The sequence below is a fragment of the Sphingomonas sp. UYP23 genome (genome assembly GCF_054059235.1).
The window spans coordinates 2656217-2771559 of sequence record NZ_JBSSBX010000001.1; the positions used below are offsets into that span (position 1 = coordinate 2656217).

Annotated in this window: 100 protein-coding genes, 2 tRNA genes and 3 pseudogenes (2 of these 105 running past the window's edge); 47 read left to right on the forward strand and 58 right to left on the reverse strand. The window is 64.8% G+C overall.

Going from position 1 to position 115343, the window contains the following annotated elements:
- Together recN and ACVWYO_RS13170 are read right to left on the reverse strand one after the other, a co-directional pair.
- Window positions 1-41, reverse strand: partial view of a DNA repair protein RecN gene (gene recN / locus ACVWYO_RS13165; RefSeq protein ID WP_457351449.1) — the beginning only. 1624 nt of this gene lie to the left of the window's left edge; the window shows 41 of its 1665 coding nt (coding positions 1-41); the start codon lies at window positions 39-41; its stop codon lies off the left edge, out of view.
- Between the two features lie 76 nt (window positions 42-117).
- Window positions 118-1074, reverse strand: a complete 957-nt coding sequence (locus ACVWYO_RS13170; protein WP_457351451.1) for an outer membrane protein assembly factor BamD — start codon at window positions 1072-1074, stop codon at window positions 118-120.
- A gap of 114 nt (window positions 1075-1188) precedes the next feature.
- On the opposite strand from ACVWYO_RS13170, the gene ACVWYO_RS13175 reads away from it, so the two are divergent.
- Both ACVWYO_RS13175 and ACVWYO_RS13180 read left to right on the forward strand, forming a co-directional pair.
- Window positions 1189-2013: a class I mannose-6-phosphate isomerase gene (locus ACVWYO_RS13175; RefSeq protein ID WP_457351453.1), complete on the forward strand. Its 825-nt coding sequence runs from the start codon at window positions 1189-1191 to the stop codon at window positions 2011-2013.
- A 70-nt stretch (window positions 2014-2083) separates the two neighbouring features.
- Complete coding sequence (locus ACVWYO_RS13180) at window positions 2084-3256, forward strand: glycosyltransferase (RefSeq protein ID WP_457351455.1); 1173 nt, start codon at window positions 2084-2086, stop codon at window positions 3254-3256.
- Window positions 3257-3666: 410 nt separating this feature from the next.
- Here the strand turns inward: ACVWYO_RS13180 and ACVWYO_RS13185 are convergent.
- The 5 genes and pseudogenes from ACVWYO_RS13185 to yajC form a co-directional block, all read right to left on the reverse strand.
- Window positions 3667-4422 (reverse strand): annotated as a pseudogene (locus ACVWYO_RS13185) (DUF3089 domain-containing protein); the annotation flags it as partial.
- Between the two features lie 54 nt (window positions 4423-4476).
- Window positions 4477-4857 (reverse strand): Mth938-like domain-containing protein, encoded by a 381-nt coding sequence (locus tag ACVWYO_RS13190; RefSeq protein ID WP_457351457.1) that lies wholly within the window; start codon window positions 4855-4857, stop codon window positions 4477-4479.
- On the reverse strand, window positions 4857-5816 hold the full coding sequence (gene secF / locus ACVWYO_RS13195; protein ID WP_457351459.1) for a protein translocase subunit SecF: 960 nt from the start codon (window positions 5814-5816) through the stop codon (window positions 4857-4859). The genes ACVWYO_RS13190 and secF overlap by 1 nt, the downstream gene beginning before the upstream one ends.
- A gap of 12 nt (window positions 5817-5828) precedes the next feature.
- Window positions 5829-7416: pseudogene (gene secD, locus ACVWYO_RS13200) on the reverse strand (protein translocase subunit SecD).
- Between the two features lie 4 nt (window positions 7417-7420).
- Window positions 7421-7762, reverse strand: a complete 342-nt coding sequence (gene yajC, locus ACVWYO_RS13205; protein ID WP_140850256.1) for a preprotein translocase subunit YajC — start codon at window positions 7760-7762, stop codon at window positions 7421-7423.
- 262 nt (window positions 7763-8024) lie between these two features.
- Here yajC and ACVWYO_RS13210 point away from each other — a divergent pair, with 262 nt between their 5' ends.
- The 5 genes from ACVWYO_RS13210 to ACVWYO_RS13230 all read left to right on the forward strand — a co-directional run bounded on the left by ACVWYO_RS13210 (window position 8025) and on the right by ACVWYO_RS13230 (window position 11354).
- Window positions 8025-8687 (forward strand): hypothetical protein, encoded by a 663-nt coding sequence (locus tag ACVWYO_RS13210; RefSeq protein ID WP_457351461.1) that lies wholly within the window; start codon window positions 8025-8027, stop codon window positions 8685-8687.
- A gap of 66 nt (window positions 8688-8753) precedes the next feature.
- Window positions 8754-8830 (forward strand) — tRNA-Pro (locus tag ACVWYO_RS13215).
- 68 nt (window positions 8831-8898) lie between these two features.
- Window positions 8899-9480: a hemerythrin domain-containing protein gene (locus tag ACVWYO_RS13220; RefSeq protein WP_457351463.1), complete on the forward strand. Its 582-nt coding sequence runs from the start codon at window positions 8899-8901 to the stop codon at window positions 9478-9480.
- Window positions 9481-9527: 47 nt separating this feature from the next.
- Entirely contained in the window at window positions 9528-10997 is a 1470-nt protein-coding gene (locus ACVWYO_RS13225; protein ID WP_457351465.1) for a diguanylate cyclase domain-containing protein, read from the forward strand.
- Between the two features lie 99 nt (window positions 10998-11096).
- Window positions 11097-11354, forward strand: a complete 258-nt coding sequence (locus ACVWYO_RS13230; protein ID WP_457351467.1) for a hypothetical protein — start codon at window positions 11097-11099, stop codon at window positions 11352-11354.
- A gap of 12 nt (window positions 11355-11366) precedes the next feature.
- Here ACVWYO_RS13230 and ACVWYO_RS13235 read toward each other — a convergent pair whose 3' ends face one another.
- From ACVWYO_RS13235 to ACVWYO_RS13260, 6 genes are all read right to left on the reverse strand, one after another.
- Complete coding sequence (locus ACVWYO_RS13235; protein ID WP_457351470.1) at window positions 11367-11588, reverse strand: hypothetical protein; 222 nt, start codon at window positions 11586-11588, stop codon at window positions 11367-11369.
- Window positions 11585-12265, reverse strand: coding sequence for an HAD-IA family hydrolase (locus tag ACVWYO_RS13240; protein WP_457351472.1), 681 nt, complete (start codon window positions 12263-12265; stop codon window positions 11585-11587). The genes ACVWYO_RS13235 and ACVWYO_RS13240 overlap by 4 nt, the downstream gene beginning before the upstream one ends.
- A 4-nt stretch (window positions 12266-12269) precedes the next feature.
- Window positions 12270-12881: an FMN-binding negative transcriptional regulator gene (locus ACVWYO_RS13245; protein ID WP_457351474.1), complete on the reverse strand. Its 612-nt coding sequence runs from the start codon at window positions 12879-12881 to the stop codon at window positions 12270-12272.
- 16 nt (window positions 12882-12897) lie between these two features.
- On the reverse strand, window positions 12898-14007 hold the full coding sequence (locus tag ACVWYO_RS13250) for an RluA family pseudouridine synthase (protein ID WP_457351476.1): 1110 nt from the start codon (window positions 14005-14007) through the stop codon (window positions 12898-12900).
- Window positions 14004-14378, reverse strand: a complete 375-nt coding sequence (gene crcB / locus ACVWYO_RS13255) for a fluoride efflux transporter CrcB (protein ID WP_457351478.1) — start codon at window positions 14376-14378, stop codon at window positions 14004-14006. Before crcB ends, ACVWYO_RS13250 begins: the two co-directional genes overlap by 4 nt.
- A 114-nt stretch (window positions 14379-14492) precedes the next feature.
- A complete protein-coding gene (locus ACVWYO_RS13260; protein WP_457351480.1) occupies window positions 14493-15242 on the reverse strand; it encodes a hypothetical protein in 750 nt (249 codons plus the stop codon).
- Window positions 15243-15395: 153 nt separating this feature from the next.
- Here ACVWYO_RS13260 and ACVWYO_RS13265 point away from each other — a divergent pair, with 153 nt between their 5' ends.
- Entirely contained in the window at window positions 15396-15626 is a 231-nt protein-coding gene (locus ACVWYO_RS13265; protein WP_457351482.1) for a hypothetical protein, read from the forward strand.
- A gap of 55 nt (window positions 15627-15681) precedes the next feature.
- Here the strand turns inward: ACVWYO_RS13265 and ACVWYO_RS13270 are convergent, their stop codons facing one another.
- From ACVWYO_RS13270 to ACVWYO_RS13305, 8 genes are all read right to left on the reverse strand, one after another.
- On the reverse strand, window positions 15682-16236 hold the full coding sequence (locus tag ACVWYO_RS13270; RefSeq protein ID WP_457351484.1) for a glycine zipper 2TM domain-containing protein: 555 nt from the start codon (window positions 16234-16236) through the stop codon (window positions 15682-15684).
- Window positions 16237-16344: 108 nt separating this feature from the next.
- Window positions 16345-16773, reverse strand: coding sequence for an OsmC family protein (locus ACVWYO_RS13275; RefSeq protein WP_457351486.1), 429 nt, complete (start codon window positions 16771-16773; stop codon window positions 16345-16347).
- Window positions 16774-16845: 72 nt separating this feature from the next.
- Window positions 16846-17166: a glycine zipper 2TM domain-containing protein gene (locus ACVWYO_RS13280; RefSeq protein ID WP_140850245.1), complete on the reverse strand. Its 321-nt coding sequence runs from the start codon at window positions 17164-17166 to the stop codon at window positions 16846-16848.
- Window positions 17167-17945: 779 nt separating this feature from the next.
- A complete protein-coding gene (locus ACVWYO_RS13285; protein ID WP_457351488.1) occupies window positions 17946-18881 on the reverse strand; it encodes a bifunctional riboflavin kinase/FAD synthetase in 936 nt (311 codons plus the stop codon).
- A 33-nt stretch (window positions 18882-18914) separates the two neighbouring features.
- A complete protein-coding gene (locus ACVWYO_RS13290) occupies window positions 18915-20081 on the reverse strand; it encodes a dipeptidase (protein WP_457351490.1) in 1167 nt (388 codons plus the stop codon).
- A 100-nt stretch (window positions 20082-20181) separates the two neighbouring features.
- Complete coding sequence (locus tag ACVWYO_RS13295; protein WP_457351493.1) at window positions 20182-20652, reverse strand: dihydrofolate reductase; 471 nt, start codon at window positions 20650-20652, stop codon at window positions 20182-20184.
- 40 nt (window positions 20653-20692) lie between these two features.
- Window positions 20693-21211 (reverse strand): hemerythrin domain-containing protein, encoded by a 519-nt coding sequence (locus ACVWYO_RS13300; RefSeq protein WP_457351495.1) that lies wholly within the window; start codon window positions 21209-21211, stop codon window positions 20693-20695.
- A 58-nt stretch (window positions 21212-21269) separates the two neighbouring features.
- Complete coding sequence (locus tag ACVWYO_RS13305) at window positions 21270-22064, reverse strand: thymidylate synthase (protein WP_457351497.1); 795 nt, start codon at window positions 22062-22064, stop codon at window positions 21270-21272.
- 100 nt (window positions 22065-22164) lie between these two features.
- Here ACVWYO_RS13305 and ACVWYO_RS13310 point away from each other — a divergent pair, with 100 nt between their 5' ends.
- Window positions 22165-22581 (forward strand): JAB domain-containing protein, encoded by a 417-nt coding sequence (locus ACVWYO_RS13310; protein ID WP_457351499.1) that lies wholly within the window; start codon window positions 22165-22167, stop codon window positions 22579-22581.
- Here the strand turns inward: ACVWYO_RS13310 and ACVWYO_RS13315 are convergent.
- The 4 genes from ACVWYO_RS13315 to ACVWYO_RS13330 form a co-directional block, all read right to left on the reverse strand.
- The gene (locus ACVWYO_RS13315; RefSeq protein ID WP_457351501.1) at window positions 22576-23337 is read right to left on the reverse strand and encodes a class I SAM-dependent methyltransferase; all 762 of its coding nucleotides are present in this window, start codon (window positions 23335-23337) and stop codon (window positions 22576-22578) included. The two genes, ACVWYO_RS13310 and ACVWYO_RS13315, sit on opposite strands and share 6 nt — an antisense overlap.
- A complete protein-coding gene (gene prfB / locus ACVWYO_RS13320) occupies window positions 23337-24464 on the reverse strand; it encodes a peptide chain release factor 2 (protein ID WP_133186187.1) in 1128 nt (375 codons plus the stop codon). The genes ACVWYO_RS13315 and prfB overlap by 1 nt, the downstream gene beginning before the upstream one ends.
- A gap of 135 nt (window positions 24465-24599) precedes the next feature.
- Window positions 24600-27143 carry a penicillin-binding protein 1A gene (locus ACVWYO_RS13325; RefSeq protein ID WP_457351504.1) on the reverse strand — a complete coding sequence of 848 codons (2544 nt, stop codon included), beginning with the start codon at window positions 27141-27143 and terminating at the stop codon, window positions 24600-24602.
- A gap of 74 nt (window positions 27144-27217) precedes the next feature.
- On the reverse strand, window positions 27218-28432 hold the full coding sequence (locus ACVWYO_RS13330) for an N-acetylmuramoyl-L-alanine amidase (protein WP_457354993.1): 1215 nt from the start codon (window positions 28430-28432) through the stop codon (window positions 27218-27220).
- Window positions 28433-29010: 578 nt separating this feature from the next.
- Between ACVWYO_RS13330 and ACVWYO_RS13335 the strand changes: the two genes are divergently transcribed.
- Window positions 29011-31818 carry an Rne/Rng family ribonuclease gene (locus ACVWYO_RS13335; protein WP_457354995.1) on the forward strand — a complete coding sequence of 936 codons (2808 nt, stop codon included), beginning with the start codon at window positions 29011-29013 and terminating at the stop codon, window positions 31816-31818.
- Between the two features lie 161 nt (window positions 31819-31979).
- On the opposite strand, the gene acs is transcribed toward ACVWYO_RS13335, so the two are convergent.
- The gene (gene acs / locus ACVWYO_RS13340; RefSeq protein ID WP_457351506.1) at window positions 31980-33920 is read right to left on the reverse strand and encodes an acetate--CoA ligase; all 1941 of its coding nucleotides are present in this window, start codon (window positions 33918-33920) and stop codon (window positions 31980-31982) included.
- A 119-nt stretch (window positions 33921-34039) separates the two neighbouring features.
- Here acs and ACVWYO_RS13345 point away from each other — a divergent pair, with 119 nt between their 5' ends.
- From ACVWYO_RS13345 to ACVWYO_RS13380, 8 genes are all read left to right on the forward strand, one after another.
- Window positions 34040-35056: an NAD-dependent epimerase/dehydratase family protein gene (locus tag ACVWYO_RS13345; RefSeq protein WP_457351508.1), complete on the forward strand. Its 1017-nt coding sequence runs from the start codon at window positions 34040-34042 to the stop codon at window positions 35054-35056.
- Between the two features lie 147 nt (window positions 35057-35203).
- Window positions 35204-37033: a cobaltochelatase subunit CobT gene (cobT, locus tag ACVWYO_RS13350; protein WP_457351510.1), complete on the forward strand. Its 1830-nt coding sequence runs from the start codon at window positions 35204-35206 to the stop codon at window positions 37031-37033.
- A gap of 90 nt (window positions 37034-37123) precedes the next feature.
- The gene (locus ACVWYO_RS13355; RefSeq protein ID WP_457351512.1) at window positions 37124-37864 is read left to right on the forward strand and encodes a hypothetical protein; all 741 of its coding nucleotides are present in this window, start codon (window positions 37124-37126) and stop codon (window positions 37862-37864) included.
- 85 nt (window positions 37865-37949) lie between these two features.
- Window positions 37950-38213 carry a ribbon-helix-helix domain-containing protein gene (locus ACVWYO_RS13360; RefSeq protein WP_457351515.1) on the forward strand — a complete coding sequence of 88 codons (264 nt, stop codon included), beginning with the start codon at window positions 37950-37952 and terminating at the stop codon, window positions 38211-38213.
- A gap of 57 nt (window positions 38214-38270) precedes the next feature.
- A complete protein-coding gene (locus tag ACVWYO_RS13365; RefSeq protein WP_457351517.1) occupies window positions 38271-40736 on the forward strand; it encodes a TonB-dependent receptor in 2466 nt (821 codons plus the stop codon).
- Window positions 40733-41455, forward strand: coding sequence for a tetratricopeptide repeat protein (locus ACVWYO_RS13370; RefSeq protein WP_457351519.1), 723 nt, complete (start codon window positions 40733-40735; stop codon window positions 41453-41455). The genes ACVWYO_RS13365 and ACVWYO_RS13370 overlap by 4 nt, the downstream gene beginning before the upstream one ends.
- Entirely contained in the window at window positions 41449-42132 is a 684-nt protein-coding gene (locus tag ACVWYO_RS13375) for a Fe2+-dependent dioxygenase (RefSeq protein WP_457351521.1), read from the forward strand. The genes ACVWYO_RS13370 and ACVWYO_RS13375 overlap by 7 nt, the downstream gene beginning before the upstream one ends.
- Window positions 42133-43251 carry a PepSY-associated TM helix domain-containing protein gene (locus ACVWYO_RS13380; RefSeq protein WP_457351523.1) on the forward strand — a complete coding sequence of 373 codons (1119 nt, stop codon included), beginning with the start codon at window positions 42133-42135 and terminating at the stop codon, window positions 43249-43251.
- An 89-nt stretch (window positions 43252-43340) separates the two neighbouring features.
- Here ACVWYO_RS13380 and ACVWYO_RS13385 read toward each other — a convergent pair whose 3' ends face one another.
- Together ACVWYO_RS13385 and ACVWYO_RS13390 are read right to left on the reverse strand one after the other, a co-directional pair.
- A complete protein-coding gene (locus ACVWYO_RS13385) occupies window positions 43341-47945 on the reverse strand; it encodes an NAD-glutamate dehydrogenase (protein ID WP_457351525.1) in 4605 nt (1534 codons plus the stop codon).
- A gap of 90 nt (window positions 47946-48035) precedes the next feature.
- Window positions 48036-49355, reverse strand: coding sequence for a PAS domain-containing protein (locus ACVWYO_RS13390; RefSeq protein ID WP_457351527.1), 1320 nt, complete (start codon window positions 49353-49355; stop codon window positions 48036-48038).
- 198 nt (window positions 49356-49553) lie between these two features.
- On the opposite strand from ACVWYO_RS13390, the gene ACVWYO_RS13395 reads away from it, so the two are divergent.
- Window positions 49554-49629: transfer RNA gene (locus tag ACVWYO_RS13395), tRNA-Thr, on the forward strand.
- Here ACVWYO_RS13395 and ACVWYO_RS13400 read toward each other — a convergent pair.
- Genes ACVWYO_RS13400 through ACVWYO_RS13410 form a run of 3 tightly spaced genes read right to left on the reverse strand, consistent with a single transcriptional unit; the run spans window position 49600 to window position 52280 of the window.
- Window positions 49600-51273, reverse strand: a complete 1674-nt coding sequence (locus tag ACVWYO_RS13400; RefSeq protein WP_457351529.1) for a recombinase family protein — start codon at window positions 51271-51273, stop codon at window positions 49600-49602. The genes ACVWYO_RS13395 and ACVWYO_RS13400 overlap by 30 nt on opposite strands.
- Window positions 51274-51333: 60 nt before the next feature.
- The gene (locus ACVWYO_RS13405) at window positions 51334-51879 is read right to left on the reverse strand and encodes a hypothetical protein (protein WP_457351531.1); all 546 of its coding nucleotides are present in this window, start codon (window positions 51877-51879) and stop codon (window positions 51334-51336) included.
- Entirely contained in the window at window positions 51876-52280 is a 405-nt protein-coding gene (locus ACVWYO_RS13410) for a recombinase family protein (protein WP_457351533.1), read from the reverse strand. Before ACVWYO_RS13410 ends, ACVWYO_RS13405 begins: the two co-directional genes overlap by 4 nt.
- On the opposite strand from ACVWYO_RS13410, the gene ACVWYO_RS13415 reads away from it, so the two are divergent.
- Together ACVWYO_RS13415 and ACVWYO_RS13420 are read left to right on the forward strand one after the other, a co-directional pair.
- Window positions 52279-52452: a hypothetical protein gene (locus ACVWYO_RS13415; RefSeq protein ID WP_457351535.1), complete on the forward strand. Its 174-nt coding sequence runs from the start codon at window positions 52279-52281 to the stop codon at window positions 52450-52452. The genes ACVWYO_RS13410 and ACVWYO_RS13415 overlap by 2 nt on opposite strands.
- Window positions 52453-52564: 112 nt before the next feature.
- Window positions 52565-53461: a hypothetical protein gene (locus ACVWYO_RS13420; protein WP_457351537.1), complete on the forward strand. Its 897-nt coding sequence runs from the start codon at window positions 52565-52567 to the stop codon at window positions 53459-53461.
- On the opposite strand, the gene ACVWYO_RS13425 is transcribed toward ACVWYO_RS13420, so the two are convergent.
- From ACVWYO_RS13425 to ACVWYO_RS13440, 4 genes are read right to left on the reverse strand one after another with little or no spacing between them, the layout of a single operon-like run.
- Window positions 53442-54191, reverse strand: a complete 750-nt coding sequence (locus ACVWYO_RS13425; protein ID WP_457351539.1) for a ThiF family adenylyltransferase — start codon at window positions 54189-54191, stop codon at window positions 53442-53444. The genes ACVWYO_RS13420 and ACVWYO_RS13425 overlap by 20 nt on opposite strands.
- Before the next feature lie 13 nt (window positions 54192-54204).
- On the reverse strand, window positions 54205-54576 hold the full coding sequence (locus ACVWYO_RS13430; RefSeq protein ID WP_457351541.1) for a hypothetical protein: 372 nt from the start codon (window positions 54574-54576) through the stop codon (window positions 54205-54207).
- Window positions 54577-54591: 15 nt separating this feature from the next.
- The gene (locus ACVWYO_RS13435) at window positions 54592-55473 is read right to left on the reverse strand and encodes a hypothetical protein (RefSeq protein ID WP_457351543.1); all 882 of its coding nucleotides are present in this window, start codon (window positions 55471-55473) and stop codon (window positions 54592-54594) included.
- Window positions 55473-56114, reverse strand: coding sequence for a hypothetical protein (locus ACVWYO_RS13440; protein WP_457351545.1), 642 nt, complete (start codon window positions 56112-56114; stop codon window positions 55473-55475). Before ACVWYO_RS13440 ends, ACVWYO_RS13435 begins: the two co-directional genes overlap by 1 nt.
- Window positions 56115-56249: 135 nt before the next feature.
- Here ACVWYO_RS13440 and ACVWYO_RS13445 point away from each other — a divergent pair, with 135 nt between their 5' ends.
- The gene (locus tag ACVWYO_RS13445) at window positions 56250-56819 is read left to right on the forward strand and encodes a hypothetical protein (RefSeq protein ID WP_457351547.1); all 570 of its coding nucleotides are present in this window, start codon (window positions 56250-56252) and stop codon (window positions 56817-56819) included.
- A gap of 496 nt (window positions 56820-57315) precedes the next feature.
- On the opposite strand, the gene ACVWYO_RS13450 is transcribed toward ACVWYO_RS13445, so the two are convergent.
- A complete protein-coding gene (locus ACVWYO_RS13450) occupies window positions 57316-58758 on the reverse strand; it encodes a CapA family protein (RefSeq protein WP_457351549.1) in 1443 nt (480 codons plus the stop codon).
- An 11-nt stretch (window positions 58759-58769) separates the two neighbouring features.
- The gene (locus ACVWYO_RS13455) at window positions 58770-61742 is read right to left on the reverse strand and encodes a TonB-dependent receptor plug domain-containing protein (protein ID WP_457351551.1); all 2973 of its coding nucleotides are present in this window, start codon (window positions 61740-61742) and stop codon (window positions 58770-58772) included.
- A gap of 212 nt (window positions 61743-61954) precedes the next feature.
- On the opposite strand from ACVWYO_RS13455, the gene ACVWYO_RS13460 reads away from it, so the two are divergent.
- The 3 genes from ACVWYO_RS13460 to ACVWYO_RS13470 are packed head-to-tail and all read left to right on the forward strand — an operon-like array spanning window position 61955 to window position 65044.
- A complete protein-coding gene (locus tag ACVWYO_RS13460) occupies window positions 61955-62632 on the forward strand; it encodes a response regulator transcription factor (RefSeq protein ID WP_457351553.1) in 678 nt (225 codons plus the stop codon).
- A 31-nt stretch (window positions 62633-62663) separates the two neighbouring features.
- Complete coding sequence (locus ACVWYO_RS13465) at window positions 62664-63998, forward strand: sensor histidine kinase (RefSeq protein WP_457351555.1); 1335 nt, start codon at window positions 62664-62666, stop codon at window positions 63996-63998.
- Window positions 63995-65044, forward strand: coding sequence for an ABC transporter substrate-binding protein (locus tag ACVWYO_RS13470; RefSeq protein WP_457351557.1), 1050 nt, complete (start codon window positions 63995-63997; stop codon window positions 65042-65044). Before ACVWYO_RS13465 ends, ACVWYO_RS13470 begins: the two co-directional genes overlap by 4 nt.
- Window position 65045: 1 nt before the next feature.
- On the opposite strand, the gene ACVWYO_RS13475 is transcribed toward ACVWYO_RS13470, so the two are convergent.
- The 3 genes from ACVWYO_RS13475 to ACVWYO_RS13485 all read right to left on the reverse strand — a co-directional run bounded on the left by ACVWYO_RS13475 (window position 65046) and on the right by ACVWYO_RS13485 (window position 69812).
- Window positions 65046-66362 carry a 2-hydroxycarboxylate transporter family protein gene (locus ACVWYO_RS13475; RefSeq protein WP_457351558.1) on the reverse strand — a complete coding sequence of 439 codons (1317 nt, stop codon included), beginning with the start codon at window positions 66360-66362 and terminating at the stop codon, window positions 65046-65048.
- Window positions 66359-68230, reverse strand: coding sequence for a CocE/NonD family hydrolase (locus tag ACVWYO_RS13480; protein WP_457351559.1), 1872 nt, complete (start codon window positions 68228-68230; stop codon window positions 66359-66361). The genes ACVWYO_RS13475 and ACVWYO_RS13480 overlap by 4 nt, the downstream gene beginning before the upstream one ends.
- 1126 nt (window positions 68231-69356) lie before the next feature.
- Window positions 69357-69812 (reverse strand): hypothetical protein, encoded by a 456-nt coding sequence (locus ACVWYO_RS13485; RefSeq protein WP_457351561.1) that lies wholly within the window; start codon window positions 69810-69812, stop codon window positions 69357-69359.
- On the opposite strand from ACVWYO_RS13485, the gene ACVWYO_RS13490 reads away from it, so the two are divergent.
- Together ACVWYO_RS13490 and ACVWYO_RS13495 are read left to right on the forward strand one after the other, a co-directional pair.
- Entirely contained in the window at window positions 69792-71492 is a 1701-nt protein-coding gene (locus tag ACVWYO_RS13490) for a DEAD/DEAH box helicase (protein WP_457351563.1), read from the forward strand. The two genes, ACVWYO_RS13485 and ACVWYO_RS13490, sit on opposite strands and share 21 nt — an antisense overlap.
- A gap of 41 nt (window positions 71493-71533) precedes the next feature.
- Window positions 71534-72409, forward strand: coding sequence for a DEAD/DEAH box helicase (locus ACVWYO_RS13495; RefSeq protein ID WP_457351565.1), 876 nt, complete (start codon window positions 71534-71536; stop codon window positions 72407-72409).
- Between the two features lie 627 nt (window positions 72410-73036).
- Here ACVWYO_RS13495 and ACVWYO_RS13500 read toward each other — a convergent pair.
- From ACVWYO_RS13500 to ACVWYO_RS13525, 6 genes are all read right to left on the reverse strand, one after another.
- Window positions 73037-73747: a hypothetical protein gene (locus tag ACVWYO_RS13500; RefSeq protein WP_457351567.1), complete on the reverse strand. Its 711-nt coding sequence runs from the start codon at window positions 73745-73747 to the stop codon at window positions 73037-73039.
- 21 nt (window positions 73748-73768) lie between these two features.
- Window positions 73769-74077: a hypothetical protein gene (locus tag ACVWYO_RS13505; protein ID WP_457351569.1), complete on the reverse strand. Its 309-nt coding sequence runs from the start codon at window positions 74075-74077 to the stop codon at window positions 73769-73771.
- A gap of 28 nt (window positions 74078-74105) precedes the next feature.
- Window positions 74106-74966: a ParB/RepB/Spo0J family partition protein gene (locus ACVWYO_RS13510; protein WP_457351571.1), complete on the reverse strand. Its 861-nt coding sequence runs from the start codon at window positions 74964-74966 to the stop codon at window positions 74106-74108.
- A gap of 75 nt (window positions 74967-75041) precedes the next feature.
- A complete protein-coding gene (locus ACVWYO_RS13515; protein ID WP_457351573.1) occupies window positions 75042-77429 on the reverse strand; it encodes a hypothetical protein in 2388 nt (795 codons plus the stop codon).
- Entirely contained in the window at window positions 77426-77710 is a 285-nt protein-coding gene (locus ACVWYO_RS13520; protein WP_457351575.1) for a hypothetical protein, read from the reverse strand. Before ACVWYO_RS13520 ends, ACVWYO_RS13515 begins: the two co-directional genes overlap by 4 nt.
- Window positions 77711-77712: 2 nt before the next feature.
- Window positions 77713-78588 (reverse strand): hypothetical protein, encoded by an 876-nt coding sequence (locus ACVWYO_RS13525; protein WP_457351577.1) that lies wholly within the window; start codon window positions 78586-78588, stop codon window positions 77713-77715.
- Window positions 78589-79048: 460 nt separating this feature from the next.
- Between ACVWYO_RS13525 and ACVWYO_RS13530 the strand changes: the two genes are divergently transcribed.
- The 3 genes from ACVWYO_RS13530 (at window position 79049) to ACVWYO_RS13540 (ending at window position 84161) form a co-directional block, all read left to right on the forward strand.
- Window positions 79049-82315 carry a MobA/MobL family protein gene (locus tag ACVWYO_RS13530; RefSeq protein WP_457351579.1) on the forward strand — a complete coding sequence of 1089 codons (3267 nt, stop codon included), beginning with the start codon at window positions 79049-79051 and terminating at the stop codon, window positions 82313-82315.
- Window positions 82316-82527: 212 nt separating this feature from the next.
- Complete coding sequence (locus ACVWYO_RS13535) at window positions 82528-83190, forward strand: MobA/MobL family protein (RefSeq protein WP_457351581.1); 663 nt, start codon at window positions 82528-82530, stop codon at window positions 83188-83190.
- 137 nt (window positions 83191-83327) lie between these two features.
- A complete protein-coding gene (locus tag ACVWYO_RS13540) occupies window positions 83328-84161 on the forward strand; it encodes a 3'-5' exonuclease (RefSeq protein ID WP_457354997.1) in 834 nt (277 codons plus the stop codon).
- 64 nt (window positions 84162-84225) lie between these two features.
- Here ACVWYO_RS13540 and ACVWYO_RS13545 read toward each other — a convergent pair.
- The 3 genes and pseudogenes from ACVWYO_RS13545 to ACVWYO_RS13555 all read right to left on the reverse strand — a co-directional run.
- Window positions 84226-84357 (reverse strand): annotated as a pseudogene (locus ACVWYO_RS13545) (IS3 family transposase); the annotation flags it as partial.
- Window positions 84358-84810: 453 nt separating this feature from the next.
- Window positions 84811-85749, reverse strand: coding sequence for a cyclic nucleotide-binding domain-containing protein (locus ACVWYO_RS13550; RefSeq protein WP_457351583.1), 939 nt, complete (start codon window positions 85747-85749; stop codon window positions 84811-84813).
- The gene (locus ACVWYO_RS13555; RefSeq protein WP_457351585.1) at window positions 85715-86245 is read right to left on the reverse strand and encodes a hypothetical protein; all 531 of its coding nucleotides are present in this window, start codon (window positions 86243-86245) and stop codon (window positions 85715-85717) included. Before ACVWYO_RS13555 ends, ACVWYO_RS13550 begins: the two co-directional genes overlap by 35 nt.
- Before the next feature lie 286 nt (window positions 86246-86531).
- Between ACVWYO_RS13555 and ACVWYO_RS13560 the strand changes: the two genes are divergently transcribed.
- The 5 genes from ACVWYO_RS13560 to ACVWYO_RS13580 all read left to right on the forward strand — a co-directional run bounded on the left by ACVWYO_RS13560 (window position 86532) and on the right by ACVWYO_RS13580 (window position 90949).
- Window positions 86532-87950: a cytochrome ubiquinol oxidase subunit I gene (locus ACVWYO_RS13560; protein ID WP_457354999.1), complete on the forward strand. Its 1419-nt coding sequence runs from the start codon at window positions 86532-86534 to the stop codon at window positions 87948-87950.
- Window positions 87947-88954: a cytochrome d ubiquinol oxidase subunit II gene (cydB, locus tag ACVWYO_RS13565; RefSeq protein ID WP_457351587.1), complete on the forward strand. Its 1008-nt coding sequence runs from the start codon at window positions 87947-87949 to the stop codon at window positions 88952-88954. The genes ACVWYO_RS13560 and cydB overlap by 4 nt, the downstream gene beginning before the upstream one ends.
- A complete protein-coding gene (locus ACVWYO_RS13570) occupies window positions 88941-89072 on the forward strand; it encodes a DUF2474 domain-containing protein (RefSeq protein WP_457351589.1) in 132 nt (43 codons plus the stop codon). Before cydB ends, ACVWYO_RS13570 begins: the two co-directional genes overlap by 14 nt.
- 270 nt (window positions 89073-89342) lie before the next feature.
- Window positions 89343-90563 (forward strand): 5-aminolevulinate synthase, encoded by a 1221-nt coding sequence (gene hemA, locus ACVWYO_RS13575; protein ID WP_457351591.1) that lies wholly within the window; start codon window positions 89343-89345, stop codon window positions 90561-90563.
- A 155-nt stretch (window positions 90564-90718) separates the two neighbouring features.
- Window positions 90719-90949, forward strand: a complete 231-nt coding sequence (locus ACVWYO_RS13580) for a hypothetical protein (protein WP_457351593.1) — start codon at window positions 90719-90721, stop codon at window positions 90947-90949.
- A 69-nt stretch (window positions 90950-91018) separates the two neighbouring features.
- On the opposite strand, the gene ACVWYO_RS13585 is transcribed toward ACVWYO_RS13580, so the two are convergent.
- Entirely contained in the window at window positions 91019-91222 is a 204-nt protein-coding gene (locus tag ACVWYO_RS13585) for a hypothetical protein (protein WP_457351595.1), read from the reverse strand.
- Between the two features lie 307 nt (window positions 91223-91529).
- Window positions 91530-93107, reverse strand: a complete 1578-nt coding sequence (locus ACVWYO_RS13590) for an MFS transporter (RefSeq protein ID WP_457351597.1) — start codon at window positions 93105-93107, stop codon at window positions 91530-91532.
- 709 nt (window positions 93108-93816) lie between these two features.
- Here ACVWYO_RS13590 and ACVWYO_RS13595 point away from each other — a divergent pair.
- The 7 genes from ACVWYO_RS13595 to ACVWYO_RS13625 all read left to right on the forward strand — a co-directional run bounded on the left by ACVWYO_RS13595 (window position 93817) and on the right by ACVWYO_RS13625 (window position 101444).
- The gene (locus tag ACVWYO_RS13595) at window positions 93817-94647 is read left to right on the forward strand and encodes an alpha/beta fold hydrolase (protein ID WP_457355001.1); all 831 of its coding nucleotides are present in this window, start codon (window positions 93817-93819) and stop codon (window positions 94645-94647) included.
- Between the two features lie 640 nt (window positions 94648-95287).
- Complete coding sequence (locus ACVWYO_RS13600) at window positions 95288-96193, forward strand: tyrosine-type recombinase/integrase (RefSeq protein ID WP_457351599.1); 906 nt, start codon at window positions 95288-95290, stop codon at window positions 96191-96193.
- Between the two features lie 7 nt (window positions 96194-96200).
- Window positions 96201-97394 (forward strand): IS91 family transposase, encoded by a 1194-nt coding sequence (locus tag ACVWYO_RS13605; RefSeq protein ID WP_457351601.1) that lies wholly within the window; start codon window positions 96201-96203, stop codon window positions 97392-97394.
- A gap of 583 nt (window positions 97395-97977) precedes the next feature.
- On the forward strand, window positions 97978-99948 hold the full coding sequence (locus ACVWYO_RS13610; RefSeq protein WP_457351603.1) for a M1 family metallopeptidase: 1971 nt from the start codon (window positions 97978-97980) through the stop codon (window positions 99946-99948).
- 145 nt (window positions 99949-100093) lie between these two features.
- Window positions 100094-100300: a hypothetical protein gene (locus ACVWYO_RS13615; protein WP_457351605.1), complete on the forward strand. Its 207-nt coding sequence runs from the start codon at window positions 100094-100096 to the stop codon at window positions 100298-100300.
- A gap of 7 nt (window positions 100301-100307) precedes the next feature.
- Window positions 100308-100931, forward strand: coding sequence for a VC0807 family protein (locus tag ACVWYO_RS13620; RefSeq protein ID WP_457351607.1), 624 nt, complete (start codon window positions 100308-100310; stop codon window positions 100929-100931).
- 99 nt (window positions 100932-101030) lie between these two features.
- On the forward strand, window positions 101031-101444 hold the full coding sequence (locus tag ACVWYO_RS13625; protein ID WP_457351609.1) for a VOC family protein: 414 nt from the start codon (window positions 101031-101033) through the stop codon (window positions 101442-101444).
- A 569-nt stretch (window positions 101445-102013) separates the two neighbouring features.
- On the opposite strand, the gene ACVWYO_RS13630 is transcribed toward ACVWYO_RS13625, so the two are convergent.
- From ACVWYO_RS13630 to ACVWYO_RS13645, 4 genes are all read right to left on the reverse strand, one after another.
- A complete protein-coding gene (locus ACVWYO_RS13630) occupies window positions 102014-102601 on the reverse strand; it encodes an OmpW/AlkL family protein (RefSeq protein WP_457351611.1) in 588 nt (195 codons plus the stop codon).
- A 191-nt stretch (window positions 102602-102792) separates the two neighbouring features.
- Window positions 102793-103695 (reverse strand): YncE family protein, encoded by a 903-nt coding sequence (locus ACVWYO_RS13635; RefSeq protein ID WP_457351613.1) that lies wholly within the window; start codon window positions 103693-103695, stop codon window positions 102793-102795.
- A 28-nt stretch (window positions 103696-103723) separates the two neighbouring features.
- Window positions 103724-105220: a CoA transferase gene (locus tag ACVWYO_RS13640; RefSeq protein WP_457351615.1), complete on the reverse strand. Its 1497-nt coding sequence runs from the start codon at window positions 105218-105220 to the stop codon at window positions 103724-103726.
- Window positions 105221-105317: 97 nt separating this feature from the next.
- Window positions 105318-106280, reverse strand: a complete 963-nt coding sequence (locus ACVWYO_RS13645) for a 3-hydroxyacyl-CoA dehydrogenase NAD-binding domain-containing protein (protein ID WP_457351617.1) — start codon at window positions 106278-106280, stop codon at window positions 105318-105320.
- A gap of 346 nt (window positions 106281-106626) precedes the next feature.
- Between ACVWYO_RS13645 and ACVWYO_RS13650 the strand changes: the two genes are divergently transcribed.
- On the forward strand, window positions 106627-108654 hold the full coding sequence (locus tag ACVWYO_RS13650) for an ATP-binding protein (protein WP_457351620.1): 2028 nt from the start codon (window positions 106627-106629) through the stop codon (window positions 108652-108654).
- Window positions 108655-108667: 13 nt separating this feature from the next.
- On the opposite strand, the gene ACVWYO_RS13655 is transcribed toward ACVWYO_RS13650, so the two are convergent.
- Window positions 108668-109339: a response regulator transcription factor gene (locus tag ACVWYO_RS13655; RefSeq protein ID WP_457351623.1), complete on the reverse strand. Its 672-nt coding sequence runs from the start codon at window positions 109337-109339 to the stop codon at window positions 108668-108670.
- A 461-nt stretch (window positions 109340-109800) separates the two neighbouring features.
- Between ACVWYO_RS13655 and ACVWYO_RS13660 the strand changes: the two genes are divergently transcribed.
- Window positions 109801-110202 carry a hypothetical protein gene (locus tag ACVWYO_RS13660; RefSeq protein ID WP_457351625.1) on the forward strand — a complete coding sequence of 134 codons (402 nt, stop codon included), beginning with the start codon at window positions 109801-109803 and terminating at the stop codon, window positions 110200-110202.
- Between the two features lie 67 nt (window positions 110203-110269).
- Here the strand turns inward: ACVWYO_RS13660 and ACVWYO_RS13665 are convergent, their stop codons facing one another.
- Both ACVWYO_RS13665 and ACVWYO_RS13670 read right to left on the reverse strand, forming a co-directional pair.
- On the reverse strand, window positions 110270-110626 hold the full coding sequence (locus tag ACVWYO_RS13665; RefSeq protein ID WP_457351627.1) for a response regulator transcription factor: 357 nt from the start codon (window positions 110624-110626) through the stop codon (window positions 110270-110272).
- Between the two features lie 216 nt (window positions 110627-110842).
- On the reverse strand, window positions 110843-113641 hold the full coding sequence (locus ACVWYO_RS13670) for an ATP-binding protein (RefSeq protein ID WP_457351630.1): 2799 nt from the start codon (window positions 113639-113641) through the stop codon (window positions 110843-110845).
- Window positions 113642-113844: 203 nt separating this feature from the next.
- Here ACVWYO_RS13670 and ACVWYO_RS13675 point away from each other — a divergent pair, with 203 nt between their 5' ends.
- The 3 genes from ACVWYO_RS13675 to ACVWYO_RS13685 form a co-directional block, all read left to right on the forward strand.
- Window positions 113845-114375 (forward strand): hypothetical protein, encoded by a 531-nt coding sequence (locus ACVWYO_RS13675; RefSeq protein WP_457351632.1) that lies wholly within the window; start codon window positions 113845-113847, stop codon window positions 114373-114375.
- A gap of 297 nt (window positions 114376-114672) precedes the next feature.
- Window positions 114673-115281: an RNA polymerase sigma factor gene (locus tag ACVWYO_RS13680; protein WP_457351634.1), complete on the forward strand. Its 609-nt coding sequence runs from the start codon at window positions 114673-114675 to the stop codon at window positions 115279-115281.
- Window positions 115278-115343, forward strand: the beginning of a protein-coding gene (locus ACVWYO_RS13685) for a FecR family protein (RefSeq protein ID WP_457351636.1). It continues 1059 nt past the right edge of the window; the window shows 66 of its 1125 coding nt (coding positions 1-66); it begins with the start codon at window positions 115278-115280; its stop codon lies off the right edge, out of view. Before ACVWYO_RS13680 ends, ACVWYO_RS13685 begins: the two co-directional genes overlap by 4 nt.

Genomic DNA, 115343 nt, shown 5'->3' on the forward strand with positions numbered 1-115343 from the left:
TCGATCAGCACGACGTCGCGAATGGCCAGAGAGATCAGCATGGGGTCGCCTTGCCCTTTAGCCGAGTTGACCGCGTTCCGGTAACGTTCTTTTCAAGCGAACCGGTGCCGGTGCGGCTCAGTTGCCCGGGTTCGGGTTGCCCGGGTTGGTGCCCGACCCGCCGCCGATCGGGGCAGCCGCGCTGGTGTCGCGCTTGACGTCGTTGCTCTTGCCCGGGATCGAGTCGACCAGCTTGGTTCTGTCGGGAACGATCAACTGGCCCGGCGCCAGCGCTGCGACCGCAACCGGGGGATGCTCGTTGCTGAGCTTGTACGCGCGCTCATACCATTGCGTGCCGGGATAGTTGGCGCCCAGCACCGCGGCCGACTTGCGCGCCTCGTCGGGGACGCCGAGCGCGAGATAGGTCTCGGTCATCCGCATCAGCGCCTCGGGCACGTGCGTCGTCGTCTGATATTCCTCGACGACCTTGCGGAAGCGGCCATTGGCGGCGAGCCACTGCCCGCGCACTTCGTAGAAGCGCCCGATCTCCATTTCCTTGCCGGCGAGATGGTCGCGGACGAGATCGACCTTCAGCCGCGCATCGGCGGCGTAGCGCGAATTGGGATAGCGACGCATCAGCTCGCCGAGCGAATCGAGCGCCTGCTGCGTGATCTTCTGGTCGCGCGTGACGTCGCTGATCTGCTCATAATAGCCGAGCGAGACCAGATAATAGGCGTAGGGCGCGTCGCGGTTGCCGGGGTGGACCGTCAGGAAGCGCTGCGCCGACTGGATCGAGGCGGTGTAATCATGCGCGAGATAGTAACTGAACGCGCTCATCAGCTGCGCGCGGCGCGCCCACACCGAGTAAGGATGCTGCCGCTCGACCTCGTCGAACAGTGCCGCGGCGATCTTGTAGTTGCGCTGGTCGAGCTGCTTTCTTGCCGCGGTGTACAGCGTGCCGACGTCGCGCGCGACATAGGGAATGTCGCCCTTGGTCTTGTTGCGCGCACACCCCGTAGTGGTGAGCGCGGTCGCGGCGATCAGACCGATCGCGAGGCTGCGGAGAAAGGGCGAGCGGGGCAGGGGAGTGCGCATTGGCGTCAGCCTTAGCGCAACCCCCGATGCGCGAACAATCCTTTTAACGCGTACGGATCGCTTGGACGCGACGACGCGTTGGCGGTATCAGGCCTCGACAGGAGAATCGGAACCGTGACTGCTATCTTACTCGCCACCAAACGCGTCGAAAAGCCTTGGGGGCGTCACACCTTGTGGCCCGGTTTTGCCGATCCCGCGCCCGGCGGCGAGAAGGTCGGCGAAGTGTGGTTCCAGACGCCGCATGCCGGCGAACCCGAGCTGCTGATCAAATATCTGTTCACCAGCGAGAAGCTCTCGGTCCAGGTCCATCCCGACGATGCCGCCGCGCAGGCCGCCGGCTATCCGCGCGGCAAGGACGAGGCGTGGCTGATCCTCGCGGCCGAACCCGATTCGACGATTGCGATCGGTACGCTCGAGCCGATGACGCACGAGGAACTGCGCGCCGCCTCGCTCGATGGCTCGATCGAGCATCTGCTCGACTGGAAGCCGGTCAAGGCAGGCGACTTCTACTACAACAAGGCAGGCACGATTCATGCGATCGGCGCGGGAATCACCACGATCGAAGTCCAGCAGAATGTCGATCTGACGTATCGACTCTACGATTATGGCAGCGACCGCGAGCTGCACCTCGATGCGGGGACCAAGGTGTCCGATCCGGTGCCGTTCGTGCCATTGCCGACGCCTGCCCCCGACGGCAAGGACCATCAGATTCTGTCCGAAGGGCCCAAATTCGTGACCGAGCGCTTCGCTGGCGGCCACCGTGTCATCGCGTTGCCGGACGGCGTGCCGGGGTGGTTCGTGCCGGTGACGGGGGCCGGCGTCGTCGACGGCGTCGCGTTCAAGGCTGGCGAGTGCCTGCTGCTGAACGGGCGGTGTGAAATATCCGCTGATGACGAGAGTGATCTGCTGCTCGCCTATCCGGGCGACAAGCGGATTTGACCGATCGTTTCTCCCCTCGTCGGGTCGGGAGGGGAGAAGACCTTTACACTCTCGTGCTAGCGCAGCGGACATGCTCCGCGTCCTGACCCTGTCATCGTTATTCCCCGATGCCTCGCGCCCCAATTTCGGCGTGTTCGTCGAGCGGCAGACGTTGGGCTTGGCGGCGGATCCGGGGATCGCGCTGCAGCTGGTCGCGCCGATCGGGTTGCCGCCCTGGCCGCTGTCGCGCCATGCGCATTATGCCGCACTCGCGGCGCTGCCCGAGTGCGAGAGGTGGAAGGGGCTGACGACCTATCGCCCGCGGTTCACAACCCTACCGGGTACGGCGGGGCGGTTCCACGCGGCCGCCCTGACCCGGCGGCTGATCCCGCTGCTCACCGGGGTTCGCCGTGACTTCGCGTTCGACGTGATCGATGCCGAGTTCTTCTTTCCCGACGGCCCCGCCGCGGTCGCGCTCGGCCGGCATTTTGACGTGCCGGTGTCGATCAAGGCACGCGGCGCCGATATCCACCATTGGGGCACCGCGTCCGCGACCGGCGCGCAGGTCGTCGCTGCGGGGCAGGCCGCCGATGGCGCTCTGGCGGTCTCGCACGCGATGCGCGCCGACATGATCGCGCTCGGCATTCCGGCCGAGCGGATCCGCGTCCACCATACCGGCGTCGATCTCGACCGCTTCGCGCCGCGCGATCGCCGCGTCGGCAAGGCGCGCTACGGCGTGACCGGGCCGCTGATCGTCGCGGTCGGGGCGCTGATCGCGCGCAAGGGGCATGACGTGGTGATCGATGCGGCCGCTGCGCTCCCCGACGCGACGGTGCTGATTGCGGGCGAAGGGCCCGCGCGCGGCGCGCTCGAAACGCAGATCGCGGCGCTGGGCGTGGCGGATCGGGTGCGCTTGCTCGGCGCGGTCCCGCATGGCGATTTGCCCGGTCTGCTCGCCGCGGCCGACGTAATGGCTTTGGCGTCGGCGTCCGAAGGGCTCGCCAACGCCTGGGTCGAAGCACTGGCGTGCGGCACCCCGATCGTCATCACCGCGGCGGGTGGCGCGGGCGAGGTCGTGACCGATCCGGCCTATGGCCGGATCGTCGATCGGACCCCGCGGGCGTTTGCCGCAGGGATCGCAGCAATGCTCGCCAATCCGCTGCCGCCCGCGCTGGTGCGGCAGGGAGCAGCGCGTTTTACCTGGGCCGCGAACACCGCCGCCTTGGTCGAACACCTTGGCCGGCTGGTCTCACTGTCCCGCTGAAATCGGCTGCTGCCCGCCCACACCTTGGCCTGCGCATCACTCAATTCGACCAGATCGCCCATCGCGACAGGCATGTCGATGAGGTGCAGCCCCCATTCCGTGAGCGTCCGCCGGCCGACGACGACATCGCCGACGATCGTTTGCGTGCGTTTGTCGGTCGGTTTGGCATTCACCGACACCGCCAGATAGTTGAACTTGCCGCTGGTCGTACAGGCGGTGCTGATCAGGCCGGGCACCTTGACGAACGGCGTCGTCACGGCCGCGCCGTCGGTCGTCCACGGCCCCATCGACGCGCTCGCCAGCCCGGCACCGCGTGAACCGAGATAGGCGTCGCTCACCGCCGACCCACCACCGAGCGCCGCCGGATTGACGCAGGCCGCGACCATACCCGCCTCCGGCACGACGCCGAAGCGGCTGTTCGCCGGCGGCGGCGATTCGGCGCGGAAGCTGACATAGCTGACGACGCACCCGACATCCTTCGCGTTGTGGCACAGCGGCGTCGATTTGAAATCGCCCCCGACGTCCTTGCCTGCCGGCACTGCGACATTGGTGCCGGGGATCAGCACCGAGATGATCAGCTTCTGCGTCGGCGTGCCTTCGATCGCTTCCGCGACGAGCTGCTTGAGGACGCCCGAGCCCTGGCTATGTCCGATCAGCACGACGCCGCGGCCGTGATTATCGTAGGCGAAATACTCGTCCCACGCCGCCTTCACGTCGCGATACGCCATCGCGCGGTCGGCGACGACGGGTTTGCCTACCAGCAGCGCCTGGAGCGCGGTTAGCGTTACCTGACGGTAGAGCGGCGCGAACACCCGGCAGTGCTCGGCGAAGCGCCCAGCCTGGAACGCGGCGACGGCGTTTTCCTCCGGACCGGCGATCATGTCGCTATTGGGCGTGCGATCGAGCGAAACCGTCGGATACACGTAGAAGCAATCGAACTTGGGATTGCTGGTGGGCGAGAATTTCTCGGTGCTGCGCGATCCGTCGGCCTTGATGATCGTCGCGTCCTGGTTCCCGTCGCACGGATCGACCTTGCCTGGCCGGCACAGCCAGCTCTCGGGTTTCCCGTAATCTGGCGAAGTGGCCGGAGCGGCCGCGGGCGAGGTCTGCGCGGCGGTGGCGACCGGTGCGGCGAGCAGGCTCAAGCCCAGCACGATCGATTTCATGAAACATCTCCCCCAATATCTTTGGCGAAGAGAATAGCGCCGCGGCGCGCGCCTTCAAAGGGGATACAGCGCGCCCACGACCCAGCGCGTCTCACCGCGCAGCACCGCCCAGGCCCGCGCCGCGGCGCGGCTGTCCATCGCCTCGACCCCGATGCCGAGCGCTTCGCATGCCTGCACGAAACCGGGGGGCGGGCGCTGCATCGTCGCGCCGGTGCCGAGCAGCAGGAATTCCGGTCGGGGCTCGATGTCGAGCAGCGGCCCGAGCGCGGCGAGGTCAAGCGCCTCGATCGGCGGCGGTGCCCATTCCTCCGACCCGTCGGGCCAGATCCGCAGCGCGCGGTAGACACCGGTGAATTCGCCCGCCTCGACCTTGAAACCACCGCCCGAAAAGGCGGTGATTACCGGCCCGACACCGCGCTCGCGCTCGACCCGCATCAGCGCGCCTTGGACGTTCCAGCAGTGGCGGCGGGGACGTCCTCGACGCGCAGATCGGGGCGCAGGCCGAGCGTGATCAGCAGCGACGACGACACGTAGATCGACGAATAGGTGCCGACGAAAATGCCGAGGATCATCGCCGCGGTGAAGCCGCGCAGCACGTGGCCGCCGAAGATGAGCAGGGCGAACAGCGCCAGCAGGATGGTCAGCGAGGTCATCACGGTCCGCGGCAGCGTCTCGTTGACCGACAGATCGACAATGCTCGGCATGTCCATCTTGCGATAGCGGCGCATGTTCTCGCGGATGCGGTCGTCGATCACGATCTTGTCGTTGATCGAATAGCCGATGATCGTGAGGACGGCAGCGACGATGTTGAGGTCGAACTCGAACCGGGTCAGCGCGAAGAAGCCCAGGGTCATCAGCACGTCGTGGACGATCGCGACGACGGTCGAGACACCGAACTGCCATTCGAAGCGGAAGATCGCGAACAGGCCGATTCCCGCGACCGCGAGCACGACGGCGAGGATGCCCTTCCAGATCAGCTCACCGGAGACCTTGCCGCTGACCGCATCCTGTTTGGAAAATTTGGCGTCGGGGAAGTCCTTGACGACCGCAGCCTGGACCGCCGCGACGGTCCGGTCGGTCGCGCCCTTGTCCTGGCTCTTGGGCGGCGGCAGCTTGATCGAGATTGTCTTGCCGTCATCGCCGACCCGCTGCAGGCGGACTTCGCCGAGGTTGAGCCGGTCGATCGTCGTACGCAGCTTGTCGGTCGACGGCGGGGTGGAGAATTTCTCCTCGATCATGAGACCGCCGACAAAGTCGACGCCGAGGTTGAGGCCGCGTGCGAAGACGAGCCCGACCGCCGCGATCGACAGCAGGATGGTCAGCCCGAACGCCCATTTGCGGAGCGAAACGAACGGAAGGTTGGTGTTGTCGGGAACGAGTTTCAGCAGGCGCATGTCTCTGGCCGATCAAATATTGATTTCGGTCGGGCGATTCTTGCGAATCCACAGCACGACCAGCATCCGCGTGAAGGTAACCGAGGTGAACACCGAGGTAACGATCCCGATCAGCAACACGACCGCGAAGCCCTTCACGGGACCGGAGCCGAGCATCAGCATGATCAGCCCCGAAATGGCGTGCGTCGCGTTCGCCTCGAAGATCGTACGGCTCGCTTCCTTGTAGCCGAGTTCGACCGACTGGATCACGCTGCGCCCACGGCGCCGTTCCTCGCGGATACGCTCGTTGATCAGCACATTGGCATCGACCGCGGTGCCGATCGTCAGGACGAAGCCGGCGATACCCGGCAATGTCAGGGTGCCGTTGAGCAGAGCGAGCACACCCATGATGACGATGACGTTGATGACCACGGCGTAGTCGGCATAGAAACCGAAGCGGCCATAGGTCGCGATCATGAACAGGACGACGAGCGCGACCGCGATCGCCGAGGCGGTGATGCCGGCGCGAATCGAATCGATCCCGAGATCGGGACCGACGCTGCGCTCCTCGACCACCTTGAGCGTGATCGGGAGTTTGCCCGAGCTGAGCGCGATCGACAGGCTGTTTGCCGACTCGACGGTGAACGATCCCTCGATATAGCCCGACCCGCCAAGGATCGGCGTGTTGATGCGCGGTGCCGAAATCACCTTGTCGTCGACGATCACAGCGAAGCGCTTGCCGGTCTGTTCCTGCGTGACGCGCGCGAACTTCTTGCCGCCTTCGCTGTTGAAGCCGAAATTGACGATCGGTTCGTTGCTGTCCTGCTTGAAGCCCTGGCTTGCGGTGAGCAGCTGGTCGCCGGTCAGGATCGCCTGACGCTTGACCAGGATCTGCGCGCCGGGGCCGGCCTCGGCATAGGGCAGCACCTGGCTGCCCGCGGGCACGATGCCGCCGGGCACATATGGCGTGTCGTCGACCATCTTGAATTCGAGCTTGGCGGTCTTGCCGAGCAGATCCTTGAGCGCCTTGGGGTCCTTCAGACCCGGCACCTGGACGACGATGCGATCATTGCCCTGGCGGACGATCGTCGGTTCCTTGGTGCCGAGCTTGTCGATGCGCGTGCGCACGACATCGACCGCAGTGCCCATCGCGGTGTTGATCGCAGCCGAGATGCCAGCCTGCGTCGGCGTCATCACGACGCGCGACGAATCGACCACCCGCAGGTCCCAGTCGCGCTGGCCGGTATAGCCGACGCCGCCGGTCAGCTTGTTGAGCCGTTCGCGCGCCGCGTCGAGCTGCGTCACGTCCCGCAGCAGGAAGCTCAACGTGCCGCCGTCGGTCGCGATGTCGCCAATCGAGATCGGCGGCCCCTTGGCCATCTCGGTGACGATCTGCTCGCGCATCGCCTCAAGGCGATTCTTGACCAGCTCGTCGGTATCGGCCTCGAGCAGCAGATAGCTGCCGCCGGCGAGATCGAGTCCGAGATTGACCTGTGGGTCGCGGGAAGCTCCCCATCTTGCTCGTGACCGAATCGGGCAGGAAACTGGGGATCGCCAAGGCCATCAGGCAGGCGAGAAATCCCAGGATCGAGACGACTTTCCAGCGCGGGAAATCGAGCATCGGATCAGTCGTTCGCGGGCTTGGAGCCGAGCGGCGTCACGTCGGCGAGCGTCGACTTGACGACGCGGATCTTGATCGACGGGGCGATCTCGACCTCGACGAACGCGTCCTCGACCTTGGTGACCTTGCCGAGCACGCCGCCGGCCGTAACGACCGAATCGCCCTTCTTGACCGCCCCGATCGTCGCCGCCTGGTCGCGCGCGCGCTTCTGCTGCGGGCGCAGGATCAGGAAGTAGAAGACGACGAAGACGAGCAGCAACGGCGCGAACTGAATGATCATCGCGAGGAAACCATCGGGGCCGGCGGCGGCGCCTGCGGTCTGGGCAAAGGCTGGGGTGGCGAACATGGGCTACCTTGGTAAGACTGGACCCGCCTGCATCCTGACACGCGGGATCGCGCACCCTTTCGGGCACGCCACAAGCCCGCCGCGCTATCAGGTACGGTGCGCCCGTGCAACGCTCTCTCGTGCGGGCCGCTCCGCTGCGGCGGTACGCGGGGCCGTCGCCAGGATCCGTCGGCGGGGCAAAGCAACGGGTTGATTACGTGCCGAAACATCGTACCCTTTCGGTCCTTCCCGTTGAGTAGCGAAGCCCATGATGAAATTCTTCATGCCCTTGGCCCTCTGTCTGATGACCGCGCCGGGCATCGCGCATGCCGAGAGCGGGCGCGACATGTTGATCCAAACCGCCTTCGTCGTCCGCGATCGCAGCGTCGCGCTGACCCAGCTCGCCGGCGTCGAGGCGGCGGCGTCATCGACCTTGGCCAAGACGCCGGGCGACAGCGAAGCCCTGCTGTCGCGCGCGATGGCCACGAGCTACCACGCCAAGCTGACGCGCAGCCGTAGCGAAGCGCTCTCCGCCAAGGCGCAATTCGAGGCGCTGGTAGCGAAAAACCCGCGCGATGCCGAAGCGCTGGCCGCACTCGGCGCGTGGCATCTGAGCGCAGTCAAGGCGCTCGGCGCGCTGGTCGCGCGCGGCGGGCTTGGCGCGCGCAAGGCGGTCGGGCTCGACGCGATCGACCGCGCGCTCGCCGCGGGCGGGGACCGTGCGCTGTTCCCGGGGATCGCCGGCCTGTTGCGGCTCGCCATCGATCCGGGCGACGCACGCGGCGTCACCTTGATCGCTCAGGCGGCGCGCGCCGGAGCGGTGACTCCGGTCGACCGCCTGATCCAGCGCCGCGCGGCGCAGCTCGAACTGGTGCTCAAGGGCGGCGATGCCAAATTGATCCAGGCGCTCGCCAATCGCCTGCTGCCGCTCGGCCAGTTCGGCTGATGCTGCGCGGCAGCGTGAAGGCGCTTGCATCCGCGCGCGGGTCGTCCTAGACGCGCCTCCCTCGGTCGGGGCGTAGCGCAGCCTGGTAGCGCATCACACTGGGGGTGTGGGGGTCGCAGGTTCGAATCCTGTCGCCCCGACCAGAGATTTCCCCCTTAGCACGCGTGCCGGGCGGCTGGACGCGGACAGTGCGTCGCCCGAGAGCCCTTCAATGTCGCTTTCTCCACCTGCGCTGCTGCTGCCCGACCGCACTGGGTTACCCGATGCCATCGCCTATCTGCGCGCTGCTTATCCGGCACCGCAGTGGCCCGCACACCGCAATTATGGGGAGCTGACCGCCTTCTGGCTGCATGTCCATGCCAGCTTGCGCGACCAGGCGGAGCGGCTCGATCGAATCACGGCGGGCTTCCGCGAAGGCCGCAGTACGGCAGGCGCATTTCAAGGTGCGGTCGTGCCCGCGCTCAACCACTTCCTGCAGCATCTGAACGGGCATCACGGGATCGAGGACCAGGCCTATTTCCCCAAGTTCCGCGCGCTCGATCCGCGCATGGCGGCGGGGTTCGACGTGCTCGAAAGCGACCATCGGATCATCCATGAAAGCCTCGAAGCGACCGTCGAGACGGCCCGCGCGATGCTGCACGCGCTCGGCACGCCGGGCGACCCACGCGCGGCGGTCGATGGCTATGCCGACACCAGTCAGCGCCTGTTCGCGTTGCTCGACCGGCATCTTTCCGACGAAGAAGACATCGTCATCCCCGCCATGCTCGACCATGGCGAACGCCGGGTGAGCTGACGTGCCCCGATAGGGGTTCTTTAACTGGCCGCCCGTTATGTTTGGGCATGTCAATGATCAATCTCGGATTCGGCGCCATTGCTGAAGCAGATGAAGCCCGTCGACTCGAAGTGCTCGAAGGACTCGGCATTCTCGACACGCCGCCCGAAGCCGAGTTCGAGACGATCATCGCGTGCGCACAGCGGATGCTCGGCACCAAGATCGCCTTGCTGTCGCTGGTCGGCGAGGACCGCCAATGGTTCAAGGCGAAGCGCGGGCTCGATCCGTGCGAGACGCCACGCGCGCACTCGTTCTGCGCCCACGCGATCCGCGACGACGGGCTGCTCGTCATCCCCGATGCGACTCGCGACGCGCGCTTTGCCGACAATCCGCTGGTGTTGGGCGAGCCACACATCCGCTTCTACGCCGGCGCGCCGATTCGCGCGGCCGATCCCGCGCTACCCGAGCGCAGCTATGCGATGGGAACGCTGTGCGTCATCGACGATCATCCGCGCACGCTCAGCGCAGAAGAAGCGACAACGCTGTGCGAGCTTGCACACCTTGCCGAATCGCTCCTTTCCGCGCGTGGCATAGCCTCCCGCGCAAGCGTTCTTGCGCAGGAACGCGGCGCGGCGATGCAGCGGCTCGATATCACGCACCGACAGTTCCGCCAGGCCGAACGGATGGCCAATATCGGATCGTGGCGGCTGACGCTCGACGACAACCGCACCGAATGGTCCGATCAGGTCTATGCGATCCACGGCATGTCGCACGGGATGAAGCCCAATCTCGAAGAGGCGCTCGCTTTCTATCCGCCCTCGGCGCGGAGCCAGGTCGTCGATGCGCTGGGACGGACGATCGAGACCGGTGTGCCGTTCTCGGTTGAGACCGATTTCGTCACCGCGCAGGGTGGGGTGCGCCGAATCTGCTCGATGGGGGAACTCGAACTGCGCGACGGCAAGGCGGTCGCGGTGATCGGGGTGATGCAGGACATCACGCTGCGCTACCGGATGGAGCAGCAATTGCGCCATAGCGCGCGGCGCGACGACCTGACCGGGCTCGCCAACCGCGCCTATTTCAACGAAATCCTGGATGAGGCGCTCGCGACGGCGCGGCGGCAGGACACGCGGCTCGCGCTCGCGCTGATCGATCTCGATCATTTCAAGGCGATCAACGACACGCAGGGCCATCTCGCGGGCGATGCGGTGCTGCGCCAGGTCGCGACGTGCCTCGGCGCCGAATATCTTGCGGGCACCTTCGCGGCGCGGCTGGGCGGTGACGAGTTCGTCCTGCTGATCACGCGCGACACCGCGTTGCAGGATCTGACCGGGTTGCTCGACCGGCTCGCGCGTGATCTGAGCCGGCTTGGCGACAGGGCGGGCGATCGGCCGACCGTATCGGCGACGGTCGGCGCGGCGTGGCTCGACCGCGAGGTGCGCGATCGCAGCGACTTGCTCCACCGCGCCGATATCGCGCTGTACGAAGCCAAGAGCGCGTGTCGCGGTACCGTCCACGTCTATCGGCGCTGTACCGGGTGACGGTGTGCGCTAAGGGACGGCGGTCGCGCTAGCGCGGCCTGGAGAGATTCGATGACCGTCCATCGCGACACCGCGCGACCGGCTGCCCGGGGCTGAGCCGTGGCCAAGAAGCGCTATCTCACCGCGACGCTGCCAGATGGTTATGTCAAGACGATCGGGCCGACGAACACGGCGTTCACGCATTATTGGCGGATCGTCGCGTTGCTCGCCAATGGCAAGAGCGAGGTGTTCTGGGGGCACACCAAGTCGTTCGCCGAGGCGAAGCGCAAGAAATCGGCGCTCGCCGAGGCGGCGGCGCAACGCGGCTGGAAAAGCCATGTCTTCGAGATTGCCGAGCTGGTCGAAACGCAGCCCTGACGCTGGCCGTCGTCAACCCCCGGGCGGGGTCCGCCAGCGGCGCGCGAGCGCGCGCGGGACGATCGCGATCATCAGGAGCGCCGACAGTACGAGCGCGGTGCCGATAATCTTGGGCAAGGTCGCGTCGGCGCGGGCGATCAGAATGAGCCCGAGCATCGCGCCCGCAGCCCCTGCGAGGCGCGTGCCCGCCAAGAGGAAATACCGGTTCCGCGCGGTGGTTTCGGGGTCTGTCATGCGATCGGTTCCTGCATCAGGCGCGGTAGCGCCGGCACGACGTCGGCGACGGCGTGCGCGCCCGCCGCGGTGAGTTCGCCGACGGGATGATAGCCCCACGCCACGCCCAGCGCGCGCACGCCTGCGGCACGCGCCATCAGCATGTCGAAGCTGGTATCGCCGATCATCACCGTCGTTGCCGCCACTGCGCCGGCATCGGCCATCGCGGTCTCGATCATCGACGGGTGCGGCTTGGACGGGTGGCGATCGGCGGTCTGCAGCGTGACAAAGCGCGCGGCAATGCCGTGATGCGCGAGGATATGTGCGAGACCACGGTCGGACTTGCCGGTCGCGACGCCGAGCACCCAGCCGTCTGCGGCCAGCGTGTCGAGCACGTCGACGATCCCCTCGTACAGCGGCTCTTCCGCCATCGCGCCCGAAGTGCGCAGGCGGAAAAAAGCGTCCTTGTAATCCTGCGCCAGGCTGCGGTGCAGCGCGTCTTCACCGCCTGGCAGCAGCGTCTGCATCGCCTCGACCAGGCTCAGCCCTACGATCCGGCGGATCGCAGCGCGCGACGGCGCCGCGATCCGGGCGGCTCCGAAGGCCTCCTCGACCGAGCGGCAGATATTGTCCTGGCTGTCGACGAGCGTGCCGTCGCAATCGAACAGCGCGAGGCGGTTGGGGAGGGGGTTCGGCATCGATCTAACTCCGCATCCCGGGGTTGCGCATCCAATAGGCGATCCCGCGCCGTCCGGCCGCCTCGACGCCGTCCGCCGCGGACAGGCGCGCCGCGTCGGGCTTGTTCTGCCCGAGCTTGCGCGTGCCGCGCCAGCCTTGCACCTCGAGCGTGAAGCCGACGATGCCGCGCGTCATCTGCTCGAACACCGAAGGGGTCATCTTCGCGCGCGTCCAGGGCGGCTTGGGCTCGAGCCGCGCCTCCTGTTCAGCCGCGAGCTGGTCGAGCTGTGCCACCAGCCCCGCCTGATCGAGCCGCCGCATCCGACCCTCGAGTTCGACCGCGACGTAATTCCACGTCGGCACCTGGTCGTTGCCCAGATCGTACCAGTCGGGGCTGATATAGCCATCGGGCCCTTGCGCAACGAACAGCCCGGTCGCGCCATCGAGATGCCGGGTGATGCCATTGCCGCGCGAGACATGCAGAGAGAGCGTGGCGTCATCGATCCACACCACGGGCAGATGGACCACCCGCGGCCCGTCGGGCGTCGCGGCGAACAGCGTGCCGAAACCGATCTCGCGCACCAGATCGCGCATCGCCGCGCGATCTTCCCAGCGGAAGGTCGAATCGGGATGCATCAGCCGCGCGCGGCGCTCACGTCGCCGCGCCGCGCCGGCGGCGCTCGCCCTTGCGGTCCTTGCGCATCGTCTTGTTGTGCTGGCGCGCCTGCTGCTTCTTGACCGCACGGCTCGGGGGCGGGGGCTCCTCGAGCGGCATCGTATTGCCGAGCATCTCGTCGAAGCCGAGTTGCTTTAGGCTCTCGGCGAAATGCGTCGGCAGTTCGGCCTGGACGTCGATCTGCCCACCATCAGGGTGATCGATCCGGATCCGCCGCGAATGCAGATGCATCTTGCGCGAGATGTTGCCCGTCAGGAACGCGGCCTGCCCGCCATATTTGCCGTCGCCGACGATCGGATGGCCGATCGCCGCGAGATGGACGCGCAACTGGTGCGTGCGCCCGGTGTACGGGATCAGCTCGACCCAGGCGGTCGTCGTGCCCGCCATCTCGATCACGCGGTAGCGCGTGCGGGCAGGGCTGCCTTCCTTCTCGTCGACATGCATCTTCTCGCCGCCCGAGCCGGGCTGCTTGCCGATCGGCAGTTCGATTGTGCCGTCCTCGATCGAGGGGACGCCGACGACGAGCGCCCAATAGGTCTTCCGCGCGGTGCGCGACGAGAAGGACTTCGACAGGAAACCGGCCGCGCGCGCCGTGCGCGCGATGACGAGCGCACCCGACGTGTCCTTGTCGAGCCGGTGGACGAGCTTGGGGCGCCCCTCCAGATCGTCCTGCAGCGCGTCGAGCAGGCCGTCGACATGCTCGATCGTCTTGGTTCCGCCCTGCGTCGCGAGGCCCGGAGGCTTGTTGAGCACGATCACCTGTGCGTCGCGGTGGATCACCATTTCGCGTGCGAAGGCGGTCTCGTCGTCGCTGAGCGGTGGGCGTTCGCGCTTTACGGGCGCGTCGACCCGAACCGGCTCCGCCGGCGGCACGCGGATCGACTGGCCGGCGACGACATGATCGCCGGGCTTGGCGCGCGCGCCGTCGATGCGCAACTGCCCGGTGCGGGCCCATTTGGCGACCGTGGTGAAGCTGGTGTCGGGCAGATGCCGCTTGAACCAGCGATCGAGCCGGATGCCGTCATCGTCGACGCCGACGTTGAACTGGCGGACGTCCGAGGTCGCCTTGGTCGGGGTGCTGCTCATGCCGCTACCCGCGTCAGGGAAAGACCGAGGAACACAGCGACGATCGCGCCAACGACCGAGGCGAGCGTGTAGCCGAGCGCGGTGACGAGATCGCCGCGTTCGATGAGCGAGACGACGTCGAGCGAGAAGGATGAGAAGGTGGTGAAGCCGCCGAGCACACCGACGCCGAGCAGCAGCCGCCAGCTCTCGCTAGCGCTGTGGCGCGCGAGGATGCCGACGAGCACGCCCATCGCAAGTCCGCCGACGATATTCACGGTCAGCGTGCCATAGGGAAAATCGGGGCCGAAGCGCGCGAGGGTGGCGCGTCCGACGAGGAAACGCGCAGCGGAACCGAGCGCGCCGCCCGCCATGACGAGGATGAGATGATACATGCTGCGTCCGTTAGCGCGAATCGCGCGCAATGAGAACCTCGCGTGCGATTGCGCCGGCTAACCGACTGCTGTGCCCGTGCCACGCAGACAGCAGGCGGATGTCGCAGCCCACCGCTACCGCCCGTTATTCGCCACCATATCGACATCGGTCCCGCCGTCGCGGCGGCTGGTTAGGTAGAGTACATAGGCCCCGCCGTCGCGCTGTCGCGTCCCGCCGAGCGTATGTTCTGCGCCGTCCGATTGGTGCTCCGCGCTGAAGCCGGCATTGGTGACGCGGGTGTAATACCAGTCGATCACCGTCTTGAGCGACGCGTTGGTGGCAAAGCTGATCGCCCGCAGGTGGCAGGTGCCGGTCTCCGCGCCGGCTGCCTCGACGACGCGCGCGGCGGGGTATAGCGGGACGTCGGCGGGCACGCGGTCAGCCCAGCTTGCCGAATAGCGCATCGCGCCAGCGCAGCTGCTAGTGCGATTGTCGGCCTGGCCGGCGGCAAGCGCGCCGAGCGTCAGCGAATCGCGCGCCACCTGGCAGCCGGGGCAGGTCTTCGAGGCGGGCGGCGGGGCCTGCTTGGCGCGCTGGCTGACCGCGCTGCCATCGGTCCCGGCCGGGTTGCCCGCGGTCTGCGCGATCGTCACGGGGGGGACGCCGCCCGAATAGGGCTGGGCCGGGGGGCGGACGCTGTTGGCGTTCGAATGCTGCGCGAGCGACGGATCAACCATGATCTGATCGTGCAGCGCCGACGTCATCGCTGGATCGCTGCTGTTCGGGGCGGCGGTGCCGGCATCGACCAGTTCGTTGTCGAGCGTGTCGAGATCGCGCTCGCCATCGCGCTTGCCGCAGGCGAGCAAGGCCAGAGGCAGTATCACGACGCTCAGAAAGACCCGGCTACGACCCATCGACGTCCACGCTCCACATCCACACCGCGCTATGGCGCGCTCGCGGTTAATAATCGGTTCTGCATAGCATAGCCGCCGACGCGTGGCTTGCGCACGCATCTTGTCTTGGTCCATGGTCCGGATATGGGACTCATCGTCAATCTGATTTCGATCTTCGCCGGGCTCGTCGCCTTGCCGGTGGCTCTCGTCGGGCTGATACCCTTTTTCGGCCTCGCCAATTATCTCGCCATCCCGCTCGCGGTGGTCGGCGCGGCGATCGGAATGCTGTCGGGCTATCGCTCGGGCCGCAACTTCAACCTGTTCGTACTCGTCGTCGCAGTGATCCGCCTCATCCTCGGCGGCGGCCTGCTCTGACGGCAAAAGGCCCGACGCTTTCGCGCCGGGCCCTTCGTTCAGCCGCGTGTCGCGCTCAGCGGCACTGCACCTGCCCGCGATCGACCGACTGGCCGAGCAGCGCGCCCGCACCGCCGCCGATCAACGTGCCGAGCGTGCGCGATCCGCCGCTGGCGAGCGAATTACCCAACAGGCCGCCGGCGAGACCGCCGATGATCAGGCCGGTCGTGCCGTCGCTGCGGCGGCAATAATAGCGATTGTCGCCACCGCGGTAGATGCGGTCGTTGCGACCGAGCCGGCGCGGCTGATAGTAGCTGCCGTCGCGATAGTAGCGATCGGCAAGATAGGTGCGCTGGCCTGGCTCGTAACGGTTGTAGTCATAGCTGCGATACTGCTGCCAATTGCGCTGGCGCGCGTCCTGACGGCGGTCCTGGCGCCAGTCCTGGCGCGCGTCCTGGCGGTAATCGCGGCGGTCGTCGCGCCGGTCAGCGCGATCGTCGCGTTGGTCGCCGCGGTCACCACGATCGTCGCCGCGCTGGTCCTGGCGGTCGCCCCGATAGTCCTGCGCGGTTGCGGGAATCGCGGAAAGCGAGGTCGCGGCCATTACGGCGGCGAGAAGAAACTTGCGCATGTAGAATGCTCCTTGAGGCAATCCGTGCTGGATTACAGGTAGAACGGCGCGCGCAGGCAGAGGTTGCGTGAACGGAAAACTACGGTCCGTTCACGTCCCCGCAAGAGATTAGCCGTTGAGACTGTGCGTCAGCGTCACTTCAGCATTCAGCACTTTGGAGACCGGGCAATTTTCTTTCGCATCCAAGGCGATCGTCTCGAATTGCTCAGGCGAAATGCCTTCGATCGTTGCCTTGAGGTCGAGTGCGGATTTGGTGATGGTGAAGCCATCGCCGTCCTTGTCGATCGTCACCTTGGCGGTCGTCTCGAGCTTGCCGTCGCTGAACCCGGCGCCGGCGAGCGCGAAGCTCAGCGCCATGGTGAAGCAGCTCGCATGCGCGGCGGCGATCAATTCCTCGGGATTGGTGCCCGCGCCGTCTTCGAATCGGCTGTTGAAGCCGTATTGCGTGTCCGACAGCACGCCCGATTGCGTCGAGACATGGCCTTTGCCGTCCTTGCCAAGGCCATCATAGCTGGCCGATCCGCTGCGAGTGGTCATGGGGTGTTCTCCAATAGATAAGGCGCGGGCCGTTGCCGGTCCGCGCCTGTGCTATACGTCCTATGCGACGCCTTAGTTGCAGCGGCGATCCGCGGTGCTGGCGCGGTCGAGCGCGCGGCCACCGAATGCACCGGCGACACCGCCGAGCACGGTGCCAAGCGTCTTGTCGCCGCGACCTGCGATCGAATTGCCGAGCAATGCGCCGCCGACGCCACCGACCAGCAGACCGGTCGTGCCGTCCGAATGACGGCAATAGCGGCGCCCGTCGCGGCCCTCGTAGACGCGCGGCTGATAATGATGGCGCTCACGCGCTTCGGCGTGGGTGGCGGGGGCGACCATCGTCGCGGGGATGGTGACGGCGGCGGCGCTGAGCGCCAGGATCAAGGTACGCATTGGTGAGACTCCCTAAAGTACGGTCTGCTATGGCGGAATTGAACAGCAGGAACATTCGGGGTTCTACGCATGTTGCATGAACCTGAAACAACCTTGCGTTCAGGAACAGGATGGGTGTCGATCAGGCCCATCACGGAGATCTCTTTTATCCCCGCTATCCACACTCTTCACAGCCTTAGCCAAGTATTTGGCGCTAGGCGCGACTCGGCAGTCGTGACAGCATCACGACTGTAAACAATCGGTAGCGCGGCGGGAAACCACTGCAACATCAGGCGTTTATGTCGCGAAGTCGGCCATGGTGCCTCTAGGAAACCAGGTCGGTGCTGCGGCGGAGGGACGGCGTCGGCAAATCCACGATCCCGCGCGAAAGCTCGGTGCGTGGCGCGCTGGACACGGGCTTCCAAAGGTGTCGCGAACCGCCTGTTCTTCGGAATGACGGGATACGATGCCGGTATCGGACGACGCGGCAGCAACCTTTGCGGAGGGACGTGGCCTCGATCCAAGATGCCGAAAGCATGGCGGTCACGGCGACGCGACCGCCACGCTGGCCACCAGGGTCACGGATACCAAGGCGCGAAAGCGCCGATCCGCCCCTGGCGACCGAACGCAAGACTTGGCGTCGCGCGCGGCGCAGGGTGGCGCGAGCCGCCGAAACCGGATGGCGCGGATGGCGTTCCCAGGGGCGCGCCGCGCTGATCGAGGTCCGGCGACAGGGGTCGGCAGCAATGCCGGCCCCTTTTCTTTTAGGGTCTCGCTGAAGCAGGCGGCCGAGCGGAGCCTTAGCCGGGCTCACCCGCCAGAATAGCACGCGCGCGCGCGCAATCCGCATCCATCTGTGCGGTCAGCGCCTCGAGCGTGTCGAACTTCGCCTCCGGGCGGAGATAGTCGATCAGCTCGACTTCGATCCGCTGACCGTAGAGATCTTCCGCAAAATCGAAGAAATAGGGTTCGAGCAATTCCTTGGGCGGATCGAAGCTCGGCCGGATCCCGAGATTCGCCGCGCCGTCGAGCACACGTCCATCGGGAAGCCGCCCGCGTACCGCATAGATGCCGTAGGCGGGGCGCAGATATTTCCCCATGTCGAGATTGGCGGTGGGATAGCCGATCGTCCGGCCGAGCTTGTCGCCATGCTGCACCGTGCCCGCCACCGTGAAGGGCCGCGTCAGCAGCTTGGCCGCGCCGCGCGGATCGCCGGCCTTGAGCAGATCACGGATCCGGCTCGACGAGACCGGCACGCCGTCGAGCGACACTGCGCCGACCGTCTCGACAGCAAAGCCATTCGTCACCCCGAGCGTCGCGAGCACCGCCACATTGCCGCTCTTGGCCTTGCCGAAGGTGAAGTCCTCACCCGTCACCACGCCGCCGACGCCGATCTTGTCGATCAGCCGATCGTCGACGAACTCGGTCGCGGTCAACGCGGCGAGCCCGGCATCGAAGGCGAAGACGATCATCGCATCGGCACCCGCCGCGGCGAACAGGCGTTCGCGCTGGTCGAGCGTGGTCAGGCGGAAGGGCGCGCTGTCGGGCTGAAAATGCCGCACCGGATGCGGATCGAAGGTCGCGACCAGCGCCGGTCGCCCTTCGGCCCGCGCGCGCGCAACGGCCAGCCCGACCACGGCTTGATGCCCCAGGTGAAATCCATCGAAATTGCCGAGCGCGACGATGCCGGCGCGCATCGCCGCCGGAACCGCCGAGCTGCCGTCGAGCCGCTGCATGGCATCGGCTATACGGACGGCTTTGCGCGCGCGCTAGGGGCTGGGCGCGATCCCGCCGCGAAGGATCCGGAGCACATTGCCACCCATCACCTTGGCGATGTCGGCATCGCTGAAACCGTGGTCGATCAGCGCCTGCGTGACGGCGGCGAGCTGGCTCGCGTCGAAGCCCGTCGTCACCGCACCGTCGAAATCGGAGCCAAGCCCGACATGGTCGATCCCGACCAGGTCGCGGACATGCGCGATTGCGTTCGCGGCGGCGGCGGGCTTGGTGGAGCAGACCGCGGCGTCCCAATAGCCGATGCCGATCACCCCGCCGGTGCGCGCGATGCCGCGGATCTCTTCGTCGGTGAGGTTGCGGTTGACCTTGCACGTTGCCTGCACCCCGCCATGGCTCGCGACGATCGGCCGGTGCGCCATGGCGATCACCTCGGCGATCGTCGCATGGCTCGAATGTGCGACATCGACGATCATGCCGAGCGCTTCCATCCGCCGCACCACTTGGCGCCCGAGCGGGGTGAGCCCGCGTTTCGCCTCGCCGTGCATCGATCCCGACACGTCAGTATCGAAGAAATGCGCGAGCCCCGCCATGCGGAACCCCGCGGCGTGGAGCGTATCGAGATTGGCGAGCTTGCCTTCGAGATCCTGCAGCCCCTCGATCGACAGCATGCCGCCGACCACCTTCTGGCCGCGCGCGCGGTCGGCGAGCAGGCGGTCTAGCTCCGCGGGGGTCCGGATCACGCGCAGTTGGCCGTTCGAAGCGGCGGCATAGCGATCGAGCTTTTGCGCATGCCAGAGCGAGCGCTGGAGCAGCGAGCCCCAGGTGCGCGGCGGCTGCAGATCGGCGATCGCGAGCGCGGTGATATTGTCGCTGTCGGCGCCGTTCGAATCGTAATTCTGGTGCTTCGGCGTCTTGGTCACCGACGAGAAGATCTGCAGCGCATAATTGCCCGCGAGCAGCCGCGGCAGGTCGATCTGCCCGCGGTCGGCGCGGGCGAGCAGGCTGCGCTGCCACAGCAGGGTATCGGCATGCATGTCGGCGATCTGCAGCGTGGCGTGCAGCGCGCGGGCGCGCGGGCTGATGGTGAGCGCGACGGGTTCGACCGTGTTCATCGATCGTTCGACGATGCCGGGGGCAAGCGTAAAGAAGGCGATCAGGCCGAGCACGATCAGCACCGCTACCCCAGCCAGGACCTTGCGCACCTTGCTCTCCCCGTCGTGCCGGCTCTTTGCGGCAGGGGCTGCCGCGTCCGGTCGGCGCCGGGTATGCGGGATCGTCGGGGCCGCGACAAGTCGCTGGCGGTCAGCTTTTGGTGAGGGTTACGAAGGCGTAAGCGGGACGTGCGCCCTCGGCCGGGTGGGATTCTCTGGCGACTTCCTGCCAGCCCGCAAAGGTGGGGACGATGGCGTCGCCGACCGGGCTAACATGTACCTCGGTCAGCTCGATGGACTCAGCGCGTGGCAGCAGCAGCGCGAAAATCTCGGCGCCGCCGATCACTGCGACGTCGCCATCGCCTGCGAGCGCAAGCGCCGCCTCGATCGAATGGGCGACCTCGGCCCCCGGCGCACTCCAGCCGGCGTCGCGCGTCAGCACGATGTGTCGGCGTCCGGGCAACGGCGCAGGAAAGCTTTCGAAGGTCTTGCGCCCCATCACCATCGGTTTGCCCATCGTCAGCGCCTTGAAGCGCCTGAGATCGGCGGGGAGGTGCCACGGCAGTTTGCCAGCGACACCGATGACGCCATTGTCGGCGCGCGCGAGATAGAGCGTGATCATCCTGTCGTCATGCCCGCGCGCGCGCCTGATGGCGAGAGCTTCAGTCGGGAGCGTGATCCTTGACCCACTTCTTCGGGTCCTTGTCGACGGCCTTCACCCCGGTCAGATGCTCGGCCTCGAAGGTGGCGAATTTGACGCCGAGATCGTGGCGTTCCTGCAGCGTCGCATTGAGGCGGAAGTCGGTCAGCCCCTGGCGTTCTTCCTCCGCCATATGGTCGCTGTTCGCCTTGTTGCACTCGCCGAGTGCCTCGAACCACGCCTTGCTGCCGACCTTTTCCTTGTCGACCGCGGCGGCGGTGTCGCGGATGTCGTTATGGTCCTCGATCGCGTCCTCGGTTTCCTCGGCGGCCGAATCGGCATCGTTGCCGCCTTCGCCGACCTGCATCAGCCGAGGATAGAAGAACCTCTCCTCGGCTTCGGCATGCGAATCGAGCAGTGCGTGGAGGCGGTTCCACAGCGCCGACAGCGCGGTCGTGTCCTTGGGATCGATTTGTTCGATCTGCGCGAACAGCGCGCGCTGCTGGCCGTGTTCGTCGAGGATGAGTTGCGTGATGTCCATGATCGGCCCCTGCGTGAATTTCAGGAGCTAAGCGCGCGTCACGCCGACCGGTTCCGTGTCAGACCGCGACGGGCGCCTTGATGTGCGGTTGCGCGACATAATCGTGCAGCACGAAATCCTCATACGCATAGCCATCGATCGCGTCTGCCGTGCGCAGAATCTCGAGGCGCGGCGGTGCGCCGGGTGTGCGTGAAAGCTGTTCGCGCGCCTGGTCGAGATGGTTCGAATAGAGGTGGCAATCGCCACCGGTCCAAATGAACTCGCCGGGCTCGAGCCCGCATTGCTGCGCGAGCAGCATCGTCAGCAGGGCATAGCTCGCGATGTTGAAGGGCACCCCCAGGAAGATGTCGGCGCTCCGCTGGTAGAGCTGAAGCGAGAGCTTGCCGTTCGCGACATGCGTCTGGAACAGGCAATGGCACGGTGCGAGCGCCATCGCGTGGAGATCGCCCGGGTTCCACGCGCTGACGATCTGGCGGCGCGAGGCGGGGTTGGTCTTGATCTGGTCGATCAGCTCGGCGATCTGATCGATGTGGCGGCCGTCCGCCGTCTCCCAGTCGCGCCATTGCTTGCCGTAAACCGGGCCGAGATCGCCGTTCGCGTCGGCCCATTCGTCCCAGATGCTGACCTTGCGCTCGCGCAGCCAGTCGACGTTCGTGTCGCCGCGCAGGAACCACAGCAGTTCGATCACGATCGAGCGCAGATGGAGTTTCTTGGTGGTGAGCAGCGGGAAACCGTCGGCCAGATCGAAGCGCATCTGGTGGCCGAACACCGACAGCGTGCCGGTCCCGGTGCGATCCATCTGGGGGGTGCCGTGGTCGAGCACGCGGCGCATCAGGTCGAGATAGGCTTGCATGCCTGGCGGTCTAGCGCGCCAGGGGCGCCGCGCCAACCGTTGCGCCGTTTCGGAGTGACTTTGCCTGGCGCGGCGCACGGTGGTTGCGCAGACCGGGGCCATGGCGCCCATGCTTTCCGATCCGCTTGCCGATCCGGCCGATGTCGCGGCCGCGGACCTGCCCGAGGGCGTGCTCACCGTGTTTCGACCGATCGCTGCGGCGGCACGAGAGGTGGCGATGTTCGGCTATTTCGATCCGGAATGGGGGCTTCTCGGGATGCGGCGGCTGTACGCCGGATCGGTCGACGCGGTGGCGATCCCGCTTCGCGCGATCGTCGCCGATGCGCTTGCGGTCGACTGTGCGCTGGTGGTGATGGCGCACAATCATCCGAGCGGCGATCCGACGCCGAGCGAGTCGGATTACCGGCTGACTCGCCGGGTGGCGCAGGCGCTCCACTTCATCGATGTCGTGTTGTTCGATCATCTGGTGATCGCCGCGCACGGCTATACGAGCTTCCGCGCGCGCGGCCTGCTATGACGCGCCGTGCAGCCGGCACGCCTTGATCGCGCTCGGTTCGGGGCGTGGGCCCGTCGCGCGGAAGGCGGCGAGATAGCCGCCCGCCGAGGGCATGTCGTAGGTCGCGACCTCGCTATACCCGACCGCGGCGAACTCGCATTTGAGCAAGGCGGGCGGCGTGCCGTGATTCTGCGTCGGGCGATTGGCGTCAACGACGATGGCGAGCCCGTCGGGCTTGAGCGACGGGCGCATCCGCCACAGGAATTCGTAAGGCTGCTCGATCTCGTGATACATATGGACCATCAGGATCCGGTCGAAGCTGGCGGCCGGCAGCCGCGGGTCGTTCGGCGCGCCGAGGCGGACGCTGACCGTCTCGAGATGTTCGCGCGCGACGCGCAAAGCGAGCGCATCGCGGACATCGGCGACGATGTCCTCCGCCAGCACGCGGCCTTCCTTGCCGACGCGGTTGGCGAGGCGGATGGTGTAATAGCCCTCGCCCGCGCCGATATCGGCGACGGTCATGCCGGGCTTGATCCCGGCCTTGGCCATCACGTCACCCGCTTCATTGAGCCGGTCGCGATCCTCCTCGGTCGACCAGCGCGCCGACACGATCGCCGCGACCGGGCGATCGGCGGCGGGGAAGGGGCCGACCTTCGCGCTGCGATCGGGGACAGTCGCCGAACCGCCATCGCACGCGGCGAGGGCAAGAAGCGCCACCCCGGCAAGAGCGGCCCTTCCCCGCCTCGCCGGGGATGCAGAGACGGCGAAGGCCTGCATTACTCGACGTCCTCGACCTCGACCGTTTCGCCGGTCACGCGCTGCGACAGCGCCGCCGCCATGAACGCCTCGAGATCGCCATCGAGCACGTCCGACGGGCTCGACGAGGTCACACCGGTGCGCAGATCCTTCACCATCTGATACGGCTGGAGCACGTAGGAGCGGATCTGGTGACCCCAGCCGATGTCGGTCTTGCCGGCATTCTCGGCATTGGCCGCGGCCTCGCGGATCGCGAGTTCGCGCTCGTACAGGCGGGCGCGGAGCTGGTTGTACGCCTCGGCCTTGTTCTTGTGCTGGCTGCGCTGGTTCTGGCACTGGACGACGATGCCGGTCGGGATGTGCGTGATGCGCACCGCCGAATCGGTGGTGTTGATGTGCTGCCCGCCCGCGCCCGACGCGCGGTAGGTGTCGATGCGCAGGTCGCTCTCGTTATACTCGACCTCGATATTGTCATCGACGACCGGATAGACCCACACGCTCGCAAACGACGTGTGCCGCCGCGCCGCGCTGTCGTACGGCGAGATTCGCACCAGCCGATGCACGCCGCTCTCGGTCTTGGCATAGCCGTACGCATTCTCGCCCTTGAGCAGCAGCGTCGCCGACTTGATCCCCGCCTGTTCGCCCGAATGCTGGTCGATCAGCTCGACCTTCAAACCGTGGCGCTCGCCCCAGCGCGAATACATCCGGCTGAGCATACCCGCCCAATCCTGGCTCTCGGTTCCGCCCGCGCCGGCATTGACCTCGATATAGGTGTCGTTGCCATCGGCCTCGCCGGCAAGCAGCGCCTTGACCTTGTCCTTGTCGGCGCGCGCGGCGAGATCGGCGAGCGCGGATACGCCCTCGGCCTCCATCTCGGTGTCGCCTTCAGCCTCGGCCATCTCGATCAGCTCTGCGGTGTCGTTGAGCTCGCTCTCGATCGCGCGCGTTGCCGTGATCGCCTCCTCGAGCCGGCGACGCTCGCGCATCACCACCTGCGCCGCCTTGGGGTCGTTCCACAGCGCCTGGTCCTCGACGCGCGCGTTGAGCTCGTCGAGCCGACGCAGCGCGCGGTCCCAGTCGAGGAAGCGGCGGAGCAGCGCGAGCGCGTCCTTGATCGAATCGATATGAGCCTGCGCTTCAGCGCGCATGGGGTTACTCCAGACTTGAATTCGTCGCCCCGGCGAAGGCCGGGGCCGCTATATAGGGTGTGCAACGCCGGATGTCCCGCGACAACGCAGCGGCCCCGACCCCGCCTGAAATTGGCGCCGGGGCGACGCACATGGCTAGTAAATACCGCCCTGCTTTTGCAAGAAGTCGCTGTCCTTGCGGGCTTCGCTCTGTGCCTGCGTCGCCGCGCGCGCGCGCGCTGCCGCTGCGGCCGCGGCGGTCGCCGCCGCCGCCGGATCGGGCACGATCGTGCCGCGATGGATCACACGGCGCGGCTCGCTCTCGGGTTTGAATGCTTCCCAGATCACCGACGCCTTAGGGTCGTCGGTCGGCCAGGCGCCGAAGACCGGCTTGCCACTCTGCCGGTCGATGCGGACCATGCGGATTCCGGCGGGCGCGCGGAACGGGAGCTTGTCCATCCCCTCATAGGCTTTCACGGCGAACGCCTTGAAGATTGGCGCGGCCAGCGTGCCGCCCTGCGCGCCGCCGCCGAGCGAATGCGGCGTGTCGTAGCCGATATACAGCCCGCCGATCATCTGCGGCGTACCGCCGATGAACCACACGTCGGTCGGCCCGGTGTTGGTGCCGGTCTTGCCGAACATCGGCCGATCGAGATCGCGCAGCACCGTCGCGGTACCGCGCTGGATCACGCCCTCGGCGATGTGGATCATCTGATATGCGCTCATCGCATCGACGATCTGCTTGCCGCCGGCGACGGGGCGCGGCATCGGCCGCCCGTTCCAGTCGGGCGCGTTGCAGCGGTCGCAGGCGTGCCAATTCTCGGGCCAGACGACTTTGCCGTGGCGATCCTGGACGAAGTCGATCAGCGACGACGGGTGCGAGCGCCCCTGGTTGGCGAGGATCGCATAGGCGTTGACCATCCGCGACACCGTCGTCTCGCCAGCGCCGAGGGCGAAGGAGAGGTAGGGCGGATATTTGCCGACGCCGATCCGGTCCATCAGCGAGACGACATGCGGCATGCCGGTCGTCGCGGCGGCGCGCACCGTCATCAGGTTGCGCGACTGCTCAACGCCCCAGCGCATCGTATGCGCGCCCGAGCCGCCGACACCGCCAAAGTTGCGGAAACATTTCTGCCCGAGCCGTGCGCCCTGATAGACGCAGAACGGGCCGTCGACGATGATCGACGCCGGCGTCATCCCGCCCTCGAGCGCGGCGGCATAGACGATCGGCTTGATCGTCGATCCGGGCTGGCGCATCGCCTGCGTCGCGCGGTTGAACGCCTGGACACGGAAGTCGAACCCGCCCTGCATCGCCAGCACGCGCCCGGTCTGCGGCTGCTCGACGACGAACGCGCCAGAAATCTTGGGCACCGAGCGCAAGGCGAATTCGCTGCCGCTCGGCGCGACCGCGATGATGTCGCCCGCCTTCATCGCGGCGAACGCGGTGCCGCCGCCGCCGCGTACCGGCATCTGCGCGGCGAAGCGGGGAAGGGTGCCGGTGCTGCCGTCCGAGAAGCCCAGCTGCGCCGCGCTTTCGTCGCGCGCGATCACGATCGCGGCGCGCCAATCGTCGTAATCGAGCCCGATATTGGTGTTGAGCAACGCGCCCTGCCACCGATCGTCGGTGATCTCGGCATGGCCGATCGGCCCCGACCAGCCGCGGCCCTGGTCGAAGCGCAGCAGCCCCTGGCGCAACGCGGTCTGCGCATAGTCCTGCATCTTCTCGTCGAGCGAGGTGCGCACCCATAGCCCGCCCGAATAGACGCTGTACGGCCCGGCGCGCTCGTCCTCGCCGAACTTGTCGATCAGCTGGCGGCGCACCTCCTCGACGAAGTATCCCGAGCCGGCGGTCTCGGTCTTGGGCGTCTGGCGCGGCACGGTGCCGAGCGGCTCGGCGCTCGCCTGGTCATGCTGCGCCTGGGTGATGAAGCCGTTCTTGAGCATCTCGCGCAGCACATAGGCGCGGCGGCCAAGCGCGCGGTCGGGATGGCGGATCGGATCGTAGTTCGATGGGCCCTTGGGCAGGATCGCCAGATACGCCATCTGCGCGAGATCGAGCTGGGTCAGGTCCTTGCCGAAATAGGCGTAGCTCGCCGCCTCGACGCCGAACGCGTTGCGGCCGAGCGCGATCTGGTTGAGGTAGAGCTCGAGGATCTGCGGCTTGGTCAGCGTATCCTCGATCCGATAGGCGAGGATCGCCTCCTTGATTTTCCGCGCATAGCTCGTTTCGTTGCCGATCAGGAGGTTCTTGGCGACCTGCTGCGTGATCGTCGAGGCGCCCGCCGGACGTTTGTGGCTCGTCAGATTGTTGACCGCGGCGCTCGCGATGCCGAGATAATCGACGCCGTGATGCTCGAAGAAGTTCTTGTCTTCGGCGGCAAGGAAGGCGCGCACGAGCAGCGGCGGATATTCTGCATAGCTCAGTTCGACGCGGCGCTCGCGCGCGTAGGAATGGATCGGCATCCCATCGACGTCGCGGACGTTGGTCGGCAGCGGTGGCTCGTAGGTGCGCAGCTTGTCGACCGAGGGGAGCCCGGCGGCAAAGGCGAAATAGAACACCGTCGCACCAACCGCGCCGAGCAGGCCGAGGCCGGCGAGCGTCTTGACCCACCAGCGGCCCCAGACCCGCTGGACGACGCCGGCGAACCCGTCGATCTCGCGACGGATACGGAAATTCACGCTGTTTTCGGGTTCGGCCATATCGGGGTGAGGCTCTAGCAAGATTCTCCGGGCTTGCCAGCCGCCTTAGTCCCTCTCCTGCAGCGTGAGGGGTTTCAGTCCCGCGACGCCATCCGCCGGGCGAAATGGACTTCGACCGCGCGTTCGATGCTCTGCGCGATCTTGTAGCGGCCGTCGGCGCTGTCGATGAAGTCGGCGTCGTGCGGGTTCGAGATATAGCCCGTCTCGAACAGGATCGACGGCATGTCGGGCGCTTTCAGCACCATCAACGATGCCATGCGGTGGAAGTTGGGCTTGAGCGGCATCAGCGGCTGCGCCTCGCGGCCGAGCAGTCGCGCGAAGCTCGCCGAGGCGTTCATCGTCTCGCGCTGCGTCAGGTCGATCAGGATCGACGAGATGTCGGCCGAGGTCGATGCGAGGTTCACGCCCGCTATGATGTCGGCCTTGTTCTCGCGTGCCGCCAGCCGCGCCGATTCCTTGTCCGAGGCGACCTCGGACAGCGTGTAGACCGATGCGCCGCTCGCGGTCCCAGAACCGACGCTGTCGCAATGGATCGAGATGAACAGGTCGCCGCGCAGCCGCCGCGCGATCCCGAAGCGTTCCTGCAAGACCAAGAAACGGTCGTCGTCGCGCGTCAGCGCAACGCGGACGCGGCCCGATTTGATCAGCGCGTCGCGGATCGCCTTGGCGATCTTGAGCGTCACGTCCTTCTCGCGCCGCCCGTCGATCGGCGAGATCGCGCCGGGATCGACCCCGCCATGCCCGGCGTCGATCACCACCAGCGGACGGCTGTCATCGTCGCCATAGATTCGCGGCAGGCCCGGGCTGCGCCGCGCGGGCGGAATCGGCACGCTGACCTGATAGGCGCTGGTATCGGCCGCCTGGGCGAGCCCCATGCCGAACGGCGGCAGGAAATGCATGCGGCGCTCTGTCGCTGCCCGCGCGAAGGTCGCATCGTCGACCGTGCGCAGTTCGAGCGTCAACTGGCGCCCGTCACGGCCGAATTTGCCTTCGGTGATCAGTGTCGGCCGGGCGAGATCGAACACGATGCGCACGCCGTCGGTGCCGCGGGGCGCGAGCCGCATCGCCGAGATCGCCCCGCCGCTGGTCAGCGCGCCGCCCGGCCGTGCGCCCTTGAGGTCGAGCGCGATCCGTTGCGGCTGGCCAAGAATGAAGCTCGACGCATCGCCGATCGGTTGGTCGAAGCGCAAGACGATCCGGTCGTGCTTCACCTCGACGCGCTCGATCGACGCGGCCCAGCCGGGGGCGCCGGCAAACCAGCAGGCCAGCAATGCAAGGAGGAACGACACCGCCTTGTAATGCAGCCGGATCGCGGGGGCGGTAAAGCGAAAAGGCGTGCGCTGCCCGGTCTGGGCGCGGCGACGGATAAGGGCGGGAGCGGCGATCATGCCGCTTGGCTAGGCGATTAGGTCGCAAGACCTCCTTGCCGGGCGCGGTTAACGCCAGGGTAGGCATGAATTTGCCGCCCGCCGGCAAAATCCTGCCAGTTGCTGCGCGCGACAGGGGATGCTACGCAATAGACAGTACCCCGATCTCTGCCTGGTTCAGGCAGCGTTCAGGGCCACTCGGCCGCCCCACAATCCTTTGGCGCGGCCCATCCAGGTTGACGTTCGCATGCTGCATTTATCCCGTCCCTCGCTCCGCCCGGCTTTCGCCGGCGGAATCGCGAGCGCGCGGGGTGCTCCAGGCCGGAAGGCGGAGCGTGCAACGCGAGCAGAGGCAGTTTTCGTAACAACCCAGGGCTGCGAACCAGGCGACCTTTTCGCCGGGACGAGCCCTTTCATTGATCGCGCGCGACCAGCGCCACGGCGCTCAGCGCCCTCGGACCCTGCGTCGCGCGACCGGAGAATATTACATGACCACGCGTATGCTGATCGACGCACGGCACCGGGAGGAAACCCGCGTTGCTGTCGTCAAGGGAAACCGAATCGAAGAGTTTGATTTCGAGAGTGCCGAGCGCAAGCAGCTCAAGGGAAATATCTATCTCGCCAAAGTGACGCGCGTCGAGCCGTCGCTGCAAGCCGCGTTCATCGATTACGGCGGCAACCGCCATGGCTTCCTCGCCTTCAGCGAGATCCACCCCGATTATTACCAGATTCCCAAGGAGGATCGCGACGCGCTCCTGCGCGAAGAGGCCGAGCATGCCGCTGAAGAAGCTGCACTGCGCGCCCAGCAGGACGCCGAAGACGATCTCCATGACGACGAGCATGAAGATGACGGGTTCGAGCGCGATTCGGACATCGACGAGACGTCGGTCGAGCGTTTCGACGATGATGGCGGGCACGAGCCCGACACCGAAGTCGTCGCCGAGGGCGAAGCGCGTGGTGGCGAAGGCCGTGGCCGTCGCCGCAAGCGTTCGGCATCGGACGATGCCGCCGACGATCTGCAGCAGCGCCGCACCTCGCTGCGCCATCGCTACAAGATCCAGGACGTCATCCGGCGCCGGCAGGTGCTGCTCGTCCAGGTCGTCAAGGAGGAGCGCGGCAACAAGGGCGCCGCGCTGACCACCTATCTGTCGCTTGCCGGCCGTTACTGCGTGTTGATGCCCAACACGTCGCATGGCGGCGGCATCAGCCGCAAGATTTCGAACGCGGGCGATCGCAAGCGACTGAAGTCGATCATGGCCGACATGAAGCTGCCGCCGTCGATGGGCTGCATCGTGCGTACTGCGGGCCTCCAGCGCACGCGCCAGGAGATCAAGCGCGACTTCGATTATCTCGCCCGGCTGTGGGACGGGATCCGCGAGACCACGCTCACGTCTTCGGCCCCGGCGCTCGTCTATGGCGACAGCGACCTGATGAAGCGCGCGATCCGCGACATCTACAACAAGGAGATCGACGAGGTCATCGTCGAGGGCACCGACGGCTATCAGCACGCAAGGGAGTTCATGAAGCTCCTGATGCCGAGCCATGCGCGCAAGGTGAAGCATTACAGCGACCCCGTGCCGCTGTTCCAGCGCGCCGGCGTCGAGGAACAGCTTTCGGCGATGTACCACCCGGTGGTGCAGCTCAAGTCGGGCGGGTACCTCGTCATCAACCCGACCGAAGCGCTGGTGTCGATCGACATCAACTCGGGCCGTTCGACGCGCGAGCATTCGATCGAACAGACCGCGACCGCGACCAACCTCGAGGCTGCCGCCGAGATCGCCCGCCAGCTGCGCCTGCGCGACATGGCCGGGCTCGTCGTCATCGACTTCATCGACATGGACAACGGGTCCAATGTCCGGAAGGTCGAGAAGGCGATGAAGGAAGCGCTCAAGAACGATCGCGCGCGCATCCAGATCGGCCGCATCTCGTCGTTCGGGCTGATGGAAATGAGCCGCCAGCGCTTGCGCACCGGCGTGCTCGAAGCGTCGACCCGGCCGTGCCCGCATTGCGAAGGGACGGGCTTCGTCCGCACCGCGTCGTCGTCGGGGATCGCCGCATTGCGGATGCTCGAGGATGAAGCCGCGCAGGGTCGCGGGTCGCAGCTGTTGCTGCGCGCCAGCCAGGAAGCGGCGTTCTACCTGCTCAACCGCAAGCGCGGCGAGCTGGCCGAGATCGAGGAGCGCTACGGCGTGATGATCGAGATCGCGCCCGACGGCGAGCAGGAAGGCGCGCGCGTTTCGGTCGAGGTCTCGGGGCCGCCGCCGGCCTACACGCCGCGCTTCGATGCGCCGATCGAGGAGATCGAGGAAGATTTCGTCGAGGAAGAGATCGAAGACGAGATCGAGGAAGAAGAAGAGGAGCAGCCCAAGGCCGCCCGCGAGCCGCGTGCGCCGCGCGAGCGCACCGAAGCGGCGGCCGGCGAGGACGAGGCCGGTTCGCGCCGTCGTCGTCGTCGTCGCGGGCGTCGCGGTCGCGCACGTCCCGAGGGTGAGGGTGCCGCCGAGGGCGAGGCGCTTGGCGACGGCGAGATGTCCGACGCCGAGGATTCGGTCGAGGCGGAAGCCGAGCTCGAGCCTGCCGAGCAGGACGAGAGTGCCGAAGCGGCATTCGCGGCCGACGGTGAAGCCGCTGGCGACGGCGCCAATGGCGAAGGCGGCCGTCGTCGTCGCGGTCGTCGCGGTCGTCGCGGCGGACGTCGCAATGAGGGCGAGCAGGTCGCGAGCGACACGGGCGCGCCCGACGCCGAGGACGCGGTAGCGAACGAAGCCGTCGAAGCCGAGGCACCCGTTGCCGAAGCACCGGTGGTCGAGCCCGAGGTCGAAGCCGAGGCCGAGGCGCCCAAAAAGGGTCGCCGCCGTCCGAAGGCGCGCGATACCGAGGTGAAGGCCAAGCCCGCCAAGGCCAAGCCTGCGGCGACACCCGTGGTCGAGGCTCCGGCCGAGGTTGAAGCGCCTGTCGACGCCGACGCCAAGCCGAAGCGCACGCGTCGCAAGAAGGCGGTCGAGCCCGTGGCTGCCGAAGCGGCGCCCGCGGACGAAACCAGCGCGACGATGGACGTGCCGGTCTCGGAAGAGCCGGCCCCGAAACCCAAGCGCACGCGCAAGCCCAAGGCAGCGGCTGTCGAAGCCGTGACGCCCGAAGCGGCAGCGCCTGAAGCCGAAGCCCCGGCCGTCGTGCTGGCCGATGGCCTCGACGGGGCGGCACCGGCGGACGACGCTGCGGCGGGTCCCGATGGCGGGATCGATCCCGATCCGGGTGAAGCCGGCAGCCCGCGTCGCGGCTGGTGGCAGCGCACCTTCGGCGCATGATGAACGGGTCGCAGTCCCTTCGAGGTGAAGGGGCTGCGACCAGGTCATTCTCGGTTTTCTGATCTATCGTCACCTCGGGCTCATCCCGGGGTGACGTTTGAGCGGCGGGGCCTAGACCCGCTCGAACGGAACGGACGCCCTGGAGGCGATCCGCCCCCGGCTCAAACCACCCGGTTCGCCACCAGATCTTCGACCACCGCGGGATCGGCGAGCGTGCTGGTATCGCCCAGGCTCGACACGTCGCCCTCGGCGATCTTGCGCAGGATGCGCCGCATGATCTTGCCCGAGCGCGTCTTGGGCAGCCCCGGCGCGAAATGCACCTTGTCGGGCGCGGCGATCGGGCCGATCTCCTTGCGCACCCAGCCAACCAGTTCCTTGCGCAGGTCGTCGGACGGATCCTGCCCGGAATTGAGCGTCACATAGGCATAGATGCCCTGGCCCTTGATCTCGTGCGGCATGCCGACGACCGCGGCCTCGGCAACGTGCGGATGCAACACAAGCGCGCTTTCGACTTCGGCCGTCCCCATGCGGTGCCCCGACACGTTGATCACGTCATCGACGCGGCCAGTGATCCAGTAATAGCCGTCTGCGTCGCGGCGCGCCCCGTCGCCGGTGGTGTATTTGCCGGGATAGGTGGTGAAATAGGTCTGGAAGAAACGGTCGCTGTCGCCCCACACGCCGCGCATCTGGCCGGGCCAGCTCCGCGCGATAACGAGATTGCCCGACGCCGCGCCATTCTGCACCACGCCTTCCGGGTCGAGCAGCTGCGGATCGATGCCCGGCAGGGGCATGGTCGCAGAGCCGGGTTTGAGCGCGGTGGCGCCCGGTAGCGGCGCGATCATCGCGCCGCCCGTCTCGGTCTGCCACCAGGTGTCGATGATCGGGCAGCGGCCTTCGCCGACCACGTCGTGATACCAGCGCCACGCCTCTGGATTGATCGGTTCGCCGACGGTGCCGAGCAGTTTCAGCGAACTGCGATCGGTCGCGGTGACGAAGCTGTCGCCTTCCTTCATCAAGGCGCGCAGCGCGGTCGGCGCGGTGTAGAGCGTGGTGACCTTGTGCCGGTCGACGATCTGCCAGATGCGGCTCGCGTCGGGCCAGGTCGGCAGTCCCTCGAACATCAGCGTTGTCGCGCCGTTGGCGAGCGGGCCGTAGAGAATGTAGGTGTGGCCCGTCACCCAGCCGATATCGGCGGCGCACCACCACACATCGCCGGGGCGATAGTCGAAGGCGAGTTCGTGCGTCAGGCTCGCCCACAGCAGATAGCCGCCGCTGGTGTGGAGCACGCCCTTCGGCTGCCCCGTGCTACCCGAGGTGTAGAGAATGAAGAGCGGGTCCTCGGCGCCCATCGGCTCGGGTGGGCAGGTCGCGGCCGCTCCCTCGGCCGCCTCGTGATACCAGAGGTCGCGCTCGGCCTGCATCGTGACCGCGCCGCCGGTCGCCTTGACGACGATGACGGTGGCGAGGCTTGGCGCGTGCGCTGCGGCGGCATCGACATTGGCTTTCAACGGTACGCGCTTGCCACCGCGCCGGCCTTCGTCGGCGGTGATGACGATCGTCGATCCGCAATCCTCGATCCGTCCGGCAAGCGCCTCGGGCGAGAAGCCGCCGAACACCACCGAATGGATCGCGCCGATCCGTGCGCAGGCGAGCACGGCGAATGCCGCCTCGGGGATCATCGGCATGTAGATCGTGACGCGATTGCCCTTCACCACGCCCTGCGCCTTCAGCACATTGGCGAAGCGGCAGACTTCGGCGTGGAGTTCGGCATAGGTGAAGCGCCGCGGTTCCTCTTCGGGCGCGTCGGGCTCCCAGATCAACGCGGTCTCGCCGCCGCGCTTGGCGAGGTGCCGGTCGAGGCAATTCGCGGAGACGTTGAGCTTGCCATCGGCGAACCAGCGGATGTGGAAGTCGCTCTTGTCGAACGACCAGTCACCGGCGATTTCGGGGCGCTTGATCCAGTCGAGCCGCTTGGCCTGATCGAGCCAGAAGCTCCCGGGATCGGCGAGCGAGCGGCCATACATCTGCTCATAGCCCGCGCCATCGACCCGCGCGTGCGCGGCCCATTCGGGGGGGACGGGGTAGAGGTCCTGATCGGCCATTGCACGCTCTCCTGCGCGCGCCATGTGCGACGGGAGCGGGTGGCTTGGCAAGGTCAAGTCGCCTTGCACGCGACACCTTTCGTTCTACAACCGATTGCGAGAAAGTTTCGGAGCGCGCGATGACGAAGACGGTTCTGGTCACCGGCGGTAGCGGCTATATCGCAGGCTTCCTGATCCGCGATCTCGTCGCACGCGGGTGGCACGTCAACACGACGGTGCGATCGCTCAAGCGCGAGGCGGAGGTGCGCACGACGCTCGGTGTGGCGGACGATGCGCTGACCGTCTTTGCCGCCGACCTGCTCGACGATGCCGGCTGGGCCGAGGCGGTCGCCGGGTGCAGCCATGTCGCGCACGTCGCGTCGCCCTTTCCGGCGGGGGCGCCGAAGAGCGATGACGAACTGGTCGTCCCGGCGCGTGAAGGGGCGCTCCGCGCGCTGCGGTTCGCGCAGGCGGCGGGCGTCGCGCGGTTCGTGCTGACCTCGTCGGTCGCGGCGGTCGCCTATGGGCATGGCGCGGACCTGCGGGCGTATAGCGAAGCCGACTGGACCGATCCGACCGCCCCAGGCGTCGGCGCCTATATCAAGTCCAAGACGATCGCCGAGCGCGCCGCGCGCGACTGGATGGCGGCGCAGGGCGGCGTGATGGAGTTCTGCTCGGTCAATCCGTCGGCAGTGCTGGGACCGTTGCTCAGCAAGGATTTTTCGACCTCGATCCAGATCGTCGAGCGTCTGCTCGACGGGTCGATGCCGGGCACGCCACGGCTCGGCTTCGCGGTGGTCGATGTGCGGGATCTAGCGGCGCTGCATGTCCTCGCGCTCGAGACGCCAGGGCTCGACGGCGAACGCTTCATCGCGGCTGGCCCCTTCATGTGGATGAAGGACGTTGCGGCGATCCTGCGCGATGGACTCGGGCCGCAGGCGCGCAAAGTGCCCAGGCGCAGCATTCCCGATGTCGTCGTGCGCCTGCTTGCGCTGTTCGACCCGACGATCCGGCAGATCACCGGCGAACTTGGCCGCACGCGCGCGGTCGAGTCGGGCCATGCGTTCGCGCGGCTCGGCTGGAAGACGCGCGACACCCGCACCACGATCCTCGATACCGCACACAGTCTGATCGAACGCGACATCGTCAGGCTTTGAGCGCCGCAGCTGGCCTGAAATCGGCCCCGCGCGTCGCCTGTCGCAAGATTGCGGCTTTCCGGAACGCCCCCATCTGATAGCAGGGGGCGATGATGGATCGCTCTGCTCTTCCTGCCCCCGTACATACCGTATTGTCGGAGGTGACCCGTGGCCACTGATACCCCGCTCGATCGTTTCAAGGCGGTGCTCGGTGGCACCGCGCGCGCGGTCGCGCACGAGCCCGAGATCGAGCTCGCCTTCACCGCCGACGCGCCCGCCCAAAGCGGCAAGCATATCAAGGTGCCGATGCCCGCGCGCACGCTCCCGCCCGAGCAGGTCGCCGAGGCACGCGGGTTCGCCGATGGCTTCGCGCTGCGGCTGCGGCATCACGACACCGCGCTCCACGCCAAGACCGCGCCCGGCGAGGCGGTGGCGCGCGCGGTGTTCGACGCGGTCGAGACCGCGCGAGTCGAGGCGCTCGGCAGCCGCGGCTATGCCGGGATCACCGCCAATCTCGATGTCGCGCTCGCGACGCGGCTGCGCGCCGATCCGATCACGCGCGCCCGCAACCGCGACGAGGTGCCGCTGTCGACCGCGCTCGCGCTGATGGTGCGCGAGCGGCTGACCGGTGCGGCGCCGCCCGAGGGAACGGTCGCCGGGCTCGACCTAGTGCGCGACTGGATCGAGCAGAAGGCGGGACGCGATCTCGATGCGCTCGGCCTCGCGATCGACGACCAGCGCGCCTTTGCGGGACTCGCGACCAAGCTGCTCGAGGATCTCGAGCTGATCGAAGGCGACATGATCCCCGACGAGGCCGACGAAGGCGGTTCGGAGGAAGAGGGCGCCGAGGAACAGCAGGACGATCAGGGCGACGAAGGCGAGGACGAAGGCGAGCAGGGCCAGGGCGAGATCGAAGCGCGCGGCTCGGAGAGCGAAGCCGATAGCGAGGAAGGCGAAGGCACCGAGCAAGGCGACGATTCGTTCGACGACATGGACGGCGAGCCGGGCGACGAAGGCGAGGAGGGGATGCTCCCCGTCCGCCCCAACCGTCCGTTGTCGGATCCGTCGGCGCAGTTCGAATACAAAGCCTGGACCACCGCCTATGACGAGGTGATCTCCGCGACCGATCTGTGCGACGCCGACGAACTCCAGCGGCTGCGCTCGTATCTCGACCAGCAGCTCGTCCATCTCCAGGGCGCGGTGACCAAGCTCGCCAACCGGCTGCAGCGCCGGCTGATGGCGCAGCAGAACCGCAGCTGGGATTTCGACCAGGAGGAAGGCATCCTCGACGCCGCTCGGCTCGCGCGGATCATCGTCAACCCGACGCTGTCGCTGAGCTACAAGATCGAGCGCGAGACCGATTTCCGCGACACCGTCGTCACGCTGCTGATCGACAATTCGGGGTCGATGCGCGGCCGGCCGATCTCGATCGCGGCGATCAGCGCCGACATCCTCGCGCGCACGCTCGAGCGCTGCGGCGTCAAGACCGAGATCCTCGGCTTCACCACGCGCGCCTGGAAGGGCGGGCAGAGCCGCGAGACCTGGCTCGCCGCAGGGCGTCCGCCGCAGCCGGGGCGACTCAACGACGTGCGCCACATCGTCTACAAGAAGGCCGACGAACCGTGGCGCCGCGCGCGGCCGTCGCTTGGGCTGATGATGCGCGAGGGGCTGCTCAAGGAGAATATCGACGGCGAGGCACTGCTCTGGGCGCATTCGCGGCTGATCGCGCGGCCCGAGGAGCGCAAGATCCTGATGGTCATCTCGGACGGCGCGCCGGTCGACGATTCGACGCTGTCGGTCAATTCGGGGTCGTATCTCGAGCGCCATCTACGGCAGGTGATCGGCTGGATCGAGGCGAAATCGCCGGTGGAGCTGGCGGCGATCGGGATCGGGCATGACGTGACGCGCTATTATGCGCGCGCGGTGACGATCATGGATGCCGAGCAGTTGGGCGGTACGATCATCGAGCAGTTGGCGGCGCTGTTCGATACGCCTTGATCCCGCCCGATTTGGCACGGACACCCGGGCTTCCAGACGTCGATCGCGATCCCGCTTGGATCGCAGGCGTTCGACCATAAGGAGTTGCGGATGATCCGTGCCGGGCGGCGCTATCGCTACCGCAAGGTTGCCGGCGGCGCGAGCGTCATCGCACTCGGCGTCCTTTCCGTCGACGCTGCGGCATCGGACACCAGCCTTGACGCAGCCTTTACGGGACGATGGCGGATCGATACCGCGTCGATCACCGGGGATGCCAAGCCGAGCGTGTTCCGGGTCGGGGCGGGGGGCTTCACGCGCGACGACAACGCGCCTGTGAAAGCCGACGGCCAGTCGCATCCCATCCCCGGCGACGGATATGTGGATGAGCAGTCGATCACTATCGAGAGTGATCATGTCGTTAAGGAGATCGACAAGATCCGCGGCAAGCTTGCTTATACGGTCGCCTATGTCGTCTCGCCGGATGGGAACACGCTCACTTCGCATGTCGCGAGCTACACCAGCCCGAGCGGCCAGCCCGTCACGGCCGATACGCTGCAGCGCCGTGTCGGGGCACCGGTAAAGGACGCGCATCTGCTGTCTGGCACATGGGCGCGCGTCAGCGTGACGTCCGAATCGAAGAACGATACGATCCTCAAGCTCGACGGGAAGCGCTTCAGGTCGCGGACCGACACCGGAACCGGTTTCGACGCCGTCATCGGGGGCGCGCCAGTCAAGTTGACGGTGACAATTCGGGCGTCCGCGCGCAAATCACCAGACCGCGGCCCGATCTCGTCGTCGAAACTGATTTTTCGGTGCGGGGCACGGTCGACGACGTGTTTTCGATGCAGATGATGCCCGACAAGCGGACGATCCACGCGACCGGCGTGTATGGCCCTGAGAAACGCTCGACGAGCTTCTACATGCACAAGCAGGCCGAATGATCGTCACACCACCCGCCGACGGCTTCATCGGCCCCGTCAAACGCTCGGTGACGATCGCGGGCCATGCCACGTCGATCAGCCTCGAACCGATCTTCTGGCACGCGCTTGAAGCCGCGGCAGCCCGTCGCGCGCTGCCGCTCAATGCGCTGATCGCGCAGATCGACGCACTGCGCATCGTCGCCGAGGACCCGCCCAATCTCGCCAGCGCGCTGCGCAGCTGGATCCTCGCCTACGGCAAAACTGAGAATAACTCGCAATAGCGTTGACAATGAGAGTGACTCGCAATAGCCAATCCCCCACGAATAAGGGGAAACCATTTGTCTCGCTCCGCTGTGCGCAAGCCTGCCTATCTCGCCATGACCTGCGTGGGTGCCTTCGCCGCGCATCCAGCCTTTGCGAACGACACCGCACCAACGCCGCCTGCTGACATCGATTCCGACCAGAAGATCGATATCATCGTCAACGGCCACCGCGACGAGCGCCCGCACGACCCCAAACTGGTCGCGCGGCTGGTCGATACGCCCAAATCGGTCCTCGTGCTCGACAAGTCGGTGATCGAGCAGACCGGATCGACCACGCTGCAGGATGCGCTGCGGACGGTGCCGGGCATCACTTTCGGCGCGGCCGAGGGTGGTAATCCGATCGGCGACCGACCCTTCATTCGCGGCTTCGACAGCCAGGGATCGATCTATGTCGACGGCGTGCGCGATCTCGCCTCGCAAAGCCGCGAGATCTTCGCGATCGATTCGGTGCAGATCGTGCGCGGGTCGGACTCGACGCTCGGCGGGCGCGGCAGTGCTGGCGGAACGATCAACATCCTGAGCAAGCTGCCGCAGTTGCGTACCTTCGGCTCGGTCGCGGCCAGTTATGGCAATGCCGATTACAAGCGCGTCGTCGGCGACCTCAACGTCAAGCTGAGCGACACAGCGGCCTTCCGGATCGAGGGGATGTGGCACGACCAGGACGTCGCCGGCCGCGACGCGATCTACCAGCGCCGCTGGGGCATCGCGCCGAGCGTCACGATCGGGCTCGGCACCGATACGCGGCTGACCGCCAGCTATTATTACATGGAAAGCCACGAACTGCCCGACGCAGGGATTCCCTATCTCTACACGATCGGCAATGCGCCAGGGACGGGCGCGATCCGCACCGAACCCGCGGTCGGGCGGATCACCACCGCGACCGGCCAGACCGGCACCGTCGCGCGATCGACCTTCTACGGCCTGACCGATCGCGATTTCCGCGACAGCACGACCAACCAGGCGACGCTGCGGGTGGAGCATGATTTTGGCGGCGTGACGCTGCGCAATACCGCACGCTACAGCGCGTCCGATCAGGCCTATATCTTCACGCTGCCCGACGATTCGACGGGCAATATCTACGGTAGCGGGCAGGTGTGGCGGCGATCGAACACGCGCTACAGCTACTCCAAGAGTATCGTCGACCAGCTCGACCTGTCGGGCAGCTTCAAGACCGGCGCGATCACGCATGATTTCGCGATTGGCGCCGAAGTGTCGTGGGAGAAAGCGCGGCGCGGCACCTTCGTCACGCGCGGCTATCTCAACGCAAGCGGGGTCGAGATCCTGTCAAACGGGTCGACCATCTCGCCGCGCTGCAACGCAGCAACCGTGTCGCGGTATTATTGCGCGAGCATCTTCTCGCCGAACCCCAACGATCCGTGGGTCAATTACGCCAGCGACACGTCGACGACGCCCTCGCCGATCGTGCGTTCGCTGCCGATCGAGGAGACGCAGAACGACGCCGAGACGCAGGCGCTCTACGGGTTCGATTCGATCACCCTGTTGCCCTCGCTGATCCTCAATGTCGGCGCGCGCTACGATCGCTTCACCTCGCGCATCACGCCGGGGCAGGCCGCCAATGCAACGCAGGCGTTCCGCTTCTCGCGGACCGACGAACTGTTCAACTGGCAGGCTGGCCTGGTGTTCAAGCCGACCAAGGAAACCAGCCTCTACGCAAGCTATGCCACCGCCGCGACGCCGCCCAACAGTCTGCTGGGCGAGGGTCGCGAGGACAATGCGCTGCCGACCACCACCGCCACCGCGAGTTCGCTCGATGCGCTCAAGGTGCAGAAGACAAAATCGTATGAAGTCGGCGCCAAGGCGAGCCTGTTCCACGAAAAGCTCGCGCTCGCGCTGGCGGTATTCCAGACCGACATCGCCAATGCCCGCGTGACCGACGCCAACAATAACATCGCCTATCTCGGATCGACGCGAATCCGCGGCGTCGAGCTCACCGCGAGCGGGGCGATCCTGCCGGGGTGGACGGTGTTCGGCGGCTATACCTTCCTCGACGCCAAGATCGTCGACGGCGGTTTCACCGCGCTTACCGTGGCGGCGAACGGCGCGGCGGCGGCCAAGACGGTGCTGGTGCCTTCCGTCAACACCGGAAAAGCCGTGCCGCAGACCGCGCGCAACAGCTTCACGATGTCGACCAACGTCGAAGTGACCAAGCGCTTCTCCGTCGGCGGTGGCGCCTATTACATGGACAGACAGAATGGCGGCTATGCCGACAATCGCACCGCGACGCAGACCAGCGGGGGCGTGGTCACCGTCACTCCGGCGACCAAGATCCTGACGCGCGGCATTCCGAGCTACTGGCGCTTCGACGCGCAGGCGCGCTTCAAGCTCAACGACCGGCTCCAGCTGTCGGTCAACGCGCAGAATTTGACCGACAAGGTCTATTACACGCAGACCTATACCAGCCATTATGCCTCGATCGCCGCCGGGCGCACGGTGTTCGGCACGGTGCAGGTGGCGTTTTGAGCGCGCTGTCGGCGGATGAGATCGCCACGCGGCTCGCCGGATCGCCGGAGGAACGCGCCGCTTTCCTGCGGGAATGCGCCGATAACGGGGTGGCCGAGGCACAAGCGCTGTACGCACAGTTGCTGCTCGACGGCGCGGGCGTCGCGCGCGATCCCGCCGCCGCGCTCGGCTGGTTCGTGCGCGCTGCCGCGCAGCATCATCTGATGGCGGTCAACATGGTCGGGCGCTGCTACGATCTCGGCTGGGGCACCGTGCCCGACAAGGCGCGCGCGGCAGCGTGCTATCGGAGCGCTGCCGAGCGCGGGCTCGACTGGGGGATGTACAATTATGCGACTCTGCTCGCGCTCGGCGACGGGGTAGCCGAGGACCGGCCAGCAGCGCTGGCGTGGTTCCGCAAGGCCGCGGCGCTCGGCAATGCCAAGGCGATCAACTTCGTCGGCAGCTTCCACGAGGATGGCTGGGTGGTCGAGCGCGACATGGCAGCGGCGGCGCTCTGCTATGCGCGCGCGGCACAGGGCGGGGATTTTCGCGGGTGCTTCAACCATGCGCGGATGCTTGGTGCTGCGGGCCGGATCGAGGATGCGATCGGCTGGCTCAAGCGAGCGGGCGCGAGTGCCACGCCCGCGTTCGTCGAGAAAGCCGCGGCGTGGCTTGCCGCATCCGAGCTGCCGGCGTTTCGCGTGCGCGGTGTCCAGGCCATTCGGGCGGCGGCATGCTGACCGTCATCCCCGACCTGCTCGACGCGGCGCAGGTCGCTGCGCTCCGCGCGCTAATCGACGCCGCGGCGTGGATCGATGGCAATGCCACGTCGGGCCACCAGTCCGCGCTCGCCAAGCAGAATGCGCAATTGCCCGAGGATTCGGAGGCGGCACGGAGCGGCGGGGCGATGGTCCTCGACGCGCTCGCGGCGTCGCCCTTGTTCGTCGCGGCGGCGCTTCCGCTGAAAGTGTTCCCACCCTTGTTCAACCGCTACGCGACCGGCGACGGCTTCGGCGCGCATGTCGACAGCGCGATCCGGATACGGCGCGGCAGCGACTATCGCATCCGCAGCGACCTGTCGGCGACGCTCTTCCTCGCCGATCCCGACAGCTATGATGGCGGCGAGCTTGTGATCCAGACGCAGTTTGGCGACCAAAGCGTCAAGCTCCCCGCCGGGCACCTGGTGCTCTACCCAGCCTCGAGCCTGCACCATGTCGCGCCGGTGACGCGCGGGGTGCGCGTCGCGTCGTTCTTCTGGATCCAGTCGATGGTGCGCGATAGCGATGCGCGCGCGCTGCTGTTCGAGCTCGACACCGCGATCCAGTCGGTCGGCGCGCGGCTGGGGCAGGGCGACGCCGAGATCGTCCGGCTGACCGGCGTCTATCACAATCTGTTGCGCCGCTGGGCGGAGGTCTGAGTGCGTAAGATCGGCATGCGGAACGCCTGGTTCCAGGTGCATAAGTGGATCGGGCTGATCCTGGCCGTGGCGATTATCCCGCTATCGGTGACGGGCGCGGCGCTGGTCTGGGACGATGCGCTCGACCATGCGCTCAACCCGCAGCGCTACGCGACGAGCGGAAACGGGCTGCAGCCGATGCAGCATTATGTCGCGGCGGCGCGCGGCGTGCTCGCGCCCGGCGACCGGATCGCCTCGCTCGCGCTGCCGGCAGCGGCGGGGGAGCCCGTCATCGTGGTCGCGAGCGTGGCCGCCAAGCCCAGGCGCATGGCCGGGCCGCCACCGCGCAAGACCGTGTGGATCGATCCTGCGACCGCGCGCGTGCTCGACAGCGCGGGCAGCGGCAGCGGGCTGATCCGCACCTTCCACATGCTCCACGGATCGCTGATGATCCCGGGCGTCGGGCGGCAGGTGGTCGGCTGGATCGGCGTGGCGATGCTGATCTCTTCGCTCTCCGGGCTGTGGCTGTGGTGGCCGACGGTCGGGCGCTGGGTGCGCGGGCTTCGCTGGCGGCGGCACCGCAACACCGACACCAATCTGCATCACCTCCTTGGCTTCTGGATCGCGTTGCCGCTGTTCGTGCTGTCGCTCACCGGCGCGTGGATCGCGTTCCCGCAAGTGTTCGGCGGGGCGCAGGGAGGAGCGGGCGGTCGCCCCGGCGCGCGGGCCGGCGGGCAGCGCCCGCTGCCGCTTGCCGCGCCGAAGCTCGCGCTCGACGCCGTGATCGCGCGCGGTGCCACCGTGTCGCCGGGCGCGATCGCCAAGGTCGATTGGCCGACCGACCAGAAGCCGGTGTGGAAGCTCGCGCTTGCGCAGGGGGATCGCGCGATCACCGTCGCCGACGAGGACGGCGCCGCCAAGCTCGTGCCCCCGCCACGCGAACCGCTCGCGCGGACGATGCGGCGGATCCATGACGGCACCGGGATGGGGCTCGTCTGGCAGATCGTGATCTTCCTCGGCGGACTTTTGCCCGCGATCCTCGCGGTTACCGGGATCATCATGTGGTGGCGCGCGCGCGGCTGGCGCGCTCAGCTCAAGGCGCGACAGCGCGCGCGGCGTGAAGCTGTCGGGGTGCGCTGATCTCGCTGCGCTACCGCTAAAACGTCACCCCGGAACAGGTCCGGGGTGACGGTTGGGGGGTGACGGTTGGGGGCTGTTGGGGCGCGCCGTTACCGCGCCAGCAACACCCGCGCCTGGCCCGCGATCTGCGCGAGCATCGCGGCATTCGGAGCAGGCGCCAGACGCGCGCGATCGATCACCGCCTTGAACTGCGCGACGCGGCCGGCATTCTCCGCCAGCCAGCCTTCGACCAGCGCCTGCGGATCGCTCCCGTTCCCGTTGGCGCCGCGGCCCAGGAATTCCAGCCGCAACTGCTGGAAGTCGCGCGCCAGGCCCGCGATCAGCAGCCGCTCCCACGGGTCGCTCGACGCGATCCGCGCGGCATTGGCCTGCGCCCAGTCGAGACCGAGCGCCTGGCCCAACCGCGTGAAGGCGCGCGTCAGCACGGCCTCGTCGATCCCGAGCCGCTCGCCAAGATCCGCCAGCCCGACCGCGCCGTCGAGCTCGAACAGCCGCACGACCTTCTGCACGAGCTTGGCCGGAGCGCCCGCCGTCTCGAGCGTCGATGCAATCCGCGCGCTCTGCGCACTCGCTTCCTCGAGCAGCAGCGCCTTGGTCTGCTTGTCGAGCGCGCGAATGCCCTTCGACAGCCGCGCGAGCACCTCGCCCGGCCCGGTGCCGCTGCGCGTCACGCGCAGCAGGTCGGCGATCTGCGACCGCGTCGCGACCGCGACTTCATCGAACAAGGCGATTCGCGCCGCCTCGGGCATGTCGGCGGTTTCGATCTCGCGCCACAAGGCGGGCAGGTCGAACAGCCGCTCGGCGACGACGAAGTTCGCCGCGATGTCGCTCATCGCCGCGCCCTCTTCCTCGGCGAGCTCGAACGGATACAGCACGCCCATCCGGTTGACGATGCGATTGGCGAGCTTGGTCGCCACGATCTCGCCGCGGAGGCGATGCTGGTCGATCGCCGTGCCGAACTTCTTGCGCATTGCGGGCGGGAAGGCAGCGTGGAGATCGGGCAGCAGTTCGGGATCGGCCCCCAGATCCGACCGCTCGATCGCCGCCTGCAGCGCGAGCTTGGCGGTCGCGAGCAGCACGGCAAGCTCGGGCCGCGTCAGCCCGCGCCCTTCGGCCGAGCGGCGCAGCAGATCGTCATTGCCCGCCAACCCCTCGACGACGCGGTCGAGCGAACCGCTCGCTTCGAAGATCTCGATCAGCCGGACATAGCTCGGCACGTCGCGCGCGCCGTCGGCCTCGGCGATCGACAGCGCGAGCGTCTGCAGGCGATTGTCCTCGAGCACGATGTGCGCGACGTCGTCGGTCATGCTCGCGAGGAAGCTGTTGCGCTTCTCATAACCGAGCCGGCCTTCGATCATCTCGCGGTTGAGCGCGATCTTGATGTTGACCTCGTTGTCCGAGCAATCGACGCCTGCCGAATTGTCGATGAAGTCGGTATTGATCCGTCCACCATGCGCCGAAAAGGCGATGCGCGCGGCCTGCGTGACGCCGAGGTTCGCGCCCTCGCCGATCGCCGTCGCACGCAGGTCCTCGGCATCGACGCGCAAGCGGTCGTTCGCCGGATCGCCGACCGCGATGTTGTTCTCGGCGCGCGCCTTCACATAGGTGCCGATGCCGCCGAACCAGATCAGGTCGACCGGGGCCTTGAGGATCAGCGAAATCAGGGCGCCGGGCTCGATCTCGCTCGCCTCGATGCCGAGCGCTGCGCGGATCTGCTTCGACAGCTTGATCACCTTGTCGGTGCGCGCGAACACGCCGCCGCCCTTCGAGATGATCGACGCGTCGTAATCCGCCCAGGACGAGCGGGGCAGGGCGAACATGCGCGCGCGCTCGGCCCAGCTGGCCGCAGGGTCGGGGTCGGGATCGAGGAAGATATGGCGATGGTCGAACGCCGCGACGATCTTGAGCGTCTGGCTGAGCAGCATGCCGTTGCCGAACACGTCGCCCGACATGTCGCCGCAGCCGACGACGCGGATCGGTTGCGTCTGCACGTCGACACCGCGCTCGGCGAAGTGGCGCTGGACCGAAACCCACGCGCCCTTGGCGGTGATCCCCATCGCCTTGTGGTCATACCCGACCGAGCCGCCGCTGGCGAAGGCATCGCCGAGCCAGAAATTGTGCTCGAGCGCGATCGCGTTGGCGACGTCGGAGAAGGTCGCGGTGCCCTTGTCGGCGGCGACGACGAAATAGGGATCGTCGCCGTCATGGATCACGACGTCGGCCGGATGCACCACAGCACCCTCGACGATATTGTCGGTGATCGACAGCAGGGTGCGGATGAAAACGCGGTAGCTTTCTGTGCCCTCGGCGAGCCACGCATCGCGGTTGGACGCGAGCGGGAGCTGCTTGGGATAGAAGCCGCCCTTCGCGCCGGTCGGCACGATCACCGCGTTCTTGACGCGCTGCGCCTTCATCAGCCCGAGAATCTCGGTGCGGAAATCGTCGCGTCGGTCGGACCAGCGCAGGCCCCCGCGCGCGACCGGGCCGGCGCGCAGGTGGATGCCCTCGACGCGCGGCGAATAGACCCAGATCTCGCGCCACGGAACGGGGGCGGGGAGGCCGGGGATGAGATGGCTGTCGAGCTTGAACGCAAGCGCGGTCTGCCCGGCGGAGGCGAAGGCGTTGGTGCGCAGCGTCGCCGCGATCACGCTGCGCAAGCTGCGCAGGATCCGATCGTCGTCGATCGCCGAGACCGCGTCGAGCCCGGTGTCGATCGCCGCATCGGCAGCTTCGACGCCCGTACGCGTGTGTGCCGGATCGTGCGCGGCGGCAAACCGCGCGATCAGCGCAGCCGCCACCTCGGGCGCGCGGCGCAGCGCGTCGACCACGGTGACGAGGCCGTAGGTCAGCCCGGCCTGGCGCAGATAGCGGAACCAGGCGCGGAACAGCAGCACCGAGGCCGGCGCCATCGCGGCATCGACGATCAGCCGGTTGAACGCGTCATTCTCGGCCTTGCCCTCGAGCACCGCCTGGATCGCATCCTCGAGCACCGTCGTATCCGCCGAAAGCCGCACGCCCGCCGCCTCGACGAGGAATTCATGGACGAAGCCCTGCTCGTCATCGGCGAGCGCCGTCGGCAGTTCCTCGATCACGCGGAAGCCGAAATTCTCGAGCACCGGCACCGCGTCCGACAAAGCCAGCGCGCCACCCTGGCGATAGATCTTCAAGCGCGCCGCGCCTTTCGCGTCGCGGTACATCCGGACCGAGCGATCCTCGGGGGTTTCGAGCCGCGCGAGGCGGATGATGTCCTGCGCCGCTTCCTCGGCCGCGTTGGCGGCGCGATAGCCGGCCGGAAAGGTCGCCGCGTGGCGCAGCGCCAGCCGCGTCGCGCGGGCCGGCTCGACCAGCTCGGCAAGCGCTGCCTCGACGGCAGGGACCCAGCCGCGCACCATGCGTGCGATCCGCGCATCGAGCGTCGCCGTATCGGGCATCACGCCGCCGCCGCGCACGTCGATCGTGAAGCGGATCAGCGCAGTGACGTCGTCCATCGCGATCGCCCAGTTGAGCAGACCGCCATGCGCCGCCTCGACCAGCATGTCGCCGATCGCGATCCGCCGCGCGGTGGTGAGGTCGTCGCGCGGGAGCCAGACAAAGGCGAACAGATGCCGCCCGAGCACGCTGCGCACCAGCACGAGCTTCGGTCGCGGCCGATCAGCGAGCGACATCGCGGTCAGCGCGACCTCTTCGAGCGATTCGGGCGTGAAGGCGGTGATCAGATCATGCGGCAGGGCAGCGAGGGCGTGCGTCAGCGCCTTGCCGGTATGCCCCTTGGGATCGAAGCCGAACTTCTTTTCGAGCGCGGCGAGATGCTTGCGCAGCACGGGCACGTCCTGCGGCGCGGCACTCAGCGCGCTGCTGGTCCACAGCCCGGCATGGATCGAAACGCCGACGATCTTCTTCTTGTCGCGCACCGGCACGACCGCGAGATCGAGCGGGAGATGGCGATGCACGCTCGAGATGAGGTTGGACTTGAGCAGCAGCGGCGCCTCGCCGCCTTTCTCGAACCATTCGATCGCGAGCGCGCGGGACGCTTCGGCGAGCATCGGCACCGGCTGCGGGTTGCGCGCCAGGCCAAGCGTCGTCTCGGTCGTGCCGCGCCACAATTCGTGGCCGAGCAAGGTGAAGTTGCGGTCGAGCAGCCAGGCGAGCATCGCCGCGCCTTCGCCCGGCGGGAGTGCCGCGATGTCGGCTGCCATCGCATCCTGCAACGGCTGCCAGTCCTGCACCGCCGCGCGGACATCGGCGAGATTGCGTTCGAGCGTGGCGACCAGATCACGCCGATCACGCGCATCGGCGCGCTCGAGCTCGATATAGATCATCGATTCGGCGGGTCCCGTGTCATCGACGCCAACCAGCTGTCCGTCCACGTCGCGCGTCACGCCGAGCACGGGGTGGATGATCCGGTCGATCGAGATGTCGTGCGCGCCGATCGTTGCGGCGATCGAATCGACGAGGAAGGGCATGTCGTCATTGACGATCGCCAGCCGCATCCGACGGCGCGGGTCGGTGCCGGGCAGCGGCTCGAGCGCAACCTTGGCGGTGCCGGGGTGGCGCTGCTCGGCGGTCGCGGCGACGAACGCGGCAGCGTCGAGCCGCTCGGTCTTGCCGAACCCCTGTATTTCGCCCGGAAGCGCGCCCTTGGTAAGCCGGGCAGCGAGCGTGTCCGACAGCGATTTCAGCGTGGTTTTAGCCATGGCCGCTCCTATGCGCCCGACATTGCGCGACCTCAAGACTTGTGGCGCTGCACAATTTCGGGCGGGGGACGCACCGCCCCCTCAGGCGTATTATAGCGCTTTGTTGATCACGCGTTCGGTCAACGCCGGATCGTCGCCAAGCGTTGCCACGATGTCGAGCCGGCCGCCGTCGGCGGCGCGCGCCAGCAGAACGACATAGCTGCCGTGCACCGCGGTCGTATCGATCGCGACGCTGGCGATCGTCGGGCGTTCGGAAAGCAGTCGCGCGCGGCTTTCGCGCGGTTTTGGGTGCGGGGTTCGTGCTGCACGCTCGGCCTTGACGACGCCCTTGATGCCGCCCTCGAAGCCTTCGAGAAACGCGCCGAGCTGCCCGGGCGCCACGCCGATCCGGCGCGCGTGCGACAGCACGGCGGCATATTCGGTCAGCCGCGTCTTGTCGTAATCGCTGCCGAAGACGAGCTTGACCACCGGCGTCATCGGCGCGCGGAGCTGGACGGCGATCCCAGCCGAATCGAGCAATGCGGCATATCCTTGCGGATCCGCGTCGGCCGCGGCGGCGAAATCGTGCGCGCGTGCCAGGGCGCGGTAGAGCGTCGCGCGCCCGCGCACATCGGCGGCGCGCACGGCGGCGGCGGTCTGCTGCGCGAGCATCAGGTGATCGGCCAGACCGGCAGGGACGATCGGGCTGGCAGCAGCGTCGCGCTCGGGCGCGTCGTCCGTTTCGGCGTCGTCGGTCTCGGCGCCGTCAAACCCGCCGCTCGGACCATCGGCCCAGATCGGTGCGGCGGGCCCGCTCGGCGCGACGCCGACCGCCGCGGCGATTTCGGCGTTGAGCTTGGCCTGGGTCTCGGCGTCGACCAGCTCCTTCCAGTTGATCACGCCATAGATAAAGTCGATCGATTCGTCGTCGGACGAAAACGGCATCAGAATGCCGCGATACAGCGTGTTGTGGCCGCGGGTGTTGACGAATTCGGCCTCGAACCCGATCGGCGAGCGATTCGCGATGATCTGCAGATAATGGTCGGTAAGGCGCGACAGCAGCGATCGGCTCGGCACGTCCGAAATGTGCGTGACGCTCGAATCGAGGCTGCACTCCTCGCGCAGCGCGCGGCCGAGATAGGCGATTGCGGGGTTCTCGATCCCCAGCGAGAAATCGAGCAGCACGCTGTGCGGCCCGAAATCGGCGATATTGGCGGGATCGAGGTCCTCGATCGAGGGATAGGCGCGCCCGCCGAGCAGCGAGACCCAATGGTTATAGGCGCGGACATGCATCCGCCGCTCGTCGGTGCCGACGTCGATCTGGGTGTCCGCGACACCGCCGCCCGCGCCGTTGGCGGCGCTATCCTCGGCGGCATCGATGTCGCCGTCCATCTCGAAGCGATCGTCCCCGAATCCGCGAACATTGTCCATTGCGCAACCGTCCCACTTGGCCCGCCCCTACCGATCGGGCGACTGTCTTGGCCGCTTGTGCGCCCTGCGTGGTAAACGCGGAGTAAAGCCTGTGGTTTTTGCTGGTGTCGGCGATGATTGGAACCGAGGCCGCTTGTCAGCATCGAATCCAGCTGGTAAGCGCCCGCCCTCGCCCCCGTTCACCCGAACGCGGACGACGCCGCTTTAGCTCAGTTGGTAGAGCATCGCATTCGTAATGCGGGGGTCACAGGTTCGAGTCCTGTAAGCGGCACCACTCCCGATCAAGAGAGGGCACCGCTGGTGCCCTCTTTGCGGGACCTTCGTTCGCGGCGATTTCCAGCGACTTGATTGGGCCCGTGATGGTGATGTCGGTTGGCGTGACCACCACCTTTTCGATGAAGCGTCGCGCATATCCCTGGCGAACACTGCTGTCTTCCGAACGCAGCTTGCCGAGTAGGACCTCTCCCAGCCGATCGACCGCTTCGGGGGTGATGCGTCGATCGGCGGCGGAGAGCTGACGCTCGACCAGGTCGATCTCTTGTTCGAGGTCCGCGCGGCGGGTGCGCTGGTTGGCGAGGCGGGAGGTAAAGTCAGCGTCACGCGGGCTGACGATACCCTGCTCGATAAAATCGAACATATTCTGGATTGCGCCTTCGACCCGCGTGCGTTCGGTGCGAAGCGCCTTGAGATGGATCTGCCGCTCGCGCACGGCGGCCGAGCTATCGTCCAGCAGATTAGCAAGAAGCGCGCGGAGTCGCTCGGGTCGGAACAGGCGATCGGCCATCGCGTCGATCACGATCGTCTCGAGCGCATGATCGCGCATGCTGATGCCGGGACACACCGTCTCTCCGCGGCGAAGACGGCGGGAGCATCGGTAATATCGATACCTGCCTCCTTTGCCCGTGGCGATCGTCAAGGCATGACCGCATTCGGGGTGACCGCATTTGGCGATGCCCGCAAGCATGGTTGGGCCGGATACGAAGCTCGGTGGCGTGACGTGTCGCGAGTTGCGGACAATGCCTGCCTGAATCTCAAGCCATTCGGCTTCGGGAATGATGATCGGGACGACGACCTTCTGCCATTCCTCCTCGGGGCGCTTGACGCCATTACGCGTATCGTTGACCCCGTAGAGATGGATGCCGCGGTATGTCGAGCGGGTCAGGATGTCGCGCACGTTGGACACATGCCATTTGCGTCCGCGCAAGGTCGTGCCGCTCGCATTGAGGTGGCAGATGATCTTCTTGTACCCCATCGGACCCTGACCGATCCCGAGCCGCTTCATGCGGAACATCTGCTGAACCAGCAGAGCCTCGGACGGTTCGACCACGAGGCGCTTTTTGGGTTTGGGGCCACGCATCTCGGCGATTTCGCTGGCGTAGCCGAACGGCGGAACGGCCCCATTCCAAAATCCTGCCTCGGCGTTGCGCATCATGGTGTCGAGCGTGAACTTGGCGGTCTGGCGTGATTGATACTCGTCGAAGTTGGATAACACGCCGCGGACCAAGTCGCCTTCAGCATCATGCCCGACCTCCTGCGTGATCGCGACGATACGCACGCCAGCGCGTTTCAGCCGACGCCGGTGATGCTCGAGCAGGTAATGGTCCCTGAACAACCGCGAGAAGCTGTAAACGCCAATCTCGGTAATGCCGCTGCCGGGTCGCATGGCGTGCTCGAATAGCGCGTGCAGGCCCGGACGATTGTCGGTCGTTCCGGACAGACCGCCGTCCCGGTAGGTGTCGACCAGTTCGACGCCCAGGCGGCGGTAGTGCTCGGCGAGCTTTTGCTCCTGATTATCAAGACTAATCCCGCCATCCGCCTGGCGCTGGGTCGAGACCCGGACATAACCAAGGACCCGCTCGATACGCTTGGCTGTCATTGCTACGACTCCCATGATTTCGTGAGCTGAATTGCGGTTCATGACAGCGCCTTTAGCAACGTCGCAGCGCCGCTGATTACACTGCCAGTACGGCGGCAGATCTCACCTCAGATGCGACAACATATGCGACAGTGGATACCATTTGACCGCGAGGATCAGGTCGAGCGCGTGGCTGCCGGGAAAATCGCTCATCTCGGCCGCGACGATGGTAGTGTACCGCGAAGCGAAAAAGGCGGGAGTTCTGTCATAGCCGATTACGCTGCGTAGCGTCCGTCCCGGCAACGCGGCGAGCAGCGTATCGGGGAGATGTTGGCCGTATACGCTGAGCTCGGTAACGATAGAATATCCGTCATCCCCAAAATGCACGGTGTCTTCGCTATAGTCGTATCGGTCGGTCCTGTAATTCAGGTAGATCCGGCCGCGAGCGGCGTCGCTGTTGAAGTTGCCAGCGCCGTCATGAACTTTGGCTTGACGAGCGACGCTTGAGCGCGGCTTCCCTTGCCACAGGGACAGCGCCTCGCCGGCGTGACGCTGACGGAACCCGGCGAGAAAGGTCGCCGTGTTCGTGCCAGCCATCAGCAGGAACCGCACCGCATGGGCCGAGATCAGAGGATCGCGTGCTGTGAGGACCTTTGCCGCACGGTTCATGATGTCGTTCCGACAGTGACCTTGGGCCTGCCTTCCGCCTTCTGTCCCGCGTCCTCGGGGATCGAGACAATGCGGACGCCCGCTCGCTCAAGCCGTTGGCAATACTGATCGAGCAAATCGCCATCGCGAGCCAGGCGCGAGAAGCTGCAGACCCCGACCTCGGTTATACCGCTATCGCCGTGAATGGCGTGGTCGAGTAGTGCCTGCAGGCCCGGACGATTGGCGGTGACGCCAGACGCTCCATTATCACGATAGATTTCGACCAGATCGCCGTGGAGACGACGGTAATAATCGCCGAGCGCGGTCGCCTGCGCATCGCGCCTGACACCGCCTTCCGCCGAACCCTGCGTCGACACCCGGACATTGCCAAGTGCTCGTTCGACCCGTGCCGTTTCAGGCATGACCCTTACCTTCGAAGATATAGCGCAGATCGTCGGCGCCGAAGAGAGTGAGCAGCCATTGCGATTCATCGGCCCCAACCTCGAACGCGTGAGGCATTTGATCGACAACCCGACGCACGTCTCGCGCAACTGGATTCGTGGGGGAAGTTTTTCCCGGCTGGTTGGGCGGTGATGCCATCGTTCAGCATCTGGCCGGGATCGATGTACGGCAGCCATGTCAGTCGCAGGGCGATAGCAGCGCAAAGGGCTCCCACGTCCGCGTAGAGCATATGCAACACGATAGTATGGCCTATATGCCTTACGTTGGCGGATGGCAGGATGTGGAGGATGGCACGGCAGTGATGCGGGACTTGGCTGATCTGATGCTGGCGATGACCGACCAGAATGCGTGGTCCGCCAAGGGCAATGCCGGCAGCTTTGTCGTGTCCATTGCTGGCACGCAGATAGACTTCGACCGCGCCGCCCCGGCGATCGGCCTTAAGTTTGAGCGACTGGCCGCGGCCGTCGAAGCGGCCATCGCCTACAGGCGGGCTCGCAACATGATCGAAGTTGCTGGGGTCAGCGCACAACCATTGCCGTTGTGGCTGGTGAGCGGATCCGACGTCCTCGCCCAGTATGTTCACTGGACCAACACGAGCGATGCGTTGCGGAAAGTCCTCATGATGACCGATAGCGTCGGCGTCGCGCCTGTCGTTGGCTATCTCGACCGGCGCGCCCGGCGCGACCTTGGGCAGGGCGGTGCCAGGATCAGGGTGCGAGGCGGTACCGCGATCGCCGAGCGGATCGAACTTTCTGATCATCCGCGATGCACCGCCTCGCTTGGGGAAAGTGCCTATATCCACATCGAGACGCACAAACTGCCGGATGTGCTGATCTCCGCACTGCAGCGTGACGCGCGCGACAATGCGCTGCGACCACTCGCCGAGGTCATCAGCCATCCCTTTTTCGCAAGCGCCAACCTCAAGATCACCGGCGTTGCGAACGATGGAACGGCGTTGGTATTCGAAGTGGAGAGCAGCTGGACTCCGCTTGAGCCGGTTCCTGCCGTCGCCTGGGGCGTGCTGCCCCCCGACGCCGATAGCGCCTTTCCCTGGCGTGCTACCGCCAGGGAGCGCCGAGCGCTGGATGGACTGGTTGACGAGGCACGCCATCGTGTCGCCGCTACGCGCGATCCGCGTTGATGATCGCGTTGCCATCGGTCGAATAGATGGCGTGATACTCCGCCTCGGTGTCGAGATAGAAGCCGCGCAACTGCTTGTACTGGATTACCGCCAGCGTTCCGGCCAACATGTTGAGATCGGCCACCTGAATGTTGCTGCGGTAGAGTTCGTCGTCGGCGTCGCCGGTCAGCGGGATGCGATTCTTGTCGTGGACGTGCGCGCGCATCGCGGGTGTGCTGGTGGTGACGCGGACCAGGCCCATCAACCGATCGTCGACGAGGCTCAGACCAAGGCCGCAATCGATATAGGGCAGGTCGCGTTGTTCGAGTGCAGGAATGATAAAGGCGCGTGCCGCGACGCTGTCGACGCAGACGAACACGAAGTCCGCCGCGTCGAGCAAGCCGATCGTATCGGCGGCAAGATGCACCGCGTGCGGTTCGATCCCGGTGTGCATGCGACCGTAGATGCGCGCGAAATACTCGACCTTGGACAGGTCGGCCGCGATGTCTTCGATCGCCATCGCGCCAGGCCAGCGGAACGCATTGTGCTGCTCGGCGCAGTCGCCATCGATCAGCAGAATGCGGTCGGCAGGCGTCTTGCTAATGAGATCGAGCACCACAGAGCCGGTGCCGCCGAGACCAATGATCACGATCGTGCCACCGTCAAGGCGGCGCGACACCGCCTCGATCCCGGCGCGGGTCGAGGCGGTGTCGGAATAGACGAACGGACCGGAGGCGCGAACGTCAGTCACGATGCTGTGCGGTTCAGCTGGCATAAGTGGCATTGACGTTGACCAGCAGGCCATCAGTCAGGGGAACGACATCCCCCGGCGTCAACAATCCGTTCAGCCCTGCGTCGAGCGTATGGCGGAATGACACCGTCGCTACCCCGGGATCCTGCCCCTCGCGGTCGGGATAGGCGATGCGCAGCAACTGCGCATAGGTTGCGCTGCGGCCACGCAAAGCGTTCCAGCGGCCGTTGACCGAGATCATCGTACGCCCAACCGTGGTCGTGGGGCGCGGCGTCGAACGCTCGGCCTCGCCGACGAGATAGAGCGCAGGGCGGCGCGGGGTGGTCGGGGGCGGCAGGATCCCCGGGACGGCGATCTGCGCGGCATGGGTAATGGTTGGCAACATGCTCGTTCTCCTTGGCTAGAAAGGTTCGTGGTCGTTTGAGGTTTCGCCCGGTCGCAGGCACTCGCGCAGTGCGTTGACGATATTGGCGTAGAGCACCTTGGCGGACATCTGACCGTAACGCGGCAACTGTTGGCTGATCCGTTCCCAAGAGACGGTGCCGGCGCGCGGATCGATGCCGAGATCGCCCATCGCCTCGCAACAGATAGACAAAGCGAGGACGTGATCGTGACCGCTTGGGACCGACCGCAGGGCGACCGCTTCGGCACCAGGGGCGACCCACGACGGGATGCCGCGCCTGACGTCACGCTGCAGCACCCAGCTCACCTCGCCCAGGTCGATATCGACTCCAAGCCGGTCCTCGCGCCAGCGACGTCCGCGTTCCGGATCGATCATAGCGGCGAGCCCGGCGAGCACGTCGTCACCAACACGGTCGGCACCGACCACGGTCACGATCAGGTTGGCGCAGCGCGCGGTTGCCATGGCAATAGTAACCGGCGACGCACCCAGTGCCTCGCCGATCTCGCCCGACGCGGCCACGTTGGCGGCAATAACGGGATTGGTCAGGTTGAGCACGGCGTGCGGCACGCCCGCCACCCGGGCCAGCCAGCGCGCGGCGTGAGTGCGCCCTGCACCCTCCACCCCACCGAGGATCAACGTGCCCCCACCGAACCACGGCCGCTCGGCGGCGAGCATCGCTGTACAGCGCTCGCGCACCCAGGCGAGGAAGTCGGGCTGGTGCTCGTGCATGACCAGAAATGGAATGCCGCCAGGGCCGAGCCGGTCACCGCCGAGCAGCGCGAACGGCTCGCCCAGTTCGAGCGGCAGCGGCTCACTGCCTGTGCCATGGCCGACGATCATCGCAGGGATGGCGGGCTGGAAGTGAGCACGGGTCGCCATCAGTTGCCTCTCCACATGCGCAGGGGCCGCATGCCGCCGGCACCGCGCCCCTCTTTTTTCACACGGCGCTCGACCATGAACATCTCATCGACCAGCATCTGTGAAAGCGCCTCACCGCCATGCTCGGCGGCGTGATCCAGGAAACCAACGAACCGATCCCTCTGCCAGCGCAGCCAGTCACACAGCCGGTCGCGCTCGATCGCCCGACCATAAGTAACTGACCATTCTGCGGTGTTGCTGCTCAGGCGCTGCAGCTCGAGGACATGCCGCCCGTACTTGCCCTCGCGTGAATAGAGGTTGACCACCAAGTGATCGCGCGCCCGTTGCGCTGCTTTCTCCTGCTCTTCCGCCAGTTTCAGACGAGCAGCAGCAACCATTCGGTCGGCCAGTTCGTCGAGCGCTGCGCTGCCGAACATCATGGTGAGCCGGCCAAGGAAAACCGTGTCGAGCTGGCCCTCGTTTACCGCACCGAGCAGCGTGTCGCGATCAGCGGCTGTCTCGAAGCGCCGGCTCCAGACCACGGACGGCGCCGCACGACTGCCGGGTGGCTGTGCGAGCAAATCGAGTACACGCTGATGGTCCGCGTTCTGGCGCAGGTGGAAGGCGTTGGTGGGATCACCAGGAAGTGCGATAAATTGCATGGCATAAGACAAATACGATCGTGTCTCAGATTGTTCAAGCGTTTTCTTTGCTGCGTTGGTTGGTCGTGCCATTAAGGGCGTGTGTCGCCGAATTCCCAAACCGGACTCGCTCTTCGATATGCGCAGGCGATCCCGGTGCTGATGTCGGCCTGTGATATTGATCCTTCGGCACGCACCGCGTTCGACGCACGTGTCCGCCAGTTGCAGCGCCACGGCCTACCATCACGCGACGGCGCGCGAGCAGCTGGTCCGCTCGATTACGGCATCGTTGAACTGGCGGCACTCGCCACCGCAATACGCCTTATGGCCGCGTTTATGGTGCCATCTCTAGCCGTCCGGTATGTTGTGGAGCGATGGGATACACTCGCGCCACTCCTTCTTTCCGGGGCTCGGCTAGCGCTACCGGCCAGTTACCTCGCACGCAGGCCAATCAGCGACGAGACGATCATCGTTATCGAGGCCACCGCGCTGGCGGACCTCGGCCGTCAGGGTCGGCACGACGAGCGATACGCCGGCACCCTCGGCAATCTTATTGCGGCGGCTCCTGTCACGCTTGACCACGCTGTACGGACGATAGGCGGCGCAGGACTTATTCTGGACACTCACGGCTATATGCCAGCCATCGTCGAAGGGTTCGCGCGGGGGACGTTGGCCACCGAGCAAGAACTGGCGCAGGAGCTCGACAGATTACGCTTCTCCGCCTGACACGTGAGATCCCGGTTACTGCTAACCGACAATCGTACGGTTGACCCAATCCCCGCCATTCCCGAAGAATATTCGCGTCCCCAACTTCCGACTTTCACTCAGCCATGCGCGATCGCCCTGCGGCGCAGCGGGAACGGCGAGAAGTGGGACATTGCGGCCATTCCAGCAGCAGGGGCCGGACTGCAGCTTCCGACGGAAGCCGACGTTCGCGATCTGGGCATCACCTCACCGTTAAACGAGTATCTTTGGCCGATTACGGTCCCGCAGAATCTTGGGAACTCGGCTCGAATAGCTGTCACTGGAGAGTGTGCGTTAAGCCGCGGCATGGTTTTAAAAGGTCACACCGGACAGTATGCGTCCTTAGCCGCGATCCACTCCGCTCGTTCGTCCATCGACCCTTTCACAAAGAATGGTCTTTCTTGTAGATCGCGATAGTTCAGCAGTTGTGACAAAGCGAAGATTTAGCTGCGGGCAGTTGCAATTGCGCAATGCGCCGTCAGCCCGCTGTTTGGGACTTCGGTGGCACCTTGATGACCCCCTCATTCCCAACCACCTGAATTTGGGTGCCATAACGAAACGATAAGACTTGTAGGCGGGCGAGGATGCGCGTGGCGACGGCGGGCGGCGCGAGGCGGGGGAGTCCCCGATCAGCGTCGCGTCCGCCGGTCCAGTGCAGTTCGACCGGATAGAGCCGGATCTCCGTGACATTCCCGCGAGCGTCAAAGCGGCTCTTGGCAACGACGCTCTCAAACCATTCGCTGCCCTTGAACACGCCGGTCACGCGCTGCCGCTCCAGATATTCACTCTCGGTAGCGGCATCAGGATCGCTATGGGACCCTTCATATTCGTCGCGGGTCAGCGGGTGCAGGTTGTTGTACATGAAAAAGAAGTTGCCGAGCGAGTAGAAGATCGGCTTTCCCTTGTAGATCTCGATCCCGCGCAGCTGATGTGGTCCGTGGCCGATGAACATATCGGCGCCTTCGTCGATCGCCTTGTGCGCCAAGACCGGCAGGAAATCGGGCGGCGTCTCGTCATAATTGCCCGGTTCATGCGCGTGGAGTGTCGCGATCGTAAAGTCGGAGGATTGCTTGGCATCCCGGATCGACCGCAAATCCGCCGCAAGATCGGCGGGGTTCATGATGAAGGCGTAAGCGACGCTGTTGCCTATCGTGGCGCTCGCTCGATACTTGCCGCCGAACAGCGTGACCGTTCCCGTCGCACGGTCGCCGGCGAAGACGCTGTCGCGCACAGACCCGGCCGGCTGCGCGTCGCGGATCGCAGCGAGCTGCGCGAGCCGCTCGGGAGAGACCAGCATGAAGCGCGTGGTGCGCAAGCCGTTGATGCCGGGTCGCCCAGGCACCTCGCCGAGCGGATCGGCAGCGATCGAGTCGGCTTCGAAGCGCGAGGCCATGCCGACCATCGCTACGCGACCGCCGGAGGTGGTCAGCCGCGCGGGCGCGCGAGCCTGCGACAATGTTTCTCCGCTGCCGGCATGGACGAGCCCCGCTTCGTCCAGCAGCCGATCGGTGCCGAGCAGGCCTTTCACGCCCCAGTCGGTCGCATGGTTGTTGGCACGGTTGACGAGCGTGAAGCCCATCGCCTTGAGATCGGCCGGAACCTTGGGTGAGAAGAGCAGCCACCCGCCGCCCGACTGCGCGGCGGGGTAGCCGCCGAAGCCGTGCAGATCGACCGCCGTCCCCTCGAAATTACCGAACGTGACGTCGCTCGATCGCAGCAGCCTCATGAGATCAGGCGCGGTGCGCTCCAGCAAAGCGCTGGTGGGTTGCGTCATGATCAGATCGCCGACCGCCGTGACGGTGAAACCGTCACGAACGTTGGCGTCAATCCAGTTGGGCGACAGCGCGCCTTCCCCGGGCCCCGCGACGGCGACTGAAGCAAGCGACAGCGTCACCGCGGCGACCAACGTTTTCCAGACCATGTCCGTGCGTCTCAGAACTTGAACCGCACGCCGCCCTTGAACAGCGTGCCGACGATATCATAGGTCGGCGACGCGTTCAGGCCATAGCCGAAGCCGAACCCGCGCGGCGGCTTCACGTTGAACACATTGTTGACGTTGACGAAGAACTGCGAGTCCGAGCCCATCAACTTGAGGCGATATTCGATATCGAGATCAGTGTAGAAGCGGCTGGCGACATGGTTGTCGTCGATCGCATTCGGCACCGAATACGCGTTATCGATGACGCCAGCGCCAATGTAACGATTGGTGACCGATGCCTGGAAGCCGCCATTGTCGTAGGTCGCGGTAGACTGAATCGTCCAGTGCGGCTGCGACGGCGTCGAACTGCCAGAGCCTGTGGACGTGGCCGAGGCAATCGAGCCGGCGATGTCGACCGCGGTGACCCCGTCTGAGGTCACGAACTTGTCGACATAGTTGGTCAGCACGCGGATGCCGACGTTGCCTGGCATCCGCGCCCCAAAGATGGCGCTCAGCGGCGTGCGGTAGCTCGCCTCGATATCGAGTCCCGACGTTTCAAGGTAATTGAGATTGATGTTGGTCGACTGGATGGCAGTGATGCTGCCGCCGACACGGATGATCTGTGCGCACAGCGCCTGGTTGCCTGCATAGCAGCGGTTTACGATGTCCTGGCTGCTGAGCGTCGAGATCACGTTATCGATTTTGATGTGGTAATAATCGACCGACAGCGAAAAGCCGGGAAAAAAGCGCGGCTGCAGGACAATGCCGCCCGAGAAAGTGTTGGCCGTCTCGGGCTTCAGTGCGGCATTGCCACCGGTATATTGCGAGGTGTTAACCGTCGTCGAGGTCGAGATGGTCGGGTCGATAACCGATACGCGAGCCTGCACCGCGCCGGTGTAGAGTTCCTGCAGGCTCGGCGCCCGAATGTCGCGCGAGCGCGTAACCCGGAACGTTACGTCGGGAATCGGCTTCCAGGTGGCGCCGCCCTTCCAAGTCACCACGCTGCCGCTAGTGCTGTAGTCTGTCACGCGGCCGGCGAGATTGAGTTCGAGCGACTTGGTGAAAGACGCGTCCTTGATCAGTGGGACGATGGCTTCCGCGAAGCCCTCCTTTACGTCGTATTTGCCGTTGTAGGGCTGCGGGTTGCCGATCACGAAGGCCGACGCCTGCGACAGCGAGTCGGAGGTCGCGTCGATCCGCTCGGCGCGGTACGATCCGCCCGCCGCGATCGATACTTCGCCCGCCCAGGTCGAGAAGGGGCTGCCTTGGAGCGATCCTTCGACCACGTGCTGCTGATAGGTCTGGCTGGTGAATTGCGAGCCAGTGATATAGTTTATCGCTGCTTGCGACGCCGCGCCCACGCCGAAGATGTTGAGTGGCTGGCAGCCGTTGGTTGGGTTGGTCAGCGTCGAGCGGCATACAATTGTGCCCGCAGCGATCCCCGCCGCATTTCCGGCGGGCGCTGCCACCGCATCGACCGCAAGGTTGGCATTGGCGACGATCAGGTTCTTTGCGATCGTCGCAAAATAGGTGTTTCGGCCGTACTGATAATACAGGTCCCACGACCAGCCCTTGCCGAACGTTCCCTTCAGCCCGCCGACCGCGCGATAGGTAGTGTTGACGTTTCGAACCGGCTCGTTGCCGTACCAGTCGTCGTTGATGCGACCGACGTTGAGGTAGCGCGGGCCCGCAGCTGTGCCGCCGCCCGGCCCGGAAAGCTGCGCCGCGACCGATGCGGGAAGAAAAGGATTGTCGGCGGTGACCGAGAACCACGTCGTCGCGCTGGTGCCGAACCGATAGGGCGGCACGGTATAGGACGTGCCGATCCGGCTGCGCGTGTAGAGGCCTTCGACATAAGCGGTGATGCCGCTGTTTATGTCGAACTCAGCGTGCGAGAAGCCGCTCAGGCGCTGCGACGGGTTTACCGCGCTGATGCCGTCGTAGAGCGACGTGTAGGCGTTGACGTAGTCGCTGCCGGCAGGAGCGATCATGTTGCCGGTTGCGTTGACGTAAGTGCCGTACTGGAACTGATAAGGCGCGCCGCCGACTCCGAACGCGGTGCCCTTCAGGGCACAATTGGCGATATTGGCGCCCGTTGCGCTACGGCAGCCGTCGACTAGGCCGCCATGCGTCATGTAAGAGGTGACGATCCCCTGCGACACAACGTAGCGCTGGATCTGCCCATTGGTCGCCGTGTAGGTCGGGTTGTTGATGATGCCGGGCTTGGCCGCCAGGAAATCGCGGGCGAGCAGCCGCACTGGACCGTTCTGGTAGAACTCCACCGAACCGATCACGCGCAAACGGTCGTCGAGGAAATGTTTGCCGAACGCGAGCGAAGCGTCGCCCTCGGGTGCGTCGCCGTGGCTGGAGATGCCGCCCGAAAGCTCGCCCTTTACTCCGGTGAATTTCGTGTCGAGCACGAAGTTGATGACGCCCGAGACCGCATCCGAACCATAAGCCGCCGACGCGCCGCCGGTGACGACGTCGATGCGCGAGACAAGCGCGCTTGGAAGGATGTTGACGTCGACGACGCCATTGCCGGTCGAGGGCACGACACGGCGCCGATCGAGCAGCACGAGGTTGCGATTAGCACCTAGCCCGCGCAGGTCGAGCTTGCCTTGCCCGCCATTCGAACTGCTGTTGCTGCCGCTCTGCGCGCCGCCCTGGTTGCGGAACTGCGGCAGCGTGCGGGCGAAATCGGCGAGGCGCGTGACGCCGGTCTGGTGGAGCTGTTCGGCGCCGAGCACGGTCACCGGGGTCGGCGCCTGGTAGCCGTTGCGCGTGATGCGCGAACCGGTGACGACGATATCGCTGGGCGCGGCGTCGGCAGCGGGCGTCTGGTCGGCCACCTGGGTCGAAGGGGTTGCGCTCTCCTGCGCTGCGCTGGCGGCGGGGGATGTGGGCTGCGGCCCGGTTGCGACCTGCGCCAACACCGCCGACGGCGCGAGCATGGCGATCAACGAACTACCGATAAGAAATCGTCGCATGAGAAGCCCCCTTGATTGGCGCGCCGGCCGGCTTCGTTCTCGCGAAATCCAGCAGTGCCAGTCTTGGATATGCAAACAAACTGTCATCAACCTATCGAGCACACGGCCTTTCTGAAACTTCAGCGTGGACCCGACGATAGGTTGATGACAGGATTCCGCTCACACGCTGCGGCAGGATGCTACGCGACGACATTCCTGACGGGGGCGAGGCGATGCGGATCCTGGTGGTGGAAGACGATCCCGAGCTCGGCGATGCCTTGCAGCGCCAGTTGCGGCGCGATGGACACGGCGTCGACTGGGAACGCGACGGCGATGCGGCGGACGATACGCTGCAACTTCAGGCGTATGAACTGATCGTGCTCGACATCAACCTGCCGGGTAGGAGTGGATTCGAGGTGTTGCGGGCGCTGCGACGGCGCGGCAACCGCACCCCGGTGCTGATGCTGACCGCACGCGCCGACATCGAGGACCGGGTCACTGCGCTCGACGTCGGCGCCGACGATTATCTCGCCAAGCCGTTCGACTTTCGCGAGCTTCAGGCCCGCTGCCGTGCTTTGCTGCGTCGGACGCAGGGCATCGCCGAGGGCGCGACGACGATCGGCACCCTCATCTTCGATCGTGGTGCGCGTTCGGTACGGATCGGCGACGTGCAATTGGCGCTGCCCAATCGCGAATTCCGTTTACTCGAAATCTTTGTCGGCAACCTCGGCAAGGCGCTCAGCAAGGCACAGATTGTCGGCCAAATCTTCGATTTCGACGATGTCGTCGCCGACAATGTCATCGAACTGTATGTCGGGCGCCTGCGCAAGAAGCTTGGTGATGCGCTGCACATCCGCACTGTGCGTGGATTTGGATATGTCGCGGAAACGACGCCGACGCATGACGCGTAGGCTTTCCCTCCGATCACGGCTCGCGATCGTGATGATCCCGGTCTTCCTGGTCGGCATGTCGCTCGTCTATCTCACCGCGCGTACCTATGGCGAGCTGACGGCGGACCGATCGTTCGACCGCGTGCTCGAGGGATCGGCGATTTCGATCTTCGAGACGCTGTCGGTCTCGGACAGCGGCATTCGCGTCGACCTGCCCTATGCAGCGCTGGAGATGTTGTCGGCTGCCCCCGACGACCAGGTCTTCTATAGCGTCGTTGGACCGGACGGGCGGACGTTGACCGGCTATGACGACCTGCCGGGCGCGGCCGCCGATGGAAGCACCGCCCCGCGCGACAAGCAGGACGTGCCGCGCTTTCTTGATGCCGAGTATCGCGGCAAGCGCGTGCGGATCGTGATTGTCGGGCGCGAGGTGGTGTATCACGGACACAAGGGTTGGGTCCGGGTCGAGGTCGCCCAGACGCGGCTCGCGCGCGACGGCGTGGCGCGCGAGTCGGTGTTGCACGCGTTGCTGCCGATCGTGATGTTCAGCGTGCTCGCCCTTGCCTTGGTGTGGTTTGGCATCTCGAGCGCGTTGCAACCGCTGCGCGCGGTTGGCGCGGAGTTGACGCAGCGCGACCCCGCCGATCTGCATGCGATCGATGCCGCGGTGCCGGCGGAAATCGTGCCGCTGACCTTGGCAATCAACGGCTTCATGGGGCGGCTCGACGTCAATCTCTTGGCGATGAAGGCGTTCATTGCCGACGCATCGCACCAGCTGCGCACCCCACTCGCTGCAATGCTGGCGCAGGCCTATGCCACGCCGCGCGACGATCCAGCGGCGCTCCGCCGTAGCCTAGCGGCAATCGAGCGCAGCGGTACCAAGCTGACCCATTTGCTCAACCAATTGCTGAGCGATGCGACGATTGCGCACCGCGCCGACCTACGCCACTTCAGTTCGCTCGACTTGCTACGGCTAATTAGCGACATGCTCGCCGACACCGTACGCAGTTTCGAAGAGAGCGACGTGCGCTTCACGACACCGCTCAAGACCGCGCTGCTAGTCGGCGACCGGTTGATGCTCGGCGAAGCGCTTAAGAACCTCGTCATCAACGCGATCCGGCATGGCGGCGGGGAAGTCGAGCTCGCGCTAACGAACGAACCAAACACGTACCGCGTGACGATCGCCGATCGCGGTCCGGGGATTGCGGCCAGTCAGCGCGAGCGCGTGTTCGAGCGTTTCGTCCGCGCCGATCGGTCGGAAGGCGCAGGGATCGGCCTCGCGATCGCCCGCCAGGCGATCGAATCGCATGGCGGCCACATCGCGCTCGACGATCGCGACGGTGGCGGTTTGCTCGTCACCATTCACTTGCCGCGGGACATCGTATGAAGCGCGCTTTGCTCCTCCCGCTGCTGCTCGCAAGCTGCGACCGCGCTCCCGACTGGTCGCAAGGCGAACCCTTCGGTCCGTTGACGATCTACGGCACGCTCGGCGAGAACGCCTTTCGTCCGCTGGCGCAGGATTTCGCGCGACGCCATCCCGGCGTGAAGCTGCACTACGTCAAGCTCAACGCGAGCCCCCTCTATGACCGCTACCGCGCCGAACATGCTGCCGGCCACCCCCACGCCGATCTGCTGATCGGGTCGGCAATGGATCTGCAGGTCAAGCTTGCTAATGACGGCTATGCCGCCACGCATCGGTCGGCAAACGTCGACGCGCTCCCAAACTGGGCGAAGTGGCGCGGACAAGTCTTCGCGGTTACGCTCGAGCCCGTCGTGATGGTGTTCAACCGGACCGCAATGGCCGGCCGCGCGCTGCCGCAATCGCGGCCGCAATTGCTCGACGCGCTCAACGCCGATCCCGCTTTCTGGCGTGGTCGCGTCATCACCTATGACATCCGCACCAGCAGCGTCGGCTATCTACTGGCGTCGCTCGACGCGCGGCAAGGGTTCGATTTCGGCTCGTTGATGCAGGCGTTCCGGAACGTGCGCTTACAGACCTCCAGCGACACGACCGCCATGTTCGACGCGATCGAGCATGGCCGGGCGGTGATGGGTTACAATCTGCTCGGCTCCTACGCCTGGCGGCGCCAACGCGCCGGCGCGCCGATCACGATCGTCTATCCGCATGACTATACGCTGGCGGTATCGCGCGTTGCGCTCGTCCCGGCCGATGCGCCGCACGCCAAGGCGGCGCACGTTTTCCTCGACTTCCTGCTCTCGAACGAGGGGCAGCGCGCCCTGGTCGATCGCAGCCAGCTCGCCGCGGTCAAGGCCGGCGTTCACAATCCGAACGAAGAGCTCGACATGACCGGCGCCAATTCCGGCCCGATCCGGCCGGTCGCGCTCGGTCCCGGGTTGCTAACCTATCTCGACCAGCAGAAGCGTGCCCGGCTGATCGAGATATGGAGCCGCTCGACCGACGCTTTGCCCTGACTCAACCGAGCTGCCGGTAGAGGATCAGGGTGATGGTGACGACGATCGCACCGGCGATCCGCGTCGCGATCTGCGCAAACGGCATAAGCTGCATCCGGTTGGCAGCAGTCAGGATCGCGACATCGCCTGTGCCGCCCTGCCCGCTGTGGCACGCCGTGACGATCGCGGCATCGATCGGATACAGGCCAACGCGCGTTGCCGTGACGAAGCCGGTTCCGACCATCGCAGTAACGGTCGCGAAGATTGTCACGATATTGGCAAGATGGAACGCTGCAACCAGTTCATCCCATGGTGTCAACGCGACACCGATCGCGAACAGCAGCGGATAGGTCACCGCGATGCGAAAGAAGGATGCCACCTGCGCCGTACCGCGCTCAAGCTCGGGCGAAACGATGCGCCAAAGCTTGCAAGCCACCGCAAGCGCCAACATCATGACGGGCGCCGGAAATCCGAATGCGACCTGACATAACGAGCCAGCGAGATAGAGCGTCGTGATCAGCAATGTCGCCGCGCCGACGGTTTCGACCGACGCTGGCATCGGGGGGAGCGAGGTGAAGAAGGGCGTGTCCTCTGCGTCGTCCACGCTCAACCGTCCCTCGCCGGTCCAGTTCGGCCTGCGCTTGCCAAGGGCGTTCAGTCCGCCCGCCAACAGGATCGCGGTGAGGCTGCCGAACATCACGGCGGGCAGGATGCGTGCGAGCAACACGCCCGACTCGCCCATTCCCATCGCTGCATAGCCAAGCGACAGCGGGATCGCGCCCTCACCCACGCCACCCGCCATGATCGGCGCGACGAGATAGAAGAACACATAGCGTGGGGCGAGGCCGAACGCCGCGCCGACCGCGAGGCCAGTCCCCGTCGCCGCGACCGACCCGGCGAAGAGCGGCACGAAAATGCGCAGAAACCCCGCGATCAACTTGCGTCGGTCCATTCCGAGGATGCTGCCGACGATCACGCACGCTATGAACAGATACAGGAAATTGCTGTCCTTGGTGAAGCTGGTCACCGACGTTACGATCGCCTTGGGCAGGACATGCGCGTAGACCAGCCACGACGGCAGGAACGTCGCCAGGATCGCCGCGGCGCCGACACTGCGCAGAACCGGCAGCCGCTTGCCAATCTCCGCACAGGCGAAACCGCCGATCGATAGCAGCGCGATATTGACAAGGATGTCGGCCTTGACCGTGCCCAATGTCACGAAACCGGCGAAGATCGCGATCAGCGCGACGAACAGCGGCACCGGCACGATGCCGACCCGCCGGTCGAGCAAAGCCCACCACCGCCGCCGCCCGTGCGCGACCTCATCGATCTGGCTCATGCGCGCCGTGGGATGATCGGCAGCATGACATGCGACGGTCGCTCGGGATCCACATGCACGCTATTGTGCGCGACCTGCCAATCGAGCGTTCCGCCCTCAGCGCCACCGGTGTTCGGGTTCACATCGAAGCGTGGAAAATTGCTCGACGAAACGTCCAGCCGGATGCGATGCCCGCGCTTGAAAAGGTTGGACGTCGGAAACGCGCGAACAGTGATCGGGTAGCTCTTGCCAGGCGTCATCAATTCGGGGTTCTCCCAACTGTCGCGATAACGACAGCGCAGGATGCCATCGGTCAGGTTCAACGCATACCCCTGCGGATAACCCACGCTCGGCGGATAGACGTCGATCAGCTTGATCGTGAAATCGGTGTCCGGCGCGTCGGAGCGGATCCACAGCTTGGCCTCAATCGCTCCGGTCACCTCTATATCGGCTTCAAGCGGCGCGGTCTGGAAGACGAGGACGTCAGGGCGCGCCTCGAGCGGTAAATAGGGCGCCGCGGTCCCGAACACGCCGGGCGCCTCGTGCTGGTCGAAGCCGCCGCCGAAAAAGAGCGGTTCGCCCGACGTGACCGCGCCGCCGATCGTCGGCACCGGATGCTGCGGATCGAAGCGATACGTCAACAGATCGCCCTCCGCGGTCGGCTGGGCCATGCCGAGCGCGCCGTCGGCATGCAAATAGAAGGCCGTCTCGCGACGATCGGGCAAAGGCCAATCTTTCTCTGACCGCCAGCGGCCACCGTGGATGAGGCGCCCGGCCGCGCTCTTCGCGCCGGTGCCACCGCCCATCACGAAGATTCGCACGGCAGGTTCGGTTGCGCCGGCATCAATCCGCTTCAGCGTGCGGTCGAACCAGCAGCGGCGGTACTCGAAGAAATCCATGCCGGTATCGGCATCAAGCGTCGCGCCTGGCCCGAACTCGACATCGCCGGCGAAGGTGGTCGACCGCGCACCATGCGTCCACGGCCCCATGATCAGCCGCACCGGCCTGTGCGAGCGCCGCGAGAGTGCCGCGTAATTGTCGGTCGCGGTCTTCGAATAGGGATCGTACCAGCCCGACATGTGCACCATCGCCGCATCGGGAAACCGATCGTAATACCCTTCCGCATAGATGCCGACCTGCTTCCAGAACGCGTCGAAGCGGCCGTGCTCCCACTGGTCGTAGACATAGTCCTCATATTCGGGAACCGCGCTCAACGGCGAGTGGCCGCGCTTCCACGGCATGCGCGCGAACCAGGCGCGCAGGTCGATCGCCTGCATCCGCGCCTTGAGCGTGGGGTCTGCCTCAACCTGCGGACTCTTGAGCCCGAAGTTGTGTGCCCAGGTCACCTGTTTCAGCTCGAACGCCCCACCTTGGCGGATGCCGTCCTGGTAGGCGTTCGAAAAACCGCCGCAATCGACGTACATCGCCTTCAGCCCGGGCGGGTTCAGGCATGCCATCGCGACCTGCGTATGCGCGGCGTAGGACAGGCCCATGCTGCCGATCTGCTTGTCCGACCAATCCTGCGCGACGATCCATGCGCACGTGTCGAAGCCATCCGCGGCGTCCGATAGATATTTGACGAAGGCGCCCTCGGAATCGTGGCGCCCGCGCACGTCCTGGAACACCACAGCATAGCCGTGCCGCACGAAGCCTGCGGCGACCTCGGCGCGGCTGCGTACCTCGCTGCTTCCGGCGGTAAAATCGCGATGAAGCGGCATGTTGCGGCCATAGGGCGTACGCTCGATCAGCGTCGGATAGCGACCGGGCACAACCTTGCCGCCCCGCGCCGGAAGATAGACATCGGTCGCAAGATGGATGCCGTCGCGCGCGCGAACTCGCACGTTGCTGCGCAGGGCCACGTCGAAGGGTTCAGGTTCGCTTCGCGCCAAAAGTGGCCCGCTTGCGCTCGATGCAGCGACGGCGCCTACAAAGGCCCGACGCGTGAGACGGAAGCTGCCGTAGTTCATCGATCTTGCCCCACACGTGATCGTGATGATCTAGGGATGCAATCTGTCAGCCACCTATCATTCGAGCCAGGCTTAGCATTCAACTGCCCAGCCGGCGACTTGATGAGTTCGCCGAAAATAGGAACGCGCCGCGTAGCTCAAAGCCGATATCGTGCTCCATCCGCGCAAGCATCAGAGTTATAACGAGAAATTTATCCGTTAAATCCTATTGCCGATTCGCATAAAACCATGCCGGAATGATATATTTAAATCGAAGGGATGCCTCGGAACGGAGTGCAGAACTGTCGGCTTCCGCTTCGACGAGCGAGCTTGGCAGCTTCCGTCAGAAACAGACATTCACCGGGGATGATGTGATCGACCGGATGTGGTCGGCAGGCGCCAAAGGGCCTCCGCTTCGCAGTCTGGCAAACGTTCTTCAGATGGCCAATCGGGCCGATGGAGAATGGCCATGGAGATGTCTGTAGCCGCTCTTGCTCGCTTGAACGGTATGGCTACCGATGATGTAGGGTTGGATCTGAGACTCAAGGTCGCGCTGTCGGTCGCTGCTAGCCCTGTGTTCTTGTGTTGAGCACGGCCGGGGCCTGGGTCCCTCAGCCTCGAAAAATGCGTGGCGATAGCGGCACGGTGATTGCCCAGAGGATGGCAGCGGGGCATCTTTTAATCTAGCAATTAAGCTATGATACCGGAGATCACCGATGCCGTCCTGAACCGCGCCGTTCAGACATTGCGCATGGTCAGCGCGGGGCGCGACTATTGGCAAAGGGGGATGGTCACTCGATTGGAGTTGGATCAAGGGGCCGGTATAATCCGGGCCACAGTGAACGGAACGTCGCGAACGCCGTATAAGGTCGAAATGCAGTTCGGATCAGGAACCGCGATCGCAACCAAATGCAGTTGCCCGGTCGGAATGGGCTGCAAACATGCGGCGGCCGCGATGTTCGCCGCAAGGCAGAGCCTCAAAGGCACGACAGCTGACACGCCGCCAGGTCGTGCAGCGACCCACCTCCCAACAATATTAGAGCGAACGTCCCCGACCGTCATGCCGCTTTCACCGGCATTGACGCAATGGGCGGCAGCGATGCGGCCGTTGGCCGAGCGATCCGGAGGTCGGCAAGTAATCCCCTTGGCGGAAATCCTCTATGTCATCCGGGCTCAAGCGGCCGTTGGAGGAATGCGGCTCTCGAAGAAGCGGACCCTCGCGGCTCTGGCGCCACCCGGAGGCCCGGTGCGCTTGATCGCCGAAGCCGTCGAGGTCGCCGTGGACGCAGGCGGCAAACCCGCCGGGACCGGGAAAAAGGTACAGGCCGCAGGATGGTACGGAACGCCTCATAGGTCGGAGCACATGACCGACGAAGATCTGCTCCTCGTCCGGCGCTTGCGGATGCGCGTCGGAGACTGTGATTTTGAGGGTTGCCTGACAGGTGTCGGTGGCGCTGACCTGTTTGAGCGGCTCCTTGTAACCGGCCGCGCGCGATGGGCATCGGTGCATGGTCCAGCCCTCCATCGGCTGCTCCCGATAGAGGCTAAGCTTGGCTGGGCGGATGACGATCTCGGCGGGACCAGACTGGTGGTCGAAGGCATCTTGCCGCACTGCGCTGTGGTGCTGCTCAGTCCGCCGGTTTGCATCGACACCGTAACTGGTGCCGTCGCGCCGCTCGACCTCAGCGTCTTACCCGCGATGGCCGAGCAGTTGTTACGGCTGCCCCCGATTGACGCTGGCGCCGTGGCGGCGCTGGCGGCACGCTGGCACGAATTCGCTCCGCCCAGCGTACCCGCTCCCACAGTGCCGGAGGTCCGCGATCTCGGCATGCTCACGCCGACACCGATTTTGTCGCTACGCATGGAGCAGGTCGAGCTGGAGGATCACTATAACCGGCGCCATCGCTATGCGAGCAAGATGCGCGTCGCGTGCGCAGTCGCTCGGCTCGGTTTCGACTATGCCGGAACGATCATCGACGCCGCGACCGCCGAAGGCTCTCTGATGGTCGGAGACGAGCAGGGGCTTGTTCGCTTCACTCGCGATCCTGAGGCTGAGTTTGCGGGGCTGGCGCGCTTGCTTCACACGGGCCTGATCCCGCTGGTCGAGTTCGAGGATCTCGATCCCGCTCCTCGGCAGGATTGGGATTATGCGCCCGAAATGCCAGCGACAGCCCAAGACTTCACATCGTTCCTGCTCGACGACGCGGAGATGCTGCGAACCGAAGGCTGGCGTATCGAGGTTGCACCCGATTTCCCGCTTCGCATCGTTGCCGCCGAGCCGGACAGCCTTTCCGTCGATGTCGTCCCGTCGGGCATCGACTGGTTCGACATCGAACTCGGTGCGACAATCGACGGAGAACGGATCGATCTCGTGCCGACGTTCCGCCGGTTGCTCACAACGATCGATGTGAACGATCTTGACACGATCGAACAGGAAATGGCCGGTACGGATCGGCTGTTTCCTGTTGCTCTCGGTAATGGCAAAGTCGTGACCGTCGAGGCCGCTTGTGTGCTGCCATTGCTGCGTGCCTTACTCATGCTCGCGGCGAACGATGGATCGGGGGCTTCGAAGGGGCGGCCGGGCTTCTCCCCGTTGGACCTTGGTTTGCTCGGCGAGATCGAGGCCACGACCCCAAACTTGCGGTGGGTTGGGGGCGACCAGCTGCGTCGCCTCGCACGGGAACTAACACAGCTTCGGCTTGCTGAGACGCCGCTTCCGAACGGCTTCGAGGCGACGCTACGGCCCTATCAGCAAACCGGGTTCGACTGGCTCGAGGCGCTCGCGCGCGCCGGGCTTGGCGGTCTGCTCGCCGACGATATGGGTCTCGGCAAGACCGTGCAGACGCTGGCGCACATCGCAGCGCAAAGAGCGGGCGGCTTGCTCAAGAAGCCGGTCCTGATCGTGGCGCCAACATCGGTGTTGCCCAACTGGCAGGCTGAGATCGAGCGCTTTGCGCCGGTGCTTTCGTCGCTTCTCTCCCACGGTCCCGATCGCCATAATCACCATGAGACCATCGCTGGGCACGATATCGTGTTGACCAGCTATCCTCTGCTGGTGCGCGACGCCGCGGTGTTCGCAAAAGAAAGCTTCGGCCTCGTTGTCTTCGACGAAGCGCATATGCTGAAGAACTCACAAACCGCGAGCCACGCAGCCGCCAGGGGGTTGATTGCCGACCGCAAGATCGCGCTCACGGGTACGCGGTAGAGAACCGGCTGACGGATGCGTGGGCGCTGTTCGAACTGGTCGTGCCGGGGTTGCTCGGCAGCAAGCGCGATTTCGTGCGCGACTATCGCAATCCGATCGAGAAGCATGGCGACACGGCTGCCAAGGTGCGGCTGGCACGTAAGCTCAGGCCGTTCATGCTGCGACGGACAAAGGACGAGGTTGCTTCCGATTTACCGGCAAAGTCGGTCGTCCCGCTTTCCATCACGCTTGGCGCAGCGCAGATGGCATTGCATGAGAGCCAGCGTATCCTGATGCAGGAGCGCATCCGCGAAGAGATCGCGCGCGTTGGGCTGATGCGGTCTCACATCGTGGTGCTTACCGCGTTGACCCGATTGCGGCAGGTCTGCTGCGATCCCCGGCTGCTCCCGGGCCAGGAAACGAAGTCGCCCGGCTCCGCAAAGCTCGAACGCCTGCTCGACCTTGTCGATGAGATGATCGCCGAAGGGCGCCGGATAATTCTGTTCAGCCAGTTCACATCGATGCTTGATCTGATCAAGCCGGAACTCGACCGGCGTCAACACGAGTGGGTCGAGCTCACGGGTAAGACCAAGGACCGCAAGACGCCCGTCGCTCGCTTCCAGTCGGGGGAGGTGCCATTGATACTGGTCAGTCTCAAAGCGGGCGGTACCGGGCTCAACCTCACGGCGGCGGACACTGTCATTCTCTACGATCCGTGGTGGAACCCGGCCGTCGAGGCGCAGGCGATCGATCGCGCGCATCGCATCGGTCAGCAAAAGCCCGTCTTCGTCTACCGTATGATCGCGACCGGAACGATCGAGGAGAAAATTCTGGCGCTTCAGCAGCGAAAGGCGGCATTGGCAGAAGCGCTCTGGAGCGAAGACGCTGCGACACCAGTGCATCTAACTGAGGATGATATCGCATTCCTATTGAGCTAGCCGCTGCAGTGTACATCCCTCGTACTCTGAGGAATGCCTCGTGTGATAAACGAAGTTCGGAATTTGCAAGGGCCCTCTGAGGTCAAACTCTCGCGTAACGCCCTGCTTCGCTCAGCGTGGCACGGGAGCTACATCCTCAGAGCAATTACCGATCATTGCCAGCCTGACGTCTGCTTCTGACAGGAGCAGACGTTCAAGACCCAAGTAAGGAATGACCGGGCTTGGTCGGGAGCGGTCCGCGCGCGGCGCGCCAACGAACGGCCGGTTGCCGCAGGTGCCCGCTCTAAAGCGGACACGCCGGTTTCCACCCAGAATAACCCTGAAACTAGCCGGTCCGCCCCTCACCGATGATCTGTCACCGGCGATCTCGGTGACCCAATCGCTGTGGGTTACGGGACGTTGGCGAGGGACAACCGTAATGTGGGCAGCGGAGCGGCGATCCTGTATTTTAATGGCTAAGCACCCTCAGCCGTAAATCGGCACGCCTGAAATAGATGGATACTGGGTTGCGACCGGCTCGCCAGGTGGATCGCCCTTATTTTTCAGAGAGATGTTTGCCGCATGCCTTGTAAAGGTATTACGAGCCGCAATACTCGGTAATTCAGGTCGTCATCGGCGCCTCACCGCCTAGGCGGACGCGAATGTGCGAATCGGCGCAAAGATCCTGCCGACCTGAACAGGCCCGCTACTATCAGCGACGAAGGCGATCACGAGCGGCTCGCTGCAGCAGTATTCGTTCGATCTGGCGTTGGTGTGACGCGCGTTTTTGTCGGACAGACGTGGCAACGACCTGCCGAGGCCGTGCTCATGTATTTGACCGATCCGGTCGGGGAGGGAGATGTTGACCGCGCCCCCGCCAAGAACGCAGAGCCGGCGCCGATGCTGGTCGACCACCTGCTTGGTCTGACGCAGCCCGTTTGCGATCTGGTCTAACCATAACGCGATCCTGCAGCAGATCGATTTTCGATCGGCCAGCGAGATGAGCGGTGACGGCTCCTGCGACATGTCAAACGACCATTTGCCCCCACGGACGATAGTCCAGCCCGAAACGCCACACATGTTGTCGCGTAGGTGCACCCCGATGTTCGGATGGCAGCCTGCATCAAATCTGGATCGGAGATATACGTTCTTGTCTGGGGTCAAATGCTCCCAGAGCGGCAGCTCACGCCATTCCTGAAGGGCAACGACGATGCGATGCAACGCAACGGGCATGGTTTCGGATACCCAGTGGTCAAGCAACACCTGCCACAACGGGTCCGTCCAATCCAACGCGTCAGGGTTTGGGTTCGTCATCTCGCCGGGTTCCAGTATCAGGCCAGTTGAGATCAACCGTTGCACACGCAGGCCCGTCCTGCAGCATCACGCATCTTTTACGTTCGTCAGGTTGGCACCCGCGCGGGCGGCGGTGTCCTGGATCAGCTGTTCACGAGTGTCGCATGCCATGACCGGAGCATCGTTCGACACCCAGGAGATATTTCCGCGCGCTGTGCAGTAGCAGCGCAGTTCCTTCATGGTGAGATACCAGTCGCTGGCCGGACAGGTCGCGCAAGCCGGTTCGGGATCGGGGTAGATTCCGACGGGCAGTTGGGCGAGCACTTTGCTTTCGTCTTCGCCGACCAGCCGGGTGACCGGCCCGAACCACATTGGAACCTGTTCGCTGGGTGTCATGATTTCACTCCTTGAGGGACGCGGTCGATCAGGCGTCGCGATCGAACCAGGTTTTCACCAGCTCGACGAACCGCTCGTTGACGAGGCGTGCGTATTCGAGACGGAAGCTGGGGTGCGCCTCGGTCATCGGCTTGACTTTGATGGTGAACCCACCGCGATGGTCAGGCAGGATCGTGGCGACGATGCGGTCGTGGCGGTTGCGAACCTCGACGGCCTTGATTTCGGTCTTGCCAGCGGCGGCGGCCTTAAGTTCGGCCGCGACACGTGGCGCCGTATAGCCCTTGCCGGCGATCAGCGCGGCACGCTCTGCGAGCTTTGCACGGCTGTCCGGATCCTCGACTAGCGGCGCCAGGTCGATCCACTGGCTGAGGCTGATCGCGCGGCGGTCGGCGAATGCATCGAGGATAACGTCGGGCACCTTGCGGAATGCGAGGCCGCGACTGAGAGTCGACTTGTCGATCCCGACCGCATTGGCAAGGTCGGCATCGGTCTTGAACGTAGTGCCTTCGCACAGCGCCGCCCAGCCACAGGCCAAGTCCCAGAAGCTGGGCGTCACCGCCTCGCGATCGTCGCGATAGGCGATGCCGATCGCCTCGGTGCGGGGCAGCTCGGCATGGACACGGATACGAAGCGGTATCCCGGCGACCGCGCAGGCGGCACAGCGGCGCGAGCCGGCGAGCAGCTCGACCACGCCATCGCCAGCGGTTTCGCCGTGCGCATCGTTGATCTGCCCGACCGCCTTGAGTTCGGCTGCGAGCCGGGCGATGCCGTCGGGATCGTGCGGCGTGCTGCCGCGCGGATTGAGTGGCGAGATGCGGACCGAGGCCGGATCGACCTGTATCACGCGGGTGGTGGCCTTGCGCGGCTGGAGCGGTAGTTGGTCGGTCATGTGAAGATCCTCGTGGTTCGATCTGCACGTCCTGCACGCCCGTGATGTACGTCAGCCATGTCAGTCATGTTCGTGTCACCGGACATGGGCGTGGTCCTCGGTAATGCCGGCGAGCCCGGTCCATAGCGGCACAAGGATGCGCTGGCGGAGTGCAGGCGCGATAGGCATGCCGAACAGCAGCGGCATTGCGGCCGTCACTGTCTGCACTTCGCGTGCAATCAGCCCGGCGTGGACGACGTTGCCGAGCGCCAGCGGCGCCCACATCGGTGCGCCGCTTGCGATCCAATTGTGAATCGACGTGTCGATACCGGGATAGAACCAAATCGCGGAAATACCGGTCTGCGCAACCGGCGTCAGCCTGGCCAGGCGATGGCGGCCTGACAATATGGCGGCGAGCGGCCGGTCGTGGCTGTACCCCTCTTTCCAGGTACGCGCGCGATCGACCCGATCGCGCAGCTGCTTGCCGGGATCGTTGTGCAAGGCCCGGAGGTCCGATGCACGGTCTCGAAGGCGTCGACCCTGGCTGAGCCGGTCGCCGTTATGTCCGATGTTGCGATCGTCGAACCGGCGCAACTCTACCGTTACCGGGCTCCGTGTCACGATCAAGGAGGGGCGCCAGTCGGTGCTGATGCCATCGGTCGGCAGGTCGATCGATTTCAGAACCGAGCGCAGCAGTTCGCGACTGGCGGCTGCCGCTTTGTCAGTACCGAACGTGGCGGGTGCCGCCTTGTCGGTTCCGAACGTGGGGGCAGCGCGATTTAGATCCCTGCGTCGCTGGTCGGCGAGGCGTGTGAATTTGGTGAAGGTGCGGTCGCGAAAGTCGCAGGGGAAGACGTCGTCGAGTGCCACCGTCAGCATGTCGGCAATCGTCAGTCCCATGTAGCGGGGCAGGTCGCGGTGGTAGTCGGTCGAGGCGTAGATCGGCTTGGCGCGCTCGGTGTCGGTGACCGTCGCCATCGTTGCCGGGTCCTGCATCGATCGTTCGAACGCAAAGTCGAGCCGCCCCGCCTGCAGCGTGGGCAACGGATGTGCCGGATCGAACGGCTTTTGCGCCAAAAACGCCTTTACCATGTGGTGAGAGAGGGCGCTTCCAGCCAGCCAGAAGCCGGCGCGGGTGGCGCTTGTCAGAGCATTAAGAACTTTCGACGCCGTGCTATACACAGCGTTGCCGAGCGTAGTGTCGAGCCGCGCGCCCGACAGCGGTTCGCGAGCGCGGTGCGCCTGCTCTATCGCAATCTCGCGGTAGCGCGCGACCTCGAACAGATCTGCCGCGGCACCGAGCGGACCGCCATAGGTCAGGCGAAACGCGCCTGAAGGCGCAGCCATCCATGGCAGCGCTTTAAACAGCCGATCGAGCCGCCGCGTGACGACGAGCTTGTAGACCAGGTCGGTCCGCACCAGCGCCAAGGCTGCAACGCGAGCCTGCATATCGGCACCGTTGAGACGGCTTAGATCACCGGTCGTATCCGGGCACCATGCTGCGGGGGCGGTCGGAGCTGGCCCAGAGGCGATCCCCACCTCCAGCCGCGCGGAAAGGTCATTCAGAGTCGCGGCGAACGTCGTGGCGATTGGCGGCGGTTTACGGCCTGTCGTAGGAAGCGCTTGGGTGATGCGGACCACCCGCTCGCCAATCTGCTCGCCGGCAGCGGTGAACAGGCCGATGCTTTCGACGAGGTCACGCGCATGATCGAGGGCGCGGTCGATCTTTTTGACGCGGTCGTAAGCGAGCATGCGGCTGGTCGCGGCATCCTCGATTGCAGTGATGCACGAACGCAGCCGCTGGAGGATTGCCGCGCGAGCAGCATCAATCTCTCGCCGCTTCGCGCGGACCGTGGAGTCCCGCAGCGCCTCTTCGATCACGCGTTCGAAAGCGGCAAGCATGTCGATGACCGCTCGCGCCGCGATCAACATGCCGGTGTCGATGAGCGGCGAGCCGGTCATTCCGCCACGTTGCGCAATCCAGGCCGCGCGAACCGCAGCAGCGGCTTGACGCTCGGCGACGATGAGCTCGCCCATGGCGCCGCCTGTAAACATACGATCGAGCCAGTTGGCTGCCCAGCCGATCTCCCAGCCGGCGACCCGCCAAAAGGCAGCCGGTGCATAGCGGATGCCGGTGATGTCGTAGAGCCATGCAAGAATGGCGTCGCGGCTCTGCGGCCGCGTGATGTGGCGGTGCCGGTAATCAGCGAGCACAGTCAATCCGAACCCGGGCAAGTACGGGCCGAGTTCGGGCTCGCGGGTGCCGACGATTGCGGCGCCTGGCCCGGTACCCGGGGCGCCAGGCCGCTCGCGGTATGGCAGGAACGCTTTGGCGAGATCGACGCCGGGCGGCACGATCGCGATCTGGTCGAGCGAGGCGGTGCCGTCGGGCAGGATCACCTCCGGCAAGATGATACGGCCGCGATGGACCAACCCTTCAATGTCTTCGCGGCTGTCACGGTGAAGTGCGCGATCCGGGGTCACTCCTCATCTCCCGTAAATGTTCTGACGAGTTCCCAGACGGCGAGAATATTGGTGCGCTGCTTCTCGGCCGCATCCCAGGTTTCGACGATCTCGCGCAGGCGCTCGGCATTATTGGCGAGGTCGACGATTTCAGCTTCACGAACGAGCAGGAGCTCGGGCCGGGCGGGGTCGAACCCGACGTAGATCAACTCGAGCTGGGCACGCACCGCGGTGAGCTGGGCGCGATAGCCGGTGATATCGCGGATTGTGACGCCGTCAACGATGATGGCGGTCTCCGCCATCGTCACGACTCCTTGCCCGTGAAGCGCAGATTTGCATCATGATCGCCGAGCCAGTTGGCGGCGTGGCCGCGCGTGAGGGCAGCCGGCAGATCTATGTCAAGCGTCTGCGCGGTCGTGACGGCGAGATGCCCCTGACGCGACAGCGGTGGCTTCCAGCGCCAGCGGCGATCGGGGTGGACGCGTTGGTGCGCGGCGAACCGCGCGCTGTCATCATGGTAGCGTGCCTCGGCGTCGCGGTGGAGGGCGGCCGCGCCGATGCGGGCGAGCCGCTTGCCACCCGCCTCGATGACGGGCACCAGCATTGCTCCGAACCGCTGGTCCTGCTGGTTCGGTGCCGCGTTCTCGAACCCGCGGTGCAAGACTTCGAGCGGCAGGGCGTAGAGGCCGCGATGCCCTTTGGCATGATGAGGCTTCAGCCCGAACGCGAGCGCCGTCTGGCCAAGCCCGAACTTCGGACGTTTCAGCCAGAATGGATCGATGCGACCGTGCTTGAGCAGATCGAGCTCGCCCGCCAGCACCTCGCCAGCGATCTCCAACATCGGGTCTGCTTCGCACACAGCGCGCAGCCGAAGCAGGAGATCGGCATCATCGTCGCCATCAGCGACGACCGCGTCGGTCAGGCGAGGGAGAACATCTCGCCAGCCGAGAGCGTTCACGCCGAGCACCGCGAGTATATGCTCGGCGCTAAAGCCGCGCTCGAGCAGCATGCCGCCCATGATGTAGCCGGCGTAGTGCGGGTGGTGTCCGAGGTCGGCCTGCTCGACGTCGAGCGCGACGTTCTTGTCGACCGCGCGTTGCCGGACGGCGCGGGCGTCGGCGATCAATCGGTTAAGGGTTTCGACGAGATCCTCATTGCAGGCTGGGGCGGGGTCGTTCATGGTCGCGTCTCCTTCGAGACGCATCGACCACGAACGCATGTATGCCAGCCATGTCAGTCGCGAGGGCGCACCTGCGGGGGCGAGCACATGCTGCGATGAAGGATGGGTCGAGTGGGCGTTGATCATCGGCAGGTCCAGCATATCTGCTGGGCACCGCGCCCAACTTCGAGCTTATGGGATGGAGAGGCAGCTGCAAGAAGCGGTTTTTTTCTTCGCCGCGTCGAAGCCTCGCGCGCGTGAGGCGTTGCCAGGACCTCGGCGCGTGGACTGACATGGCTGGCGCACACGGCAATCGGTGATGGTCGGACATGGTCCCGCCGCCCGTCCGCCAATTCGATCAATCGATCCAAGCCGCTGGGGTTAGTGTGTCAGGTCATCAACACAGTGCGATTAGTTCGATGGGTGTCAGAAGAGGGGCAGGGGAAGGAGCATTTAGAGTTAAGGGTGGGGGGCGCATTAAATGAATTCGCCTTCGTCGAATTCGGCTGCCTCCGGCCGCCCTGCGCTCCCCCCACCCCCCATAGAAGTCTTTGTCGTTCTGCCGGACGGCAGTTGTAGGGCTGCAACCCAGGCGAGCCTGAAGATCGTGCTCAAACAGGCGCGTTCCGACCAGCTCAAAGCACGCAAGGCGAGGCGCCAGGAGAAGGCAGATGAACTACAGCGCAACCTCGAGGACAGAGCCGCTGCCAGACGCCTGTTGATCGAGCTCGCCGAGATCGATCGCGATTATCGCCGGATGGCGGCGACGCTGCTCGTGCGCGTCAAGCCCGACCGACCGCCGCGCAAGACATCCGACGTGCGAAAGCGGGTAATTGTCACCTCTAGCCGCACCAGTGTCACGAGGATCCAGACGTCCTCGTGGGTGATCGACGAGCGCGGCATGCGCGGCGTACATTTTGCACAATCTTACCTCGGCCGGAAGTCTTCCAGTTTTTACCGCGGTGCCGCCCGCGATCGCTGGGAATATGAAGCGCGGGACGAAGCAGTGTTGCGCGACGCTGATAACGAGCCGATCATCCTTTCCAACCTCGGCGAGGACATCGACGAGATCGGCGCGGCCTGGCAGTGCATCGAAGATGCGACAACCCGCAAGAACGGCAAGATCCAGATACGTATCATCGTCGCGTTCGACATCGACGCGAGTCCGGACGAACAGCAGGCGGCGCTAAAGCATTTCTGCGACACGGTACTCGCGCCTCTCGGGCTGCCTTATTCCGCCGTTATGCATCAGTCGCCCAAAGGTGCAGATCAGCCGAACCCGCATGGGCACATCCTCACAAACCTTCGACCGACTCCCCGTGTTGCGCCATATTGCTGGACCTTCGCCGACGAGGTGCGCGGCGAGCTGGATGGCAATAACGGTGTTCAGATGCTGCGGCACCTATGGGCGCATTCGATGAGCGAAGCGTCCGAGCGATCGGGCCGGAATATGCGTTATACCGGTCTTGGCTATGGTGCACGTGGTCTAGACCTCGAGCCTGGCGAGCACCTCGGCGAACAGCGGTCGGCAATGGTCGCACGCGGCGAACATGTTTGGGCGCACGAGCGCAACCGCATCAAGAATGCGCGCAACGCGCATCGCCGTTTCTTGCGCGACCTGGACAACAAGATTTCCGCGCTGACAAAGATACGTGATGCGGCCGTGGCGCAGCAAGCGGTTCAGCCAGTGCGCTCGAATCGGGAGCGATTAGTGTCGGCATCCTCTGCCAATCATACTGCGGCACGGGACGAGTTGCATGTCTCGGTAGCGACCTTGCCAGCTTCGAAAGGTCCATTGATCGCGTCCCCGCCCAGCGTTCCTGCCCGTCGCCTTTCAGCCGGTGCAGACCAGTCTCGTCGCCCGGACCTTTCCCGGCTGGTATCCGCGTGGGCCGACACAGCGGAGACTGCGCGTCTTGCTCCGGCCAAGGCACTATCTGGGCCGAAGGATCCCAGGCTGAAACCTTCCGCTGCGCCGCGACCTCGCGATGTTCGCATTGTCCCGGCACCTGTTGGCGCGGCACAAGAAAATCTCGTCGGAGCAAAGGATCGACACTCTGTTTCCGCCCCATCTTACTTGCGAGCCAGTGAAGCGCTGGGGTTCCGTCAAGCGCTGAAGCCTTCGGTCCAAGTAGCACGACCGAGGCAATTTGCGGCACAGATGCCACCGACGACGGGAGCGGCAGCCGCTTTGAAGATCGTGGCAGCGTGGCCAAGTTCGCCGCAACCGAGGATTGTGGCGGCGGCATCTCGCGAACGGCCGGTCCATCCGTTCGTCGCCTCGATCGAGAACCTTTTGGTCAAGATTCGTGCGACCTCGCCCACGAAAAGTGTCAGGGCCGCCGAACCTGAACCGACTCCGGATCGGCAAGATCGCGCCGATCCGGATTCGATCGCGCCGTTCGAGCCGGATGGCAAACCATCGATGGCCTTGCGGGACGTGCTGCTGGCGATCGCTCGAAACACGGTCGACTACACTATCGGTGATAATGCTCGCATCGACGCCAGCAGGGGCCTTGGGCCTGTGGCCGCTTTGCTCGATATCTGGCGGAACGAGTCAGATGTTCACGCCCTAGCTGCCGATGTCCTCGCCCGGCGCGGTCAGGATGCCTCGGCTCGATGGCCTGTGCCGCTTGTAGACGTGATGGAGCGCCACGACCAGCATCGGCTTGGCGAAGCCGAACCGCCGGTCGGAGAAGCACCGAGGCCTCGTCCCGCAGACGCCATGATGATCACCGCAGCCAAATCCCGTCGTGCCCGCGCTTACAGATACACGCCAAACAATCGATTCGTTTACGCGGCGCCGCTGCTTGCCGAAATGCCATCACTTCAGTGGCTTGAATCCAACCCGTTTACGACGTTTTCGCCGGATCGAGCGGCAAGCTTCGCGAGCGACGACAAGGTGCTCGCACGGATCGCCGAGATCGATGCCTATGTTGCCGACTATGGCGGTGGGGCACTGGAACTCGAGTATTCGTCGATGAAGGCTGTCGGGGTGGACGACTCGTGGGTTGCCGCGCCGCGCACCCAAGCGCGTTTGACAAAGATTCGGGCCGACCAACAACAAGTGATCAACTCAGTATCCGATGAGGCCGGGCGTCGCCCGCTCGACTTCGCCAAGACCGGTGTGCGCCGCTGGCCGCGCGATATCGTCCCCGCCATGCTCGTTCGGCTGGATCGCTGGAGCCAGGATCCCGGGTTCCAGCACGATATGTTCTCGATCGAACAGCGTGTGGCTGCGGCGTACGAGGCGCAGGCGCGCAACAAGCGGGACGAACAGTTGGAGCAGGGAGCAGCGCGTGTTCGCAAGGCTCCAGATGCGGCAAAGCCCGTCGCTCCCAGCCCGGATGGGTTTGGCGGCTGGAGCAACATGGGCGCGCCGAAATATGAGTGGGCCGACGATAACGGCGTACGGATCGCTGCGTTCGATAGTCGCACTGGCGCTCCGACCAAGCAGCTGCTCGCGCTCGTTCAGTTCGCAGGTGAGAAGCCGCGGCAAATCGTGTTCGCTAGCGACGACCGGCTCATGGCGACGCGCGAGGCTCCAGCAATGATGGCTGCGCTTGTCCGAGCGTTGCGACACGATGAACGCGCCACCCGGCTTGTGGTCGAGACAGTGCGAAACAGCAGGGACGCCGGGAAGCCCGTCTGGCCAACCGAGCTTGTGCCCGCAATGCGTTCGCACATCGCCAGCAACAATCCGGGCCGCCGACCACCAGACGAAGGGATTGGCGGCCCAAGCCGCTGACGATCGAAGCGAACGGAGGTCGCGATCCGCACGTCGGCCGGCGCGACACAGAGCAGTGGAACACGTCCACGCATCCGCAAATAGATAAATTGGAAAGGGAAGGGTGGAGGTGAGCCGGAAGGTGAAGGGGAAAATGCAGAAGAAGCATTCCTTCGCCTGACGGCTCCGCGCGTCGCATGTGCGACGCGTGACTTCGTCATAAGGAATCCAACATGACTGACACGACCTTAGCGCCTCGCATCCGTGAGGCGGCAGGACGCGGCCTGCGCCCGCGCCCGCCCTTCAACGCTCGCCCGGTGTGCGCGGCCGGACGCGAAAGCCGCTCTACAGAGGGGCCGTACTCCACGCATTACACGGCAACCGCATCCTGGCTGTACATCAACCGCATCAGCGGCAGCGACCATTTCGGCAAGGTGCCGGACAGCTATATCGATCGCGGCGATCTGCTGGCCGCGGGGCGCTGTCACCCGCTGAAGCTGGCGCCGCACTTGAAGAACGGCGATGCGCTGTGGCGTGAAGCCGACGAGGCGGCCGCGCGGGAGGGCCCACAGGCCGTCGTTGCAACGCACATCGTCGCCGATCTTCCGTCCGCCGACGATCCAGCGCGCTGGACCTGGCTGGTCGAGAACTATGTCTACAGGCACCTGACCGACAAAGGCATGATCGTGGATTGGGCGATTCACCTCCGCCGTGACGCGGACGGCGCACCGGTTGGAATCCCGCACGTCCACCTTCTGGCGACCGCCCGGTTCTGGCGAGACAATGGTCGGCACGGAACCCGGCACTGGCAGTGGTTTGCCAATGCCGACCAGACACGCGCCGCCGAAGATGCGTGGCTCCAGCTGATCGGACTGCGCTCCGCCATCCACGCCTGACGCTCCATAAACCAATCATCCTCCCGCCCGCCGCCTGTCCAGGCGGCGGGCGTTTCCATTTTTAGGAACTGCGCATGTCTTTCTACCATCTCAACCCGAACCGCCGCGGTGAGCGGCTTGCCCGCCGCCTTTAGCAGATCGGCGACTATCGTGTATTACGCCGACTACCACAGCCCGACGAAATCTGGTGCCGCTCCATGCCCGTGCCGGAGAATGTGATAAAATGCGCTATCGTGGATTGTGAAACCACCGGGCTCGACCCCGAGCGCCACAAGATGATCGAGCTGGCGATCGGGACTTTGTCGATCGACCTCGACGGTGGCGATGTCGTGGAGGTGACGCCGCCGCAGTCGTGGTTGGAAGATCCGGCCGAGGATTTGTCGATAGAGATCGAGCGGCTTACCCACATCACGTCGGACATGCTGATCGGCAAATGGTTTCCCGAGGCCGAGATTACGAAGGCGCTGCGGGGAGTTGATGTGGCCGTGGCTCATAACGCGAAGTTCGATCGCGGCTTCGTTAGTCGCCGCTTTCCGGCGTTCGCTAACCTGCCATGGGCATGTTCGATGAGTGAGGTCGATTGGCCGGCGCTTGGCTTTAATGGTGGTCAAAGCATCGCGGGCCTGCTGACGCAGGGCGGGTTTTTCCTGCCCGACGCACATCGCGCTGGGGCGGATGTCTGGGCGACGACGTGCCTGCTTGCCTCACCCGCAGAGGACGGAAAATCTATCGCTGCCAAAATGATCGAAACGGCGCAGCGCGCGACACAGCGGCTTTATGCGGCTCATGCTCCGTTCGAGTTCAAGGACATGCTCAAGGCGGCCGGCTATCGGTGGTCGTCCGAACGCCGGGCCTGGTGGATTGAAGCTGATCCCGAGCGAATCGCTAACGAGGCTGCCTGGCTGAGGCAGCTGGCAGGAGCAATACAACCCACGGTTGATGCGATTACCTGGAGCAATAGGCATGCATGAGTCGGGGTAGTGTCCCGGGGCGTGTTGAACCGCGCCGGGTCTGCCGGGGGCGTTGGGTTGTGAGTCACGCTGCCATATCGATGTTGTTTGCGGCAGCATAATATTGATCTTCGGCTTCGGCAGGCGGGATGTTGCCGATGGGTTCGAGCAGTCGACGATGGTTGAACCAGTCGACCCATTCGAGAGTCGCGGATTCATCCGGCTATAACTATGCACATGTGCATATGTTCCAAAGGATTTGATGGTCACGTGATCCGTGGCGGCGGCACCCCGATCAAGATGGAGAGCCTCCCGTCGATTATGCATCATGGGCCGGCGGCAATCCGCGTAACGCCCGCCATCCGTCAGGGCATTTGAGGCGCCTCCTCGGCACCATCGCCGACCGCTCCATTCGCCCGGGGGGCATCGAACCCTACAGTGCGCTGTGAAGAACCGCCTTCGGCGTCAGCGGGACGATCCCGTGCGTGCTTGCTCAGCGCTCGGCAATATCACGCAAGGGTCATCCGGCCTTCCACCATGACCACAGATCACGCTTCTGCTACGGTGTTAAAACCGGGCCGCGCCGCGCGGGCCATTCCGTAGCCTTCTTCAACATTACAAAACCTGTCATGTTGCGGTGAGCGGTTGAACCCACCGGGACCTGCCGCGCCTACCGGCTGAGCCTCCCGCGCGAGAGATATTCGCGGATGCGAGCCAATATGGTTCCACCGCTGTCGACCGGGTCGCATGTCCGCGCGACGCCGCTCCCGTCCAATAGGGCCATGCCCTGCTGGATCGCCCGCTCCAGCGCGGTCCCAAGCGCCTCTTCTTTCTGCAGGAGCGCGTCGATCGACTTCCGGCCGATCTCGATCACGGTGGCGAAAGTGTCCGCCGTCACAGTGACGGGATGCGGATCGCCCGTCATCATGCTGATCGCACCCAGATATTCGCCCGGTCCGACCCGTCCGACCCGCTCGTATCCGGAGCCGTCGTGGCGGCGCTCCGCTCTTAGAACGCCGGACCGCACGATGTAGAGCGAGGCTCCTGCCTTCCCCTGCTCGAACAGTACGTCTCCAGGAGCAAGAGAACGTTCAATCAGGCACTGAGACAGCAGGTCGATCTGGTCGGCCGGCAGCGATTCAAACAAGGCGGTGCTGCTGAGGGCCTCGATCAGGGTCGGCGGGCGGCCGCAGTCTATGCCCGCATGCCGAAACAGGCGACGTATATGCCGGAAGAGCTCCGCCTTTGCGTGCCCCATCTCTCCGGTCGTGGCCGCAAAGTAGTGCACGCCGAGCGTCGTGGTGCTGAGGCCGACGCGCTTCAGGGAGACCGTCGGCGCGGGCTGATCGAGAACGCTCGGCGACAGGAGCGCAGCCTGCCGCACCAGCTCGAGCAAAACTTCGGACCGGGCCGAGGAGCGCGTGGGCACCTCAATCGATGCCGCCCGCCGCTCGGTCGGGAAGCTGTGGTTGATGATTTGCCCTCGGGCGACGACGCTATTGGGTATCGTGGCGATGTCTTCCCACTCGGTCTGGATCCGGATCGAACGCCAGGTCGCCTCGACGATGACGCCCTCAGCGTGATCCTTGATCGTCACCCGGTCGCCCACGCGGAACGGTCGATCTAGCCCCACCGCTATGCCCGAGAAACACGTCCGCGAGCGTGTTTTGCAACGCAAGACCGAGGACGATCGCTATGACGCCCGACGTTGCAAGCAGGCCCTTGATCGGCAGCTCAAGCACCGAATTTAGGATGACCAGCACGGTCGCCAAATAGATGGCGCCTGCAAGAAGGTCCGAAAGTAGGCGTGCCCGCCGCGATCGAGCGTCATGACCAAGCACGACAGCCGCAACCACGGCCAGCACCCTCGCGCCGATCAGCCACCAAATGACTGCTAGTGCCCGCAGCCATGCGGCATCCGCGTGTCGCGCAAGATTAGGGCCGCTCGGAAGTGGAGAAGTGCCGCGGGCGACCAGACAGGCCATTATGACGACGAGAAGAACCAGCTCGCACGACAGTCTGACCGCTATTGGGCGGGATCTAACGACCAGTATGCAGAACAGCGTCAGAGCAAGAATCGCGGCAGGCAGGAAGATGGCCGTCATAAGCGAGACTCCGGAATCCTAACTGCTGCGTTGGTCGCGAGATATCTTGCGATCGTTCGATTGGCCCCGGACCGTGTTGATAAACGGACCTGCAGCACCGGTCCTAGCCGAATGGCCGGGACGCATCGATCATACTCTAGTGTGGTCCGAAGACCCCGGGGGACGATGGAACCCGCGTTGCCGTCTCCGCTATCGTCAACGCAAGAAAGCCGAGCCCACAGGCGTGGATCGGACGGACGCGCCAACCCGGCCGTCCGCCGCCGACTTTCCCGGAGGCAACATGGGAATGCTCGAAAATCTGGACGCCGTGACGCTGGCACGAGCACAGTTCGCCTTTACCGTCTCGTTCCACTTCATCTTCCCGTCTTTCTCGATCGGGCTCGCGAGCTTTCTAATGGTTCTTGAGGCTCTGTGGCTGCGGACGGGCGACGCAATATACCGGATCCTATACCGCTACTGGCTCAAGATCTTTGCAGTCGCGTTCGGCATGGGCGTCGTCTCGGGCATAGTGATGTCCTATCAATTCGGCACAAACTGGTCGGTCTTCTCCGCGAAGGCTGGGCCGATTGTTGGCCCGTTGATGGCCTACGAAGTCCTCACCGCCTTCTTCCTCGAAGCCGGCTTCCTAGGCGTCATGCTGTTTGGAGAAGGCAAGGTCGGCGAGCGACTGCATTTCTTCGCGACCTGCATGGTAGCGTTGGGAACGCTGGTCTCGACGACCTGGATCATCAGCGTCAACAGCTGGATGCAGACGCCTGTCGGCTTCCTGATCAACGCGCACGGCCAGTTCGTGCCGGCCGGCTCGTGGCTGACGATTATCTTCAACCCGAGCTTTCCCTACCGCCTCGTCCACACCGTGCTCGCCGCCTACCTGACCACGGCCCTCGTCGTGGGCGGAGTCGGAGGTTTCCATCTCCTGCGCGCTCCCGGTGACGTCGGCGTCCGCCGCATGTTCTCGATGGCCATGTGGATGGTAGCGCTTGTGACGCCCCTGCAGATTCTCGCGGGGGACGCTCACGGATTAAACACGCTGGAGCACCAACCAGCGAAGGTACTCGCGATGGAGGGAGACTACGATCCAAGTCCGCACGGCGCTCCCCTCGTGCTGTTCGGCCTTCCAAGCAACGCCGAAGGGCGGGTGCGCTATAAGATCGAGATACCGCGCATGGGATCGCTGATCCTGCGTCACAACCTGAATGCCCCGATGCCCGGTCTGAAGGACTTCCCGCGAAGCCAATGGGCGCCTGTTCCGATCGTCTTCTGGTCGTTCCGCATCATGGTGGGCTTGGGCTTCGCCATGCTCGGCCTCGGACTTGCTAGCCTGTTCGCGCGCTGGCGCGGCTGGTTGTTCGACGCCCGACCGCTCCATTGGAGCGCTATGCTGATGGGGCCGGCAGGCTTCGTCGCGGTGATCGCCGGCTGGGTCACGACCGAAGTCGGGAGGCAGCCCTACACCGTGTTTGGCTATCTGCTCACCGCGCAGTCGCACTCTCCGCTCGCAGCGCCGGCGGTGGCGGCGTCGCTCGTGTCCTTCGTCATCGTCTACTTCACCGTATTCGGAGCTGGCATCTTCTATGTCCTGTGTCTGATGTCCGCACGGCCGAAGCCGGGCGAGCAGGGGCCGCCGCCGATCCCGCAGACCGCCGGCGGCGTGCCCGCCCCGAGGATGGACGCCGTCAACATCCAAATGGGAGCAGCTCGATGATCGCTTCGTTCGACCTCGCGATTGCATGGGCGGGCATTCTTGGCTTCGCCGTTTGCGCCTACGTCTGTCTGGATGGCTTCGACCTCGGCGTCGGAATACTGTTTCCACTCCTCGCAGTAGGTCCCGAACGCGATCGCGCGATGAACTCGATCGCCCCCGTTTGGGACGGAAACGAAACGTGGCTTGTGCTGGGCGGCGGAGGCCTCCTCGCCGCCTTCCCGATCGCTTACTCGATCATTCTGCCCGCGACCTATCCGCTGATAATTTCGATGCTCCTTGGCCTCGTCCTGCGCGGCGTTGCCTTCGAGTTCCGCTGGCGCGAGCCGCGGCATCGCGCGACGTGGGACGTCGCGTTCAGTGTCGGATCAGTAATAGCGGCCCTCTCGCAGGGCATGATCCTCGGAGCCGTGCTGCAGGGCATCACCGTTGTCGACGACGCATATGCGGGCCGCTGGCTGGATTGGCTAAGCCCATTCAGCCTGCTCACTGGTGTCGCGCTCGTGACCGGCTACTGTTTGCTCGGAGCGACGTGGCTGGTGTGGAAGACGGACGGGAAGGAGCAGGAGCACGCGCGGCGGCTCGCCGGGTGGCTCGGAGCGGCGACCCTGGTCGCGATGACGGCGGTCAGCGCTGCTACGCCCTATCTCCATTATGCCTACTGGCGCCGCTGGTTCGCGATGCCGGGCGTGCTCCTTACCGCCCAGGTTCCGCTGCTCGTCGCCGTTGCCGCGGTCATCTATTTCGTCAGCCTCAAGCGGGGAGCGGAACGCCTGCCGTTCCTGATCTCGCTCGGGCTCTTCCTGCTCGGCTTTGCAGGCCTGTGCATAAGCATCTTCCCATACGCCGTACCGCCGCATGTGACGATCTGGGAGGCGGCGTCGCCCGCGAGCAGTCAGTCATTCATGCTGGTCGGAGTGATCGCGATAATCCCGATCATCCTTGCCTACACGGTTTGGGCATACTGGGTATTTCGCGGGAAGGTCGGCACCCATGGCTTCCATTGAGACACCAGCGGACGCGCCGCTGTGGCGGCGGCTGGTCTGGATGCTCGCGATCTGGACGGTGAGTGTCCTGAGCCTCGGGGTTGCGGCCGAAGGCATCCGATTCTGGCTTCGGCCATGAATTCGCCGGCGATCCGCATGTCGGCTGCCCAGCCGCGAAGCGACGATCGGGCGTTTCGAAAGCGGACTCTGGCCTCAAGGCACGCTGGGGTCCATCGCCCGCAGCAGCGCGGGTCGGGAGAGACTGGTCGACGCATCGCCTATCTCGGCACTTTCACCACGATCTCGAGCGCCTTTTCCGATTTTGCCGTTGCGCAAAGCTCAACGGCATCGGACCACGGCAAAAATCAAACAATACAATCCACAACGGACGACAGGTGAGGGCTACGTCATGAATTATGAGGCATTCTTCACGGTCGAGCTGGATGCGCTGAGGGAAGACGGGCGCTACCGCATCTTCGCCGAACTCGAGCGCAAGGCCGGCAATTTCCCACGAGCGCGCCATCATACCGAAGCCGGCGTCGACGACGTCACAGTTTGGTGCTCGAACGATTATCTCGGCATGGGGCAGCATCCAAAAGTGCTCGACGCGATGCACGCCACGCTCGACGCGTGCGGTGCGGGCGCTGGCGGCACCCGCAACATTTCGGGCACGACGCACGCGCACGTCGTGCTCGAGGCCGAACTCGCTGATCTCCACGGCAAGGAAGCCGCGTTGCTCTTCACCTCGGGCTATGTCTCGAACTGGGCGGCGCTCGGCACACTCGCCGCCAAGCTGCCGAATTGCGTGGTGTTGTCAGACGAACTCAACCATGCCTCGATGATCGAGGGCATCCGCCACAGCCGCGCGGAGTACATCCGCTTCAAGCATAGCGACCCTGCGGATCTCGACCGCAAACTCGCGCGGATCGACCCGGCGCGCCCCAAGCTCGTCGCGTTCGAGAGCGTCTATTCGATGGACGGCGACATCGCCCCGATCGCCGAGATCCTCGACGTTTGCGAACGCCATGGTGCGATGTCGTATCTCGACGAGGTTCATGGCGTGGGCCTGTACGGTCCGCGCGGCGGCGGCATTGCCGAGGAGCGCGGGCTGATGGACCGGATTACTGTCATCGAGGGCACGCTTGGCAAGGCGTTCGGCGTGATGGGCGGCTATATCGCCGCCTCAGCCGCTTTGTGCGATTTCGTTCGCAGCTTTGCGAGCGGGTTCATCTTCACGACCGCGCTGCCGCCCGCACTCGCCGCGGGCGCGACCGCAAGCATCCGCCATCTCAAGGCAAGCGGTTGGGAACGCGCGCAGCACCAGGCGCGCGTGGCGCAAGTGCGGCGGCGGCTCGACGCGATCGGCATCCCGACGATCGACAATCCGAGCCACATCATCCCGGTGATGGTCGGCGATGCCAAGAAGTGCAAGATGATCAGCGACTGGCTGCTTGAACATCACGGCATCTACGTTCAGCCGATCAACTACCCGACCGTGCCCGTCGGAACCGAGCGGCTTCGTCTGACGCCCTCGCCGCTCCATTCGGACGCCGACGTCGACAAGCTGGTAAGCGCACTGTCGGAGATTTGGTCGCAATGCGCGCTCGCGCGACGTGCCATGGCGGCATGAGAAAGCACAGTTCGGGCCGTTTACGAGAAGCTCGCGTCTCGTGTCGGCTTGGTTATGCGTCAGGCTGTGGCCGATTGCGGATTGGCAGGATGTCCGGTTGCCCCTGGCCGGTAACTCTCGACTAGGATGTCTATCTGCCGCTGCATGTCGAGCTGGTGCGACTCGAATACCAAGAGCCGTCCCTCGAGGTCGATCTCAATCGGGTAGCGCTCAAACGCCTGAAGCTGCTTCTTGGCGATCGAATCCCCGGCCAGATACGTAACGAGGTCCTCGGTCGCAAAGGCGTCTCCATCCCAAAACCTGAGGTCGGCGTCACTGCCAATCGTCCCGGTCGTCAGGACGTTATTCAGCTCTGGATCAGCCTGACCTTTCCCTCAAGTTCCTGAGCCGACGGATGTTGTCCACCCTTGGCTTCACGCGATTCCTCGACCTCGCTGATCACATTCCCGGCATTATCATTCAACGTCTGCACCAGTCCGAGCTTCGATCTCGGCAGCGATCGCCTGAACGGCGTCAATAATCCGCGCCAAAGCAGCGGCCTGTGCTTCGCTCCGATTTGGACCGAATACTGCGGCGCAAGTGTCGTGTGTATTTTGAAGGCGTTTTCGTTCCTCCTGAAGCACGGCAATAGCTCGATCGCTAACGGGTGGCAGGCTCATTCGGGTATCCTTGGCGAACAATTCATATTGCCACCTGCGCGCATGAACCGCCAAGCCCCGATCTATTACGATGGCCTTAGTGTAGGGTTATAACGTCACCTCTGGCCGGCAGCGGTCAGGCTGGGGCCTGCGTCACATCGACGCCCTTCGCGCGATGCGGGCACACGTCCCGAAACTACAGCAAGCGCGCAGATTTGGACTTTCGAAGAGCAGCAAGGTGATTCCTCGAAGTGCGACGAGCGGGGCCGCCCGGAACGTTCTCATCCTCGATCAGGGAAACGACAAACCACGTTCGAAAGATGCAATCTCATCGGGCCGCATGGACGCCATACCGCTTGGCAACGGTGGCCAGCAGCACCCAGCCGGCAATTACAAGCGCTATGACCGCGACAACGCGGAAGACGTCGTCGAACGCGAGGACGGCTGCCTCCCGCTGGAGCACCTGATAGAGGCCGCCCGCGCCCTGCGCCGCCATGCGCTGCGCGACCTGCGGGTCGCCGGCAAGAAGGTGCTCCGCTAACGCGGAAGCATGTGCCTTCGACTGTATAATTTGATAAGTCCCGAGAAACGCCGAGCCGATCAGACCGCCGACATTCTGCGATATACTGAAGACCACGATAAGGCTCACAAGATGTGTCGGCCCCAGTTTCAGAACGCGTAGAAAGCCGTAGAGAAGTGCCGGGCCGAGAAAGAGACAAGCGCCGAAGCCCAGCATTGCTTGGCTGATATAAAGCTGAGCTGGCCGGGTCAGGCTGTTGGCACCGGCATCGATCCACGCCCCGCCGGCTATGAACAGCGCGGCGACCGCCACCTGATAGGGTAATCTGCGCTCTGACAACGTCACGGCCGCGGTGATCGATCCTGCCGCCATTGCGAGCGTAATCACCAAAAAGAGGCCATGATACTGATCGTTGTTGATGCCGCCGAGGCCAAGCAGCCCCACCGCGCCGTATGTCTGCTCCGCGAGGGCGAAGCGCACCATGAGGGCTACCGCCATGAGGCGCAGCACGTCTCTAGTCGCAAGCCAATGAGTCTGAAGCAGCGGGCGTGTGCGAAGATGTTCGATCGAGATGCCGCCAGCGAGGAGGACCGCGGCGGCGGCCAGATCCATTCCGATCCACGGCGTATCGGTCCACCAGACGTAGCGGCCCGCCCCTACTGCAATGCATAGCAACACCAAGCCGGGCAATAATAGACCGATCGTGACCGCGTCCAATGGTTCGAACACTGAAACTCGCCGGCTGGGAGGAAGGGGAAGTGCGGTAGTCAAAGCAAGTACCAGCAGCGCAGCCCCGATCTCGATAAGCTGAAGTCCGTGCCATTCGCCCGCTGCCATCAGCTCAACGGGAACCAGCCGCGCAAGCGGCGTCCCGAACTGCGGCAGGGTCATGCCGACGCATAGGCCAATCGGCTGCAACTTCCCTTGAAAGACCTGAGTCAGATGGTAGATTGCAAGCGTCGTCAGGCCTGCCGAAGCCAGCCCAGACACCGCGCGGACAGTAAGAGCCAATGCAAAGCTCGGAAACGCGGACTCGAGAAGCGCCGCTGCGATATAAAGAACGACGAGACTCTTGGTCACCGCCGGGATCCCCCAGGTCATCCTGGACCGGACAAGCAGAAGACTGCCGCCGGCATTGAACGCTATGAAGATTGACGAAAGGCAGCTTGCGTCGACTAGATCGATTCCGTTTACGCCAGCAACGATCGGGATGTTGACGGTTACAAGCGCGTTTCCAAACGTCGCGGCGATTCCGATCAGGAGGGCCATGACCGCATAGGCCGCCTTCCGTCTGAACCCGTGCTGCGGCGAAAAGGGCGAGCCGGGGAAGCCCGCCTGCTCTGCAGCCGCGAAGACGTAGGGAGGGGGCCCTTCGGCAGCAATCATTTGTCGAGCCTTGAGGATGTAAGTCCAAGAGAGGGCCAACCGGCAAAGGGGGATGCGCACTCCGGCAGTCCCCCCTGGCTTTTCAACTTGCTGAAAACCATCCCCGTCCTTTCGATGACCGGCTTCGACCCGCATGCGAGACTGCGGCCTCCACTGTCGCCTTTTATCGGGACGGAACGTGCTTGCGCGATTAGCCGTCAGGGAGGCCCACTAACGCGATCGTATGATATCGCCGGGCCTCAAGACGTTTGCGACGACAAATCCACCCGCACTCCAAGCATTCGATCGCGTGCGGAGGTGGCACTTGCATCCGGCCGGATCATGGCGACCAAGACCGAGTCGATGTCAGTCCTTCCGACGCAGCGGCATGGCCCCCCGTGCTGGAATGAACCGTGCTCCGTCAGGCGACTGCACAGCACCGCGCGGCTATTCAAGCCGCTCAAGCCATACCTTTGTATGTCTCCAACAACATACCCGAGTACGATCGCACACCATTGGGCGAGATACCGGCCAGCGCAGCCGAGGTAGACCGGTCGGACCGCAGACAAAATTGGAAAGAGCGATGTCAGCCGATACCGTGCGCCACACCACCACACGGAGGGACGTCCTCATCGGCACGGCCGGCGCGGCCGTCGCCGGTGCGATGATGTCTACCGCAACGGCCGCCTCCGCCTACCGGCACGCAACCATGAGCAAAGGAACCAAAACGATGGGTATGATCACGACCAAGGACGGCACCGAAATCTTCTACAAGGACTGGGGTCCGAAGGACGCGCAGCCTATCGTCTTCCACCACGGCTGGCCGCTCAGCGCCGATGACTGGGACGCCCAAATGATCTTCTTCCTTCATCACGGCTTCCGCGTGATCGCCCATGATCGGCGCGGCCATGGCCGGTCTACCCAGACGTCGACCGGGAACGAAATGGACACCTATGCCGCCGACGTGATCGAGCTCGCCGATGCGCTCGACTTGAAGGGTGCGGTCCACGTCGGGCATTCGACCGGCGGCGGCGAAGTCGCCCGCTATGTGGCCCGATCGAAGCCAGGCCGCGTGTCCAAGGCGGTCCTAATCGGAGCGGTGCCGCCGATCATGGTCAAGTCCGATAAAAATCCGGCCGGGCTGCCGATCGAGGTGTTCGACGGCTTCCGTTCGGCCCTCGCCGCAAACCGGGCGCAGTTCTACATCGACGTGCCGACTGGGCCGTTCTACGGCTTCAATCGGCCCGGCGCGAAAATCAGCCAGGGCTCAATCGACAACTGGTGGCGGCAGGGAATGATGGGCGGCTCCGCAGCTCACTATGACTGCATTAAGGCCTTCTCGGAAACTGACTTTACCGGGGACCTGCAGAAGATCCAGGTTCCGACCCTTGTCATGCATGGGGACGACGACCAGATCGTTCCATATGCGGACTCGGCGCCATTATCCGTGAAACTTTTAAAACGCGGCACGCTGAAGACCTATAAGGGTTTCCCGCACGGAATGTGCACCACGCACCCAGAGATCATCAACGCTGATCTCCTCGCGTTCGTGCGTAGCTGAAGCGTCTGTCCGGCGCCCGTAAGGGCGTCGGCTGCCGCCCACAGGCGGAAAGTTCTGCCCACCTCGCCTAAACATCGGCGAACTCCGACAACGCCAAAGATCGGTGACCGGCTGCGGTTCGATAGGTATTTGGAGCGTCACCGGAACTGTTTTTCCCTTGGTGAGAATATCGGCGTTGCGGTTCCACATGGCGGCCGGGCGCGACAGGTAAGCCGTTCTAAGGCAACGAAGTCATCCCATGCGCTGACCTCGATCATAGATGTGCTCGTTAATCCGGCGGTGTGCTCATTGCGCTTCTCATCCTGTAGTGTGCAGTGTGCAGGCCGCCGCTAGTGAAGTATCCACATCTACGCGTGGCGGCTACGCCCGAGTTCGATCCGTCCTTTGCTTGCCGGAAAACACGGTTAATTGGATCCGCGACCGACCGTTCGAAGCCTCTTTTTGCCTCACCAGTTTCGGCCATTGTTTCATATCGGTTTAGGACCGCATCGCTGCCGCTGGTCTGGGCGGGCAATGACGCAATGCACGAAGCCGCTGCGCGGCATTGGTGTTGGTGGTGAGGTAGCGCCTTTGCGGTGAGGTTTGGCCCGGCGGCAGCGGCGGCAGACGATGGAGTTCCTTCAACCAAAGGAACTTCATCATGGCGATTGTACCGATCGAACGACCCGTCACCCCGCTGCGTCAGCGGATGCTCGACGACATGGCGATGCGCGCGATGCGGTTGCGGACCCAGCATGATTATATCCGCCACGTCCGCGCCTTCGCGGCTTTCCTCGGGCGTTCGCCTGACACCGCGACCGCCGAGGATGTGCGCCGCTTTCAGCTTCATCAGCGCGAGCACGGTGTCGGCGAGTCCACGATCAACGGCTCGGTGTCGGCGCTGCGCTTTCTGTTCGACGTGACGCTCGAGCGGCCGGACCTGTCGCGGCGGTTGGTGCTGGCGCATCGTCCCAGGAAGCTGCCCGACGTGCTGAGCGTCGAGGAGGTGGCCAAGCTGCTCGAGGCGGCACCGGGCATCAAGTACCGGGCGGCGCTGGGCGTGGCCTATGGCGCCGGTCTCCGCGTGTCGGAGGTCGCGCACCTCAAGGCCGACGATATCGACAGCAAGCGGATGCTGATCCGGATCGAGGAGGGCAAGGGCCGCAAGGATCGTAACGCCATGCTGTCGCCGCAGCTGCTCGAGCTGCTGCGGCTGTGGTGGCGCGAAGGCAAGCGGCGCAGTGTCCTTCTGCCGCACGGCTGGCTCTTTCCAGGGCGCAGCTACACCGACCCGATCTCGACCCGGCAACTGCACCGTGCCGTCTGCGAGGCGGCCGAGGCGGCGGGGATTCGAAAGCGCGTCAGCCCGCACACGCTGCGGCACAGCTTCGCCACTCACCTGCTCGAACAGGACGTCGATATCCGCGTGATCCAGGTGCTGCTCGGGCACAGCAAGCTCGAGACGACCGCGCTCTACACCAAGGTCGCAACGCGCACGATCCGCGCCGTGACCAGCCCGCTCGACCGGCTGATGGCGCTCATGGAGGGCAAGACGCCGCCCGGTTGACGCCCTCGTGCGGACCTCCCTCGAGGTCGCCGACATCTTTCGCGGCGCTGGTCCCGCATATCGAACGGCGCATGCGGGGCACCTGAGCCTGCACCAGCTGAAGGTCATGTCGGCGATCGAACATTGCCGTACCGCCGTCATGGGCGGTCACGTCGAAGCCTGCACCGACTGCGGGCATTGGCGGGTGGCCTATAACAGCTGCCGCAACCGACACTGCCCGCGGTGCCAGGGTGCCGCCGCGCGCGCCTGGCTGGCCGAGCGTGAGGCCGACCTGCTCCCGGTCGGTTACTTCCATGTCGTGTTCACGCTGCCGGCCGAGGTCGCCGATATCGCCCTCCAGAACAAGGCCGCGCTATACGGCCTGCTGTTCCAGGCGGCGTCCGAGACGATGACCACCATCGCCGCCGACCCCAAGCATCTTGGCGCACGCATCGGCATCACCGCTGTCCTTCATACGTGGGGATCGGCGATGACCCATCACCCGCACATCCACATGATTGTGCCGGGCGGCGGGCTGTCGCCCGACGGCAGCCGCTGGGTGTCGTCGCGCCCAGCGTTCCTCTTGCCGGTGCGCGTGCTCGGCAAGCTGTTCCGCCGCCTGTTCCTCACCCGACTGATGGCGCTGCGCGACACCGGGCGGCTCGGCTTCTTCGGAAGCATGGGCCATCTCGCCGACCGGCGTGCGTTCCTGCGCCACCTGTCGCCGGTCCGGAAGAAGAACTGGGTCGTCTACGCCAAAGCACCGTTCGCGGGACCAGAGGCGGTGCTCGCCTATCTGTCGCGCTACACCCACCGGGTGGCGATCTCGAACGGCCGGCTGCTGCGCTTCGACGAGACCGGCGTGACGTTCCGCTACAAGGATTACCGCCGAGACGGAGCCGACCGCCAGCAGACCATGACGCTCGCGGCCGATGAGTTCATCCGCCGCTTCCTGCTCCATGTCCTGCCAAAAGGCTTCCACCGCATCCGTCACTACGGCCTGCTCGCCGGTGCCACCCGCAAGGGGCAGCTCGAGCGGATCCGTGAGCTACTTGGCGTTGCACCGCCGGCCATCACCGATGCGCCGACCGGGCCGGAAGACGTTCGACCGCCATGTCCATGCTGCGGCGGGCACATGGTCGTCATAGAGACCTTCGAACGCTGGCGGCAGCCGCGCGCACCGCCGCAGGGCACTGCATCGACCGGGACGACCACGCCATGACCCCGCATGGCTCAACTTCATCCCGCCACGCAGGTCTTGCGCTTCCGGCGATGCTGCCGCTCGTGCTGGCAACATCACCGACTGCATCAGCGGCACCTTCAACCTGCGATCATGGGCAAGATGCACCCCGGACACCGCCCCTCGGGACCATGATCTCGGCCGCCGATACGCGCCTCGACAGCCGTCACACGCGCCGCACAACCGGGCCAACCTCGAAATCCCCATAGGCACCGCGCGCGGCCCGCGGCTTCCTGCATTGGAGGAAATCGTACGCCTCACGGCATCCGATTTCCTTCACAATCGCCGCCATTCCTGGCGCGTTGGTTTCAGCCCGACTTCTGCCGCTCATTCATGTTCGAAGCAGATGCCGAAATTCGGTGCGGGCACCCTGATTCTCGCCGTGCATAATCGCTGAACGAGACTGCGCGGTGGAATTGACCAATTGACCTGCAAACTTTCAGCTAAGGTCTAGAGCTGGCCTTGGTGGGTGCTTGATAGGCATCCGAGTTTGCTGGCATGTGCCCGCTATTAATGTGCCGCCGAATGGTCGAGATGCGCGCACGATCAGACGTCTGGAGCATCGATGAGACATCATTTTTCGCGAGCGATGCTACGGTCTGCCTGCGCTGCCGCCTTATTGTACACGGCGCCGGTACGGGCCGCCGACTTCGACCCGAAGTCCGCCTTCGCTGCGCAGCCGCTGCCGGACGGCGTGAACGTCTATCGCTCTTCCAACGGCGCACCCGGACCGGGGTATTGGCAGAACCGGGTCGATTACGCGATCACCGCGCGGATCGACACCACGGCCAGGACGCTGACGGCCACCGAAACGGTCGATTACACCAACAACAGTCCCGACGTCCTGCCGAGCCTGTGGATGCAGCTCGACCAGAATATCTATCGCCCGGATTCACGCGCGGCGACGATGGGCAGCGGGCGGAAGGGCCGCGGCGGAAGCGAGCATAGCGACGGCTATGCCATCGCGTCGGTGGAAGTGCTGCGCGGCAAAATGTGGGTGAATATCCCGTTTGTCGTCTCCGATACGCGCATGAACCTCCGGCTCGACCAACCGCTCAAGGGCGGCGGGTCGAAGCTGAAGTTCCGCATCACCTATCATTATGCCATCCCGGGGGTATGGGGCGGGCGCACTTCGTGGCTCGACATGCCGAACGGGACGATCTTCGATATCGCCCAGTGGTTCCCGCGGATGGCCGTCTATGACGACATGCGCGGCTGGGACACGCTCCCCTATCTGGGTTCCGAATTCTACTGCGAATATGGCGATGTGGATTACGCGGTCACCCTGCCCGCCGACATGATCGTCGCTGGCGGCGGCGTGCTGACCAACGCCGCAGAAGTCCTGACACCGCTCCAGCGCGCGCGCCTCGCCCAGGCGGCTGGCAGCGACGCCACGGTGATGATCCGAACGCCCGAAGACGTAACGCGGGACAGCGCGCGTCCCGCGCCGAAGGCCGAGAAGACCTGGCGCTATCACTTCGCCAATACGCGCGACGTTGCTTTTTCCGCCTCACGCGCGTTCGTGTGGGATGCGGCGCGGATGAACCTACCCGGCGGCAAGACCGCGCTGGCGCAAAGCGTCTATCCGATCGAGAGTGCCGGTGACGCCGGCTGGGGGCGGTCGACGGAGTATCTGAAGGATTCGGTCGAGCGCTTCTCGCAGCATTGGTTCGCCTATCCCTACCCAACCGCGTGGAGCATCGCCGGCGGTTCGACGGGCATGGAATATCCGGGCATGGCGTTCGACGGCATCCCGGACAAGGGCAAGGAACTGTTCTGGATCACCGCGCACGAGATCGGCCACACTTGGTATCCAATGGTCGTGGGCTCGAACGAACGCCGCGATGCCTGGATGGACGAAGGCTTCAACACCTTCATCGACACGTTCGAAAGCGACGAGTTCAAGGGCGGTGTGTTCGGCCCCAAGCGGGATAGCGAATATGCCCCGGGCGGCGGCAATCCGGCGGACGAGATCCTGCCGCTCCTGGCCGACAAGGATGCGCCGCCGATCATGAGCTATCCGGACGTCATGGGCGAAAAATACCGCCATTCGGTCAGCTACTTCAAGACCGCGCTGGGGTTACGCCTGTTGCGCGATGTCGTCCTCGGCCCCGAGCGGTTCGATCCTGCCTTCCGCAAATATACCGCCGACTGGGCGTTCAAACATCCCAGCCCGTCCGACTTTTTCCGCGAAATGTCGAGCGAATCCGGCGAGGATCTCAGCTGGTTCTGGCGCGGCTGGTTCTTCAACAACTGGCAGCTCGATCTGGCGGTGACGAACGTCGCATATACCGATGGCGACCCGGCCAAGGGTGCCAGCATCACGCTCGAAAGCCGTGATAAGTTGGTGATGCCGGCGGTGCTGGAGGTGAAATATACCGACGGCCACGCGACGCGGATCAAGCTGCCGGTCGAAACATGGATGCGGGTTAAGCCCGTCATCGCGGCACCCGCCGGCCGCATCGCATCGGTCACGCTAGACCCCGATCATCTATTGCCGGACCGTGACCGAACCAACAACGGTGCTGTGCCTTGAGGAAAACGGGGAAGCCCGCTCGAGTGCATCGAAGACTCACAACGCAACATTCACTATCGCTCGTGACTTTCCCAACTTCATTCACCCGTCACCTCGATCACACGTTCGGCCTTTAGCCCCGACAAAGGACCAAGCAGCATGGATCATGCGCAACCGTGATGCTGTTTTGTCGGCGCGACGAAGCTCGACATCTCAGGTACCGCAACTGCTGTCGCTGCTGGATGCGCGGGGCGATTGGCTATACACGACGGCATCAACGGTGATCGTATTGGCAGACAGCGCCGAGTTCTATGATCGACACGTCCAACGCACGCACGATCTTGCGAACGAAGGGGCCGGCCTTCGCTGCTGATATCGGCGTGAATTTTCTCCTTCCCTTCATGATCTACAGTTATGCAGCGCCCGGCTTCGGTGATGTGCAGGCGCTGCTTCTGTCGTCTGTGCCGCCGATATTATGGAGCATTGCGGAGTTCATTCGGCATCGCCGGCTTGACGCGCTGTCACTTCTCGTTCTGGCAGGCATCGTCCTGTCGCTTCTCGCCTTTTTTGGCGGCGGCGGTCCGCGGATGCTTCAGCTTCGCGAAAAGCTCGTGACGGGCGTGATCGGGATCGCCTTTCTCTTGTCGGCTGCGATCAGGCGACCGCTGATCTACGAACTGGCGCTCGCCGGCATGGCGCGCAGCACGAGCGGCTCGTCCGAAGCCGAGCGGATGCGGGGCATGCGCGATGATCGCGGTTTTCGTCGATCGATGACGATCATGACGGTGGTGTGGGGCTTCGGGCTGATCCTCGATGTCGCGATCGGGGCGGCGCTCGTGTTTAGTCTTACGATCAAAGAGTATATGATCGTCAATCCGATCGAAGGGTACGCCCTGCTTGGTGGCCTCAGCTTATGGACATTCTGGTACAGCAAGCGAGCAAGGGCCCGTAACGAAGCCGCTCGAGCCGCGGCACGCAATGGAGCGATCGAACCGTCTCGGTAGCCGTTGACGTGCTGTGTCGGACAGAGCAGCTTTCAAAGAGTTTTGCGGACACAGCGGGGGCGGCGAACCATGAAAACAGCGTTGCTGACAGCGGTCGCTATGATGACCGTCTTTCCCACAGCGGCGGTGCGGGCCGATCCACCCGGCCATGTCACCGGGCTCAGCGGTGTCTTTGTGACCAGCAAGGATCCAAAGGCACTGGCGGCTTGGTATCGCGACGTGCTCGGCATTCACTTAGAATCCTGGGGAGGCGCCATATTGCGCTATGATGCCGCAGGACATCCGCCCATGGCGCTGTGGAACGCCATGCCGCGCGACAGCGACGAAATCACGCCATCGCATCGCGAGTTCATGATCAATTTCGCGGTCGACGACCTCGACGCCTTCGTCAAGCGGCTTAAAGGCAAGGGCGTGACGATCATCAAGCGCGAGCAGGACAAGACCGGCAAGTTCGCTTCGATTCTCGATCCCGACGGAACCAAGATCGAACTCTGGCAGCCGCCAGTAAAATAGAGCACATGCGGCCGTTCAGCGATGCAGAGTGTGGATAAGCTCCCAAACGGGACCCCATCCTTTGGCGACATAGCCACTTGTAAATGCGGAAGAATATGACTTTTCAAAAGGTCCGGATCAGCGCCGATCGGACACCTCAATGACCGAGATTTTCGGAAAGACATTTATAGGGCCATCCCGCAACCGCGAGGTCCCACCTCGACGCCGATCCACAATCGAGGAGTATCGATCGAATGCGAACTGGCCGCTGAGGCCGGCGATGGTTCAGAAGTCTTGGGCATCGACACCCCGCGGTTTTTGTCTTGCGCCGTCAACGAATGGTGGCGAGATATATCTTTGACACGGCGACCGTGCTTCGATCTTGCATCGAACGTATCTCAACGGCTGGTGTTGCGCGGGCACAAAGCTAGCGGCGATACTAAGCAGCGCCTCAATTGAGCGAACTTCATCGTTGACGCTCTTCGAGATCGCTATCGCCGTCACCGCACGTCAGACATCCGTTGCGAAGGCTGTCCCGATCTTAACACTGAGCGAAAGCGGGGCGCCTTATCGGCGACGGCGTACCACCCTCAGAAATGGTATGACACTCCACCGGCCACCACCACGGGGTTCAGACGGATGTTGGCGCTTATGGGGGTGTTTGCGAGCCTGGCAGTCGCGTTGGTCTTGAGTACGACCTTCTTGGCATCCAGGAACAGCGACATGTGCCGCGACAGTCTGAAGTCGGTGCCGGCTTGTGCCACCCCTCCCACATGATCGCCTACCCTCAAGTCCCGAACCGCCAAATCTTCGTTCTTGAAGATCAGCAGCAGCACGACGCCTCCCCCTACATAGGGCTGCAACCGACCAAACTGTGTGAAGTGATAGTGCGCGGTCGCCATCACGGTTCCATAGCGGATTCGGCCAAGTGCTCGATACGGCGTAAGCGACCCCGCGCCATCAACCCTCGCACGCGGTGGGAAACCCCCGGTGAGCGAAACTCCAAAGTTCCGCCGGCGATATCCGACCTCCGTGATCAGGGTGACGTTCGGATCGATCGAGACGGTCGCTCCCGGTATCGTCACACCCTGCGTCTTCACTACGGCGTCTGCATCGAAGAGAACCGCGCCGGGGCCAATATGGACGTAGAAGTCGTCGCTGGCACGGTGCCGCTGCATGCCCCGCGGCAGCGAGGACCGTGCTCCGCCGTCGGCCGCGGCGTCGGCAGTGGATTGAGGTCTGCCGCTGGCGTCCCGATCGGACACTTCCTGCGCGAAGGAGGGGGCAGGAGCCAGGAGGCAGGATCCGAGCGCTACGGTCGCCCGGACCATGCCTACCAGCATGCGTGTGAGGGACTTACCCTGCCGGATCACGACGAGAGATACGCGATGCCCGTGAACGGGCCGTGGCCGGAGAAGACGATGGCGCTTTCCTTGGGATTGGTCAGACTGACCACATGCACGAACCCACCCAGATCGCTGACAAAAGCTCGGCTTCCCTTGCGGTCGATCGCAAGTCCGATCCCCTCGTGGAGTCCGGATAGGACGACTTCCCGATCCGCGACCACATCGCGCTCGATCCGGACACGGTTGAGGGTGTTGCCAAGCGGAGGATCGCCGCGATCGGTCCAATAAAGGGAACTGGTCTCGGCGTGCCACTCGAGGTCGATTGGTTCCGGCAGGCCGTCGAACAGAACCTCGACGTCGGTCCGCGCGGCCGTGTCAGCTCCGGCCGGGAGGTCGAGCGCCGCGCGAAGGATGCGCCCTTCGCCGCCGTTGGGCCGACCCTTCTGAGTCCAGTAAAGAAAACCGCCGTCGGGATCGATGGCGACACCCACGCAGTGGCGCCGCCGGTCCAGCCGATCCTCGTCGGTCGAGCCCGTCACCACCAACTCGGTCTGCTCGGAACCGTCGAGGCGGGCACGCATGACCCGCATCCCTTCCCGGTCGCACCAGTAAATGTAGCCGCTCGCCGTGTCGCACTGCATCTGCTTGGGCGTGAAGGTCTCGCCAGTGGCGACGACAGCGATGCGACCGCCGCCGTCCAGGTCCGCGCGGTGGATCGATCCGTCTTTGACGTTGAAATCCTCTCCGTCGTGGCTGGTCCCCATGTAGGTCCAGAAGACGTGTCCGTGTGCGGGATCGAGCGCGATCCCGTCCGGGGCAACTCCGAGGTCGGCGATCAGAGTCTTCAAGTCCGAACCGTCCGGCGCGATGGAAATCAGGCGGGACGGGCTGCCGATGTTGAGCAGCAGAATGCGGTCCAAAGTCATGTCAGCGTCTTTCGTTCGAGGAATGCGGTCAGAGCCATTCGGGCTGCGCGGAGCCGCGCGGTTCCATGACGAAGCGATAGCCGCCCGGTGTGTCCGACATCACGACCTGCTCGGTGACCCCGGTGTAGATCCCCATCGGAGTCTGAGCGCTGAACTGGTCCGGTGCGACGTAAGTGTGCTCGTCGTCCGATCCGGCGATCGCCTGAGCGAAATCCTTGTCGAAGATGCCCATCGACATCAGCCACAGCGTGACCTTCGAAAGTGACACAACCACCTTGTAGCTGCCGCCCTCCGTTGCGCGCCGCTTGAGCGCCTGAAGCGTCCCCACGGTCGCGAGCCATCCCGCGACATAGTCGTTCACTACCCGGATCGGTGGCGGAGTCGGGCGCTCGTCCGTCCCCTCCAGGTTGAACAGTCCCATCGTCACGCCTGTCGACACGTCGAAGCCGATCCGGTCCGACCACGGGCCCTTCTCGGTGGCATATACGACCGAGGTGTGGACAAGGCCGGGCCGGAACGCGCAGAGCTCCTCGGCGGAGAGTCCGTGCCGGGCGAGCACGCCCGGTCGCCGGTTTGCATAGAAGACGTCGGCACCGGCCATGAGTTCCATGAACTTCGCACGCGCTTCGGCATCCTTTATCCGCAGCATCGTCGAGCGGGTGCCGATGTGGGAGGTATAGAGGAAGACGTTGTGCTCCCAGTCCTCCGGCGACCAGACGTTGAGAACGTCGGCGCCGTGCAGCGCAAGCGCACGCCCGATCGACGGGCCTGCGATCACGTGTGCAAGACCGAGCGCGCGGATACCCGAAAGCGGATCGCTGGGATTGTCGGTAAACGGCACCGGGTCGCTGTCCGCTATCTTCTCGATCGAGATGAGCGGCTGATCGCGCAAGCCCTTCTGGAACACGTCCATCCCGATGATCTGCTGCAGCGGCCGGGCGAGGGGCATCACGATCCCGGCCGCATTTCCGGCCTCCTCAAGCTCCTCGCCGTCCCAACCCTTTATTGCCTGGGCCACGGCCTTCTCGGTGCCAGGAACATTTAGGAATGCGCAAGTGTCGCGATGGAGTTTTGGGTAGAAGTTGGTCGGCAGAACCCACTTCGAGTCCTTGGTTTCGTAAAAGGTGCCGAAGAACGGCGTGTCCGGTTCGGTGTAGACGCCGCCGTCATACCCATTGACCAGCTCCCAGCGGCGGTCGATGAACGGACTGAAACGCCGAAGCGCCTTGCGCACGTCGACGTGAACGTCCTGCGGGCGCCCGGTGCGCTCCTTCCAGATCGCCGCGATCATCGTAGACTTGGCGGCAAGCGCGATCGATGCCATCGCCCCGAACCGGACTACGCTCGGAACAATGGGATCCTGGCCGTAAAAGCTGAGGACGCCGCCGCTCTCCGCGGCCGAGGCGCCGACGCTGTTAAGGACCGCTTCGGTCTCTCCAGCCAGGTCGAAATCGCCGGTCGTCGAGCGGTTCGCCAAATTGTGTTCGAGCGTCTGAGTGAACTTTTCACCGGTTTCGACGGTCATGACTGATTCCTTCGTGTGAGATGACGGGTTCGGGAGGGGCGGCCGGCTTGCCGTTCGCGACGGTTTGCCGCGCATGCATCACCGGCCGCCCGGTCGGTCAGGCGGCGTCGCCTACCGACGAAAGTCCGTTGATGACGGCGACTTCCTTGGCGTCGCGCGTTTCCGACAGGGCATAGAATGACGACATGCCATACGACCGGCCGAGCTGTTCGATGAGGAGCGCCTTCGTCGCGTCGTCGAACGCCGCGTTGCCGAGGTGCTGCCATGCGGCTTCCATCGGGGGGCCGAGATGTTCGATGAAGTGTTGCAGGCCGCCGGGCCCGCCGCCGAGGTGGAACGACAGGAATGGTCCCGACGTGGCCCAGCGGATGCCGAGCGAGTTGGTGACGATGTCGTCGAGCTCGTCGAGCGTCACGACGCCCTCGTTTACGAGGAATACCGATTCGCGAAAGATCGCCGCCTGCAGCCGATTGGCGACGAAGCCGGTGATCTCCTTCTTAATCTCGCAGGCGACCTTTCCGATCCCGGCGTAGAAGGCGAGCGCGTGCGCGGTCACTTCAGGGGCGGTCTTCGGCGTCGGTACGACTTCGACCAGAGGCATCAGATGGGGAGGGTTGAAAGGATGGCCGACGACAAGACGGGTCTGGTCAGCCATTTCCGTGAATTGGACCGAGGCCGGGATCGTCGAGCTGGAGGAGCAAAGCAGCGCGTCCTTTGGCGCCGCCGCCTCGATCGCCTTCCACAAAGCCTGCTTGAAAGCCGGCTTTTCGGGGCCGCACTCCTGCACGAGATACGCGTTGGCCACGGCCCGCGAATTGTCACTTTCGAAAGACAGGTTAATCTCGACCTCCGCGACGTCGTAGCCGAGCGCCGCGAGCGCCGGCAGCGCGGCCGCCACGATCGCCTTCACCTTTGGTTCCACCTCGGGATCCGGGTCGCTGACGACTACCTTCAGGCCGTTGACCAGAAAGAGCGCGGCCCAGGACGCGCCAATGACGCCGCCCCCGATGACGGCCGCCGTCTTATGGGCGAAAGGGCGATCCGAAGAAGGAATAGGCATGGTCGGTCTCCGAAAGGATGAAACGTCGGCGGCCGGCGGGCGCTTTCCCACTTCCCGACCGTCAGAGGGTTCTCGCAGGAAGAGACGTTCCGCTGAATCAGCCGGGAGGGTCCGTCGATCATACCTTTGGATGACCTAAACTCCGGAGGGATGAAGAGAGCCGGACCGCGAGCAGCCGACGTCCGCCAAGCGGCCCCGGCCCGACGCGGTCTCGACGACGGATAGCGGTGAAGCGGTTGCGTGCGGGCCTGGACGGGCAGCGACGCATCGTTGTCGCCGCCCGTCGATACTGGTAAGTCTGCGTGCTCGCCGACTAGCAGGCCGGTCGCAGCGGAACGGAAAACCATTGCAGGATCTCGCAGAGTCTCTCGCGCAACATATCGGCCTTGGTCTCATCGTACGCGATCGAACCGGAGCGGCCGTCCTCTGGAACGCAGAAGCTCAGCGGCTCTATGGATGGTCGCCAGCGGAGGCGTTGGGTCGTCATGTCGACGAGCTGCTCCAATCGGTTCTACCGGAGGAAGCCGACGCGATCGAACGAAAGCTGCGTCGCGACGGACGTTGGACCGGTGGGATCTCGCGGACGGCCAAGGACGGCCTCAAAATCGAGGCCTCGGTCATCAGGACGACGGCGATCTCGGGCGGAGCCGAAGTCATGGTGGAAACGTCGCGCGCGGGGCTTTCGGAGGCCGGTGTCGACGAGACACAGCACCTCGGCTCGCTATTTCGCGCGATGGCTGGATCCTGCTGGGAACTGGATGTTGGACCGGCTCTCCTAATGGTGCAGGCGCTCGCCGATGCCGGCATCTCCGATCTGGCGGCGCATATAGAAAGCCATCCGGACTTCGTCGACCGGACGATCGAGGCGGTTCGCATTGTCGACGTGGACGCCGCCGGTATGAAGATGTTCCGGGCGTCTTCGCGCGAAACGTTCGTAGGCGCGGCATCCGCATGGGCACGGGTTTGGCCCGCCGCTTCCCGCCCGGTCTTCGCCGCCGCAATGGCTGCGGCGTGGCGCGGGGAACCAGCGTTCAATGCGCAGGTCGCGCTCGCCCGCTGGGATGGCGCTCCGTTGGACGTGCGGCTCACGATGTTTTGCCCAGATAACGATCGTGCACGAGGCACTGCTTTCTTCGGGTTCGTCGATGTCACCGCCACGATGCAAACGCAGCGCGCGTTGGAACGGAGCGACGAGCGCTACCGGCGGCTGTTCCAAGCGATGGCGGCTGGCTACGTCGAATTCGACTTCTCGAATGTCGATGCCGAGTTCGAACGCCTCCGCCTCGGCGGTGTCGTGGATCTCAATGCCCACTTCGAGCGCGACCCCGGTTCGCTCAGACACATGCTCGGCACGATCCGCATGCTCTCCTTGAGCGATAAGGCAAGCGAGATCCTGCACGGCCGCGCGGCGGCGGAATCCGACGAGGCCCGAACCTCGATCATACCGCCGGGCGACGAAGGACCGATGCGGCATGTTCTGACGGCGCGGTTCCGGGGAGAGCCGGTGGCGCCTTTCGAAATCGTCCTTTCGGGGCCAGACGGCGCGCGCATCGACGTGGTTTTCGCCATATGGGCGGGGCAGGCGAGCCGCTCAAACGAGCCGGTGCTTGCAAGCATCGTCGACGTGGGCGATCGGAGACGGGCCGAACTTGCCTTGCACCAAGTCCGGTCCGACTTTGCCCATGCAGCGCGGATCGCCACGCTCGGCGAGATGACCGCCTCGATCGCACACGAGGTCAATCAGCCGCTCGCAGCGCTTTCAACTTACGGCCAGACCATTCGCCGATGGATCGACCGGCCGGTCCCCGACCTGGACGAGGTCCGGGCGCTCGCCGACTACGTCGTGGCGGACGCCGAGCGGGCAAGCGCGATCATCTCCCGGATAAGGTCGTTGAGCATCAAAGGTGCGCCTAAATCCGAGCCGCTTGCCCTCAACGAGCTTGTGCTGGAGGCGATCCAGATCGTGCGGAACGATCTGGCGAAGAGCGGCGTCGAACCAAGGCTCGCGTTTGCCGAAAAACTTCCTTTCTTTCGAGGCGACCGCATCCAGATCCAGCAGGTGCTGGTCAACCTAATCGTCAACGCCATTCAAGCCATGGCGAACACGCCGCGAGGGGAGCGCTCCATTCGCATCGCGACGGCGCTCCTGCCGTCGGGCCGGCTGGAATTGATCGTCGAGGACACCGGACCCGGCGTTCCGGTGGAAAGCCGGGACCGCCTCTTCACGAGCTTCTTCTCGACGAAGGAGAACGGCATGGGCATCGGCCTTCCGATCTGCCGCTCGATCCTCGACGCGCACGAGGGCGACATCGAACTGCAGGAGAGCGGCAAGGGCGCCCGTCTGCGCGTGCGGCTGCCGATCGCCCCTGCGTGACCACGTCAGATCGTCATGTGACTGGCTGATCGGCCTTCACTCCGAGCTGCTGAGCCATGCGGACCAGATCGGCGAGGGTGGATGCGGACATTTTCCGCATAGCCGACCCCCGGTGGATCTTCACTGTCACTTCGCTCAAACCGAGCTCGAAAGCGACCTGCTTGTTTAACTTGCCGACGGTGACCAGCGACATCACCTGTCGCTCTCGCGGCGACAGGGACGCATAGCGCTTCTCCAATGTCGCATTCTCCGCCGCGACGACGCGCCGGGCGCTGTCCCGGTCGAGCGCCGATGCGACCGCATCCAGCAGATCCTGATCGCGAAACGGCTTCGACAGGAAATCGACCGCGCCGGCCTTCATCGCCCTTACCGACATTGGCACGTCGGCGTGGGCTGTGATCATGATGACGGGAAACAGAATTCCCAGCGTTTCGAGCTGCGCCTGGAACTCGAGGCCGCCGATTCCCGGCATCCTGACGTCCAGAAGCAGGCACCCAGCCGCGTCTTCGAGCTTCGCCTGCAGAAACACGCCCGCTGACTCGTAACTTCGCGAAGCGATTCCCACGGACCGTAAAAGGCTTTCGATCGCCGCCCGGAGGGACGGATCATCGTCTACGATATGAACCACTGCCGCTGCCATTTGCTTTCCTTCGCCGATTTTGGCCTTCTCGGCAATCTCGCGCATCGATCAGGCCCATAGTGCTACCGGACGAGGTTGGTCGCCCGCTCCTTGCGGGGCCTCGTCGCCGTCCGCGAAAGACGGATCGCGCGCCGCACTTGCACTTGCTTCGGAAGCACCGACGGAAAAGGGTTTTTGGGTATGCGGCGTCGGACGATCAAGGTCGCGGCCAGCCTCGACGTGTCCTTCGGACTTCGGCGCAGGATACACGGCCTGATCCCTTTTTAGGGCCTTTGACGAGCGCGTCGGCATTCCACGGAATTTTGGATCGCGAAGGCAAGCGTGCGGCTTACGCTACGCTGCTCCACGCTAGCGCGCCGCAACTCAGTTGGCGCGCGCTGACCTTAAGGACCGTTCCGCGCCATCTACATCGCCCTTCATACCAAAGCATGAGCGAACGTCCTTCGTGTAGAATGGCGCACGCCCGTCCGTTCCGGTCATCTTGATCACAGCAAAGGATACGATCGATGGCTCGACAGCATTGCGAAAATTCCTCGCGCATCCCGGTCTCGGAACGCGGTGGTGACCGAGGCGCAGCTCGGCTGTGTAAATCTGACGTCGCCGACCGCCGTCGTCCGACCGACACCGGCGGCCACAACCGCAGTATCGAAGCAAACCGCACTCCGCTTCGTCGCCGGGACCTCGAGCCGCGACGGTCGGAAATGCTGCACCGATCGATTTCATATACGCGCAGCGCCACCCCCCCGCTGTTGGCCGCGGCCATGCGGATGACGCCGCTCGAATTCGAACTCATGTGCTGTTCTCTGAAGGAAGCATCCAGCCTCCTCGCGAAACTCGCGCGAAACGTCGTCGGCGCCAGCTTATTCCCTAATGCAAGCGCGGAGGCGATGTCGGCAGGCAACGCCTGAATTAACGCCGGAAGTTCGCTTGGCAGGCCAGCCGCTTGCGGCCATGCACGATGGCTCGACTTCGTCCTCAGTTGGCGGAAGGCACCCGAAGCGCGCTTTCCAGGAACCCGATGAACTGGTTAACCTCGAACGGCTTCCGGAGCACGGCATACGCGCCGCTCGCTTTTGCCCGGGCGTGAAGGGTAGGGTCGTCGCGCGCGGTCAGCATAATTACGGGAATGCTCGATCCCTTTCCTACGATCGCGCGCTTGAGGTCAATGCCGTCGCTTCCCGGCATCTGTATGTCGGTAACGATGCAGTCGCATCCCCGCAGACCGTCTTCCGCGAGGAACTCGTCAGCCGAAGGATACCCTGCAGCCTGGTAGCCAAGCGATCGGACCAGGCTCATCAGAGATCTGCGCACGGAGGGGTCGTCGTCGATCACCGCGACATGGGATTGGGTGTGCAAATGGGGCGCTCCGAGGGCCATGTAGCAGTCTCCCTACCACCATTGTCGCGGGGCGGCTCCCACACAAACGTATTACTGCCAAAAAGCGCGCATCCGAACCGCGGGGCCCGCTTCGCCGGACGTCGGCGGCCGCCGGCCTCGACCTTTTTGTGGGGGGCGCTTGGAGGGCCCTTTCCACTCGGACCGCCCTGTTCATCCGGGCGCCGCTTCCATCAGCCGCCGGGCCTGCTTGAGGTCGAACGTGTCGAGGCCCTCTGTAAAGCCCGCATATACCTTGGCGAGGATGTCTCTTGCTTCGGGCGACCGCCGATCCCCGTCCAGAACCACGCAGAGGCTCATCGCCGCCCGAAGCGCCCATCCGCGCGAACCCTGCCGGTTGGCGAGTTCCAAAGCACTACGGACGAGCCGTTCCGCATCGGCGGCGCCGGCCCTCCCGAAGCGCTCGAAATGACGCATGCCGCGCAGCCGGTAAACCTCCTCGCGACACCAGATCTGGTCGTCCCGCTCTACTCGGTGATCGATCCACGATCCGAAATGCGCTTCGTGCGCGGTGCACCCCATTGCACGCGCGTACGATCGAAACTCCATTTCACGTTTGGCGAGCTGGCTTGGAGTCTCCACTTCGCGTCCCTCGCGCAACGGCAGCAGCGCGAGTTCGAAGGCGTTCTCCCAGGCCTTCCAGTGTTCCACTCGAAGGCTTTCGGCCTGCGCCTTCACGATGCCGAGCATGCGGTCGGCCATCGCCAGATCTCGCAGCCACAGCGGTACGAGCGCGCCGCTTGTGAGCACATGGTAAAGCGAGACCAGATGAGCGAGGCCAAGTGCTTCATCCAACGCAAGCTCAAGGTCGGCACGCGCCTGATCCGGATAGCCGCAGACCCAGTTGGATCGCGCACGATTGGTAAGCGCCGAGATCCGGGGGTCAATCTCGAAGGGCAGCGACGGTGGCGGGCCCAAGGTTGCCGCCGCCCCGCGGAGCATGTCGTCGGCCACCGCCTTCGCTTCCGACGAGCGACCAAGGAAGAATAGCGAGTGTGTCAGGTGGGACTGATGCTGGAGATGCGCGTTTGGATGACCTGCCCGTTGTGCCGCCAGTCCGACCTGTGCCGCATACGAGGCAGCGACTTCGCATTCGAGGTCGGCGCCACGGCTTTGGAAGAGCCCGAACAGGGCGAGAAGCTCCTGAGTCGCATCGCCAATGTCCTGAGCCAACGTCAGTGCCTGCAGAAGCGCGGTCCAGAACACCGGCGTGACCCCGTTTTCGAGATCGGCCAGCGCTAGGATGTTCGCGAGCCTCATCTGCAGACTTGCGTCGGGCGGCGTGATCAGCGCAGCGGGCGCGGCCACCCGTTGGGTCCATGCGTGGAATTCCGATATGAGCAGAAGGTCAATCCAAGTCGGTGCCGACGCGATGATGAGCTCACAGGCTATTCGGACCTCGCCACCGGGCGACACGGCCCATTCCAGACTGCGGCGAACGTCGTCGATCAGGTGACGGGACACCCCGCCGCTCCGCAACTCCGCTCTGTCCGGACCAACGAGCAGCTCGACCAGATGAGCGGCGCTGGACCGCGACAGCTCTGGTAGCTCGCCGGCTTCGTCTGCTTTGCTCATGCCGAATTCGCGCGTGATCTCGGCGAAACGGTAGATCGGCAGAGGCCCGCGATGTTCGACGGTAAGCAGCGACTTGGACACTAGGCTGGCCACAAGGTCCGCGACATCCAGTTCGTCGGAGCCGGGCGCCCCCGCCAGTGCGATCGCCATCTGTAGAGGGAACCAACCTCTAAGGATCGACAAACGCCGGAGCGCCAACTGCTCCTCGGGTGCCAGAAGGTCGTAGCTCCATTGCAGCGTCGCCAGCATCGTCTTCTGACGCGGTCGGGCGTTTCGGTGGCCCTTGGTCAAAAGGGCAAGCCCGCGATCGAGTCGGGCCAGCAGGGCTGCCAGACCCAGAAGATCGACGCGGGCCGCAGCGAGTTCGATCGCAAGCGGAAGGCCGTCCAGCCGGCGGCAGATGCTTGCTAAAAGAGGGATCTGTGCATCGCTGAACTCAAAGCGGTCGTTGTTCGCACGTGCGACGGCTAGGAACAGCTCGACTGCAGGGTAGGAGAGAGCAACGTCCCGGGGCAGCGGCCCGTCGCCCGTGGGCGCGGCAAGTGGTTCGAGTCGGACGACGCGCTCACCTGCGATGAGAAGCGGCTCACGACTTGTCGCCAGAACGTGGAGCGTTGGCACCTGCTGCAGCAGCGCGTCGACCACCTCAGCCGCGGCGGCGATCAGATGCTCACAATTGTCGAGGACGAGCAGAGCCGGCTGGTGCCGTAGACGTGCGACGACCGCTGCGATGGTCTCGCAGCCGCTCACCTTGACCCCCAGCGCCTGAGCTATCGTAGGGGCGATCAAGGCAGGATCCTGCAGCGGCGAGAGATCGACGAAGCGGCATCCGCCCGCGAATTTGGCACCCAGGCGCTTGGTGGCGGCAAGCGCGACCGATGTCTTTCCGATTCCCCCGGGACCGACCAAGGTCACGAATCTGTCCTGCAAGATCCTGTCGACCAGTGACGACACGGTTTCGTCCCGACCTATCAGTCTTACGAGCGCGGCCGGAAGATCCTGCTGCGCCGCTGGCGAAACAGCTTCGGCGATAAATCCCGCATCCAATGCGCTGACAGCGCGAACCGCCGAGACGAAGCGATATCCGCGACCAGGTGAATTCGCGATGTAGCGGGCGCCTTCCTGTCCGTCCGAGAGTATCCGCCGCAAGGCCGCGACGTGCACGGTCAGATTACTTTCGATCACCGTGGTAGCCGGCCAGGCGATCTGCATCAGGTCGGCCTTGGCAACCAGGCTTCCGGCACGCTCCACCAATGCCAGAAGAATGTCGAAGGCGCGGCTGCCCAGCGGCAGCGGCACTCCGTCGCGTGTCAAGGTCCGCTCGGCCGCCGACAGCCGAAATGGCCCAAAGGCGTATTCGACATGCGTTTCGTCCACGCCCCGCTCTCCAAAAAGGTCTGGCCGTAGGCTATCCAATATATTCGTTCCGTCCAAGGGCCGGCGCAGCCTGAGATCAAAAGGCAGTCGACGGCCACCCCCGCATAAAGACGCCGCGACGGATTAGCGGAGATAAGCATCGTTTAATTCGCGCTGCGAGGCTTATTCGACCAGCTTGTCCTCACTAAACCAGGGAATCTACGATGGACATTCAGATGTCGACGATGCGACGGCCGCCAGCGGGCGCAGGGCAGGCGAGTTCCGTGAACCGCGACGTTCGGCTCGGTGAAGCGGGTAAAGCGCCTGCACGTGGCGTTGGGTTCAGGATCCGGCCGGTTGCAGCCCCGACCGCGTCTGGGGTTGGGCGCTCGACGAAGCACTCGAGCCGGAAAGCCACCGATCCGGAAAAAATAATTTCGCCGTCGGTGTGGGTTTCCTTCGCGATGTCGTTCTGGCTTCCGAGGGACCGCGAGATCAACCGAACCGCCTCAGGAGACACCGCGATGCACATGCTTGATCTGCAGCCCACAGGCTACGCGGTCCTCCATCCGATAGCACAGCGCTGCCGCACCGGCCTCCCGAATACCGCTCGCGCCAATGCCCTGACCGCGCTGAACTGCGCGCTGGAAGCAGCACAGCGATGGACCAAGGTAGACCCTTCCGCGCTCGATGAAATCCAAGAGGCGCTGGACCTAGCGCGGGACGCCGTTCGAACGCTGCACGCGCTCGGTTGAACAGCGTAGCCGCCGGAAAGCACCACCGTTTTCCCATCCCGCGACGCGGGAACGCCTTCGTAACTGATGTCGCTTAAACGTAGTCGCAACCCGACTACGCCTCTTTAAGCCCCTTCCTCCAGCTTACAGCAGCCGATTTGGTCGGCACGCTCCATCCGATCCGAGAGCCGCGACCGGCGCCGGTCGGCGGAGCACGGCGTGGTCTTCGACGCAGCCGCTTCGGACCGAACCAAAAAATAATTGGCTTCCGGTAGCTCGGCAAGTGAGGATTTCCGAACTAAAGGCGTCCTTAAATGCATGACCGTGTTCGCCCATACCCATGACGACCCCCTTCAAAGGCTGGCGCTCGTTCTACGTGTGGTTCAAAACGTCGTAATGAGTGCTCAGACTGCAGCTGAGGAACGAGCGGAAGCGCTGTCTCGCCGGTTCGTTGACCTGCGCGGATCGCTCGTGGCGTGGTTCTCCCGTCGTATCTCTGATGTCCATGATGCAGAGGACCTCGTGCAGGAGAGCTTCCTGCGCGTTGCCCAACGCACCGACCTAGACGCGATCGAACATCTCGACGGCTACATCTACCGCACGGCCGGCAACGTCCTCACCGACCGCTACCGCCACGTGAACCGAGCGAAGCGGCGGGTTGTCCTAGTCTCGATCGACGATCACCGCGAGGTCGCCAACGACCTCGACCCTCACCGGCAACTCGCCGGCAGGCTCGAACTCGACGAGATGTCCGCCGCGATGATGTCTCTGCCCGAGCGAACGCGCACGGTCTTCATTCTGCGCAGAGTCGAGGGCCTTCGCTTTAAGGAGATCGGCGTCCGCCTCGGCATTTCGGTGAGCGCCGTGGAAAAGCATATGACGAAGGCCGTCGACATGCTTGCCGTGAGGCTGGAGGCGTTGCGATGACCGACACCTCGTTAAACTGGGAAGACATCGTCGATATGGCGCCGATGGAAGCTGCCACGCTT

Coding starts and splice junctions, on each gene's coding strand:
- ACVWYO_RS13170 (WP_457351451.1), bottom strand. CDS start 1,074: ATGCGCACTCCCCTGCCCCGCTCGCCCTTTCTCCGCAGCCTCGCGATC.
- ACVWYO_RS13180 (WP_457351455.1), top strand. CDS start 2,084: ATGCTCCGCGTCCTGACCCTGTCATCGTTATTCCCCGATGCCTCGCGC.
- ACVWYO_RS13190 (WP_457351457.1), bottom strand. CDS start 4,857: ATGCGGGTCGAGCGCGAGCGCGGTGTCGGGCCGGTAATCACCGCCTTT.
- secF (WP_457351459.1), bottom strand. CDS start 5,816: ATGCGCCTGCTGAAACTCGTTCCCGACAACACCAACCTTCCGTTCGTT.
- yajC (WP_140850256.1), bottom strand. CDS start 7,762: ATGTTCGCCACCCCAGCCTTTGCCCAGACCGCAGGCGCCGCCGCCGGC.
- ACVWYO_RS13210 (WP_457351461.1), top strand. CDS start 8,025: ATGCCCTTGGCCCTCTGTCTGATGACCGCGCCGGGCATCGCGCATGCC.
- ACVWYO_RS13220 (WP_457351463.1), top strand. CDS start 8,899: ATGTCGCTTTCTCCACCTGCGCTGCTGCTGCCCGACCGCACTGGGTTA.
- ACVWYO_RS13225 (WP_457351465.1), top strand. CDS start 9,528: ATGTCAATGATCAATCTCGGATTCGGCGCCATTGCTGAAGCAGATGAA.
- ACVWYO_RS13235 (WP_457351470.1), bottom strand. CDS start 11,588: ATGACAGACCCCGAAACCACCGCGCGGAACCGGTATTTCCTCTTGGCG.
- ACVWYO_RS13240 (WP_457351472.1), bottom strand. CDS start 12,265: ATGCCGAACCCCCTCCCCAACCGCCTCGCGCTGTTCGATTGCGACGGC.
- ACVWYO_RS13245 (WP_457351474.1), bottom strand. CDS start 12,881: ATGCATCCCGATTCGACCTTCCGCTGGGAAGATCGCGCGGCGATGCGC.
- ACVWYO_RS13250 (WP_457351476.1), bottom strand. CDS start 14,007: ATGAGCAGCACCCCGACCAAGGCGACCTCGGACGTCCGCCAGTTCAAC.
- crcB (WP_457351478.1), bottom strand. CDS start 14,378: ATGTATCATCTCATCCTCGTCATGGCGGGCGGCGCGCTCGGTTCCGCT.
- ACVWYO_RS13265 (WP_457351482.1), top strand. CDS start 15,396: ATGGGACTCATCGTCAATCTGATTTCGATCTTCGCCGGGCTCGTCGCC.
- ACVWYO_RS13270 (WP_457351484.1), bottom strand. CDS start 16,236: ATGCGCAAGTTTCTTCTCGCCGCCGTAATGGCCGCGACCTCGCTTTCC.
- ACVWYO_RS13275 (WP_457351486.1), bottom strand. CDS start 16,773: ATGACCACTCGCAGCGGATCGGCCAGCTATGATGGCCTTGGCAAGGAC.
- ACVWYO_RS13280 (WP_140850245.1), bottom strand. CDS start 17,166: ATGCGTACCTTGATCCTGGCGCTCAGCGCCGCCGCCGTCACCATCCCC.
- ACVWYO_RS13285 (WP_457351488.1), bottom strand. CDS start 18,881: ATGCAGCGGCTCGACGGCAGCTCGGCGGTTCCGGCGGCGATGCGCGCC.
- ACVWYO_RS13295 (WP_457351493.1), bottom strand. CDS start 20,652: ATGATCACGCTCTATCTCGCGCGCGCCGACAATGGCGTCATCGGTGTC.
- ACVWYO_RS13300 (WP_457351495.1), bottom strand. CDS start 21,211: ATGGACATCACGCAACTCATCCTCGACGAACACGGCCAGCAGCGCGCG.
- ACVWYO_RS13305 (WP_457351497.1), bottom strand. CDS start 22,064: ATGCAAGCCTATCTCGACCTGATGCGCCGCGTGCTCGACCACGGCACC.
- ACVWYO_RS13310 (WP_457351499.1), top strand. CDS start 22,165: ATGGCGCCCATGCTTTCCGATCCGCTTGCCGATCCGGCCGATGTCGCG.
- ACVWYO_RS13315 (WP_457351501.1), bottom strand. CDS start 23,337: ATGCAGGCCTTCGCCGTCTCTGCATCCCCGGCGAGGCGGGGAAGGGCC.
- prfB (WP_133186187.1), bottom strand. CDS start 24,464: ATGCGCGCTGAAGCGCAGGCTCATATCGATTCGATCAAGGACGCGCTC.
- ACVWYO_RS13325 (WP_457351504.1), bottom strand. CDS start 27,143: ATGGCCGAACCCGAAAACAGCGTGAATTTCCGTATCCGTCGCGAGATC.
- ACVWYO_RS13335 (WP_457354995.1), top strand. CDS start 29,011: ATGCTGATCGACGCACGGCACCGGGAGGAAACCCGCGTTGCTGTCGTC.
- acs (WP_457351506.1), bottom strand. CDS start 33,920: ATGGCCGATCAGGACCTCTACCCCGTCCCCCCCGAATGGGCCGCGCAC.
- ACVWYO_RS13345 (WP_457351508.1), top strand. CDS start 34,040: ATGACGAAGACGGTTCTGGTCACCGGCGGTAGCGGCTATATCGCAGGC.
- ACVWYO_RS13355 (WP_457351512.1), top strand. CDS start 37,124: ATGATCCGTGCCGGGCGGCGCTATCGCTACCGCAAGGTTGCCGGCGGC.
- ACVWYO_RS13360 (WP_457351515.1), top strand. CDS start 37,950: ATGATCGTCACACCACCCGCCGACGGCTTCATCGGCCCCGTCAAACGC.
- ACVWYO_RS13375 (WP_457351521.1), top strand. CDS start 41,449: ATGCTGACCGTCATCCCCGACCTGCTCGACGCGGCGCAGGTCGCTGCG.
- ACVWYO_RS13385 (WP_457351525.1), bottom strand. CDS start 47,945: ATGGCTAAAACCACGCTGAAATCGCTGTCGGACACGCTCGCTGCCCGG.
- ACVWYO_RS13390 (WP_457351527.1), bottom strand. CDS start 49,355: ATGGACAATGTTCGCGGATTCGGGGACGATCGCTTCGAGATGGACGGC.
- ACVWYO_RS13400 (WP_457351529.1), bottom strand. CDS start 51,273: ATGAACCGCAATTCAGCTCACGAAATCATGGGAGTCGTAGCAATGACA.
- ACVWYO_RS13405 (WP_457351531.1), bottom strand. CDS start 51,879: ATGAACCGTGCGGCAAAGGTCCTCACAGCACGCGATCCTCTGATCTCG.
- ACVWYO_RS13415 (WP_457351535.1), top strand. CDS start 52,279: ATGACCCTTACCTTCGAAGATATAGCGCAGATCGTCGGCGCCGAAGAG.
- ACVWYO_RS13410 (WP_457351533.1), bottom strand. CDS start 52,280: ATGCCTGAAACGGCACGGGTCGAACGAGCACTTGGCAATGTCCGGGTG.
- ACVWYO_RS13420 (WP_457351537.1), top strand. CDS start 52,565: ATGGCCTATATGCCTTACGTTGGCGGATGGCAGGATGTGGAGGATGGC.
- ACVWYO_RS13430 (WP_457351541.1), bottom strand. CDS start 54,576: ATGTTGCCAACCATTACCCATGCCGCGCAGATCGCCGTCCCGGGGATC.
- ACVWYO_RS13435 (WP_457351543.1), bottom strand. CDS start 55,473: ATGGCGACCCGTGCTCACTTCCAGCCCGCCATCCCTGCGATGATCGTC.
- ACVWYO_RS13440 (WP_457351545.1), bottom strand. CDS start 56,114: ATGCAATTTATCGCACTTCCTGGTGATCCCACCAACGCCTTCCACCTG.
- ACVWYO_RS13450 (WP_457351549.1), bottom strand. CDS start 58,758: ATGGTCTGGAAAACGTTGGTCGCCGCGGTGACGCTGTCGCTTGCTTCA.
- ACVWYO_RS13455 (WP_457351551.1), bottom strand. CDS start 61,742: ATGCGACGATTTCTTATCGGTAGTTCGTTGATCGCCATGCTCGCGCCG.
- ACVWYO_RS13460 (WP_457351553.1), top strand. CDS start 61,955: ATGCGGATCCTGGTGGTGGAAGACGATCCCGAGCTCGGCGATGCCTTG.
- ACVWYO_RS13465 (WP_457351555.1), top strand. CDS start 62,664: ATGATCCCGGTCTTCCTGGTCGGCATGTCGCTCGTCTATCTCACCGCG.
- ACVWYO_RS13470 (WP_457351557.1), top strand. CDS start 63,995: ATGAAGCGCGCTTTGCTCCTCCCGCTGCTGCTCGCAAGCTGCGACCGC.
- ACVWYO_RS13475 (WP_457351558.1), bottom strand. CDS start 66,362: ATGAGCCAGATCGATGAGGTCGCGCACGGGCGGCGGCGGTGGTGGGCT.
- ACVWYO_RS13485 (WP_457351561.1), bottom strand. CDS start 69,812: ATGGAGGGCTGGACCATGCACCGATGCCCATCGCGCGCGGCCGGTTAC.
- ACVWYO_RS13505 (WP_457351569.1), bottom strand. CDS start 74,077: ATGACACCCAGCGAACAGGTTCCAATGTGGTTCGGGCCGGTCACCCGG.
- ACVWYO_RS13510 (WP_457351571.1), bottom strand. CDS start 74,966: ATGACCGACCAACTACCGCTCCAGCCGCGCAAGGCCACCACCCGCGTG.
- ACVWYO_RS13520 (WP_457351575.1), bottom strand. CDS start 77,710: ATGGCGGAGACCGCCATCATCGTTGACGGCGTCACAATCCGCGATATC.
- ACVWYO_RS13525 (WP_457351577.1), bottom strand. CDS start 78,588: ATGAACGACCCCGCCCCAGCCTGCAATGAGGATCTCGTCGAAACCCTT.
- ACVWYO_RS13530 (WP_457351579.1), top strand. CDS start 79,049: ATGAATTCGCCTTCGTCGAATTCGGCTGCCTCCGGCCGCCCTGCGCTC.
- ACVWYO_RS13535 (WP_457351581.1), top strand. CDS start 82,528: ATGACTGACACGACCTTAGCGCCTCGCATCCGTGAGGCGGCAGGACGC.
- ACVWYO_RS13555 (WP_457351585.1), bottom strand. CDS start 86,245: ATGACGGCCATCTTCCTGCCTGCCGCGATTCTTGCTCTGACGCTGTTC.
- ACVWYO_RS13560 (WP_457354999.1), top strand. CDS start 86,532: ATGCTCGAAAATCTGGACGCCGTGACGCTGGCACGAGCACAGTTCGCC.
- cydB (WP_457351587.1), top strand. CDS start 87,947: ATGATCGCTTCGTTCGACCTCGCGATTGCATGGGCGGGCATTCTTGGC.
- ACVWYO_RS13570 (WP_457351589.1), top strand. CDS start 88,941: ATGGCTTCCATTGAGACACCAGCGGACGCGCCGCTGTGGCGGCGGCTG.
- hemA (WP_457351591.1), top strand. CDS start 89,343: ATGAATTATGAGGCATTCTTCACGGTCGAGCTGGATGCGCTGAGGGAA.
- ACVWYO_RS13585 (WP_457351595.1), bottom strand. CDS start 91,222: ATGAGCCTGCCACCCGTTAGCGATCGAGCTATTGCCGTGCTTCAGGAG.
- ACVWYO_RS13590 (WP_457351597.1), bottom strand. CDS start 93,107: ATGATTGCTGCCGAAGGGCCCCCTCCCTACGTCTTCGCGGCTGCAGAG.
- ACVWYO_RS13595 (WP_457355001.1), top strand. CDS start 93,817: ATGGGTATGATCACGACCAAGGACGGCACCGAAATCTTCTACAAGGAC.
- ACVWYO_RS13600 (WP_457351599.1), top strand. CDS start 95,288: ATGGCGATTGTACCGATCGAACGACCCGTCACCCCGCTGCGTCAGCGG.
- ACVWYO_RS13610 (WP_457351603.1), top strand. CDS start 97,978: ATGAGACATCATTTTTCGCGAGCGATGCTACGGTCTGCCTGCGCTGCC.
- ACVWYO_RS13615 (WP_457351605.1), top strand. CDS start 100,094: ATGCGCAACCGTGATGCTGTTTTGTCGGCGCGACGAAGCTCGACATCT.
- ACVWYO_RS13625 (WP_457351609.1), top strand. CDS start 101,031: ATGATGACCGTCTTTCCCACAGCGGCGGTGCGGGCCGATCCACCCGGC.
- ACVWYO_RS13630 (WP_457351611.1), bottom strand. CDS start 102,601: ATGCAGCGGCACCGTGCCAGCGACGACTTCTACGTCCATATTGGCCCC.
- ACVWYO_RS13635 (WP_457351613.1), bottom strand. CDS start 103,695: ATGACTTTGGACCGCATTCTGCTGCTCAACATCGGCAGCCCGTCCCGC.
- ACVWYO_RS13640 (WP_457351615.1), bottom strand. CDS start 105,220: ATGACCGTCGAAACCGGTGAAAAGTTCACTCAGACGCTCGAACACAAT.
- ACVWYO_RS13645 (WP_457351617.1), bottom strand. CDS start 106,280: ATGCCTATTCCTTCTTCGGATCGCCCTTTCGCCCATAAGACGGCGGCC.
- ACVWYO_RS13655 (WP_457351623.1), bottom strand. CDS start 109,339: ATGCGCGAGATTGCCGAGAAGGCCAAAATCGGCGAAGGAAAGCAAATG.
- ACVWYO_RS13660 (WP_457351625.1), top strand. CDS start 109,801: ATGGCTCGACAGCATTGCGAAAATTCCTCGCGCATCCCGGTCTCGGAA.
- ACVWYO_RS13675 (WP_457351632.1), top strand. CDS start 113,845: ATGGACATTCAGATGTCGACGATGCGACGGCCGCCAGCGGGCGCAGGG.
- ACVWYO_RS13680 (WP_457351634.1), top strand. CDS start 114,673: ATGACCGTGTTCGCCCATACCCATGACGACCCCCTTCAAAGGCTGGCG.